93 protein-coding genes (2 of these 93 running past the window's edge) are annotated in these 115343 nt (G+C 33.2%); 53 read left to right on the forward strand and 40 right to left on the reverse strand.

Annotation, left to right across the window (positions count from 1 at the left end; genetic code table 11):
• The 6 genes from BWZ20_RS01970 to BWZ20_RS01995 all read left to right on the forward strand — a co-directional run.
• Window positions 1–141: the 3' portion of an NAD-dependent epimerase gene (locus tag BWZ20_RS01970; RefSeq protein WP_076615526.1), read on the forward strand. The gene continues 882 nt to the left of window position 1, outside the view; the window shows 141 of its 1023 coding nt (coding positions 883–1023); the start codon falls outside the window, past its left edge; it ends in the stop codon at window positions 139–141.
• 161 nt (window positions 142–302) lie between these two features.
• The gene (locus BWZ20_RS01975; RefSeq protein ID WP_076615528.1) at window positions 303–1682 is read left to right on the forward strand and encodes a nucleotide sugar dehydrogenase; all 1380 of its coding nucleotides are present in this window, start codon (window positions 303–305) and stop codon (window positions 1680–1682) included.
• A gap of 61 nt (window positions 1683–1743) precedes the next feature.
• The gene (locus tag BWZ20_RS01980) at window positions 1744–2847 is read left to right on the forward strand and encodes a glycosyltransferase family 4 protein (RefSeq protein ID WP_076615531.1); all 1104 of its coding nucleotides are present in this window, start codon (window positions 1744–1746) and stop codon (window positions 2845–2847) included.
• Window positions 2848–3822: a hypothetical protein gene (locus tag BWZ20_RS01985; protein ID WP_076615533.1), complete on the forward strand. Its 975-nt coding sequence runs from the start codon at window positions 2848–2850 to the stop codon at window positions 3820–3822.
• A gap of 8 nt (window positions 3823–3830) precedes the next feature.
• Entirely contained in the window at window positions 3831–5264 is a 1434-nt protein-coding gene (locus BWZ20_RS01990) for an MBOAT family O-acyltransferase (RefSeq protein WP_076615535.1), read from the forward strand.
• Between the two features lie 49 nt (window positions 5265–5313).
• Window positions 5314–6441 carry an O-antigen ligase family protein gene (locus BWZ20_RS01995; RefSeq protein WP_083677137.1) on the forward strand — a complete coding sequence of 376 codons (1128 nt, stop codon included), beginning with the start codon at window positions 5314–5316 and terminating at the stop codon, window positions 6439–6441.
• Between the two features lie 53 nt (window positions 6442–6494).
• On the opposite strand, the gene BWZ20_RS02000 is transcribed toward BWZ20_RS01995, so the two are convergent.
• Window positions 6495–10217: an Ig-like domain-containing protein gene (locus BWZ20_RS02000; protein ID WP_198034966.1), complete on the reverse strand. Its 3723-nt coding sequence runs from the start codon at window positions 10215–10217 to the stop codon at window positions 6495–6497.
• A gap of 505 nt (window positions 10218–10722) precedes the next feature.
• Here BWZ20_RS02000 and BWZ20_RS02005 point away from each other — a divergent pair.
• The 14 genes from BWZ20_RS02005 to BWZ20_RS02070 all read left to right on the forward strand — a co-directional run bounded on the left by BWZ20_RS02005 (window position 10723) and on the right by BWZ20_RS02070 (window position 28602).
• Complete coding sequence (locus BWZ20_RS02005; protein WP_076615542.1) at window positions 10723–12270, forward strand: lipopolysaccharide biosynthesis protein; 1548 nt, start codon at window positions 10723–10725, stop codon at window positions 12268–12270.
• Between the two features lie 44 nt (window positions 12271–12314).
• Window positions 12315–12896, forward strand: a complete 582-nt coding sequence (locus BWZ20_RS02010) for a serine O-acetyltransferase (protein ID WP_076615545.1) — start codon at window positions 12315–12317, stop codon at window positions 12894–12896.
• Entirely contained in the window at window positions 12889–13830 is a 942-nt protein-coding gene (locus BWZ20_RS02015; RefSeq protein WP_076615548.1) for an ATP-grasp fold amidoligase family protein, read from the forward strand. Before BWZ20_RS02010 ends, BWZ20_RS02015 begins: the two co-directional genes overlap by 8 nt.
• 10 nt (window positions 13831–13840) lie before the next feature.
• Window positions 13841–14902 carry a glycosyltransferase gene (locus tag BWZ20_RS02020; RefSeq protein ID WP_076615550.1) on the forward strand — a complete coding sequence of 354 codons (1062 nt, stop codon included), beginning with the start codon at window positions 13841–13843 and terminating at the stop codon, window positions 14900–14902.
• 44 nt (window positions 14903–14946) lie between these two features.
• Window positions 14947–15999: a sugar-transfer associated ATP-grasp domain-containing protein gene (locus BWZ20_RS02025; protein WP_083677139.1), complete on the forward strand. Its 1053-nt coding sequence runs from the start codon at window positions 14947–14949 to the stop codon at window positions 15997–15999.
• 150 nt (window positions 16000–16149) lie between these two features.
• Entirely contained in the window at window positions 16150–17301 is a 1152-nt protein-coding gene (locus tag BWZ20_RS02030; protein WP_076615552.1) for a glycosyltransferase, read from the forward strand.
• A gap of 4 nt (window positions 17302–17305) precedes the next feature.
• Window positions 17306–19210: an asparagine synthase (glutamine-hydrolyzing) gene (gene asnB, locus BWZ20_RS02035; protein WP_076615555.1), complete on the forward strand. Its 1905-nt coding sequence runs from the start codon at window positions 17306–17308 to the stop codon at window positions 19208–19210.
• A gap of 4 nt (window positions 19211–19214) precedes the next feature.
• A complete protein-coding gene (locus BWZ20_RS02040; protein WP_076621229.1) occupies window positions 19215–20348 on the forward strand; it encodes a glycosyltransferase family 4 protein in 1134 nt (377 codons plus the stop codon).
• 68 nt (window positions 20349–20416) lie between these two features.
• Window positions 20417–21043 carry a sugar transferase gene (locus tag BWZ20_RS02045; protein ID WP_076615558.1) on the forward strand — a complete coding sequence of 209 codons (627 nt, stop codon included), beginning with the start codon at window positions 20417–20419 and terminating at the stop codon, window positions 21041–21043.
• 206 nt (window positions 21044–21249) lie between these two features.
• Complete coding sequence (locus BWZ20_RS02050) at window positions 21250–22377, forward strand: DegT/DnrJ/EryC1/StrS family aminotransferase (RefSeq protein ID WP_076615561.1); 1128 nt, start codon at window positions 21250–21252, stop codon at window positions 22375–22377.
• 164 nt (window positions 22378–22541) lie between these two features.
• Window positions 22542–24266, forward strand: a complete 1725-nt coding sequence (locus tag BWZ20_RS02055; protein ID WP_317041689.1) for a nucleoside-diphosphate sugar epimerase/dehydratase — start codon at window positions 22542–22544, stop codon at window positions 24264–24266.
• 18 nt (window positions 24267–24284) lie between these two features.
• Entirely contained in the window at window positions 24285–25064 is a 780-nt protein-coding gene (locus BWZ20_RS02060) for a polysaccharide biosynthesis/export family protein (RefSeq protein ID WP_076615567.1), read from the forward strand.
• A 17-nt stretch (window positions 25065–25081) separates the two neighbouring features.
• On the forward strand, window positions 25082–27442 hold the full coding sequence (locus BWZ20_RS02065; RefSeq protein WP_076615569.1) for a GumC family protein: 2361 nt from the start codon (window positions 25082–25084) through the stop codon (window positions 27440–27442).
• Between the two features lie 32 nt (window positions 27443–27474).
• Window positions 27475–28602, forward strand: coding sequence for a polysaccharide deacetylase family protein (locus BWZ20_RS02070; RefSeq protein ID WP_076615572.1), 1128 nt, complete (start codon window positions 27475–27477; stop codon window positions 28600–28602).
• Window positions 28603–28609: 7 nt separating this feature from the next.
• On the opposite strand, the gene BWZ20_RS02075 is transcribed toward BWZ20_RS02070, so the two are convergent.
• Window positions 28610–29782 carry a proline dehydrogenase family protein gene (locus BWZ20_RS02075; RefSeq protein ID WP_076615575.1) on the reverse strand — a complete coding sequence of 391 codons (1173 nt, stop codon included), beginning with the start codon at window positions 29780–29782 and terminating at the stop codon, window positions 28610–28612.
• A 100-nt stretch (window positions 29783–29882) separates the two neighbouring features.
• On the opposite strand from BWZ20_RS02075, the gene aroB reads away from it, so the two are divergent.
• Complete coding sequence (gene aroB / locus BWZ20_RS02080) at window positions 29883–30953, forward strand: 3-dehydroquinate synthase (protein ID WP_076615577.1); 1071 nt, start codon at window positions 29883–29885, stop codon at window positions 30951–30953.
• Between the two features lie 51 nt (window positions 30954–31004).
• Here the strand turns inward: aroB and BWZ20_RS02085 are convergent, their stop codons facing one another.
• Window positions 31005–31484, reverse strand: a complete 480-nt coding sequence (locus tag BWZ20_RS02085) for an Lrp/AsnC family transcriptional regulator (protein WP_076615579.1) — start codon at window positions 31482–31484, stop codon at window positions 31005–31007.
• Window positions 31485–31558: 74 nt separating this feature from the next.
• Window positions 31559–32704 carry a M14 metallopeptidase family protein gene (locus BWZ20_RS02090; RefSeq protein WP_076615581.1) on the reverse strand — a complete coding sequence of 382 codons (1146 nt, stop codon included), beginning with the start codon at window positions 32702–32704 and terminating at the stop codon, window positions 31559–31561.
• Between the two features lie 303 nt (window positions 32705–33007).
• Here BWZ20_RS02090 and BWZ20_RS02095 point away from each other — a divergent pair, with 303 nt between their 5' ends.
• From BWZ20_RS02095 to BWZ20_RS02105, 3 genes are read left to right on the forward strand one after another with little or no spacing between them, the layout of a single operon-like run.
• The gene (locus tag BWZ20_RS02095; protein ID WP_076615584.1) at window positions 33008–33376 is read left to right on the forward strand and encodes a helix-turn-helix domain-containing protein; all 369 of its coding nucleotides are present in this window, start codon (window positions 33008–33010) and stop codon (window positions 33374–33376) included.
• Between the two features lie 39 nt (window positions 33377–33415).
• Window positions 33416–33808 (forward strand): hypothetical protein, encoded by a 393-nt coding sequence (locus BWZ20_RS02100; protein WP_076615587.1) that lies wholly within the window; start codon window positions 33416–33418, stop codon window positions 33806–33808.
• Between the two features lie 6 nt (window positions 33809–33814).
• On the forward strand, window positions 33815–34615 hold the full coding sequence (locus BWZ20_RS02105) for a TerC family protein (protein ID WP_076615589.1): 801 nt from the start codon (window positions 33815–33817) through the stop codon (window positions 34613–34615).
• Window position 34616: 1 nt separating this feature from the next.
• Here the strand turns inward: BWZ20_RS02105 and BWZ20_RS02110 are convergent, their stop codons facing one another.
• The 7 genes from BWZ20_RS02110 to BWZ20_RS02140 all read right to left on the reverse strand — a co-directional run bounded on the left by BWZ20_RS02110 (window position 34617) and on the right by BWZ20_RS02140 (window position 43566).
• Window positions 34617–37298 carry a DNA gyrase/topoisomerase IV subunit A gene (locus tag BWZ20_RS02110; RefSeq protein WP_076615591.1) on the reverse strand — a complete coding sequence of 894 codons (2682 nt, stop codon included), beginning with the start codon at window positions 37296–37298 and terminating at the stop codon, window positions 34617–34619.
• Window positions 37299–37772: a hypothetical protein gene (locus tag BWZ20_RS02115; protein WP_076615594.1), complete on the reverse strand. Its 474-nt coding sequence runs from the start codon at window positions 37770–37772 to the stop codon at window positions 37299–37301.
• Window positions 37769–39628: a DNA topoisomerase IV subunit B gene (locus BWZ20_RS02120; protein ID WP_076615596.1), complete on the reverse strand. Its 1860-nt coding sequence runs from the start codon at window positions 39626–39628 to the stop codon at window positions 37769–37771. Before BWZ20_RS02120 ends, BWZ20_RS02115 begins: the two co-directional genes overlap by 4 nt.
• Window positions 39629–39751: 123 nt before the next feature.
• Window positions 39752–40213 carry an SRPBCC family protein gene (locus BWZ20_RS02125; RefSeq protein ID WP_076615598.1) on the reverse strand — a complete coding sequence of 154 codons (462 nt, stop codon included), beginning with the start codon at window positions 40211–40213 and terminating at the stop codon, window positions 39752–39754.
• A 315-nt stretch (window positions 40214–40528) separates the two neighbouring features.
• Window positions 40529–41623, reverse strand: coding sequence for a redox-regulated ATPase YchF (gene ychF / locus BWZ20_RS02130; RefSeq protein ID WP_076615601.1), 1095 nt, complete (start codon window positions 41621–41623; stop codon window positions 40529–40531).
• Window positions 41624–41908: 285 nt separating this feature from the next.
• Window positions 41909–42769 (reverse strand): hypothetical protein, encoded by an 861-nt coding sequence (locus tag BWZ20_RS02135; RefSeq protein ID WP_076615602.1) that lies wholly within the window; start codon window positions 42767–42769, stop codon window positions 41909–41911.
• Window positions 42769–43566 carry a HipA family kinase gene (locus BWZ20_RS02140; protein ID WP_076615605.1) on the reverse strand — a complete coding sequence of 266 codons (798 nt, stop codon included), beginning with the start codon at window positions 43564–43566 and terminating at the stop codon, window positions 42769–42771. The genes BWZ20_RS02135 and BWZ20_RS02140 overlap by 1 nt, the downstream gene beginning before the upstream one ends.
• A 169-nt stretch (window positions 43567–43735) precedes the next feature.
• Between BWZ20_RS02140 and BWZ20_RS02145 the strand changes: the two genes are divergently transcribed.
• Entirely contained in the window at window positions 43736–44506 is a 771-nt protein-coding gene (locus tag BWZ20_RS02145) for a TIGR02757 family protein (protein ID WP_076615607.1), read from the forward strand.
• Window positions 44507–44775: 269 nt separating this feature from the next.
• Here the strand turns inward: BWZ20_RS02145 and BWZ20_RS02150 are convergent, their stop codons facing one another.
• Window positions 44776–46668, reverse strand: a complete 1893-nt coding sequence (locus BWZ20_RS02150; protein ID WP_076615609.1) for a peptidase M61 — start codon at window positions 46666–46668, stop codon at window positions 44776–44778.
• 173 nt (window positions 46669–46841) lie between these two features.
• Between BWZ20_RS02150 and BWZ20_RS02155 the strand changes: the two genes are divergently transcribed.
• The 5 genes from BWZ20_RS02155 (at window position 46842) to BWZ20_RS02175 (ending at window position 52081) form a co-directional block, all read left to right on the forward strand.
• Complete coding sequence (locus BWZ20_RS02155) at window positions 46842–47849, forward strand: glycosyltransferase family 2 protein (RefSeq protein ID WP_076615612.1); 1008 nt, start codon at window positions 46842–46844, stop codon at window positions 47847–47849.
• Window positions 47850–47922: 73 nt separating this feature from the next.
• Window positions 47923–49848: a BatA domain-containing protein gene (locus BWZ20_RS02160; RefSeq protein ID WP_076615614.1), complete on the forward strand. Its 1926-nt coding sequence runs from the start codon at window positions 47923–47925 to the stop codon at window positions 49846–49848.
• Entirely contained in the window at window positions 49845–51098 is a 1254-nt protein-coding gene (locus tag BWZ20_RS02165) for a dihydroorotase (RefSeq protein ID WP_076615617.1), read from the forward strand. The genes BWZ20_RS02160 and BWZ20_RS02165 overlap by 4 nt, the downstream gene beginning before the upstream one ends.
• Window positions 51098–51424, forward strand: coding sequence for a hypothetical protein (locus tag BWZ20_RS02170; RefSeq protein WP_076615620.1), 327 nt, complete (start codon window positions 51098–51100; stop codon window positions 51422–51424). The genes BWZ20_RS02165 and BWZ20_RS02170 overlap by 1 nt, the downstream gene beginning before the upstream one ends.
• A gap of 9 nt (window positions 51425–51433) precedes the next feature.
• Window positions 51434–52081 carry an alpha/beta hydrolase gene (locus BWZ20_RS02175; RefSeq protein WP_076615621.1) on the forward strand — a complete coding sequence of 216 codons (648 nt, stop codon included), beginning with the start codon at window positions 51434–51436 and terminating at the stop codon, window positions 52079–52081.
• On the opposite strand, the gene BWZ20_RS02180 is transcribed toward BWZ20_RS02175, so the two are convergent.
• Both BWZ20_RS02180 and BWZ20_RS02185 read right to left on the reverse strand, forming a co-directional pair.
• Window positions 52078–52584 (reverse strand): hydrolase, encoded by a 507-nt coding sequence (locus BWZ20_RS02180; RefSeq protein ID WP_232217130.1) that lies wholly within the window; start codon window positions 52582–52584, stop codon window positions 52078–52080. The two genes, BWZ20_RS02175 and BWZ20_RS02180, sit on opposite strands and share 4 nt — an antisense overlap.
• Before the next feature lie 9 nt (window positions 52585–52593).
• Window positions 52594–53355 (reverse strand): MBL fold metallo-hydrolase, encoded by a 762-nt coding sequence (locus BWZ20_RS02185; protein WP_076615624.1) that lies wholly within the window; start codon window positions 53353–53355, stop codon window positions 52594–52596.
• Window positions 53356–53447: 92 nt separating this feature from the next.
• On the opposite strand from BWZ20_RS02185, the gene BWZ20_RS02190 reads away from it, so the two are divergent.
• Window positions 53448–54899 carry a nicotinate-nucleotide adenylyltransferase gene (locus BWZ20_RS02190; protein ID WP_076615626.1) on the forward strand — a complete coding sequence of 484 codons (1452 nt, stop codon included), beginning with the start codon at window positions 53448–53450 and terminating at the stop codon, window positions 54897–54899.
• Window positions 54900–54975: 76 nt separating this feature from the next.
• Here BWZ20_RS02190 and bcp read toward each other — a convergent pair whose 3' ends face one another.
• Window positions 54976–55431 carry a thioredoxin-dependent thiol peroxidase gene (gene bcp / locus BWZ20_RS02195; RefSeq protein ID WP_076615628.1) on the reverse strand — a complete coding sequence of 152 codons (456 nt, stop codon included), beginning with the start codon at window positions 55429–55431 and terminating at the stop codon, window positions 54976–54978.
• A gap of 36 nt (window positions 55432–55467) precedes the next feature.
• Between bcp and BWZ20_RS02200 the strand changes: the two genes are divergently transcribed.
• The gene (locus BWZ20_RS02200) at window positions 55468–56124 is read left to right on the forward strand and encodes an endonuclease III domain-containing protein (protein WP_076615631.1); all 657 of its coding nucleotides are present in this window, start codon (window positions 55468–55470) and stop codon (window positions 56122–56124) included.
• Window positions 56125–56172: 48 nt separating this feature from the next.
• Window positions 56173–56724 carry a hypothetical protein gene (locus BWZ20_RS02205; protein ID WP_157358298.1) on the forward strand — a complete coding sequence of 184 codons (552 nt, stop codon included), beginning with the start codon at window positions 56173–56175 and terminating at the stop codon, window positions 56722–56724.
• Between the two features lie 229 nt (window positions 56725–56953).
• On the opposite strand, the gene BWZ20_RS02210 is transcribed toward BWZ20_RS02205, so the two are convergent.
• Window positions 56954–57538 (reverse strand): RNA polymerase sigma factor, encoded by a 585-nt coding sequence (locus BWZ20_RS02210; protein ID WP_076615636.1) that lies wholly within the window; start codon window positions 57536–57538, stop codon window positions 56954–56956.
• A 230-nt stretch (window positions 57539–57768) separates the two neighbouring features.
• Here BWZ20_RS02210 and uvrA point away from each other — a divergent pair, with 230 nt between their 5' ends.
• Entirely contained in the window at window positions 57769–60558 is a 2790-nt protein-coding gene (gene uvrA, locus BWZ20_RS02215) for an excinuclease ABC subunit UvrA (protein ID WP_076615637.1), read from the forward strand.
• Window positions 60559–60564: 6 nt separating this feature from the next.
• On the opposite strand, the gene BWZ20_RS02220 is transcribed toward uvrA, so the two are convergent.
• From BWZ20_RS02220 to BWZ20_RS02230, 3 genes are all read right to left on the reverse strand, one after another.
• Complete coding sequence (locus BWZ20_RS02220; RefSeq protein ID WP_076615640.1) at window positions 60565–61626, reverse strand: DUF3667 domain-containing protein; 1062 nt, start codon at window positions 61624–61626, stop codon at window positions 60565–60567.
• Window positions 61627–61696: 70 nt separating this feature from the next.
• Window positions 61697–62314 (reverse strand): response regulator, encoded by a 618-nt coding sequence (locus BWZ20_RS02225; protein WP_076615641.1) that lies wholly within the window; start codon window positions 62312–62314, stop codon window positions 61697–61699.
• A gap of 1 nt (window position 62315) precedes the next feature.
• Window positions 62316–64106 (reverse strand): tetratricopeptide repeat-containing sensor histidine kinase, encoded by a 1791-nt coding sequence (locus BWZ20_RS02230; RefSeq protein WP_076615644.1) that lies wholly within the window; start codon window positions 64104–64106, stop codon window positions 62316–62318.
• A 371-nt stretch (window positions 64107–64477) separates the two neighbouring features.
• Here BWZ20_RS02230 and BWZ20_RS02235 point away from each other — a divergent pair, with 371 nt between their 5' ends.
• The 7 genes from BWZ20_RS02235 (at window position 64478) to BWZ20_RS02260 (ending at window position 72252) form a co-directional block, all read left to right on the forward strand.
• The gene (locus BWZ20_RS02235; RefSeq protein ID WP_076615646.1) at window positions 64478–66289 is read left to right on the forward strand and encodes a hypothetical protein; all 1812 of its coding nucleotides are present in this window, start codon (window positions 64478–64480) and stop codon (window positions 66287–66289) included.
• 77 nt (window positions 66290–66366) lie between these two features.
• On the forward strand, window positions 66367–66531 hold the full coding sequence (locus BWZ20_RS15240) for a hypothetical protein (protein ID WP_157358299.1): 165 nt from the start codon (window positions 66367–66369) through the stop codon (window positions 66529–66531).
• Window positions 66532–66859: 328 nt separating this feature from the next.
• Window positions 66860–67363 carry a GNAT family N-acetyltransferase gene (locus tag BWZ20_RS02240; protein WP_076615649.1) on the forward strand — a complete coding sequence of 168 codons (504 nt, stop codon included), beginning with the start codon at window positions 66860–66862 and terminating at the stop codon, window positions 67361–67363.
• A 1-nt stretch (window position 67364) separates the two neighbouring features.
• The gene (locus BWZ20_RS02245) at window positions 67365–68369 is read left to right on the forward strand and encodes an alpha/beta fold hydrolase (protein ID WP_076615651.1); all 1005 of its coding nucleotides are present in this window, start codon (window positions 67365–67367) and stop codon (window positions 68367–68369) included.
• Between the two features lie 131 nt (window positions 68370–68500).
• A complete protein-coding gene (locus BWZ20_RS02250) occupies window positions 68501–70759 on the forward strand; it encodes a T9SS type A sorting domain-containing protein (protein WP_076615653.1) in 2259 nt (752 codons plus the stop codon).
• 112 nt (window positions 70760–70871) lie between these two features.
• Entirely contained in the window at window positions 70872–71864 is a 993-nt protein-coding gene (locus tag BWZ20_RS02255; RefSeq protein ID WP_076615656.1) for a TlpA disulfide reductase family protein, read from the forward strand.
• Window positions 71865–71943: 79 nt separating this feature from the next.
• A complete protein-coding gene (locus tag BWZ20_RS02260) occupies window positions 71944–72252 on the forward strand; it encodes a VOC family protein (protein WP_317041695.1) in 309 nt (102 codons plus the stop codon).
• 2 nt (window positions 72253–72254) lie between these two features.
• On the opposite strand, the gene BWZ20_RS02265 is transcribed toward BWZ20_RS02260, so the two are convergent.
• Window positions 72255–73373, reverse strand: a complete 1119-nt coding sequence (locus tag BWZ20_RS02265) for an ATP-grasp domain-containing protein (protein ID WP_076615661.1) — start codon at window positions 73371–73373, stop codon at window positions 72255–72257.
• 171 nt (window positions 73374–73544) lie between these two features.
• Between BWZ20_RS02265 and BWZ20_RS02270 the strand changes: the two genes are divergently transcribed.
• A complete protein-coding gene (locus tag BWZ20_RS02270) occupies window positions 73545–74819 on the forward strand; it encodes a hypothetical protein (protein WP_076615663.1) in 1275 nt (424 codons plus the stop codon).
• A 94-nt stretch (window positions 74820–74913) separates the two neighbouring features.
• On the opposite strand, the gene BWZ20_RS02275 is transcribed toward BWZ20_RS02270, so the two are convergent.
• The 5 genes from BWZ20_RS02275 to BWZ20_RS02295 all read right to left on the reverse strand — a co-directional run bounded on the left by BWZ20_RS02275 (window position 74914) and on the right by BWZ20_RS02295 (window position 80906).
• Window positions 74914–76371, reverse strand: coding sequence for a polysaccharide biosynthesis C-terminal domain-containing protein (locus BWZ20_RS02275; RefSeq protein ID WP_076615666.1), 1458 nt, complete (start codon window positions 76369–76371; stop codon window positions 74914–74916).
• 36 nt (window positions 76372–76407) lie between these two features.
• Window positions 76408–77694 (reverse strand): glycosyl transferase family 1, encoded by a 1287-nt coding sequence (locus tag BWZ20_RS02280; RefSeq protein WP_076615668.1) that lies wholly within the window; start codon window positions 77692–77694, stop codon window positions 76408–76410.
• Between the two features lie 28 nt (window positions 77695–77722).
• Entirely contained in the window at window positions 77723–78088 is a 366-nt protein-coding gene (locus tag BWZ20_RS02285) for a hypothetical protein (RefSeq protein ID WP_076615670.1), read from the reverse strand.
• Window positions 78089–78128: 40 nt separating this feature from the next.
• Window positions 78129–80555: a YfhO family protein gene (locus BWZ20_RS02290; protein ID WP_076615673.1), complete on the reverse strand. Its 2427-nt coding sequence runs from the start codon at window positions 80553–80555 to the stop codon at window positions 78129–78131.
• A 75-nt stretch (window positions 80556–80630) separates the two neighbouring features.
• Window positions 80631–80906 carry a DUF4834 family protein gene (locus BWZ20_RS02295; protein WP_076615676.1) on the reverse strand — a complete coding sequence of 92 codons (276 nt, stop codon included), beginning with the start codon at window positions 80904–80906 and terminating at the stop codon, window positions 80631–80633.
• 125 nt (window positions 80907–81031) lie between these two features.
• On the opposite strand from BWZ20_RS02295, the gene BWZ20_RS02300 reads away from it, so the two are divergent.
• Together BWZ20_RS02300 and BWZ20_RS02305 are read left to right on the forward strand one after the other, a co-directional pair.
• Window positions 81032–82021 carry a transporter gene (locus tag BWZ20_RS02300; protein WP_076615679.1) on the forward strand — a complete coding sequence of 330 codons (990 nt, stop codon included), beginning with the start codon at window positions 81032–81034 and terminating at the stop codon, window positions 82019–82021.
• Window positions 82022–82029: 8 nt separating this feature from the next.
• Window positions 82030–83148: a GNAT family N-acetyltransferase gene (locus BWZ20_RS02305; RefSeq protein ID WP_076615681.1), complete on the forward strand. Its 1119-nt coding sequence runs from the start codon at window positions 82030–82032 to the stop codon at window positions 83146–83148.
• Between the two features lie 63 nt (window positions 83149–83211).
• On the opposite strand, the gene BWZ20_RS02310 is transcribed toward BWZ20_RS02305, so the two are convergent.
• From BWZ20_RS02310 to BWZ20_RS02320, 3 genes are all read right to left on the reverse strand, one after another.
• Window positions 83212–84471, reverse strand: coding sequence for an aminotransferase class I/II-fold pyridoxal phosphate-dependent enzyme (locus BWZ20_RS02310; RefSeq protein WP_076621231.1), 1260 nt, complete (start codon window positions 84469–84471; stop codon window positions 83212–83214).
• 202 nt (window positions 84472–84673) lie between these two features.
• Window positions 84674–85711: a PLP-dependent cysteine synthase family protein gene (locus BWZ20_RS02315; RefSeq protein ID WP_076615684.1), complete on the reverse strand. Its 1038-nt coding sequence runs from the start codon at window positions 85709–85711 to the stop codon at window positions 84674–84676.
• A gap of 68 nt (window positions 85712–85779) precedes the next feature.
• Window positions 85780–87843 (reverse strand): S9 family peptidase, encoded by a 2064-nt coding sequence (locus BWZ20_RS02320; RefSeq protein ID WP_076615687.1) that lies wholly within the window; start codon window positions 87841–87843, stop codon window positions 85780–85782.
• Window positions 87844–87921: 78 nt separating this feature from the next.
• Between BWZ20_RS02320 and BWZ20_RS02325 the strand changes: the two genes are divergently transcribed.
• On the forward strand, window positions 87922–88245 hold the full coding sequence (locus BWZ20_RS02325) for a YbaB/EbfC family nucleoid-associated protein (RefSeq protein ID WP_076615690.1): 324 nt from the start codon (window positions 87922–87924) through the stop codon (window positions 88243–88245).
• Window positions 88246–88248: 3 nt separating this feature from the next.
• On the opposite strand, the gene BWZ20_RS02330 is transcribed toward BWZ20_RS02325, so the two are convergent.
• Together BWZ20_RS02330 and BWZ20_RS02335 are read right to left on the reverse strand one after the other, a co-directional pair.
• The gene (locus tag BWZ20_RS02330; protein ID WP_076615693.1) at window positions 88249–89268 is read right to left on the reverse strand and encodes a threonine aldolase family protein; all 1020 of its coding nucleotides are present in this window, start codon (window positions 89266–89268) and stop codon (window positions 88249–88251) included.
• 31 nt (window positions 89269–89299) lie between these two features.
• Window positions 89300–90472 carry an ATP-grasp domain-containing protein gene (locus BWZ20_RS02335; RefSeq protein ID WP_076615696.1) on the reverse strand — a complete coding sequence of 391 codons (1173 nt, stop codon included), beginning with the start codon at window positions 90470–90472 and terminating at the stop codon, window positions 89300–89302.
• A gap of 296 nt (window positions 90473–90768) precedes the next feature.
• Between BWZ20_RS02335 and BWZ20_RS02340 the strand changes: the two genes are divergently transcribed.
• From BWZ20_RS02340 to BWZ20_RS02370, 7 genes are all read left to right on the forward strand, one after another.
• Window positions 90769–91935: a hypothetical protein gene (locus BWZ20_RS02340; RefSeq protein ID WP_076615699.1), complete on the forward strand. Its 1167-nt coding sequence runs from the start codon at window positions 90769–90771 to the stop codon at window positions 91933–91935.
• Window positions 91936–92064: 129 nt separating this feature from the next.
• A protein-coding gene (gene prfB / locus BWZ20_RS02345; RefSeq protein ID WP_157358300.1) for a peptide chain release factor 2 occupies window positions 92065–93163 on the forward strand; the annotation gives its coding sequence in 2 pieces (ribosomal slippage) (window positions 92065–92127 and window positions 92129–93163; 1098 coding nt in all).
• A 55-nt stretch (window positions 93164–93218) separates the two neighbouring features.
• On the forward strand, window positions 93219–93560 hold the full coding sequence (gene arsC, locus BWZ20_RS02350; protein ID WP_076615702.1) for an arsenate reductase (glutaredoxin): 342 nt from the start codon (window positions 93219–93221) through the stop codon (window positions 93558–93560).
• 2 nt (window positions 93561–93562) lie between these two features.
• The gene (locus BWZ20_RS02355) at window positions 93563–94018 is read left to right on the forward strand and encodes a hypothetical protein (RefSeq protein ID WP_076615704.1); all 456 of its coding nucleotides are present in this window, start codon (window positions 93563–93565) and stop codon (window positions 94016–94018) included.
• A gap of 123 nt (window positions 94019–94141) precedes the next feature.
• Complete coding sequence (locus BWZ20_RS02360) at window positions 94142–96670, forward strand: outer membrane beta-barrel family protein (RefSeq protein WP_076615707.1); 2529 nt, start codon at window positions 94142–94144, stop codon at window positions 96668–96670.
• A gap of 74 nt (window positions 96671–96744) precedes the next feature.
• The gene (locus BWZ20_RS02365; protein ID WP_076615710.1) at window positions 96745–98634 is read left to right on the forward strand and encodes a DUF294 nucleotidyltransferase-like domain-containing protein; all 1890 of its coding nucleotides are present in this window, start codon (window positions 96745–96747) and stop codon (window positions 98632–98634) included.
• A 1-nt stretch (window position 98635) separates the two neighbouring features.
• Window positions 98636–99301, forward strand: coding sequence for a 3'-5' exonuclease (locus tag BWZ20_RS02370; RefSeq protein ID WP_076615713.1), 666 nt, complete (start codon window positions 98636–98638; stop codon window positions 99299–99301).
• A gap of 71 nt (window positions 99302–99372) precedes the next feature.
• Here BWZ20_RS02370 and BWZ20_RS02375 read toward each other — a convergent pair whose 3' ends face one another.
• The 4 genes from BWZ20_RS02375 to aceB all read right to left on the reverse strand — a co-directional run bounded on the left by BWZ20_RS02375 (window position 99373) and on the right by aceB (window position 106699).
• On the reverse strand, window positions 99373–102303 hold the full coding sequence (locus tag BWZ20_RS02375) for a metallophosphoesterase (protein ID WP_083677142.1): 2931 nt from the start codon (window positions 102301–102303) through the stop codon (window positions 99373–99375).
• Window positions 102304–102308: 5 nt separating this feature from the next.
• Window positions 102309–103136: a tetratricopeptide repeat protein gene (locus tag BWZ20_RS02380; protein ID WP_157358301.1), complete on the reverse strand. Its 828-nt coding sequence runs from the start codon at window positions 103134–103136 to the stop codon at window positions 102309–102311.
• Window positions 103137–103392: 256 nt separating this feature from the next.
• Window positions 103393–105024, reverse strand: a complete 1632-nt coding sequence (locus tag BWZ20_RS02385) for an isocitrate lyase (protein WP_076615721.1) — start codon at window positions 105022–105024, stop codon at window positions 103393–103395.
• A 76-nt stretch (window positions 105025–105100) separates the two neighbouring features.
• Complete coding sequence (gene aceB / locus BWZ20_RS02390; RefSeq protein ID WP_076615724.1) at window positions 105101–106699, reverse strand: malate synthase A; 1599 nt, start codon at window positions 106697–106699, stop codon at window positions 105101–105103.
• A gap of 120 nt (window positions 106700–106819) precedes the next feature.
• On the opposite strand from aceB, the gene BWZ20_RS02395 reads away from it, so the two are divergent.
• The gene (locus tag BWZ20_RS02395) at window positions 106820–108295 is read left to right on the forward strand and encodes a helix-turn-helix domain-containing protein (RefSeq protein ID WP_076621232.1); all 1476 of its coding nucleotides are present in this window, start codon (window positions 106820–106822) and stop codon (window positions 108293–108295) included.
• Here the strand turns inward: BWZ20_RS02395 and BWZ20_RS02400 are convergent.
• From BWZ20_RS02400 to BWZ20_RS02425, 6 genes are all read right to left on the reverse strand, one after another.
• Complete coding sequence (locus BWZ20_RS02400) at window positions 108292–108945, reverse strand: HAD family hydrolase (RefSeq protein ID WP_076615726.1); 654 nt, start codon at window positions 108943–108945, stop codon at window positions 108292–108294. The genes BWZ20_RS02395 and BWZ20_RS02400 overlap by 4 nt on opposite strands.
• Before the next feature lie 135 nt (window positions 108946–109080).
• Window positions 109081–110988 carry an acetate--CoA ligase gene (gene acs, locus BWZ20_RS02405; RefSeq protein ID WP_076615729.1) on the reverse strand — a complete coding sequence of 636 codons (1908 nt, stop codon included), beginning with the start codon at window positions 110986–110988 and terminating at the stop codon, window positions 109081–109083.
• Entirely contained in the window at window positions 110981–112894 is a 1914-nt protein-coding gene (locus tag BWZ20_RS02410) for an acetate--CoA ligase (protein ID WP_076615732.1), read from the reverse strand. Before BWZ20_RS02410 ends, acs begins: the two co-directional genes overlap by 8 nt.
• Window positions 112891–113118 (reverse strand): hypothetical protein, encoded by a 228-nt coding sequence (locus tag BWZ20_RS02415; RefSeq protein ID WP_076615735.1) that lies wholly within the window; start codon window positions 113116–113118, stop codon window positions 112891–112893. Before BWZ20_RS02415 ends, BWZ20_RS02410 begins: the two co-directional genes overlap by 4 nt.
• Before the next feature lie 66 nt (window positions 113119–113184).
• Window positions 113185–113547, reverse strand: a complete 363-nt coding sequence (locus BWZ20_RS02420) for a response regulator transcription factor (protein ID WP_076615738.1) — start codon at window positions 113545–113547, stop codon at window positions 113185–113187.
• Window positions 113548–113568: 21 nt separating this feature from the next.
• Window positions 113569–115343, reverse strand: the 3' portion of a protein-coding gene (locus BWZ20_RS02425; protein ID WP_076615741.1) for a sensor histidine kinase. 916 nt of this gene lie beyond the right edge of the window; only the last 1775 of its 2691 coding nucleotides appear in the window; its start codon lies beyond the right edge, outside the window — the gene reads right to left on this strand; it ends in the stop codon at window positions 113569–113571.

Below are 115343 nucleotides of genomic sequence, written 5' to 3' on the forward strand. Positions count from 1 at the left end.
CCAATACAACCAGGTGATGTAGAAAAAACGTGGGCAGATGTAGGGCAACTTATTAAAGACTATGATTACAGACCTAATACCTCTATAAAAGAAGGAGTTAAATCATTTGTTAATTGGTATAAATCATATTACAACAAGTGATTGGTGGGTGTGTTAAAACGATATAATGTGTACTTCTTATATATTTATTGAAGTTTATCGTAAAAACCAGTCGTTGATATATTAATTTGCAGATAATTAAATAAATCATACACTTTTGTTACGCTAAAGAAATTAACCCAAGTCAAACACATAAATTTAAAATGAAAATTTCAAAAATTTGCTGTATTGGAGCTGGATATGTAGGAGGACCTACAATGGCAGTAATCGCTAAAAAAAATCCTAACATACAAGTTACAATTGTAGATATAAACGCAGAGCGCATTGCTGCATGGAATGATAAAGATGTTTCAAAGTTACCTATCTACGAACCAGGTCTAGCTGAAATAGTTGCCGAAACCAGAGGGAAAAACTTATTCTTTTCAACAGAAATTGATAAAGCTATCGATGAATCTGAAATGATTTTTATATCGGTTAACACTCCAACCAAAACTTATGGTAAGGGAAAAGGTATGGCTGCCGATTTAAAATATGTAGAGCTATGTGCAAGAAATATTGCAGATGTAGCTAAAACAGATAAAATTGTAGTTGAAAAATCTACCCTACCTGTAAGAACAGCTCAAGCCATTAAAAGTATATTACACAACACAGGAAGCGACGTAAAGTTTGATATTTTATCAAACCCTGAATTCCTGGCAGAGGGCACAGCTATCCAAGATTTATTAAACCCTGACAGAGTATTAATTGGTGGAGAATCTGAAGAAGCTATTGAGGCTTTGGCTAACATTTACGGTAGTTGGGTTCCTCAAGATCAGATTCTAAGAACCAACGTATGGTCTTCTGAGTTATCAAAACTAACAGCAAACGCATTTTTAGCACAGCGTATTTCTTCAATTAATGCCATCTCTGAGTTATGTGAAAGAACCGAAGCAGATGTAAGTGAAGTTGCAAGAGCAATAGGTATGGACTCTAGAATTGGTTCTAAATTCTTAAATGCATCTATTGGTTTTGGTGGATCTTGTTTTCAAAAAGATATTTTAAACCTTGTTTATATTGCCCGAAGCTACGGGCTCAACGAGGTTGCAGATTACTGGGAACAAGTCATTATATTAAATGACCACCAAAAAAGAAGATTCTCAGATAATTTAATCAGTACATTATATAATACGGTATCTGGTAAAAAGATTGCCATGTTAGGCTGGGCATTTAAGAAAGACACCAATGATACAAGAGAATCAGCAGCAATATATGTAGCAGACCACTTACTTAACGAGCAAGCCAATATTGCAGTATATGACCCAAAGGTACCAAGTAACAAGGTGTATAGTGATTTAAATTACTTACAAACCCGCTCAGAAGAAGAAAACAAAGATTTAGTGGAAACTTTTGATAATCCTTATGATGTGGTTAGAGATGCTCACGCCATTGCTATTATGACTGAGTGGGATGAGTTTAAAACCTACGACTGGAAAAAGATTTTTGACCTTATGAAAAAACCGGCTTTCATTTTTGATGGTAGAAATATACTTAACAAAGATGACATGACTGCAATAGGTTTTGAGTACTCTTCCATCGGGAAGTAAACCCTTAGGTTTAGCTTAGTAATAATGCTAAATTACCATTAACCAAAAAATTTGTAAACTTTTGAATACCAAAAAAAAACATATTGCTTTTGTTATTGGTGCTCTAAGTCCTGGCGGTGCAGAACGTGTTATAACTAACCTAAGTAATAATTTAATTGAAGATTTTAAGGTAACCATAATTACTTTTATTGAATCAGATCCGTTTTATGCCTTAAACGATTCTGTTAATGTAATTTCTTGTTTTAAAGAGTTAACAAATCCAAAATCCTTTTTAGGTTCATTAAAATTAAATTATGCCATTCTCAAAAAAGTAAGCAAAATTACAAAACAAGAGAAGGTAGATTTACTTATAGGTTTTATTACGCAAGCAAATATTAAAGCGGTTTTAGCTGCAAAACTTAATAGAATACCTTGTCTAATAAGCGAGCGCAATGATCCTTTAAAAAATGATATACCTAGATTTTGGGTAATACTTCGTAAATATATTTACCCAAAGGCAGATTGCCTAATTGTACAAACCGAGAAAGTGAAGCAGGTTTATGAACGTTTGATAAAAAAAACAGAAATGGAAGTGCTGCCAAATCCTATATCTACAGAACTTTCTAAATTACGAAAAGAATATAGTGCAGATAGAGAGAACATTATTTTATCTGTCGGTACATTTAATAATGATAAGAGACAAGAAAGAATTATAGATGCTTTTTATAAACTTCAGTTAAGCAATTGGCAATTGCTATTAATTGGAGAAGGACCAAATGAATCTAAATTAAAAGCATTGATTAAGGAATTGAACCTCGAAGATAAAGTAACCATGTTACCCAAAATAAAGAATGTTCATGATTATTATAATAAAGCTTCAATCTTTGCCTTTGCTTCAAAAGCAGAAGGATTCCCTAACGTATTGCTAGAAGCTATGCACTTTGGCCTGCCTTCATTGTCTACAGATTGTAATTATGGACCCTCAGAATTAATTACAAACGGAGAAAATGGTTTTTTAGCACCAGTAGATGATCAAGATGCGTTTGTAGATTACTTAGAAAAACTCGTTGATAATAAAGCCTTGAGATTATCTTTTTCTAAAGAATCCAAAAAAACAACCGAAAACTTTTTGGATACTCATGTAACTTCAAGTTGGAGAGATTTAATATCAAAGCACTTGTCTTAAATGAAAAAATTTCTAAAACATATATTTTATGGTCTCTTATTTTTTGTACTCATCAACGTATTAATTGTTTTAAAGTACGAACTACCTGCCTATGAAGCTATAGAAAACAAAACTCACAAAAACTTCTTAAAGTGGGACGGTATTCATGGCAATTCTAATACTTATGATTTAATAATTCTTGGCTCTAGTAGAGCATACACATCCTTAAACCCTAAAATTATTGATATGGGCTTAAATCTTAAGTCCTTTAATATGGGAACCTCTTCCCAAGACATTACTGAAACATATTACACTCTCAAAGAAATATTAGATTATCAAAATCCTAAATATGTAATCCTAGAAACATACCTTGGCTCTTGTGATGATTTCGTTAACTATTATCAGGTATTTTCAAACGCCTCATTTTTTAAATCTTCAGAGCATAAATATGACCTTGTAGTGAATGGTTATGGCAGTAAAGGAATAGTAAATTACATTATTCCGTTAATGAAGTTTAACAATTACATAAAACAAGATATAACATCTATCGTTTCAAAAAGAAAGAATAAGGCTCCAAAAATAAATTGGTACAAGGGATTTCATAGTGATACAACCGTAATAAGCAAAACTGATATCAATAAATTTGAACCTATTCCAAACTTTAAAAACACAAACTTTAATAAAGATCGGTTCAAAAGTTATTTTAATAAAATCTACGAACTCACAAAAGCCCATGGAATTCAGTTAATTGTATTAAGAACACCTTATCCACCTTCAAGACTATTGTTGGATTCTAATACCGATGAAAACAGTTATTATCAAAAATTTTTCAGCAACTATAAAGATGTTGGTTATTATGACCTAAATAGCTATAAATCTGATACATTCAATTTTAAAGATGAAGATTTTTCCGATTTTCATCATGCAAACCAACACGGAGCTGCAAAAATCAGCCAACAACTTGTTGATATAATAAAAACTCAGCAACTCAATTAAAAAACAATATGCTTTTTAATTCCTTAGAATTTTTCATTTTTTTACCAATAGTTTTTGCTTTGTATTGGCTTATTGGTAATAAACGTATAAAGCAGCAAAATTTATTGATTGCCGTTTCTAGCTATGTGTTTTACGGCTGGTGGGATTGGCGATTTTTGTTTTTGATTTTATTCAGTTCCCTTGTTGATTATACTATTGGACTTAAGCTTAATTCTGAAAACAAAACCTCTAAACGCAAAACTCTTCTATGGATTAGCATCTGCGTTAATCTAGGTTTCCTCGGTTTCTTTAAATACTACAACTTCTTTGTTGACAGTCTTATAGATTCGTTTACATTTTTCGGCGGACAATTAAGTATCAACACACTCAATATCATTCTTCCTGTTGGTATTAGTTTCTACACCTTTCAGACCTTAAGTTATACCATAGATGTGTACAATAGAAAATTAGAGCCAACCAAAGATTTTATAGCTTTTATGGCTTTTGTGAGCTTTTTTCCTCAGTTGGTTGCCGGACCTATTGAAAGAGCTACTAACCTATTGCCTCAATTTCACAAAAAAAGAACGTTTATATACAGTAATGCTGTTGATGGCTTAAGACAAGTAATTTGGGGATTATTTAAAAAGGTTGTTATTGCCGATAATTGCGCTACATATGCCAATATGATTTTTAATAATCAGCAGGAGTATTCTGGAAGTACACTTTTATTAGGAGCATTTTTCTTCGCTTTTCAGATTTATGGTGACTTCTCTGGGTATTCAGATATTGCTATTGGTATTTCGCGCCTATTTGGTTTTAACCTTAAACGCAACTTTGCTTTCCCATACTTCTCTAGAGATATTGCAGAATTTTGGAGACGTTGGCACATATCCTTGTCAACATGGTTTAGAGATTACTTATACATTCCGCTGGGAGGCAGCAGAGGTGGAACAAAGATGAAAATTAGAAATACCTTTATAATTTTTATTGTAAGTGGATTTTGGCATGGTGCCAATTGGACTTTTGTGGTTTGGGGTGCATTAAATGCCATATACTTTTTACCCCTCCTTCTTTTAAATAAGAATAGAGTAAATACAAACTTGGTTGCTGAAGGTAAATATTTACCAACAATAAGGGAGGTCTTCCAAATGGCTACTACATTTTTTATAACCTTAATTGCATGGGTGTTTTTTAGAGCAGATAATGTAACAAATGCATTTTTATACATTAAAGACATGTTTACAACATCATTATTTACAACACCTGAAGTTTTTCCAACAACAATATTAGGTTTATTGGCATTGTTCTTAGCCATTGAGTGGTTAGGGAGATCTGGTGAGTATGCCATTCAAAAAGTTGATTTTATAAATAAACCTTTAAGATGGGGTTTTTATATGGTACTAATAATCTTAATGTTTATTTTCACTGGTGAACAACAAGAGTTTATTTATTTCCAGTTTTAAATAAGAATTCGATATTTTTAAAGAATAATTAACTACTAACATTGGGCAAATGAGAATTTTAAAGTACGTATGCTTTAGTTTAATATTACTCAATATACCATCTGTATCCCTTACTGCTTTTGGTGGTGGCGTGGGTAGTTTAATGAGCTATCTAACAATTCTATCACTCACTTTATATTATTTCTTTGGAAAAAAAACACGCCCTAACTGGTGGCTTATCATAATATCCATTTTATTCTTTATGATAGGAGGGTTTCAGTTTATTGGATTGACCTCAGGGTTTATTTTTGACACTATTAAATATTTTATTTATCTCATCTGTGCTTATGAAATGGTTAAAAATATAAGTGTCTCAGAATATAATGTTTTCTTGTTGATTGGATCAGCCACCATAATATTAGAGGCCATTTTATTTACTAGTGATTATGGAAGGTATAGTGGGTTCTATATAAAACCAAATGAGGCTGGTTTTATATGTATTACAGGTTATGCCACAACCTATGGTCTAAAAAACGTTGGTACTAAACTTATAGGGCAATTTATATTTACATTGGCAGGATTATTAACTTTTTCAAGAACGTTTATAGTTATCTGGCTTTTAATTAATGTTATATCACTAAAAATCAGTATAAAGAACATTAAAATCTTTGGTCTCGGATTTTTAATTATTGGTACACTTTTCTTTATAGATGAAGTTGTAGGACTTAATAATCCTAGGTTCGACCAACTAAAAGGCATAGTTAATAATGAAAATGTATCTACCGAAGAATTGAGTGAGGATTCTAGGGAAGACACATGGGCTAAGTTTTATGATAAAATTTTAGACTCACCTTTTATTGGTAGTGGTTATGGATCTTTTTCTGGAAAAGAAGGGCATGGAAAAGGCGTGCACAATTCATTTCTTGCTATCATTGGCGAAGCTGGGATTTTACCTTTTATTCTATTTGTAATTTATATAGGTTACCTTATTGTGATGAGCGTGGTATACTTTAATAAAAAGCCAAATCTAATAATGCAGATTATTGCTTTGTCATTGTTTTTAATGGCCAACCATAACTTCTTCACATTTTATTATGTTTCATTTGCCGCAATGTGGATTCAATATCAAATTGAGGCTGCGAAAAACGAAGAAGAAGCCGATGAAAGTGAGGAGGAAGAAATATTAGTAACCTCATAAAAATAGGCAAGAACAGCTTACCTATTTTCTATTTTATGCATTAGAAATTTAATCTATCTTACGATTAAACGTTTATATAGCTCTCTCTGAACATCTGCAAGTTTAACCAAATAAATACCTGGCCTTAGGCTGCTCACATCAATTCTTGTTGTTGAATAAACGTTTAAACTTTCATTTTCAACTTTCTCATGAAAAATTAGTTTGCCAGTTAAATCATATAGATAAAAGCCTGTTAATTGGTCACTTCCAGACAATTTTACATCAACGTATTCGGTTGCCGGATTGGGATACACCGAAAATTTAAACTCTAAAGTTTCTCCATTAATTGGATCTTCAATTACCACACCATCTTCCTCACAGTTAGTATCTACAAAAACATTCACTGTATCTTCATCAAAATCTAAGGCATTAAATACAGTAACTGTATACGCAGTTGTTTCGGATGGAGATACTTCAATAGATTGTGTTGTTTCACCTGTGCTCCATACATACTCATCTCCTCCACTGGCTGTTAAAATAACAATGTCTCCTAAGCAAATCTCCTGATCTTCACCTGCATCTGCCTCTACTTCTGGGATGACATTAACCGTAACTTGTTTTTCATCATAACAATCTCCGATGTAACCTCTTACCTCATAAGTAGTTGTCTGGGAAGGACTAACAGCTATATTTGGCTGTGTTGCGCCATTATTCCATTCATAAGTGTTTGCTCCAGATGCAGAGAGTGTAACAAAATCTCCACTCATTATATCAACACTTTCTCCATTTAATATTACAACATCTGGATTAGGGTTTACAAAAACGGTAACATCATCTGTATCTTCTTGTATACCAGAAGTAACCGTTACCGAATAGGTAGTTGTTGATAAAGGACTTACAACGATACTTTGCGACGTTTCACCTGTACTCCACAAATAACTATCTCCTTGAGTTGCTGTTAAAACGACATCATAAGTATCATCTTCACAGACATTTTCGTCTTGACCGGCAGATACTACTAAAAGCTCTTCAACAGTTACGGTTACCTGAGCACTAGATGAACAATTTCCTGTTGTTCCTGTTACAGTATAAGTTGTAGTTATATCTGGGTTTACAGTAATTGTTTCGCTTGTTTCACCTGTATTCCACAGATATAATGATGCACCTGTAACAGTCAATTGAATGTTTTCACCTTCAACAATCGTTAAGTCTTCAGTTATTGTAAGCGTTGGTGTTTGATTAACCGTTACCGTTACACTATCAGAATCTGAATTTCCAAAACTATCTTCAACTGTTACTGTATAGATTGTTGTTGTGTTAGGGCTTACGGATATCTGGGCTGAGGTTTCACCTGTACTCCAAGTATAATTTACACCACCAGATGCTGTTAGGAGGGTGTCTTCTCCATTACAAATCTCAATATCTTCACCAGCATCTGCAATGAGCTCTGGTATTACTGTTACAGTTATTTCACCACTGCCTATGCAACCATTAACTGATGTAGTAGATACAGTATAAGTTGTTGTTACAGAAGGTGATACTTCTATTGATTCTGAAGTTTCACCTGTACTCCATAAATAATTATCACTTCCACTAGCTGTAAGGATTGTTGTTTCTCCTTCCATTATGGTAACATCGTTACTAACGGTAAGGTTTGGTGCCGTAATTACAAATACTGTAATATCATCTGTGCTAGAACAGCCGTTTGTAGTAACCTCTACAGTATATGTAGTATCAGAACTTGGTATAACTGAAATTGAAGCTGATGTTTCTCCCGTACTCCATAAATACTCATCTCCACCACTAGCTGTTAATGTTACTATTTCTCCCTCACATATTGTTTGGTCATCGCCTGCCTCTGCAATTGGTAATTCGTTAACTATGACTGTTACACTATCGTCATCACTATTTCCTAAATCATCAAAAGCAGTAACAGTGTAAGTGGTTGTTACAGTTGGATTAACTTCAATTGATGCGGTTGTTTCACCATTACTCCATAAATAATTTTGACCACCAGATGCTGAGAGCACAACGGACTCCCCTTGGCAAATAGTTTGATCTGGTCCTGCGTTCGCTTGGAACGCCTCCGGAAAAACCGTTACGATGGACGAATCAGAATAATCAGGATTATCGTTAGATGTAAAAGTAATTGTAACCTCGCCTGGGACTATGGGTGTAACAACACCATTAGCATCAACCGTAGCGATAGTCTCGTCACTGCTTTCCCATACGCCAGATTGATCCGTTGCATCACTAGGTGTTATTATAGCGGATAAAGTAATAGTATTCGGTATAAATATTTCTGCAGTATTTGGAGTCACCTCGACATTTGTGACTTCTATATCTGGTATTGTACCATCGACTTGATTTATATATTCTTCTAATAATGTATATCCGCTAGGTTGTATTTGATTGTGAACAGTGGCATTGCCCGTAATACCTCTAGAAACTAAGTAAGCTTCTGGTATATGAGCGTTACTTACGTAAAAATTACCAGGTCTTGTATTGCTTGGTAGTGATGTAATCAAATCTTCTGCCAAACTTTGGTATAACTCTCCATTAATTCTGCCCTCATTACTATCGGTATCAATTTTGTTGACCAAAGCTGCATCCACATTATCTCTCGAATAAACTAATTGTCCACTATTATTTATGTAATAACAAGCGCCTACGGTAGGTAATAATTCTGATTTTAAAGTTTCTGCTGGCAAAACAGGTATAGCTCTGCCTAGCATGGGAGTGGGTGTGTTTTCAAACCACCAAGGCTGTATTGGATAAGTACTAACATTAAATAAACTCCAAACATCGCTTACAGGATTTGGGTAGTTTCCATAATCATCTGATAAATCGGAAGTGAAATAACTAAGGCCATCATCATAGATCCTAGGACTCATTTCTGTATTGGTAAAAGTAGTAAATATTGGATCGGATGCATTATCGTAATCGACACCTCTTTGCCAATAGTTACTGTAAATATTTATTGTATAACTGTTTCCATTTGATCTAATTGCTTTTCTATCCCAATTATGGTAAATATTATTAATTAAATCGAGGTTTAACTGTCCTCCTATTTTAGGCATTCTAAATCTTACATTGCCTATAACGTTTCTGGCAAACGTCCAATCACCAGCTGCTATCTCATCACCGTTTGAGTTGCCTATTAATGCGCCTTGTTGTGCTTCGCCAATTAAATTATTTTGTATGGTAACGTTTGCTGTACTATTAGAATCGCTATTAATGTTAATACCTTTATTGCCGTAAGAAAACGAACATCTGTCAACAATAACGTTGGTGCATCGTCTCATCTGTAGGTTACTTGCGCCATTATCGTCCGGATAACCATTTCTAAACTTAATACCTCTTATAATGATGTTATCTGCATCTAAAAAATAATACGAATAGCCAATTATAGTTATGCCACCTTCGGGTGCTGTAAATCCGTTTATTGTAATGTTATTAAAATCAGAGCCTTCTAACCGTCTTGTCCACGAGCCGCTCGAAAATGTACTTGTAGCCGTACCTATTTCTATTACACCACTGACATCGAACACTATGGTTCTTGCATTACCACGATTATCGGCATGTTCTAAAGCCCACGTCAACGTTCCTACTTCATTAACATTGTCGTTAAGAGACGTAACGTGCAGCACTTCGCCACCTCTACCACCAGATACGTATGCACCTGCACCATACGCTGATGGGAATGCTAATTGTTGACCATAAATATTAGTAAAGAAACAGGGTGAAAAAAGCAAAGTTAGTATAACCGATTTCTTGCAAATAAGTAGGTTTCTCAAAAATTTCATTTTCATTCTTCTATTAATCAATTATTCGGGGTAAACAATATTAATTATTTAAAGTCTAAACAAAGTCTAAATACTTTAAAATTCGATTAAAATCATTTTTTTGTAAGAAAATACTTTTTAATAAAAGTCTTTTTCCACTAAATTCATATAAATACGTCCAAATGCACGATTTAGACTATAATGTAAACTTCTTTAACGTTTTAAAGTTTTTTCTTACATTTAATTTACCTACAACGATGAAATTCGAAATTAAAAAAATAAATAAGTTAATACACAAAGAGAATGTTATGAATGTAAAAAGTTATAACAAGTTTATTAACAATACTATATGCACCATTTAAGTTTAACGATAGGATATGAAGGCTTGAAAAATATCATAAAAACAATTCACTATCAGTACCATAATGCACTTTAGACGTGTTTTAAGGTACATCATCATAAAAATTGATAAATATGTTAATCATTTTTTATTATTGCCTCATATAACCACGCATACATGTCTAGAGTCTCCAAATCTTTAAAAAATGCAAAAGTCGGTGTGTTTTTTTTCACCGTATCCATATTTCTTCAATTCTTCTCTAGAAAGATATTTTTAGATGAACTTGGTGATGATTTTATTGGTTTAGAGTCTACCTTAAGAAGTATTTTAGGGTTTTTAAACTTGGCCGAATTAGGTATCGGAACTGCTATAGGATTTACGCTATATAAGCCTCTTTATGTCAACAACCAATTAGAAATTAATAAAATTATAGCACTGCTAGGTGTTCTCTACAAAAAAATTGGATTGTCGATACTCATTGTAGGGATTGTGATCTCGCTTTTTTTTCCGATTATCTTTTCGGATACACCCTTTTCATTATTGCTGATATATTTTGTCTTTTACACTTTAATGACTTCTACGCTATTGTCATATTTTGTCAATTACCATGCTAGTTTGTTTGGTGCTGATCAAAAGGGTTATATCATTCAAAAATATTTTCAAAGCTTCAATATTGTTAGGGTACTACTTCAGGTTGCAGTTGTTCTCTTTTACAAAAACTTTTTTCTTTATATTATATTAGAGCTTATTTTTAGTATCGTTTACAGCATTGTACTTAGGCATAAAATTAAACAGATATATCCATGGCTTTCAATTTATTACAGTGGAAAAACTTCCGTTATAAAAGAATATCCACAAGTTATTAAGAAAGTAAAGCAAGTTTTTTTTCATAAAATTAGTGAGTTTGTAAAAGGAGGTACAGATAATTTATTAATCTATGGGCTTATAAATCTTCAAAGTGTTGCTCTTTTTGGTAATTATTTTTTGGTGTTTTCAAAATTAAATAGCCTAATTATGATGGCATTTGCTGGTACAGGCTCGGCTGTTGGAAATTTAATTGCAGAAGATGATAAGGATAATGTAAACAAAGTGTTTTGGGAACTTGTATCCTTACAATTTTTTATTGCAGGTTTTTTTGGTCTTACCATATACTACACTATGGATCATTTAATTTTATTATGGCTGGGCGAAAAATATGTGCTTTCTAAGGTTATATTGGTTTTATTTATTTCAAACTTTTTTTTAATGCAAATCACTGCGACCATAAATCGTTTTAAGAATGCCTATGGTCTCTATGCAGACATTTGGGCTGCAGTATCTGAGGCTTTAATAAATTTGGTGGTATCTTTTATACTTGGTAGTATTTATGGCATTTCTGGGATCGTTGCCGGAACCGTTAGTAGTCTTTTTATTATAGGTGTTTTATGGAAACCATATTATTTGTTTAAATATGGATTTAAAAAAAGTGTAATAGTATATTGGAAGGGATTAACTCCAATATTATTGAGTTTTGCATTATCGTGTCTATTTATACATTATTGTGTTACTTTATTTATACACGAGGATGCTAATATGAATTTTATAAGCTGGGCCTTATTTAGTACTAAAATAAGTTTATTGGTAATAATTATCTATGGTACATTGTTGTACGCGCTTAACAAAAGCTTTAGAATTTTTTGGACTAGAATAAAAACCTTATTAAAAAAGACCTTTAATTTAAACTAATTTTTAAAATTCAATTTAGTTGTTTTAAAACTAATCGTAATTAAATGATACAAAGTAAAACAGAATATAAAGAGTACCTAAGGCGAGATCGTATTGCTTTAGAGATAAGCAACGAATCTATAAGCAACAAAATAAAAAACCTATTTTTTCCAAACCCTGTTTGGCGTTTTCAAAAGCTAATGCGAAAGTTAGAGTATTATACAAATTGTAAAAACAAAGGCTTATACAAGCTTTATATATTATATCTTAAATACCGCTACAGGTCAATTTCTATAAAACTCAATTTTTCTATTCCAATAAATATTTTTGGCCCAGGACTATCTATAGTGCACTATGGTACTATCATAATAAATTACACAACTAAGATTGGTGCAAATTGTAGAATGCATGCTTGTGTTAATATTGGCGCATCCGGAGGTGAAATTCAAGGTCCAATCTTAGGAGATAATGTATACATTGCGCCAGGAGCTAAAATATTTGGTAATATTAAAATACCCAATAATACCGCAATTGGTGCCAATGCTGTGGTAAATAAATCTTTTAAAAAAGAAAACACAATGATTGCTGGTGTGCCTGCAAAAGTTATAGGTGATATAGACATAAAAAAAATTATTAAGAATGGGTAAACAAGATAAAATAACGTTAAGGGGAAGGATTTCAAACTTATATCGAAAATCTGATATAGGCTACAGCCTTTTAAGACCTTTCTATAAAGTTTATGAATTTACAATAAAACTCATACCAGATAGAGCATTTATAAAATGGTATTTTAAAAGGTATATGGGCTATTCATTCGACATAGATAATCCTCAAACATTAAATGAAAAAATAACATGGTTAAAACTATACGACAGATCTGACCTACACACCCGAGTTGCAGATAAATATACTGTGAGATCTTATATAGCTGAAAAAATAGGTGAACAATACCTAATTCCTCTACTCTACCACACAAAAGATGCTTCTAAATTAAGACCTGAGAACTTACCAGATTCCAGTTTTATTATTAAAAACAATCACGATAGTGGCGGCTATGTTATAGTTAAAGATAAATCTGTTATAGATTGGCCCAAAGTACAAAAAAGCTTCAAGCGGAGCTTAAAAGAGAATTTTTACTACGCCACTAGAGAGTGGCAGTATAAAAATATTGAGCCAAGAATTGTAGTAGAGGAACTTTTAACAACAGAAAATGGTGAAATTCCAAACGATTATAAATGCCATTGTTTTAACGGCAAGTTGGCATTTGTTCATGTAGATATAGACCGGTTTGGTGACCGTAGAAGAAATTTATACGATACAAATTGGAATTTAATACCATGCGTATGGCAATATGAAAACGGAACAGTAGAAAAAAAGCCCGAGTTATTTGATAAGATGAAAAGCTTAGCCGAAACATTAGCTAAGGATTTCATTTATGCAAGAATAGATTTTTACTTAGTGAAAGGACAAATATATTTTGGCGAAATCTCGTTTCATCATCACTCAGGCACTCAGAAATTTAAGACTCGCGAATGCGATTTAAAATTTGGCCAACAACTTAATTTACCCAATACAATTTAGAAAGCAATACATGGATTCTAAAATAGACATTCTAATTGCCATACCAAAGCTTACTGCTGGTGGTGCTGAGCGTGTATTCTCATTTATTTCAAGAGATTTAAACAGAGATAATTTTAACGTAACACTCGTAATTGTTGGATTTGAAACTGAAAATAAATATGATGTTTCTAAAATCAATACTATTTATCTAAATAAAAATAGAGTTAGAAATGGAGTCGTTGACTTAATTAAAACTATTTATAAGGTTAAACCACAAATCGTATTGAGTACAATATCAGACTTAAATGTAATAATGGGATATATATCCTTTTTATTTCCCGCGATAAAGTTTGTAGGTAGACATACTTTTATAATTGGAGAAAGCCATAAAATTTCAAAACTAAAAAAAACTTTTGATCTTAAATTATACGGTCTAAAGAGATTAGATTTTTTTATTTGCCAATCTTTAGATATGAAGAACAGCATAATAAAATACTACGGCTTAAAAAAAGAGAAATTAAAAGTAATAAACAATCCAATTACTGATCTTAGTCACTTAAAGACAAATCAATCAAACGGAAAGATTAAGAAATACATAACAATCGGCAGATTAACAAAAATTAAAGGGCACATACGAATGTTAAACATTTTAAAAAAAGTTAACCACCCTTTTCAACTCACCATTATTGGCTCGGGTAGTTTTAAAGACGAAATTTTTAACGAAGTCGATAGACTAAACTTAAAAGACAACATCAAGCATATTGAATACACTGATAATGTTTACAAGTACCTAGTTGAAAACGACCTATTTTTACAAGGCTCTTATTCCGAGGGCTTCCCAAATGCATTATTAGAAAGTTGTTCTGTCGGTGTTCCTGCAATTGCTTTTGATGTTCCTGGTGGCACTAAAGAGATTATTGATAATGGCATTAATGGCTACTTAGTAAAAAGCGAGGAAGAGTTTATTGAAAAACTAAATGATCAAAAAAAATGGAATCCGGTAGAAGTTAAAGAAAGTGTTCGAAGAAAATTCGGCCCTAATATTATATTAAAAAATTACGAAGACTTTTTTACAGAAATAATCAATAAATAAATATTACTGTAACAATTAGATTGTTACAGTAAAAACTAAACAATATGAAAGAACTAGCCAAGATAATCTTAGAGAAGTCTAAAAGTTTTATTTACCACAGAGAACAAAACGCCGAAGCATTAAAAATCAGAAAGGTTGTGGAAGGTCAAAAAGGTAAATTAAGTACAGAAAATAAAAAACGCTGTGTAGAGTACGCTCAAGATATATTTGGTCATAAAAAATATGCACCTTGGTTAATGACCTACTGTTCTTATACAAACGAATTTAAAGAAGGGTGGATTCCTGATAACTATTACGGTGAAACTGTTATCCCTTTATTAAAAGGCGAATACGGAAAAATAACAGATAGAAGTTTAGTGCTAAGCCAAGTAATTAATGATGAGTACAGTTCAGATATTGGGTATTTTATAAACGGCCTTTTTTTAAACACAAAGAGCGAAGTTATTGAACCAAAAGATATTAAAGAACTCCTTTTCCAAAAAAATAGTCGTATCGTTTATAAAGTGGAAAGCTCGTTTCAAGGTAAAGGCATTCTGTTTTTTGATAAAGAAACATTCAACATAAAAAAAATAAAGAAACTAGGAAACGGTGTTTTCCAAAAATTTATTGAACAACATCCATTTTTTGACCAATTTAATAAATCAGCTGTCGGAACAATTAGATTAACAACCGTACTAAATAATAAGGCCGAAGTTGAGTTAAGGGCAGGATATTTTAGGTTTGGGAGAACTGGTGACACCCATGTTAAATCTTCTAGCCAAATGAGAATACCTATAGACATCGAAAAGGGATGCTTATGGAACAAAAAAGTTGCTTTTTATCCTAGTACAAAGTTTACGGACACACTACCCGATAATAATATTGATTTTGCAGGGTTAGAATTACCTTATTTTAAAAACTGTGTTGAAGAAATAAAAAAACTACATAATGCCATACCTTATATTAGGTGTATTGGCTGGGATTTAATTATAGACAACAACAATAATTTAAGAATCATTGAACTAAACGGTAACCATAATGGCATCACTCTAAGTGAAATGGTGCAAGGTCCTTGTTTTAAAGGCCTAGGATGGGAAAATCTTCACAAAACGGGCTAAAACTTTAGTTTCTTTAGGGACCTTTTTTGTCCTGCTTATATTTTCCCTTTAAACACCAAAAAACTACAATTATCGATAAAATAACTGTAGTCAATTAAATGTTGCTATGTTTGACACTAATATGCATAATATCAAATAGATATTTATTTTATGACCCCAAATCAAAAAAAAAATATTGCCATCTTAAGCATATCACTAGCAAGTGGTGGTGCAGAAAAAGTAATAAGTTTACTCTTAAAAGAACTAAGACACGATTATAACGTTACTCTAGTTTTATTTCACAAGGTATTACACTTCCCTGTTCCTGAAGGTGTTGAAATTTTCGCCATGAGCGATAAGCATGCTAACAGACCTTTCTACAAGAAGTTTTTTGATTCTATCAGCTTTATTTTTAGATATTACCGTTTTATTAAAAAGAATAACATAGAAATCTCTGTTTCTTTTTTAGCATTTCCTAATTTAATAAATGGCATTGTAGCAACATTCAATAAAAATATAAAAACAATTATTAGCGAAAGAGGTTTTCCCTCAGACAATGTAACGAGTAAGTTATCCTTTTATATTTCAAAAGTCTTCTACCCTCTTCTATACAATAAATGTGATAAGTTATTTTCAAATTCAGTCTATATTAATGAAGATTTAGAAGATAATTTTGGTATTAAAATTCCTATGGAGGTTATCTATAATCCAATAGAACTACCAAGCAGAGTAATACACCCAGAACGCCTAAACAACAATACAAACAAGTTAAAGCTTATTACAGCAGGTACTATTAATAAAAGAAAAAATCAAATCATGGTTATTAGAGCCATAAATGAATCTAAATTAGATTACGATTTTTCTATTCTTGGTGATGGAGATTTAAGAACCTATTTAACAGAAGAAATAGCAAAGTTTGAATTAGAAGATCAAATTACACTCAAAGGAAAAGTTAAAAACGTAAATGACTATCTTATAGATAACGAGTGTTTTGTGCTTTCCTCGTTTACCGAAGGTTTTCCAAATGCATTAATAGAAGCTATGGCAATTGGTTTGCCAAGTGTATCAACAAATTGCTTATCCGGTCCGTTAGAATTATTAAATGAAAACGAACCCATAAACATAAAAAATGGTGAGTTTTATATAGGAAAATATGGTTTATTAGTTAATAATGACGACCATATCGGACTAAGTAAAGCTTTAGATTATTACCATCAAAACCCTGCTGAACGAGAGCGCTTTAGTCGATTAAGTTTAGAACGCGCCAAAGCTTATGAACTAACGTCTATTTACAGCAAATTCAACCGATTTATTAAAAGCTAAGTATATGTGCGGAATTAACGGACTTATAGATAAAACCAAGATGAGTGAAGACAAAATGTCTTCTGTACTCAATGCTATGAACAATCTGATCATTCATAGAGGACCTGACGAGGACGGTGTCTTTGCAGAACAAAACGACACTTTTACGGTAGGTATGGCGATGCGTCGTTTATCTATTATAGATTTATCATCTGGAAAGCAACCCATTTTTTCTGATGATAAGCAGATTGTTATTGTTTTTAATGGTGAAATCTACAATTACAGAACTATTAAATCTAGATTAGAATCTGAGGGTGTAATCTTCAATACTACAAGTGATACTGAAGTTATCTTAAAAGCGTATGAAAAATATGGTGTGGAGTCATTTCAATGGTTAGATGGCATGTACGGTTTCAGTATATATGACAAAAAGATAAACAAGCTTTTTATTGCCAGAGATTTTTTTGGTGAAAAACCATTATACTACACTCAAAATGACAATCAGTTTTTATGGGCTTCAGAATTAAAGTCTATCATAAAAACTATTGACTATAAGCCAGATATTTCAAAAAAAGGATTAAATCTTTACTTTAGACTCACCTACATTCCTGCTCCACATACCATTTATGAAGGTATTCATAAATTAGAGGCTAATCACTATTTAGAATATGATTTTGAATCATTTCAATATAGCATCCATAAAATCAACCACGAACCAGCACCAAAAACAGTAGATATTTCTTTTGAAGATGCAAAAGCAAAAACAAGAGAACTGGTTTACAAAAGTGTAGATAGCAGATCTATTGCAGATGTTGGCTTAGGTACGTTTTTGTCTGGTGGTGTAGATTCCTCTATTGTGTCACTTTGTTTATCGCAAGCAACAGACAAGAAGATTGATACCTTTTCAATAGGTTTTAAAAAAGCCTCTTACGATGAAACCGATAAATCTCGTGTGGTTGCTAAAATGTTAGACAGTAATCATCATGAATTTATCATAGATGAAGATGATTTAAAGCATAACATCCATGAGATACTCGTTAATTTTGATGAGCCTTTCTCAGATACTGCAGCCTTGCCTACACACCTACTTTCAGAAAAAACCAGAGCGCACGTTACTGTGGCGCTAACTGGTGATGGTGGTGACGAAGTTTTTGGAGGTTACAACAAGTATTACATTGGTAAGATGAACAAAAGGTACACCAGTGTGGTACCAAAAGCGCTTCATAAATCCATTGCTAAATTAAGTAATAAGTACCTAATCAATAAGGATGATACGCGTGGTAAAAGGTTTCAAATTAATAAGTTATTAAATGCTATTAATTACGAAGGTGATTTTTACTGGGACATCATTTCATTAGCCAATACCAGCAAACTATTATCAGAAATAATGCAGGATGATTATTACGATAGTGATTTATTTCAAGAATATAAAGAAGTTTTAGGCAAACAAAAGATTGAAACTCTTACTGATTTTAGGCTTGTAGACAAGATCTTAAGTCTCGAAGGTGGCATGTTAGCAAAGGTAGACAGAACCAGTATGCTTACCTCTTTAGAATGTAGAGCGCCATTTTTAAATAAATCGATTTGGGAGTTTACAAACACATTACCAGAAAGCTATCTAATGAAAGGCTGGAACAAAAAGTACATACTTAAAGAAGCCTTTAGAGATCAATTTCCGCAAGACTTTTTAGAAAAAGGAAAAAGCGGATTTGGTTCACCTACAGGAGATTGGCTAAGACAAAGTCTGCGAAAAGAATTAGAAAGTTATATTGAGCCAGAAATGTTGAAAAAACAAGGCATTTTTAAAGTAGACGTAATAACCAAATTGGTTCAAGATCACCTCGACAGCAAGAAAGACAGTACCTTTAGAGTATGGTCTTACTACTGTTTTCAAAAGTGGTATAAATTTAATTTTCTAAATGAAAACTAAAACAATGGATAAAAAAAGAATACTTATTATAGCATCTTTTGCAGGTTCTTTAATTCGGTTTAGAGGAGACTTTATCAAAAGCCTCGTTGCTAATGGTTTTGAGGTTTTTACAGCGTCACCAAGCTACACCGAAGAAGATTTACAATTAATAAAAGAACGTGGTGCGCATCCTATAGAATTTAATTTGCAACGCACAGGTTTAAATCCTTTTAAAGATTTTAAATCCATTTTAGAGTTAAAATCTATAATGAAGGAAAAAAAAATAGACTTAGTTTTCCCTTATACTGTAAAACCTGTAATCTACGGCTCATTAGCTGCTAATATGATTAAAGTTCCGGTAATTTCACTAATTACAGGGTTAGGCTTTGCTTTTACAGGACTTACGCGAAAAGCCAGAATTTTACAGCGCTTCAATGAAACATTATACAAATTATCAATTAGAAAAAACAAATTTATTGTCTTTCAAAACAAGGATGATTATCAACTGTTTTTAGATCGTAAAGTAATTTCGAAAAAACAGCCTGTTGCTTTTGTAAGTGGCTCTGGTGTTAATCTGAATGAATTCACTTTCAAAGAAAAAAATCCGACAGATAAAGTCAGTTTTTTACTTATTGCTAGATTAATCAAGGAAAAAGGTATTGCACTATACATGGATGCTGCACGAGCATTGAAGCCTAAATATCCAAATGCTGAATTTCATGTTATTGGTGCTTTAGAAACCTCTCCTAGCGCTATTAGTGAAGATGAACTGCACGAATTACATGATAAAAACATCATCGTTTTTCACGGCAGACAAATGGATGTCGACAAACATCTTCATCTAAGAGATGTTTTTGTATTGCCAAGCTACTACCGAGAAGGTATACCAAGAACAACCCTTGAAGCTCTTGCTTGTGGTAACCCAATAATCACTACAGATTCTGTAGGTTGCAGAGAATCTGTAAAAGATGGTATTAACGGCAAACTTATAGAACCTCAAAATTTAGACGCTTTAATTGATGCTATGGAATTTTTCATTAAAAATCCGAGCCAAATAAATGAGATGGGAATTAACAGTCGTAAATATGCTGAAGAACGTTTTGATGTAAATATTATTAATAACGATTTAATTGACCTTATTGATAAATCATTATCATAAAAGCTGTTAATTTGGTTTAAATTTATAGATTACTAAAATATAAATAACCAACGAATAATCAATCAATTATGTATAAGTTATTTTTCAAAAGACTAATCGATTTTATGATTGCTTTGATGGGACTTTTAATTCTGTCGCCAATCATAATTACCATTATAATTTTATTAGCTATAGCTAATAATGGCAAACCGTTTTTCTATCAAAAAAGAACAGGAAAAGGTGGAAAAATATTCACCATCGTGAAGCTAAAAACCATGAACGACAAAAAAGATGCCCATGGTAATCTTTTACCAGATCATGTAAGAATTACTAAGGTTGGTAATATCTGTAGGCGTTATTCTTTAGATGAAATCCCTCAACTATTCAACATGCTCAAAGGCGATATGAGTTTAATTGGCCCTCGTCCGCTACTCCCAAAATACCTGCCTCGTTATACTAGAGAACAATTTAGAAGACATAACGTAACTCCCGGAATTACAGGTTGGGCACAAGTTAATGGTAGAAACGCCATAAGTTGGGAAGAAAAATTTAAACTAGACACATATTACGTAGATAACCAGTCCTTCATTTTAGATTGTAAAATTTTCTTTAAAACAATCCAAAATGTCATTGGTAAAAAAGATATAAATTCTGCTAACGACCAGCCAATGCCAGAATTTATGGGTATCGATGGTGCATCTCAACAGCAGAAGTGATTTAAGAATTAAATAAACCTTAAATCTTTAGTATATAAAGTATTGCGGCTAAAATTTAACAACGTAAATATTTGCTTTTTATCGTCTTTATTTGGGATAAGCAATAATATTAACGCATCTTTAAACCGATTTTAGATCGTGTCCCAAATCCCTCTAAGACATGAAATTGATACAGTAATTAATAATTACTAAAACAATTTTTAGTTATGAAACCGAAAATATGGTTGTCATCACCTCATATGAGTGGTGCAGAACAAACTTACATAAAAGAAGCTTTTGATACCAATTGGGTAGCACCATTAGGACCAAACGTCAATGGGTTTGAAACAGACTTACAATCTTATCTTAACGAAGAAAGACATGTTGCAGCTTTAGCATCTGGTACTTCTGCCCTTCACTTAAGTCTTATATTACTTGGAGTCACTACAGGAGACGAAGTAATCTGCCAAAGCAAAACCTTCTCAGCCTCTGCTAATCCTATTGCATACCAAGGTGCAACACCTATCTTTATAGATAGTGAAAATGATACATGGAATATTTGCCCAAATCAGTTAGAAATTGCAGTTAAGGACAGAATCGCAAAAGGAAAGAAACCAAAAGCAATTATTGCTGTACACTTATATGGAATGCCCTATAAAGTAGATGAAATTCATGGCATTGCTAAGCACTATGAAATACCTGTTATTGAAGATAGTGCCGAGTCTCTAGGAAGCCATTATAAAGGTCAGAATTGTGGAACATTTGGTGATTTATCAATTCTTTCTTTTAATGGTAATAAAATAATAACCACTTCTGGTGGAGGTGCCTTAGTAACTAGAACCGAGGACCAAAAAAAACAAGCTGTCTTTCTAGCTACGCAAGCCAGAGACCATGCACCTCATTACCAACATAGCCATATAGGTTATAACTATAGAATGTCTAATATAGTAGCAGGTATTGGCAGAGGCCAAATGACTATTTTAGATAGCCATGTTAACAAACGTAGATCTAACCATGAGCTATATTTCAATACTTTTAAAGACAATGAGCAAATAACCTTTTTAAAAGAACCAGATGGTCATTTTTCTAATCGATGGTTATCTTGTATACTTCTAGATTCCTTTGAGACAAGAGAAGGATTAAGACTAGCCCTAGAAAAAGAAAATATTGAATCTAGACCACTGTGGAAACCCATGCATCAGCAGCCTGTTTTTAAAGATGCGCCTAGTTATTTAAATGGAGTTTCGGACGCATTATTTAATCGTGGGTTATGTCTGCCTAGCGGATCTAACCTAAGCAAAGAAGAACTAGATAGGGTCATTTCAGCTATAAATACGTATTTTGCAGTATGTTAGAAAAGTTTTTAAATAAAATTTCTAAACGATACGCCTCTAAATGGCTTGTACTACTATTTGATACAATGGTAGTAGCTGCAACTTTTTTTCTGGCTTATTTAATTAGGTACAATTTTACGTTAGACTTCGATTTTCATACACTTATAAAACAGGTACCGTACGTTATGATTGTAGCGGCAATAAGTTTAATTGCTGTAGGATCATATAAAGGGGTCGTAAGATTTACTGGTTTTAAAGATATTATTAACGTAATTATTGGCGCCAATATCTTAGCCACAATACTTATTTGTTGTACATTTTTGAGCAGAAAACTATTAAATGACAATAGCGTTTTCAATATTTCAGGGTCAATTATTTACATTCATTTACTGCTTAATATACTCTTCTTAATTGGTGCAAAATTATTCATCAAATCTCTTTATAACCAAATTACTCAAGATGTACATAAAACTGCTAACGTTCTTATTTTTGGCGCAGGTAATTCTGGAATGTTAACCTATGATGCTATTCAAAACGATACCAAAAATGGATTTGAAGTTGTTGGCTTTATAGATGATGATGAAAGAAAAATAGGTAAAAAAATAAACTTAGTTACAGTTTACGGTATTGCGGATATTGATGAAGACTTTATTAAAAAGAATAACGTTGAAGATGTTATTATATCTATTCAAAATATAGATCCATCAAGACTACTTCAAATAACAGGTAGTTTATTTAATCTAGGCTTAAAAGTTAAAATTGTACCACCTGTTCAAAGCTGGATTGACGGTGACTTAAGTGTAGGGCAAATCAAAGAGGTTAAAATTGAAGATTTACTAGGAAGAGAGCCTATACACATCAAAAATCCAGACTTAATTGATCAGTACGACAATAAGGTTATACTTATCACAGGCGCTGCTGGGTCTATTGGCAGTGAAATATCAAGAAAAGTTAGTCTTTATAACTACAAAAAACTAATTCTTGTTGATAATGCAGAGTCCGCACTATACGATATACAACAAGAGTTTAAACAGCAAGGCCTAGAAAACATAGATGCTATTGTTGCAGATGTTAGAAATAAAACAAGAATAGATCAGATTTTCAATCTTTATAAACCAAAGATTGTTTTTCATGCTGCGGCCTACAAACATGTTCCATTAATGGAGAATAATCCCTTTGAAGCCGTTAGTGTAAATATTGGTGGGACAAAAAACGTAGTTGATATAGCTGTTAAACATAGCATCGATAAATTTGTATTAATCTCTACAGATAAAGCCGTAAACCCAACTAATGTAATGGGTGCAACAAAGCGTATAGCTGAGTTGTACGTATCTTGTTTAAAAGGTAAAGGGCATACAAAATTTATAACCACACGTTTTGGAAATGTATTAGGTTCTAACGGCTCTGTTATACCATTATTTAAGAGACAAATAGAAAAAGGCGGTCCTTTAACTGTTACCCACAAGGATATAACACGCTATTTTATGACCATTCCAGAAGCTTGCCAGTTAGTGCTAGAAGCTGCTGCTATGGGTAATGGTGGAGAGATTTTTGTGTTTGATATGGGTGAACCTATAAAGATTTTTAATCTTGCCAAAAACATGATTATCCTTTCTGGTCTAAGATATCCAGAAGACATAGACATAAAAATTACTGGATTAAGACCAGGAGAAAAAATCTATGAAGAACTGTTAGCAGATGGCGAAAACACCAAAAAAACCTATCATGAGAAAATAATGATAGCAAAATCTAGACATGTAGATATTGAGACTGTTGCAAGTCAAATTAACAAATTAACAAGTATCAATTCTTTAACACAACCATTAGAAATAGTATCATACATTAAAGCCTTAATCCCAGAGTATATATCTAACAACTCCACTTACGAAGTTTTAGATTCAAAAAAATAAACTTACAACATCAACAACATGAAAACACGTAACCTTGTAATTCAATTAATAGCTATATTAGTTTTAACTTCTTGTGGATCTCGCAAAAACATTGTTTACTTTCAAGATGAACCCATAGAAGATGGTGTTTTAGTTTCAGAACCAAAACCTATTATATATAAGCCTGATGATATTTTAACAATTAATGTATCTGCTTTAGATCCAGATACTGTGAAACCATTCAATCTTATGGTAGTTTCTAATAACGATTCAAATCTATTAAACGCAGGTGGCCAACAACAATTTCAATCTTATTTAATAGATTACGATGGTAATATAGATTTTCCGGTACTGGGCAAATTAAAAGTTGCTGGTCTAAACCGTACTCAACTAACATCAATGCTAGTTGAAAAAATAAGTGAATATGCTAATAACCCAATTGTTAATGTAAGATTATCTAACTTTACAATTACTATTTTAGGTGAGGTAAGAAATCCAGGAACATTTACCATACAAGACGAACGAATCACCGTTTTAGAAGCATTAGGACTTGCCGATGATCTTACTATATTTGGTAAACGTAAAAATGTTTTACTTATAAGAGAGGTAGATGGCAAAAAGAAATTTGCTAAAATAGATTTAACTTCTGTAAATGCTGTTAATTCTCCTGTGTATTATCTCCAACAAAACGATGTTATTTACGTAGAGCCAAATAATGCCAGAATTAGATCATCTAGTTACAATCAAAATAATAGTGTATTAATCTCTGCTATAGGAACACTGACAACTATCATTGCTGTATTCTTAGTAAGAAATTAAGAAGGTAATTACAATTTATGAAATCCAAAACAAACACTGTAGACTTAAAACAAACGTTAGAACTATTTCTCTCGTATTGGAAATGGATTCTTCTCTGCGTAATCATTGCTGTAATGCTAGGTTTTACACACCTTCGCTACGCTGATTACGAATACAAAGCTAATGCTACTATAAAAATTAGAGACGAAGAACAATCTCAAAAATTACCAAGCTTAGACGATGTAAAGGCCAATGGTTTATTTTCTGGTGGTGCTGATAAAATTAAAGATGAAATTAGAGTAATACGATCTCGAGAAATTGCCGAAAACATAATTAAAAAGTTAGATCTTAATATTAGATATTATGCTGACGGTAAAATAAAGGAAAAAGAATACTATAAAGATGCTCCTGTTAAAATAAATTTTTATGGTAGCGATTCTTTAATAGACAGAATAGGCCGTTCTTTATTCATTAAAATAAAGTCGCCTACGCAATACCTCCTTTTCGATGAGAAAGAACAATCGCTCTTTGACGACCGAGAAGATACAGAAGGAAAATTGTATGATTTTGGTGAAAAAGTTGACACTCCTTACGGTGGTTTTTACATAGTACCAAACGATGGTAAATATGCACCTAAAGTTGGAACCAATATAAAAATTGCCATAATACCAGTAAGAAAATTAATTAACCAATACTCCAAAAATGTAACCATTTCTACAGAAAAAGGATCTAGCGTTGTAGGATTAGAACTTAAGGAAACTGTAGCAAAAAGAGCAGTAGATTATTTAGACCAGCTCATTAAAGAATACAATAATGACGTTCTAAAGGACAAAGAAGAAGTTGTTAAAGTCACCTCAGATTTTATAACAAACAGACTACAAAAAGTTTCTAAAGAACTAGAAGAAGTAGATTACACAGCCGAAGAACTTCAAAAAAGAAACAATCTTACTGCCTTAGGTGCTCAGGCAGACCTCAACCTGCAAGCAAATAAGCAATTAGAACAGCAGATAGCCAGTACTGCTACTAATATTCAATTAATTTCATATTTGCAAGAAGAAATTCAAACAGAAAACAGAAGCAGTGATATGCTACCGGCAGATGTAGGCATTGGAGATGCATCAACCGCACAAATGATAGCAAGCCATAACGAACTTGTAGCAGAACGAGACAGAATATTAAAAAATTCTACACCAAAAAATCCTGTTGTAGTCAACCTAAACGATCAAATTAATGCACTTAAGTCTAATTTAGAACGCTCTCTAAGCAACATGAAACAAACGTCAGAATTGACCTTAAATAACCTTAATAAGGAAAATTCTAGAATTCGTGGTCAGCTTTACGCGGCTCCTACAAAAGCAAGACAATTTAGAGACATTAAAAGGCAACAAGACATTAAAGAGTCTTTGTACCTGTATCTTTTAGAGAAGCGTGAAGAATCTGCGATTAGACTTGGTATGTACACACCAAATGCTAAAATTATTGAGAATGCTTATTCTTCTTACATGCCAATTGCACCTAAACCCGCAATTATATATATAGCGTCTGTTATTTTAGGGCTTATGATACCTATTGGTATTATTTACTTAATTAATCTTTTAGATTCTAAAGTTTACAATAAAAATGATTTAGTCAATATATTAGATGTGCCTTATCTAGGCGATATACCTAAAACATCTAAGAAGCAAAAACTAATAAAACGTGTTGATTATTCACCTAAAGCGGAAGCCTTCAGAATTGTAAGATCTAATATAGATTTTATTCTAAGAGACCTAAACAATCAACAAAAAAGGTTGTTTATAACATCTACCAAGGCTCAAGAAGGAAAATCGCACACAAGCACCAATCTTGCGAGTTCAATATCATTTTCAGAAAAATCGGTTCTGCTCATTGAAATGGACATACGTGTACCTAAAATTTTAGATTACCTAGGAATAAAAGAAAAACCTAAAAGAGGGCTATCCGATTATTTAGCAGACAGTTCGGTAAAACCTCAAGAAATCGTTGTAAAACATCCTGAAAACAAATTTTTAGACATAATACCGTCGGGCACAATTCCGCCAAATCCTTCCGAATTACTTATGAGTCCGAGGGTTGCAGAACTTTTTAAATATTTTGAAAAGAAATACGATTATATTGTTGCCGATACTTCGGCGGTTGGTCTAGTAAGTGATACGCTACTAATATCTGAACTAGCAGATCTATTTGTGTATGTTGTAAGTGCAGATAATGTAGATAAAAGAAGGCTCGTTAGTGTAGCACAACCACTATACGAAGACAAACGACTACCAAACATGACCATGCTTTTAAATGGTGTTAAACCAGGTAAAAAAGGGTATGGGTATGGTTACGGTTATGGCAACAACCCTAATAAAAAGAAGAAATGGTTTAGCTTTTCTTAAGAAAATAGATTTCAAAAAATAATTTAACATTTATGAAAACCTTAATGCTTCACAGTGTTGGTTGTGAAAAAGAAAATTGGTACAGAAAATGGCTTTCTATCTCTATAGAACATTTTGAGAATTTTTGCCAATACCTAGTAAAAAACAATTTTGAAACTATTTTTCTAGACTCTTGGGTAGAAAATCCAAATGCAGATAATAAGATTGTACTTACTTTTGATGATGGGTACTTAGATAACTGGGTGTATGCTTACCCGATATTAAAAAAATATGGTCTTAAAGGAACAATATTTATAAATCCAGAATTCATTCAGAATGAGACGGATATTAGATATAACCTAGAGGATGTTTGGAATAAAAAAATTGATCAGTCGCACTTAACAAAGCTTGGTTTTTTAAACTGGTCAGAACTTAAGGCAATGCAAGATTCTGGTGTTATTGATATTCAATCACATAGTATGAGTCATAACTTTTATTTTTATTCTAATAAAATAATTGACATTTATACAGGTCAACCTAAGCACAATTGGTTACCATGGTTATCAAAACCAAAAAGAAAACCTTATTATATTAACGAAGACCAATCAAAATTTATTGACAATGGTTTTCCAATTTTTGAATATGATAGAGCGCTTAGAGTTCGTAGATATATCCCAGATGAAAAATTTATTCAATATTCTGTTGACGCATACTCAAAATTGGGTGAAGCTATAGATAAGACCGAATTTATTAAAAATTTAAACGACAAGCTTAATGAATTTCCTGGCTGTTTTGAGTCTGATGCAGATATGCATAACCGCTATACCTACGAGTTAGCGGAAAGTAAGAGAATTATAGAAGAAAAATTGAGCAAACCTGTTGATTTTATTTGTTGGCCTGGTGGCGGTTTTAACCAATCTAGTATAGATGTAGCTAAAGAGGTAAATTACAAGGCCATGACAGCATCAGACAAAAAAATTAAATCTCTTAATACAGAAGGAATACTTAACATAAGTAGAAATGCCATGACGTCGTTTATACAAACCCCTAAGCGTGACCATTACATAAAAAATCCTCAATTCTTAGTCACTCTTTTTAAGTATCATAACGGGAGTGTATTGAGCAAATATAAATACCGTTTACGAAAATTAAGCCTGATTGTTTTTGACAAACTATTTTAATAAAACCTTATACTTTTCGTCTTTTTCTTTCAGTTTTTAAAAGTGTTAATTCTCTATTTGTTTGGCCTGCAACAGAGGTGTTCTCCTCTGCTCTTCTTATAAGATAGGGCATAACATCTTTAACTGGTCCAAAAGGAATATATTTAGCCACATTGTAACCTTCTGCTGCCAAATTATAACTAATATGATCGCTCATACCATACAACTGACCAAACCAAACATTATTATCGTCTTTGCTGATACCGTATGTTGCCATTAATTCCATCGCTAAATAACAACTCTCTTCATTATGGGTGCCTATAAAAACCGAAATATCTTTTGAGTTTTCTAAACTATACGATAGTGTTTTATTAAAAGTATCGTCTGTTGCTTTTTTATTTTCACAAATTGGTGACTCATATCCATTTTCTTCGGCCCTATTGCGCTCTTTTTCCATGTAAGCACCTCTAACTATTTTTAAACCAATGCTAAAGCCCTCATCCTTTGCCTGTTTATGCAATTTTTTAACATATTCAAATCTATCCCATCGATAACACTGAATAGTATTATAAACAATCGTTTTACCGTTGTTGTATTTACGCATCATATCTACAACCAAATCATCTGCTGCATCTTGCATCCAACTCTCTTCGGCATCAATTAATACTTCAACATCTTTTTCCTTTGCTAGTTTACAAACAGCATCAAAACGCTTAACGATTCTATACCACTCCTCTTTTTCAGAAGCGGTTAGCGCTTTGCCCTCTGTTTTCTTTTGGTATAATGAAAACCGTCCAAAACCCGTTGGTTTAAATACAACTATTGGCATAGCCTCTCTCTCATCGCAGAAGTGGATAATCTTTAAGATTTTTTCTAGCGCACTGTCAAACTCCTCTTCTACTTCTTTGCCTTCAACAGAATAGTCTAAAACCGAACTTACTCCTTTTGTATATAATTTATCAATTACAGACAAACAATCCTCTTCATTAACGCCTCCACAAAAATGATCAAAAACGGTAGAACGTATTAAGCCTTCAACTGGTAAATTTGCTTTAAGAGCAAAATTTGTCGCTGCTGTACCAATACGAACAAGAGGTTGAGAAGAAATCATTTTAAATAAAAAATAAGCACGCTCTAATTCAGAATCAGATTTCAGCGCAAAAGCAGTAGCAGTGTTTTCGAAGAGAGAACGGTTTATCATAGATTTTTAGAATAAGTATTGCAAATATATTTAATCCTTTGCTTATTTTTTTCTAAAAAAAGGGAGTATTTTCACAGCATTAACTGAGGATATAATAAAGATGAAATCTATAAATACTAAAAGTGCCATTGTTCACTTTAATGAAAATATATACACAGAGCTTAATAATTACATAAAATCTACAAAGCCTTCAAAAATATTTATACTCGTAGATACAAATACCCATGATGCCTGCCTTGCTAAGTTTTTGGCTCGTGTAGAAACTGGAGATATTGTTGTTGAAGTTATGGAAATGCCAGAGGGTGAAGATCATAAAACGATAGATATTTGCACTGGTGTTTGGGAAGCCTTATCAGAGTATTATGCTGACCGAAAAAGTCTATTGATTAACTTGGGAGGTGGAGTTGTTACCGATCTTGGTGGTTTTGTTGCCAGCACTTACATGAGAGGTATAGACTACATTAATGTACCAACATCTTTATTGGCAATGGTAGATGCCTCTGTTGGTGGTAAAACAGGTGTTGATCTTGGGAATTTAAAAAATCAAATAGGCGTTATTAGCGAAGGGAGCATGGTACTAATCGACACCTCTTTTTTAGAAACATTACCCAAAAACCATATGGTTTCTGGGTATGCAGAAATGTTAAAACATGGATTGGTTTATGATAAATCTTATTGGCACACTCTTTTAAATTTTGAGAATTTAGATGTCCTAGCATTAGATAAGATGATTTATGATTCTGTTGTTATTAAGAATAAAATAGTTTCTAAAGACCCTACGGAACAAGGCTTAAGGAAGGTTTTAAACTTTGGGCATACGCTTGGCCATGCTATAGAAAGTTACTTTTTGGGCAACGCTGACAAAGTTCCGCTGCTGCATGGTGAAGCCATAGCAATAGGTATGTTACTAGAAGCCTATATCTCTACAAAAACTGTTGGATTATTAGACCAAGAGTTTAAAGACATTGAAGAAGGAATATTAAGAACATTCTCTAAAGTTGAAATCAGTGAAAATGATCAAAAAGCGATAATCAACCTTTTAAAGTACGATAAAAAGAATAGTCACGGAAAAGTAAAATTTGTGCTGCTTGAAACAATTGGAAAACCAAAAATTAATTGCGAGGTCGAAAATGGTATATTACTCGAAGCCTTTAAATACTTCAATTCTTAATAAAAAAACCCTTAGTAAAGACTAAGGGTTTCAACTATTTTATGCAATTAATTACAGCTCGTTAAAAATGGTATGCATTAAACGCTTCTTGTCATTTATACTTTCTTCTAGAGATATCATAGTTTCTGTTCTATAAACGCCTTCAATATCATCTATTGTAAAAATTATATCCTTTGCATGCATCGTATTTTTTGCTCTTATCTTACAGAAAATATTAAACTTTCCGGTAGTTATATGAGCCACGGTAACGTAAGGTATACTTTCAATGCGTTCTAACACAAACTTAGTTTGAGAGGTATTCTGAAGAAAAATACCTACATAGGCAATAAACGAATATCCCAATTTTTTATAATCTAAAGTTAGTGAAGACCCTTTAATGATTCCGGCCTCCTCCATTTTTTTTACACGTACGTGAACTGTTCCTGCAGAGATCAATAATTTTTTTGCAATATCTGTAAAAGGAATACGCGTATTATCTATGAGCATATCCAATATTTGGTGATCAACTTCGTCTAATTTAAACTTTGGCATAATTGTATAATCTTTAAACTTTATGCAAAAATAGAGCTTTTTCGTTATCAATTACGCACCAAAAGCAAGTTTTTTTAAGGTTTTAGTGAGATTTTTTCATTATTTATTAATACGAAATCGTTTTCGTTAGTAACTTTTACAGTGGTATTAAATTGGCTTTTTACCAACTTACATTCTGCGTTTATTTCTTTATGACCGTAAAAATTATTTAACTTTTTAACAGCTTCAATTTTGGGGATAAACTCAATACCATCATCAACTAACCGCTCTTCATACTGAATTCCAATATCAGTAATTTTAATAGAATCTTCTTTTAATTTTGCATTGCGTATAATAATGTCATAAAACTGTTTAGAATTTTCAGGAATGGTTAGATAATCTTGATAATCACTAACAGAAAAACCGGACGTTATGCTCTCTAAAGCTTTTAGAATAGCCAAAACCATTAAAAAACGAACTTTTTCCCTATTGTAATCCTCTGGATAATGACCAGCTTCAAACAAAATTGTTGGCACATTTAAACTTTGAAACGTGTCGCCAACGCAGTTGAGGTTAAAACCATCGTCGTATCTCGCCACTCCGTTTGGTATTATTTCCTGCAGTGCTTTACTCATTTCGGCAATCAATGCCATGGCCGCTTTTCTATTTGGTGTTAGCGAACGCTGTATGTTCTGAGAAGGGGATAAAAAAGATAGCACTGATGATTTATTGGTTTTACCAACATTATATATGGTGCGTTGCCCATGAAGATTAAAACAGTAATGTGGTTTAAAGTCATTAAACACTTTTCTTAAAACTTTACTTTCTGGTTGTGATAGCTCTTGTGCATCTCTATTTAAATCCACATTATTTGCATTAAACCGCGAATAGCGTTCTGCACCATCTGGATTAAGAATTGGTATAATCTGTAATGTACAAGATTCTAATATGGTATTAGGATACTTGTTATTGGTTAGAAACAGGTTTACACAATCCATTAGAGCCTTAGTTGTTGTAGACTCATTGCCATGCATCTGAGACCACATTAAAATCTTTTTAGATCCATGACCAATCCTAAGAGAATATATAGGTCGTTTTTCAACAGAATACCCGATTATAGAAATCATAGATTTTGGTATTGTATTGAGGTATTTTTCAATGTTATAATTAGTGATATATCTACCAAATAATTCTGATACCTTTAGTAAAGAAAATAAACTTTTGAGCTGCTCTAATTCCATTAATAATTTTTATGTGTTACAAATGTAACTATTTGATTTTTTACAATTGTATACAATGAAAAGATCATTATGAGTTACACATGTATACATTATTCTACCTAATACCTTCTGTCTTGCTGCTATACTTTAAAAACAACAATACAAAAGTTATATTAAAATTGCAATATATTTAATACCAATAATTTAAGGGGTTTATATAAAGTTTTACTTTATAATTATAATAAAGATTAACATTAGATTATTGATTTCAAAAATACTATTGTTTACATTTGTATAGTTGAAAATGAAAAACAACTGTTTACAATGATAAACTCATCAGATTTTGCTACTCGTCTGCAAAAAATCATAGATTTTTATGATGAAACCGCATCTGGTTTTGCAGAAAAAATAGGAGTGCAACGTTCTAGTATATCCCATATTCTCTCTGGTAGAAACAAGCCAAGTTTAGATTTTGTAATGAAAGTACTTCACACCTATCCCGAAGTAGAATTGTATTGGTTATTAAATGGTAAAGGAAATTTTCCTACTACAGAAAATAAAATTTCAAAAACCACAAATCCTCAACTTAGTTTAGAATCTGAAAGCACATCAAATCTTAAAGAATCATATTCTGAAATAGAAAAAATAGTGATCTTTTATAAAGACGGTACTTTTAAAAGCTACAATCCTTAAATTTAATTTTACTCACTTATCTTTGCAGAAACTTTTAAAATGAAGAACCTTTTTTTGCTTTGCGCTATCTCGTTACTTTTTATGAGTTGTTTTGAAGTTGAACGCCATTGTGCTGACTTTAAAACAGGTGAGTTTGAATTTAATTATGTAGTGGATGGTATAAATAAAACAGGTAGATTTATAAGAACAGATTCTTTAAATATTGATTACTACGAAGGAAAAATAGATTCATCATCTGTGCGTTGGATAAATGATTGTGAGTTTATTTTAAAAAAGTTAAATCCTAAAACAAATGCTGAGAGAGACGCCATTCATATGAAAATTCTTACAACCAATGGTACATCATCCTACACCTTTGAATACAAACTTGCAGCAAAAAAACCTAATAAACCCCAAAGAAGCGAAAAAGGTATTGCGTACAGAATTAACTAAAAGCATATGTTAGAATTTTTATTAACATCTGATGCCATCATGGCACTTTTAACATTGACATTCTTAGAGATTATTCTAGGCATAGACAATATTGTGTTTATTTCTATTGCAGCTAATAAATTACCAGAACACCAAAGAAATAAAGCTACAAACATAGGTTTGGTTTTAGCCATGGTACAGCGTATAGTTTTGTTATTCTTTGTAACATTCCTTATCGGCTTGAGCGAACCTTTTCTTAAATATGAATCTGAATGGTTTAAAATAGCACTAAGTTGGCAAGCGATCATTTTATTTGCAGGTGGACTTTTTTTAATTTACAAAAGCACCTCCGAAATAAGAGAAAAGGTAGAAGATCCAGGTCATGATGAAAAAGGGGTGAAATCTAAAGTTATTACATCACTATCACAAGCTATAACTCAGATCTTAATTATAGATTTTATTTTCTCTGTAGATTCCATATTAACAGCAGTAGGTATGACAAACGGCTTACACCCAAATAGCAACTATACACTTATGTTAATGATTATAGCTGTTGTTATTTCTATAGTTGTAATGATAGGTTTTGCAAACCCAATCCGAAAGTTTATAGACCGAAATCCTAGCATGCAAATCTTAGGTTTAGCATTTTTAATTCTTATAGGTTTTATGCTTATAACTGAAGCTGCACATCTTTCCCACACGGCGTTCTTTGGCAAAACTGTGGGTGCAATACCAAAAGGATACCTTTACTTTGCTATAGCCTTTTCACTCTTTGTAGAGTTTTTGAATTTTAAAACAAAAAAACTAAGGCACAAAAATAACTATTGAATTAGAAAAGCGTAACCTGACCAGAACCATCTGTATCTAAGGCATTATCATCATTATTATCTGTTGAGCTATCGCTAGCTTGCTCTGATTTGTCTAAGCCTTTTTTATCTTCTATGCCAGAGGATACTGTTTCTTCATCTACAACTTCCAGTTCGTCTGCATGCACTTCTTCTGGAGCCTCAAACGGTAATGAGTCTAATAGATTTATTTGGTTAATTTTTTCTTTTGTTAATTGATTACCAAGGGCATTAATCCCTTTTACCGCAATAAACGCTTCAAGATCCACTTCCATATTTGGCTTACGGTCTTTGCCACGCTCTTTGGTAAATTCTACCTCAGCCACTGGTCTCCAGTCTGTAGATACAATTTCTAACTGAGAATCGGGATGACTAGAAATAAAGGTTTCTTCCTTTCCCTCTTGCTCAATTAAAAAACGTTTTACATAATAACGTTCTTTCTCACCGTCATAGTAGATGGCTGAGATTGGTTTTTTTGGTATCCATTTTTCGAGAACGATCATATCACTATCAAAATGCGTTGTGAGTTCAGGGATTATGGTTTTAACCGTGCCTGATTGTGTGATTACTAATAGACGGTCTTCGCCTCTAAACTCTCCTATAAGTTCTCCGCGATTATCAACGTTTAGTCGCTGTACGGTGTCATCAAACCAAATTTTTCGAGGCTTTAAAGTTGAAACACCTTTTTCCTTAAGCTCAATGCGTTTAACGGAATATTTGGTTACTAAATTCCCTTTAGACGACCGTCCTTTTATCAAAATGTCTGCAAAATCTAAATCCCATTTCAATTTCTTTATACTGCCTACTTGACGTAGTAAAACGGTTACTACTTCAGCCTCACCATTAGGATTTGCGGAGAAATACCATACCACAGAACCATTATTGCCATTGGTCATATCGTATTCTCTATCTCTAGTAATACTAGTTACTGCAAAACGTTTAACATAAGATGGTCCTTTTTTACCATCTCTATATATCATATTGTAGATAGTGCGTTTGTCTTTTTTCTTAAATACCGCTACGTGAATAATATTTTTACCTACAAAGGTTTTAGAGTCTACTTTAGTTACCATCATTTTACCCTCTTGGGTAAACACTATAATGTCATCTATGTCGCTACAATCACAGACATATTCATCACGTTTTAAAGATGTACCCACAAAGCCTTCTTCTCTATTTACATAGAGTTTTGTATTTCTTATTACGACCTTAGTAGCGTCTACATCGTCAAAAATGCGCAGTTCGGTTTTACGTTCTTTACCCTCACCATACTCTTTCTTTAGCCTTTCAAAATAGGCAATTGCATAATCGATAAGATTTGCTAAGTGATTTTTAACTTCGGCTATTTGATCTTCTAAGGCTTCGATTTTTTGTTGTGCCTTATCGATGTCGAATTTAGATATGCGCTTAATTCTTATCTCCGTTAAACGCACAATGTCTTCTTCTGTAACGGCACGTTTTAAATGTTTAATATGTGGTTGAAGCCCTTTATCTATGGCTTTAATTACGCCTTCCCAAGTTTCTTCTTCTTCAATATCACGATAAATTCTATTTTCAATAAAAATGCGTTCTAATGAAGCAAAATGCCACTGTTCTTCAAACTCACCAAGCTTTATTTCTAATTCCTGTTTTAGTAGTTGTACCGTATTATCTGTAGATCGACGGAGCATTTCCGTAACGCCTATAAACAATGGTTTGTTATCTTCTATTACGCAGCCTAAAGGTGAGATGGATGTTTCGCAAGCTGTAAAAGCATATAGCGCATCTATGGTTTTATCTGGTGATAATCCCGATGGTAAATGAATGAGAATTTCAACTTCAGCTGCTGTATTGTCCTCTATTCGTTTAATCTTAATTTTACCTTTATCATTGGCTTTTAAAATTGAATCTATTAAAGACGATGTAGTAGTACCATAAGGAATCTCTGTAATGGCTAAGGTATTTTTATCTACTTGAGAAATTTTGGCTCGCACTCTAACTTTACCACCACGTAACCCATCGTTATAGTTACTTATATCGGCAATACCTGCTGTAGGAAAATCTGGGTAAATCGTAAAACGCTTCCCTTTTAGATGTTTCACCGACGCATCTATTAGCTCAATAAAGTTATGAGGTAGTATTTTTGTTGAAAGCCCAACCGCAATCCCCTCGCCACCTTGCGCTAATAGTAATGGAAACATTACTGGTAAATTTATGGGCTCTTTTCGTCTGCCATCGTAAGAAGCCTGCCATTCTGTAATTTTTGGATTATAAACAACGTCGAGCGCAAATTTAGATAGCCTTGCCTCGATGTAACGCGATGCTGCTGCACTATCGCCTGTTAGAATGTTTCCCCAGTTACCTTGGGTATCGATCAATAAGTCTTTTTGGCCGATTTGTACCATGGCATCTGCAATACTAGCATCACCATGTGGATGATACTGCATGGTGTGACCAACAATATTGGCTACCTTGTTGTAACGACCATCATCTAAATCTTTCATTGAATGCATAATACGTCGTTGTACTGGCTTAAAACCATCTTCAATTGCTGGCACAGCACGTTCTAAGATTACATAAGATGCGTAATCTAAGAACCAGTCTTTGTACATGCCTGTTACTTTGGTAATCGTTTCTTGATTGCCTTTATCGTCGTTTAATAACTCTTCATTTTGATCTTCTGCCATCTATCCTTCTTTTCGCTTTTTGTTCTCTTTTAGTGTTTTTTTTAGCGATTGCTTAACGTATCTCATTTTGCTTTTTTTAAGAAGCGTCACATTAAAGCGTTCTTTTATTTGTTTTCCGTCGTAAGTCTTAATAAGTACAACCAAAGACTTGTAAAGGAAATAATCATTTATCTTATAGCCAATAAGCTGATGTCTGGAAAATTCAACTTTATTTTCTCGATAATTAATGTACTCTGTTAATATGAGGCCTTTATTGAGGATTATAATTTTTGCTCCATCACTATCATACTCAAAATAACCTGCAACAGAATGAAACAACACCAAAACAACAAATAGGCCAAGAAAAACAAAAAACGTACTGTCTACAAAAAACTCTAGTGATTTAAATACGGTTGCTAGCAATATACCAAATACAATAAGTATAAAGTAAATAGAAACTACCGTATTTTTAACTTTTCTATTGTCGGTTCTCATGCGCTTTCTTCAACAATATCAAGTTCTACTTTAAGGTTTTCAATAATGAATTCTTGACGCGATGGTGTATTTTTTCCCATGTAGAAAGACAGCAATTCTTCAATAGACATATCCTTGTCTAACATTACGGGATCTAATCGTATATCGTCACCAATGAAATGTTTAAACTCATCTGGCGAAATTTCACCTAACCCCTTAAATCGAGTAATTTCTGGTTTTGGCTTTAGTTTTTCAATAGCATTTTTACGTTCCTCCTCAGAATAACAATAAATTGTTTCTTTCTTGTTTCTTACTCTAAACAAGGGTGTTTGAAGGATGTACAGATGCCCTTCTTTAATCACTTCAGGAAAAAACTGCAGGAAAAATGTAATTAGGAGTAATCTAATGTGCATACCATCTACATCTGCATCTGTTGCTATAACGATGTTGTTATATCTTAGGTCTTCTATAGATTCTTCAATATTTAATGCTGCTTGAAGTAGGTTAAACTCTTCATTTTCATATACAATCTTTTTACTTAAGCCATATGAATTTAAAGGTTTACCTTTTAGACTGAAAACCGCTTGTGTATTAACGTCTCTAGATTTTGTAATACTACCAGAAGCGGAATCACCCTCGGTAATAAACAACGTTGTATCTAGGTAATTATCTTTTTTTGTATCGCCAAAGTGAATACGACAGTCTCTAAGCTTCTTGTTGTGTAAACTTGCCTTCTTAGCACGCTCTTTCGCTAATTTTCTAATACCTGATAGTTCCTTACGCTCACGTTCTGCCTGAAGAATTTTACGCTGAATCTTTTCGGCAGTGTCAGGATTTTTATGCAGGTAATTATCTAAATAGGTTTTTACAAAATCATTGATATATGTTCTTACTGTTGGTAAATCGCCACCCATATCCGTAGAACCTAACTTGGTTTTGGTCTGGCTCTCAAAAACAGGTTCCATCACCTTAATGGCAATAGCAGATACAATAGATTTTCTTACATCTGAAGCATCGTAGTTTTTGCCATAAAACTCACGAACAGTCTTAACAATTGCTTCTCTAAAAGCCGCTAAATGCGTTCCGCCTTGTGTTGTATTCTGTCCATTAACAAACGAGTGGTATTCTTCGCTATATTGGGTTTTACTATGTGTTATAGCCACTTCGATATCATCACCACGCAGATGAATAATTGGATAAAGCATATCACTTTCATTAATGTTTTCTGAAAGTAAATCCTTTAAACCATTTTCACTGTAGTACTTTTCGCCATTAAAAACTATGGTTAATCCAGGATTTAGGTATACATAGTTTTTTAGCATTTTTACCACATATTCATTTCTGAATTTATAGTTCTTAAAAATGCTATCATCTGGCACAAAGGTGACTTTAGTTCCTTTTCGTCTTGATGTATCGTCTAAAAATTCCTGATCTTTTAATTCTCCTAATTCAAATTCTGCGGAAGCTGATTTTCCGTCTCTGGTAGACTCCACTCTAAAATAGGTTGATAGCGCATTAACCGCTTTGGTACCAACACCATTAAGACCTACGGACTTTTTAAAAGCTTTAGAATCGTACTTTCCACCAGTATTCATCTTAGACACTACATCTACCACCTTACCTAACGGAATACCACGACCATAATCGCGTACAATAACACGATCGCCTTGAATAGAAATCTCAATGGTTTTGCCAGCACCCATTACAAACTCATCGATAGAGTTATCGAGCACTTCTTTGACAAGAATATAAATACCATCATCTGGTGAGGATCCGTCACCTAATTTACCGATGTACATGCCAGGACGCATCCTTATGTGCTCTTTCCAATCGAGTGAACGGATATTGTCTTCAGTATAGTTTGTTTGCTCTGTCATAGGTTTTAGGACGAGGTTAATGATAGAACGCTAATATAAGACTATAGCTTAAAAAATGAAACAGGCTTCTGGTAAAGTAATTAACAATAAAGCGCCGTTATTGTTGAGAACCTAGACGGAATTTTATCCTTTTGAAAGTTCCTCCGCTTTTTGCTTTAAAATTTTATTTCTATCGATTATTGCCTCCTTCAAATATCTTTTTAGAATTAGACTGTCCAGAATTTTGCCAATAATTCCATATTTTGAAGCAAAGTGCAATTGATCTATCATTACGGTCTTACCATTGCGTACTTTAAAAATATGATCGTGTCTGTAAGATTTAAAGCTACCATCAGTCATTATATCTGTAAATATGTAGGGTTTTTTTAACTCGGAAACTTTTAAGGTAAGGTGCTGCATATAGCCAAGATGATTGGTTTCCCATGTTATAGAATCCCCTTCTTCTACAAGGCCAGATATTTTTCCCATAACTGGTATTTCATTTTTGTGCTTTAAAGACTGCTTGTAAAACCCAATATCCCTTGCTAAATCAAAGCAAATCTCAATGTCTGATTCTATTTCAGTTTCTACTACAATTTGAGGCATAAAGTTAGTTTTGTAGTAAGACACTTACATTTAAAAAAGGTCACATGAAATGTTTAACACACTGTAAATATTTTAATAAAATTCTGCTTCTCGATACTAATTTTTCTCATTTTCAATCGTAAAATTCACTCGAAGTGACGGATTTTATCAGAAAAGGTTCTCGTTACAATTTATGGCGCTACTCCGACTTCGCTTAGCATCCACTAAAAACCACTCGAACTGACAATTTCATAAAATTGAAAAAAAATTATCCTCAGAAAAATTTAGATTGAAAAACCAAATCAACAGTTGAACGCATCAACAAATCAACTCTATTTACACGTTAAACAAGAAATACATTACATCTCCATCTTTAACAATGTAGTTCTTCCCTTCTACACGCATTTTACCAGCTTCTTTTACTTTAGCTTCACTTCCGTAGTTCACGTAATCATCGTAAGCGATAACTTCTGCTCTAATAAAGCCTTTTTCAAAATCGGTATGAATAACTCCAGCAGCCTGTGGCGCAGTAGCACCAACACCAACTGTCCATGCTCTTACTTCTTTTACACCTGCTGTAAAGTAGGTTTGCTGATTTAAAAGCTTGTAAGCCGCTCTAATTAATTTTGCCGAACCTGGCTCATCTAAGCCTATATCGTCTAAGAACATTTGGCGCTCTTCGTAATCTTCTAACTCGTTAATATCGGCTTCTGTTCCAACTGCTAATACCAATACTTCTGCGTGCTCATCTTTAACTGCTTCTCTCACCTGCTCTACATAAGCATTACCAGTGTTTGCAGATCCTTCATCTACATTACACACATACATTACTGGCTTGTCTGTAATAAACTGTAGTGGCTTTACGTAATCTGCATAATCTTCATCTGAAAACTCTAATGCTCTCACAGACACACCAGACTCTAAACCGTTCTTTATCTTTAAAAGCACTGCTTCTTCTGCTTGCGCTTCTTTATTACCGGTTTTAGCAGCACGCTTTACTTTATCTAATTTCTTTTCAGTTGTTTCCAAATCTTTAAGCTGAAGCTCCATATCAATGGTTTCCTTGTCTCTAATGGGATCTACAGAACCATCTACATGAACAATATTATCGTTATCAAAACAACGTAACACGTGCAAAATAGCATCGGTTTCTCTTATGTTGGCTAAGAACTGATTTCCTAAACCTTCTCCTTTACTTGCACCTTTTACCAAACCTGCGATATCTACAATCTCTACCGTTGCAGGCATTACACGCTCTGGATTAACCAAAGCTTCTAGTTTTGCTAATCTCGGGTCTGGCACGTTAACCACACCAATATTAGGCTCTATGGTACAAAACGGAAAGTTTGCACTTTGCGCTTTAGCGTTAGATAAGCAGTTAAATAAGGTTGATTTTCCTACGTTTGGTAATCCTACTATTCCAGCTTTCATATTAACTTCCTGTACTTCGACTCCGCTCAGCACAAGCTGCAGGAATCTTTTTTAATTAAACTCTTCTTCTCTCTTTTTAAGAGATTGCAAATGTAATTAAATAGTGGAATAGTTTTGATTAAAGTTTTTGGGAAATTTAGATGTGGGTTTTGACACACTTTCATTTTCGTGAGGGTAGTAACACAATAAAAAAACATAAAGTCATCCGTAAATCCTAAAACATTCTTAATACAGGTTAACAAATAATCAAATTATTATTGTTAATCACATAAGCTAAGAATGATTCTAACCTTTTGAAATTGATTTAATAAGTCTTTGAGTGTAAGTGTCAATTGAATTCTCCTCAACTAAATTGATCCTATTAAGTTGACTCAGAAGCTTTTTAGAATGGTCATATTCTCTAAATAAATCTTTTTTTGTTGGGACACCTAATAGCAAATCATAGCTTAGGTTCTTTGAAATAGCTACATCTTCTAAATCTACTAAAAGACCATAAGTTAGATGTGCTTTATTAGCCACATATCTTGGCTCAGATAAATCAAAATTTAAGGGCTTAACTAAGTTCAAACTTCCATTCTGCCATGCATACTTAAAATTAAACTCTATACCTGTTTTGTTTTTAACCTTATAGTCTTTGTAGAAATTAGGACTATTACTTTTACCAACTTCATTAACATAATTTTTTACTTTCCGATAAAAAGTTTTTGCTAATTCATACTCCTTATCTTTTTTGACCTGAGACTGTTCAAATAAATAAATATCACTAAGATATTTTAAAATAGCTTTGTTCTCTTTTGAATACTGGAAGTTAAATGTACTATTACTAAATTGTAAAGCACTACCATCATATGGTAAAAAATAATTACTAATAAAAGAATCAAAAGACCTATCAATCTCTAACTTGTAAAAGTTATCAAATTTACTGTTAACTATAGATACTTTAGACTTTATTTCTCTTAAATAATTTTTAACTGTTTTCTCAGGAAAATGTTGGTAAATATTTTTTAAACGAGAAAGCCTGTTGTTGAATATAAAATGAAATCTATCATCATTATCAAAATATATCAATAAACCAACATTTAAACTTTCTCCTAACAATGCAGAATGCTTATATCTCAAAAGGCTGTATGTATATTTATTTTCCATTATGATATCCTGTTGTTTAACAGTCTAACTATTTTAACATTGTTTAACTTTGCCCATTTAAAATAATCCAAACAAGCATTTTTTCCACTATTGTTAATGTTAAATTTATCAAAATTGTCAAATATGTCGTCAAAAATAGTCAAATTTAAATTATCCAGGTGGATTTGAAACTCATCAAAAATCAATTCCGTTTTTTTCATTTTCTTTAAGAACTTCAGAAAAATGTGATTATTGCAATTATAAGTCATAAAGGTATTCCAATAATTGATATTTGAACTTTGTGGATGTGAATAAAAGGGTAACGTTAATTCGTGATCGATTAGAACAAAATCTTCATCATTTACAAGTAAATTAGGCTTATTATGATAACCTCCTCTATCTATATTAAGGATTAAATTGTCAAATGCAAATACATTTTCAATATCATAATCCTGCAAGTAAGTGTTCTTAACTAAAGGATTGAAGATAACAACTCCATCAACTATTTTACTGCAAAATTTATAACCTGAATCCAAGTTTTCAATATACTTTTCATCAAAATAGGATGTCAAATATTTATGATCAAAATTTATTATACCATAATCAGGAACAGGTAAGTCAAATTCTTTAGCTAACTCTAATATCAAAATTTCTTTGGCCACCGCAAAATTTTGAGTGATAGATTTTTTGTTGTATAATTTCAGAACATAAGATGATATATTTGAGTCCTCGTCTTCCGCATCGATAATCAAAGGCCGAGTGCTCCCTCCTATTTGTTCTTTTCTTATTGCTACCAGCTTAAGTTCTTTGATGTTCAATATTTTAGATTTTATCGACGAAATTTAATAATTTTTTTAAACCTAATAAATTTATCCACTACTTATGTTTATTGAACATAATAAATTCAGCAAATTAACTTACCTTAATAATAGAAGTTCCTAAGTATTTTTTACAAAGCCTTATTTTTGCAGTCTAAATCTTAGCTTTTTGAAACTCAAAACATCAGAACTTAAAACCTTTTTAGACGAAAAAGTCCAGCTTTACAATAACCCAAAATTTATTGAGAGTGACCCAATACAAGTGCCGCATCAATTTTCTAAAAAAGAGAATATTGAGATTGCTGGGTTTTTAACTGCTACCATTGCTTGGGGAAATCGTAAAAGTATTATTAACAATGCTAATAAAATGATGGTGCTGTTAGACCATGCACCTTATGAGTTTGTAACACAGCACCAAGACTCAGATTTAGAGGCGTTACAGTCGTTTGTGCACAGAACGTTTAATAGAGAGGATTTTATACAGTTTATAAAAAGTCTGCAACATATCTATAAAGTGCATGATGGTTTAGAAGCTGTTTTTGCAAAACATGCTGAGCCTTATGCTTTACAGCAAAGTATCCACGAGTTTAAAAAACTGTTTTTTGAGATTCCGCATTTAGAGCGTACCAAAAAGCATGTGAGTGATCCTCTTAAAAAGTCTGCTGCCAAACGTATTAATATGTACTTACGCTGGATGGTACGTAACGATAATGCTGGTGTAGACTTTGGTATTTGGGATAGCCTCTCTCCTGCTCAACTTAGTTGTCCGTTGGATGTACACTCTGGTAATGTTGCCAGGAAGTTAGGCTTGCTAAAACGCAAACAGAATGATGCTAAAGCCTTAGCAGAATTGGATGCAAACCTGCGTAAGTTAGACCCTAACGATCCCGTAAAGTATGATTTTGCATTGTTTGGCTTGGGTGTTTTTGAGGGGTTTTAAATTCCTGCGAAGGCAGGAATTTCTTAATTATAAGGCTAAAAGAATTAGATTCTGAAACGAGTTCAGAATGACAAATCACTTTTAAGCAATACCAAACAACGTACTGTCATGCTGAACTTGGTTCAGCATCTTAAAAACACATTCTAGATTCTGAATTACTGAACCAAGTTCAGCTCAGGCAAGTTTAGAATGACAAGACCATAAAAAAAAGGCTTCCAAATTGGAAGCCTTTTTTGGTATTTTGAGATTCCTGCTTTCGCAGGAATTTATTACCCTTTTAACCAAGCTTGTCTTAGCGCTTTTTGTGCTTCAGTAGCATTTTCATCTTCAATTAAAGATTCACTAATTGCTGTGGCTTTACCTAAAGTCCCTTTTAAGACTATAGCTTCGCCATTGCGCTCTAAATCTAGGCTATACTCCATGCCTTCTTGCCAACCAAACATGCCACCAATCACTTGCTGTGCGTTGGCAAGCGTTAATTCTGTTCCGTTTACCTTTTTAATTACATCACCTGGCAGAACACCTTCTGACGACCAGAATGAATTTTTAGCCACCATTGGTGAGAAGAAAATAGTTCCTTTTTCTCTGTCGCCATCAAAAATAATATTTTGTCCGCCCGCAAAAATATAGTTTGTTGGTACTTCGCTCTCGCCCATTGTTAAACCAACCATATTAAAAAAATCATTATAGTTAATTGGTACATCACCCTCAACATGTGTTCTTAAGAACTCGCCGACACTAGGATAGGTCATTTCTGTGATTTCAGCTATTAGGTTATCGTCTTCAAATGGTTTATCCTTACCGTATTTTGCAGATAATTCTTTCATTAAAGACAACATGCTTCTATTGCCATCACTTTCTTTTCGCATTAAAATGTCGATACACATACCAATTAATGCACCTTTCATGTACACATTGTAATAGTTTGAAGCATATGGTTCTTCTAAAACATTTTCACTCATTACAGTAAAGCTCATAGCATCGTCTAAGTTTTTTGATGTATTAATTTTAGACATGATGGTATTATAAAAATCAGCTGGCTCTACCAAACCTTCATACACCTGAAAGTGTTGTGCAAAATACTCAGTTACACCTTCGTACATCCATAAATGTTTAGAGAATGTTGGTTTGTTATAATCGAAATAATGCACATCTTCTGAATGCACAGATAATGGAGTTACAATATGAAAAAACTCGTGTGCTACAACGTCTATAATAGAAGACGCTAAGCCTTCTTTGCTTGAAGACTCGGGCAAAACAACCACTGTAGATGTATGGTGCTCTAAAGCTCCCATCCCTTTTGGTGCAGTGTCAGAGCCATCAGATAAGTATAAGTAAATATCATAACGTGCTGTACTGTTAATATCGCCTAGATAGTTCTTTTGTGCCTGCATCATTTTATAAACCGTTTCCTTTTGGCTTGCCGCAGTATGCACTTTGTTTGGTGAAAATACACTTAGTACAATTTTAATATCACCAACCATAAATTCTTCAACATCCAACTTACCATACATCATTGGGTTGTCTGTAATTTCAAAATAACGTTGTGCAAAATAACTGCTTGTTATAGACGTTCCGTCTGCGCTAGACTTCATGCCTCTGTCTTCTAAAGCTGAGGTTCTTACAAAGGTCGCTGGCGCCGTTACATCTAAAGCATATTGATTGTTTTTTAAAGAATCGAAATAACCAATAAATCCATGAAGATTTAATACATAGTTGTCTTCTTCAATATTTGTTCCTGCTGGTGAGAATGGGTTTTCACCACCTATGCCACCTGTAGATTCAATATCAAAAGTATCATTAACGTAATAGGTTAGTTTATCTAAATTGGTAGCATTTGTTATGGTCCAAGTATTAGTATCTACTTTAGTTACTTCGAGCTCATTCCCATTATAGTCTAAAGCTTTCATACCTTCTATGTACTTTCCAAAATCACTAACAGAATATGTTCCTTGTACTACTCGAGGCAATCTATAAGTTACTGTTTCTGTAGTAAAACGGCCAGGATTTATAGTTACTGGTACTTTATCTTCTACTACTGCTGTTAAATCTAGTGCAGTTTCGATAGGATTATTAACTGCTAAATCATCTGCTTTTGGCTTGGCTGAACCACAACCTACTAACATTACGCTTAAGCCCAAGATGGCTAAATAATTCTTCATGAGTTATTAATTTTTTTTACTCGATAATCGAGGTTAAAATGTCATGAGGCTTGCCTCAAAATTTAAAGTTTGTTTCTTTATTCTTCCCGCGCTTACGCCGAGATAGATTATTTGACGCACAAAACTACAATCTGTTACCACTTTAAGTCTAAAGGTTTTGTTAAATTCGTGGCATGTCGCAGCCATTAGTCAGCATTTTAATTCCCTTTAAAAACACCGAAGCCTTTATTTCTGAATGTATTACGTCTATAATTAACCAAACTTACAGCAATTGGGAAGCTATTTTTGTAAATGATCATTCTGATGATACGTCTTACACTATTGTTGAAAAATTTTTAGAAAATGATGACCGAATTCAACTATATACCAACAAACACGAAGGTATAATTTCTGCGTTGCAAACTGCTTTTAGCAACTGTAAAGGCACTTATATCACCAGAATGGACAGTGATGATATAATGACCAAAAACAGACTTGAAGTAATGCTGAATAGTCTTTTAAAACACGGTAAACATCATCTTGCTGTTGGGCAAGTAAAGTATTTTAGAACTGACGGTATTAGCAATGGTTACGCACGTTACGAACGCTGGCTTAATGAGCTTACCGAAAAAGGCAATAACTATTCAGAAATTTACAAAGAATGTGTAATTCCTTCACCCTGCTGGATGCTACATCGTGATGATTTTGTAGCCTGTGAAGGTTTTGAGCCTAATCGTTATCCTGAAGATTATGATTTAACGTTTCGGTTTTATCGAGCAAAATACAAATGCATTCCTTGCGATAAGTTACTACTCTATTGGCGCGATTACAGTACACGAACGTCCAGAACGCAAGAGCATTATGCTGAAAATTACTTTTTAGACATAAAATTACACTACTTCTTGGAGTTAGATTATAAACCAAAAAGGCCTTTGGTTGTTTGGGGCGCGGGAAAAAAAGGAAAAACTATAGCTAAGCTCTTAATTGAAAATGATATTTCGTTTTACTGGATTTGCAATAACAAAAAGAAAATAGGTAAAAATATTTATGGACAAAAACTACTGAATTTTAAATATTTAGAACAACTCAATCATCCGCAAAGTATTATTACGGTTGCTAATGAAGACGCACAAAAAGACATAAAACAATATTACAAAACGCTAAACATGCAGTCTATGACTGATTATTTTTTCTTTTGTTAAATTTCTCAAAAGCGCATTACACTTATCCTTTTTCATTTTCTATATTTGACAAACTAATAATGCCACAACAGGAATGCAGTTTAAACATCCCGAATTACTTTACGCACTTTTTTTACTGATAATTCCTATACTTATTCACTTATTTCAATTACGTCGTTTTCAGAAAGTTGAATTTACTAATGTTAAGTTCTTAAAAGCTGTAAAACTTCAAACTCGTAAAAGCTCACAGTTAAAAAAGTGGCTAACATTACTTACCCGAATGTTGTTATTGGCTTGTGCCATTATTGCATTTGCCCAACCATTTATACCAAATACTGAAGGTTTTAATGAAACACAAGAAATCGTTGTGTATCTAGACAACTCATACAGTATGCAAGCGACTGGAAAAAACGGAAGTCTGCTAAATGAAGCCATTCAGGATATGATAAACAACTTTCCTGAAGATGAAAAGATAAGTCTGTTTACTAATACGCAAACCTTTAGAAACACAAGTTTAAAGGCGTTAAAAAATGATTTAATTCAATTAGAGCACTCACCTACGCAACTAAATTATGATGCGCTTTTTATTAAAGGAAAAGCATTGTTTTCAAAAGATAAATCCTCTTCCAAAAACCTTATTCTTATTTCAGATTTTCAGCAAAAAGACAATCCTGTTACGTTTGAAACCGACAGTACTATCAACCTAAAGTTAGTTCAACCAAAATCTACATTAGTTTCTAATGTGAGTATAGATAGTGTTTACGTTGCAAATTCTAATGCTGAAACTTTAGACTTAAAAGTAAAACTATCTAATCAAGGTGAAGCTATCGAAAACCTTACAGTCTCTCTATTTAATGATGACGTTTTATTAGCTAAAAATGCTATAGACATAAGCGAAAGTTCCGAAGCTACGTTTTCGGTTTCTAACAATGCAGTAATTAATGGAAAATTAGTTATTGAAGATGCAGGTTTGCAATACGATAATAGCTTTTATTTCAACATCAATGCTAAACCAAAAATTAAGGTCCTTGCCATAAATGAAAATACTGATGATAATTTTTTAAAACGCATCTATACCGATGATGAATTTGAGTATAATTCTTTTAAAGAAAGTAGTCTTAATTTCAATTTAATTCAAGATCAAAATCTAATTGTTTTAAATGAATTAAAGAGCATATCTGATGCTCTAAGAACAGCTCTTATTTCTTTTAGAAATGACGGTGGACACACATTAACAATCCCTTCAAAAGAAATAATATTAAACACTTATAATCAATTATTTAAAACTATTAATATATCTCAATACAATACTCTAAGTAGTCAACAAAAACGTATAACTACGATTAACTATAATCATCCACTTTTAACCAATGCATTTTACTCTAAAGTTAGTAATTTTCAATATCCAAAAGTTGAATCTTCATATAGTTTTTCTTCCAATGCTAATAGTGTATTGTCCTATGAAGATGGCAACGCTTTTTTAGTTGGAAATAATGGTATTTATTCATTTTCGGGTGCCCTAAATGATGAGAATTCAAACTTTAAAAATTCACCTTTAATAGTTCCTGTACTTTATAATTTAGGTAAACAAAGTTTAAAATTGTCGCAACTCTATTATACCATAGGACAACAAAATACAATTGCAATTAATGCAGTTTTAGGACAAGACGATATTTTATCGCTTGGTACTACAGAGAATTCGATAATTCCGTTACAAAAAACTTACAGCAAAATGGTTGAATTAGAAACCCAAGAATATCCTGAAAACGCAGGTATATATGAGGTAAAAAGCAAATCTGAGGTTCTTCAAAACTTAAGTTTTAACTTTAATAGAGACGAAAGTAACTTACACTATCTCGATTTAAAAAACATTACGAAAATTTCGGTAGATGAAAGTTTGGCCTCAACAATAAACACTATAAAAAGTAGCACAAGTATTAATGCACTATGGAAATGGTTTGTTATTTTTGCGCTAGTATTTTTAATAATAGAAATACTTCTACTAAAATACCTTAAATGAACGCACTCATAAAATCTGCTACAATCGTTGATTCTAAAAGTGATTTTCACAACCAAACGGTAGATATTTTAATTGAAAAAGGTCGCATTTCTAAGATTTCCAAACGCATTTCTAATCCTCATAATTACGACGAGATTAAATTAGACAACCTTCATGTCTCACAAGGATGGTTTGACAGTAGCGTATCTTTTGGAGAACCAGGATACGAGGAACGTGAAACCATAGAAAACGGTCTAAAAACTGCTGCTTTATCTGGTTTTACAGCTGTAGCACTTAATGCAAATTCTAACCCGATAATTGATTGTTTTGCTGATATCACTTTAGTAAAGGCTAAGGCTAAAAACAAAGCCACAAGCCTCTATCCTATTGGTGCTCTTACAAAATCGAGTAAAAGTAGCGATTTAGCGGAACTATTTGATATGAAAAATGCCGGCGCAGTTGCATTCTACGATTATCAAAAACCTATTTCTAATCCCAACCTATTAAAAATTGCATTACAATATAGCAGTGCTTTTGATGGTTTGGTGTTATCCTTTCCGCAGGAGTCTAAAATTTCTGGTTTAGGAGTGGTTAATGAACATATTAACAGCACGCGTTTAGGTTTAAAAGGAAATCCTGGTTTGGCTGAAGAATTGCAGATAGCTAGAGATCTATTTCTTTTAGAATACACTGGTGGAAAACTACATATACCAACAATATCTACCGCTAAATCTGTAGAACTTATTAGAGAAGGGAAAGCTAAAAACCTTAACGTTACTTGTAGTGTAGCGATACACAATTTAGTATTAACGGATGATAGCCTAGAAGGATTTGATACAAGGTATAAAGTACTGCCACCATTAAGAACACAAAATGATTGTAATGCTTTAATTGAAGGGTTAAAAGATGGTACAATAGATATGGTTACCACAGACCATAACCCAATTGATATCGAAGATAAAAATGTAGAGTTTGACTATGCCAAATATGGCACTATAGGTTTAGAGTCGGCTTTTGGGGCTTTACAAACCATTTTTACCACAAAGAAAACGATAAGTTTACTAACCCAAGGTAAAGCTAGATTTGGTATTACCGAAACCATCGTAAATACTGGTCAAATAGCAAATTTAAGTTTATTTAACCCAGACGGTAAATATCTATTTAAGAAAGAAAATATTATTTCAAAATCCAAAAACAGTGCTTTCTTAAACAATGAATTAAAAGGTCGCGTCTACGGAATAATTGCAAACAATAAAATTGCTCTTAAATAATGGATAAAGAAGATATAAGAGAAGGTAAGACCTTAGCAACCATAGCACATTTAACACCTATAGGTTTGCTTGTAGCCATTTCTTTGAATTTAGAAAAAAGGAACCCTTACATCTTTTTTCATGCCCGACAAATGATAGGCTTAATTATAATGGTAGCCTTTTCTAATATATGTGAAAAGTATGTTAATTCGTGGTTTGGTACAGCCCTTTGGTTTGTTACCTTTATTTCATGGTTATATTGTTTACTATATGCTCTTAAAGGAGAGTATAAGTTACTACCTGTCTTAGGGCAATACTTTCAGGATTGGTTTAAAAACCTAAAATAAACATTATTAGTGACTACAACCTTACATTACATAAAAAGACCGAGCACTTTAAAAGAAAATGTACCTTTACTCATTATGTGTCATGGTTATGGTAGTGATGAAAACGATTTATTCTCATTTGCTTCAGAATTACCAGAAGAACTCTTTATTATTTCATTAAGAGCACCTTATGCCATGCAGCCTTATGGAAATGCATGGTATGCTATAAATTTTGATGCCGAAAAAGGAAAATGGAGCGATAACGTACAAGCGAGACAATCCGTTGACCTAATAGCACATTTTATTGACTATGCCTGTGACACTTATGCTGTAGACAAGACTAATGTCACCCTTTTGGGGTTTAGTCAAGGCACTATCCTAAGCCTATCGGTGGCTTTAAATTATCCAGAGAAGTTAAAAAATGTGGTGGCGCTTAGTGGCTATCTTAATAAAGATCTTTTACCTTCAAATATTGATAAAAACAAAGTATCTCACTTAAACATATTTTCATCCCATGGTTATGCCGATCAAGTAATACCTGTAGATTGGGCTAGAAAAACACCAGAATATTTAAAGGAGTTAAATATAAACCATATTTATAAAGAGTATCCTGTTGGACATGGTGTAGCTCCTCAGAACTTTTATGATTTTAAAAATTGGTTAACTACTTATATCTAACCTATTTTAGGATACATAAAATACTCTACCAATTTAAATTTAAGATCGTAATTTTCGTCAATTTCGTATTTTACAAAAATCTCTCCCCAATACGCACCATCCGTAAAATTTGCTAAAATCCATTTATGATTTACAATTCTTATTTTGTTTATCAATAATTTAGAATTTGTCATAGAAACAAAGGGTACTATAGGGTGGTCTTCGCCTTCGTAATGATTGGTATCATAAAGCCCTTCTTTAATAGCAACAATCAATTCATCAACATCATAGCCTTGTGCAATAAAATAATCTAACGCATTATCGTTTCCGTCAATGCTAAAGTAACTCAACTCAAAATTCTTATCTTCTAATTCAGTTATTGTTTTTTCTTGAGTTTTTATGGTCGTTTTAAACTGCTTTATGTCTTTTTCGTACTTGTCTAGAATATTTTTAGAGTTCACATATTGAAATATGAATGCTAAGGCTGAAAAAATGAACAAATACATAAAAATTCTACTCTTCATATCTATTTTTTATATTGAGATTTGTAAATTGTCGTATGCCAAAAAAACGTTTTCTGGTAACTTTTGTTGCACCTCATTATGAAAACCCATATGATGGCTTATATGCGTTAAGTAAGCACGTTTTGGGTTAACCTTATTTATAAAACCTAGTGCTTCCTCAAGATTAAAATGAGACATGTGTGGCTCTTCTCTTAGCGCATTTACCACCAAAGTATCTAGGTTTTGTAACTTCTTAATTTCCTTTTCTGCAACAGTTTTCATATCTGTGAGATAGGCAAAATTCTTAAATCGAAAGCCAAACACTTGCAGTTTAAAATGCAGGCCATCTATTGGCACCACTTTTAAATTACCTAATTTAAAAGCTTTATTTTTTATAATATGTTCTTTTACACTCGGTACACCTGGATACTTTGCTTTCGTTGTAAAAATATAATCAAAGCGTTTTTTAAGAGCCTTAAAAACGCGCTTGTGCGCATACAAGTCTATATCACCTTGTTTAAAGAAAAAAGGTCTAATATCATCTAAACCCATAGTATGGTCCGCATGCTCGTGTGTAAAAATAATTCCATCTATTTTAGTAACATTTGCATTGAGCATTTGTTGCCTAAAATCAGGACCGCAATCTATAACATATACATAATCATCCCACTCTATTAAAACCGAAACACGCAAGCGCTTATCTTTAGGGTCTTTACTAAGGCAAACAGGATGTGTACTACCTATAATTGGTATGCCTTGCGAAGTTCCGGTCCCTAAAAATGTAACTTTCAAAATGGTGTTAACTTTGAAACAAAAATAAGGTTATTTTTTTGTTTGCAATACTAAATTAATACCTTTGCGATAACGATGTAATCCCACTATCCATGGAAGAAATAACGTATAAAGGTGACTTTGAAATAGAAAACATTCCTTCTTTAAAAGACAAAGCCTTACGTATAAACCTTAACAAAGACATTTACGGTACTTTTGCAGAAATTGGCGCAGGCCAAGAAACTGTGCGTCAATTCTTTAGAGCAGGTGGTGCCTCTGGTACAATAGCCAAAGCTATGTCTGCTTATGACAAGCATTTTAGTGATGCGATCTATGGCATTGAAGATGATAAGCGCTACGTTACGGAAGCTAGGCTTCGCAAAATGCTAATTCATGAAGTTAATCTTATGGAACAGCGCATACCCAGAGACGATAATCCAAACAAGATTTTTTTCTCCTACGCCAATACAGTTGCTACCATAGATTTTGCAAAAAAATACAAGGGACATGGTTGGGTTGGTATTAAATTTCAGGTAGAACCCGAAGGAGAATACAATGAGATTGTGCTGCACATTCGTTTTAAAGAAAATGATGCTAGATTACAGCAAGAAACACTAGGTAAATTAGGAACTAACTTAATTTATGGTGCATTTTACAAATACAATCAACCCAAAAAACTATTGCGCTATTTGTATGATCATCTAGATAAAGATCAGTTAGAAATTGATACTATCAATTTTTCAGGACCAGTTTTTAAGGATGTAGATAACCGCTTAATGAGTTTACAACTGGTAAAAAACGGAATGACGGATGCCGTAATGTTTGCACCAGACGGAAACAACGTATTACCAGCACGTGTACTTTACAAAAAAAATATCTTAGCGCTAAGAGGTAGCTTTAGACCAGTTACTAAGGTTAATATGGATATGTATGAGAAATCATACGAAATGTTTATAAAAGAAAATAAAGTAGAAAAAGAGAATACCCAGGTTATATTTGAAATCACACTCTCTAACCTAAGAGCCGAAGGGGAAATTGACGAGCAAGACTTTATGGACAGAGCGCGATTACTTTGTTCTCTAGGACAAACGGTTTTAATATCTAATTTCCAAGAATATTATAAGCTAGTAGAATATTTCTCGCAATACACCAAAAACAGAATGGGACTTACAATGGGTGTAAGTAACCTAGTAGATATATTTGATGAAAAATATTATCGTCACTTAAGCGGTGGAATACTCGAAGCTTTTGGAAAACTATTCTACAAGGACTTAAGAGTATACCTATACCCAATGCAAAACGATGATGGCAGCCTTACTACAAGTGAAAACCTTAAAGTTCATCCTCGTATGAAAGAGCTCTACAAGTTCTTTAAATATAACGGAAAAGTAGTAGATATTACAGATTACGACTCATCTAACCTAACTGTATTTTCTAGGACAGTACTTAAAAAGATAGCAAATGGTGATAACGACTGGGAAGAAATGTTACCAGAAGGTGTAGCAAAATTAATTAAAGAAAAAAGTTTATTTGGCTGCGAATCTCAAGAAGTGATGCACAAATAAAACTTTATAAAAAAGCGACCTTTCGGTTACTATGCATAGTAGACGAAAGGTCGCTTTTTTTATTTATAATTTAGAGCTAATCATTTAAAATTTGAGCTGTATGCTCTTTAGTCTTTACCTTCGTTATTACGTCTTCTAAAATACCTTTTTCATCAATTACAAACGTGGTTCTGTGAATGCCATCGTACTCTTTGCCCATAAACTTTTTTGGTCCCCAAACGCCAAAAGCCTCAATAACAGCTTTGTCTTCATCCGCTAATAAAGGATACTGAAAACCGTACTTATTCTTAAAATTAGATTGGCGTTTGGCACTATCTGCACTTACACCCAAGATTTCATAACCTTGAGATTTAAAACGCTCATAATTATCGTTAAGATTACAAGCTTCAGCAGTACAGCCTGGAGTACTTGCTTTTGGGTAGAAAAAAACAACTAATTTTTTACCTTTGTAATCTTCTAGTGAGATTGTATTTCCATCTTGGTCTTTTGCCGAAAAATTTGGTGCCTTGTCACCTGTTTTTAAATGCGTCATAATTGCTTAAATTTGTTTTATGTAAAAATACAATGAATGACTAAGCAAGAAAAGGTTGATTTTGTTATAAATACGTTAAATGAACTCTACCCAGAAATACCCATTCCATTAGATCATAAAGATCCTTACACTTTATTAATAGCAGTGTTAATGTCTGCACAAAGTACAGATGTACGTGTTAATCAAATTACACCACTTTTGTTTGAACGAGCAGACAATCCATACGATATGATAAAGTTGAGTGTAGAAGAAATACGAGAGATTATAAAACCTGTTGGTTTATCTCCCATGAAAAGTAAAGGTATTTATGGTTTGTCTAAAATTCTTATTAATAAACATAATGGCCAAGTCCCAAAAACCTATGAAGCGCTTGAGGCGTTGCCTGCAGTTGGCCATAAAACCGCAGCTGTTGTGTTGTCGCAAGCTTTTGGTATACCTGCGTTTCCGGTAGATACGCATATTCATCGGTTAATGTACCGTTGGAATTTAACCAATGGCAAAAACGTGGTACAAACCGAAAAGGATGCAAAACGATTATTTCCTAAAGAATTATGGAACGACCTCCATCTTCAAATTATTTGGTATGGTAGAGAATATTCTCCTGCTCGCGGTTGGGATTTAGAAAAGGATATCATCACAAAAACCATTGGTAGAAAATCGGTTTTGAACGATTACTACAAAAAAAAGAAATAGTTTTAAGTTGGTATAATTGTTGATGCCGTTTCTAGAAACTATCAGTCAATGAAAAAGGCGCTAATAATCTTCATATCATTACTATTGTCATCCTGTATACCTTATAAAATTGCGCCTAAGTTTAAGAATAAGGATTATAAGGTTATGAAAGCCAAAAAGTTTCAAAGAAAACTCGCTAGAGAAACTTCGTTCATTTTTAAAGATCCTAAAGACGCTTATGAGTTTTATAATTATATAAATACAAAATATAGTCTAGACCATAATAACGTTGGGCTAAACTCACCTATTACAATTAATGATAAAACATACTTCTTTACTTATCATGAAGTTGAACGAACAGACCAAACCGCTAATATTGGCTTGGTAGTTACAGATTTAGTTTTAGATGAAAAACTAGGAATCACAGCTTTTGAAAACAATTATTCTAGCAGAAAAGGACATTGGTACATAGTTATCACAGTTTATGACGAAGAATTAAAAAACTGTCTATTAGACAAACATCCTAACAAAACAGAAGTGCTGCAACACTTAAAAAATATGCAACAAGAGTATCTAAAAACTCACAACTACGAAGAGTTATTATTTACAAAAAAATCCTGATTTTTTAATCAGGATTTCTTCCAACTTAATTCTGAAGTGCTTCAAACTTCAATCTATTATAATGTATAACACTTAAAGCCTTTGAGTAATTCAAAAGAAAACTTATTGTTTCGTCTTTTGGTTCTAGGTTACTGTTTTTTTTTGGGGAAGCGTTAAAGTAAAGGTTTGCCATATTACCAAAATTAGGATTATTATATGGCTAAAACGCAACTTAAAACACTTTATTGTATTAATTTGTTAAAACAATATTATTTTGCTCAATAACTTTGCGCATATTTATAAGTGCATAGCGCATTCTTCCCAATGCAGTATTAATACTTACGCCTGTACGCTCCGATATTTCCTTAAAGCTCATGTCTTGATACATACGCATTAATAACACTTGCTTTTGGTCTTCTGGTAACTCTTCTATTACACGTCTTACATCATTTTCTACTTGGTCTTTAATCATACTTTTTTCTGCGTTAAGACTAGAGTCGCTCAGTACAGAAAAAATACTAAACTCACCTGCATTGTCAAACTTAGGCATACGATTATTTTTTCTAAAATGATCTATTACAAGATTGTGAGCAATTCGCATTACCCACGGTAAAAATTTTCCTTCTTCATTGTATTTTCCGCGTTTTAAAGTTCTTATGACTTTGATAAAGGTATCCTGAAAAATGTCTTCAGTAATATCTCTATCGTAAACTTTAGAATAAATAAAACTGTAGATTTTCTGCTTGTGCCTTTCTATCAATACCGAAAGTGCACTTTCGTCTCCTCTAATGTAGTTGCTAACCAACTCTGCGTCTTGGATAAGTTCTCTTTTCATAATATTACTCTTTTTGGTCAGAAGCTTAGCTTCTGTACAAGGGGTTAAATTTTTTAAAGTAATATTATGCTATACGCAGATTATTTTGATGTTTATGCGGTAAATATAACAACAATCATTCCGAAAAAACAAAATTTCCCACCAAATTTTAACATTTTATCTAGCAATAACGCATTTTATCAGCTTAAATAGATAACGTATCTTTGCAAAATTATATGCTCAATAATCCTATGAACACTACTGTTTTAGATGTTAACCCAAAAGAAAATATCATTATAAAAGGTGCAAAACTACACAACCTTAAAAGTATTGATGTTGTCATTCCCAGAAATAAATTGGTCGTAATTACTGGACTATCAGGATCTGGTAAATCCAGCTTAGCTTTCGACACTTTGTATGCTGAAGGCCAGCGTCGTTACGTAGAAAGTTTATCGAGTTATGCACGCCAGTTTTTAGGTCGATTAAACAAACCAAAAGTAGATTATATTAAAGGTATAGCTCCTGCCATTGCCATTGAGCAAAAGGTAAATTCTACCAATCCACGTTCAACAGTTGGTACAACTACAGAAATCTACGATTATTTAAAGTTGTTGTTTGCTAGGATTGGTAAAACCTACTCACCTATTTCTGGTAATGAAGTTAAAAAACATACTGTCACAGATGTTATAGAGTTTATAAAAACGTATGAAGAACGTGCTAAGCTACTTCTGCTCTCTCCCATTATTTTAGAAGAAGGCAGAACTGTTGAAAACAAACTTCAAACTTTACTACAGCAAGGTTATGCAAGAATAAAGCACAAAGACGATGTGCTTAGAATTGATGACGCGTTAAAACAAAACATATCATCTACAAAAGACCTTTATCTTGTAGTAGACAGAATTGTTTACAAGGATGATGAAGATTTTTTGAATAGATTAGCGGATGCCATAGATACTGCGTTTTTTGAAGGTGTAGGCACTTGCATAATAGAGTCCTTATCAGATAACAAGCATACTGTTTTTAACAATAAGTTTGAATTAGATGGCGTGACATTTTTAGAACCCAATGTGCATCTATTTAGTTTTAATAATCCTTATGGAGCATGCCCAAAATGCGAAGGTTATGGTGATGTTATAGGCTTAGATGAAGATTTGGTGATACCCAATACAGCGCTTTCAATTTATGAAAATGCTATTTTTCCTTGGCGAGGAGAAAGCATGAGTTGGTACAGAGATCAGTTGGTGAATAACTCGCATAAATTCGATTTTCCAATACACAAACCTTATTTTGAACTCAGTGACGCCCAAAAAGATTTAATCTGGAAAGGCAACAAATACTTTGAAGGTTTAGACAGCTTCTTTGCAGAGCTAGAATCAAAAGCTTATAAAATTCAGAATCGTGTAATGCTATCGCGTTACAGAGGAAAAACAAAATGTAACGTTTGTAAAGGTAAGCGCTTACGCGAGGAAGCAAACTTTGTAAAAATTAATGGAGCAACCATTACCGATCTAGTAGACTTACCACTAAATGAATTAACCATATTCTTTAAGAATTTAAAGTTAAACGAATACCAAGAAAAAATTGCAAAACGTCTACTAACTGAAATTAACACACGTTTAGAGTTTTTAAACAATGTTGGCTTAAGTTACTTAACCCTAAACCGAAGATCTAACACCTTATCTGGTGGAGAAAGTCAGCGCATTAACCTGGCAACTTCTTTAGGAAGTAGCCTTGTAGGATCAATGTACATACTCGATGAGCCTAGTATTGGCTTACACCCAAAAGATACCGAACGCTTAATCAATGTTTTAAAAGCCTTGCGCAATCTTGGTAATACCGTAATTGTGGTAGAACACGATGAGGACATTATGAAAGCTGCTGACGAAATCATTGACATTGGCCCTGAAGCAGGAACGTTTGGTGGAGAAGTAGTAGCTACAGGAACGTTTAAAGACATCTTAAATTCGGACTCATTAACAGCGCAATATCTCAATGGACAGTTGGCAATAAAAGTTCCTGAAAAGCGTAAAACATCTAAGTATCATATAGATATTATCGGTGCCAGAGAGAATAACTTAAAAAACATTGATGTAACCTTTCCTTTAGAAATGCTCACAGTTATTACAGGTGTTTCGGGTAGTGGTAAAAGTACGTTGGCAAAGAAAATTCTGTTTCCTTCAATACAAAAGAAACTCACAGGCTTTAGTGATAAAGCTGGTCAGTTTAGTGAAATGAAAGGAAATTTTAGCAACATAAAGCATGTAGAATTTGTTGACCAAAACCCTATTGGTCGCTCGTCGCGATCTAATCCTGTAACTTACGTTAAGGCTTATGACGATATTAGGGCACTATACGCGTCACAAAAGCTAAGCAAAATAAGAAATTACAAAGCCAAGCATTTTAGTTTTAATGTTGATGGTGGACGTTGTGAAACCTGTAAAGGTGAAGGTGAAGTGACCATTGAAATGCAGTTTATGGCAGATGTGCACCTTACGTGTGATACTTGTGGTGGTAAACGTTTTAAGAAAGAAGTGTTAGAAGTTCAGTTTGAAGGAAAATCAATAGATGATATCTTAAATATGACTATTGATGATGCTATTGCGTTTTTTCAGGCGCACAATGAAACTAAAGTACAAGGAAAGCTACAACCATTGCAAGATGTTGGTTTAGGCTATGTTACCTTAGGTCAGTCCTCTTCTACCCTTTCTGGTGGTGAGGCACAGCGTATAAAATTAGCAACCTTTTTAGGAAAAGGCAGCAAAAGTGATAACGCATTATTCATTTTTGATGAGCCTACCACAGGATTGCACTTTCATGATATCCAGAAGTTACTAAAATCTTTTAGAGCACTGATTGCTAAAGGCCATTCTATAATAGTAATTGAGCATAATATAGACTTGATAAAATGTGCAGACCATATCATAGATTTAGGTCCAGAAGGTGGAAAACAAGGTGGTAATTTGGTAGCCTTTGGTACTCCAGAAGAAATTGTTGCAAATAAAAATTCGGTTACAGGTAAGTATTTACGTGAAAAAATCTAGTCCCTTTCAATAAATCAAAAAAGCAAATAAAAATAAGAATGTAGCAGCGAGAGGGGTAACAAAAGCGAGAAAAGTAAATGAGACAACACAACACTTAAACCAAGTTAAAAACCACCCTTGACCATAAAATCGCTTTAAAGCAATCATGAGATAAACAAACGTAGACAGCGCAATGAGCCAATCAATTCCATCGGGAATATCCCAAATATAATTAATACCAAAAATGAAGCTAAAAACGGTAAATAAAAACGAAAAGAAATAAAAACTAAAAACCAAATGATGCGCATATTGGCCTTTGTTATAGTATAGTAATTTAATTAGCAATGCAAAGAGTGGTAAAAGAAAAAACATCGCTATAGGAATGGTATCGTAAAAGGCTTTTAAAATACTACCACCTTCCCTAGACTTGTAAAACTTTAGACTCTTCTCATAAAACTTCTGGGTTAACCAACCATCATCATCATTTAATCCCATATGCCTGTATATGTCATCATCAGAGACGTTTGCATTAATTAAAGAATCTATCTCAATCTGATTAAAATCAAATGATGTATTAATACCTTTTGAACTTTTTTCGGTAGACGTTGTATTCTCTACTTCATCATTTGTTTCTTCACGTAATGCTTTATTAATTTCTATAAGTTGTTTGTCTTTAATGTCTTTTATTGAATCTTTTTTGTAGTCTTTAATAGATTCCTTGACCTCTGCTACGTCGCTATTTAATGTCTTTTTTAATTCTTTATTTATAACATCGCTTTGTTTTCGGGCTGTAAAAGAAAAAATAAAAAAGAAAATTACAGATATAAAGAGATACATCTGTGCTGGGTGCAAATACAATAATCGTTTACCATTAATAAACGCTTTAGCCAAAAAGCCAGGCTTTAACATTAAAGGAATAAAGCTCTTTAGAAACCGAGCATCAAAAGAAAAATAATTACTAATTGTGTTGTAAAATAACACACCAAGAGTGAGCTCATCATTAGTTTTTTGCCCACAATGCGGACAAAACTTAAATCCGTTTTCGTATTGCTGTTCACAATTTTGGCAAGTATCTAGTTTGGTACTCATAAGTCTTGGTTAGCTATCATTAAAAGTAATCATTTTCTAGTTAGTAAAAATTTTAAAATCCTATGTTAATTTAAATTATTCTTCTGTTGTTGGCTTCTTCTATAGCGCTTTCCTTATCATGAACTTCTAACTTATCGTATATGTTTTTAACATGATATTTTATAGTGTTTGGGCTAATATTCATCTTTAGTGCAACACCCTTGTAGCTATTACCTTTTGCTAATAAAGATAAGACTTCAGTTTCTTTTGTTGTAAGCACAGAAGTTGGCGCCTTTCTAAAGGACTCAACTACCATTTTAGCTATTTGAATACTCATAGGAGCGCCACCATTTATAGCTTCTTTAAGGGCTTTTTCAATTTTTGAACCTGTAGCGTTTTTAGTAAGGTAACCGCAGGCACCAGCACACAGAGCATCAAATACATATTTAGAATTTTCAAATACGGTTATCATTATTATTAGTACTTCCGGGTGTATCTGTTTAATCTTTTTTGTAGCTTCAATACCATTGATTCCTGGTAACTCAATATCCATTAAAATTAAGTTTGGCCAATCTCGTTTCAGATTTGCTATTGCATTTTCTGCATTCAAATAACTTCCGCTAACTTTAAAATCATCAAGATCATTTACTGTTCGGCAGAAAACCTCGTTTAATGTTTCATTATCTTCTATAACAAGTACGTTGTTCATTTTAGGCAATTTTTAAAGCTTCAAAATTTGGAATTTTTCCTTTGAAACATATTTCGGTTCCGTTTTTATTTGAACTAATTTTTAAATTACAATTAATTTTTTTTGCACGTTGTGTCATATTTAAAAGACCATTTTTTGATGTCATTTGAGAGTGGTTAAAACCAATACCATCATCTTTAAATACAATATGTATATTATCACTTTTACAAATAAAATTTAAATTCAAATTGGTGGCCTTGGCATGTTTTACAGCGTTGGTAATGGCCTCTTTAAAAATTAATATTATTTGTCTATTCCAATAGTAAGGTACATTAATATTCTTTTCAATATCGCAACTTAAGAGCAAATCAATTTCAAAATTTGATGTAAAATCTTCAGCAAAATCCGCTAAATATGCATATACATCTTCAGCCGAGCCATTATCTGATTTTAGAGAGAACATAAAATCTCTAGTACCACTATACAGTTCATCTGCATCTTGTTTTATAATTTCAAAAGCATCTAACATTTCTAACTTATTTTTTTTCTTATTATTTTTTATCACATAGTCGGATAGTGTGGTGATCCTGGCCAATTTATTCCCCAGATCATCATGAAAATCTTTAGCAATATTATCTCTTACAATGTCAAGTTCTTTTTGAAGTCTTTCCATTTTATCAATAAGCGCTTTTAGCTGCTTGTTTTTAGATTTAAACTTTTTGAGTTGCCATAAAACCATTAACGTAATAACTACTATTGCTAAAACAAAAATGATGAGTAGTAAATTATTTTTCTGCGTTATTGTTAAGTCTTTATTGTAAGATTCTGCCTTGAGTATAGCATTCTCCTTTTCTTTTTTTTCAGTTTCGTATTTGCGCTCCAACTCTAAAACCTTCTCTTTTCTGCTTTGCAGATCGAGACTATCACTCAATGCAAATACTTGTTTTTGAATATTAAATGCTTTTTTAAATTGATTTTTTGCTGCTAATATTTCTGCTTTCAAACTTAATGCGTCTAAAATTGCAGGATCTCGTTTTTGTACTTCTGCCAATGCTAAAACTTTTTTAACATCAGCCAATGCTAAATCAAAGTTACCAATGTTAAAATAGGCTTTACATCTGTAATACATCGCATCATCTTTGTGATTAAGTCTTAAGTTATCCCAGAACTTATTTTCCAAGGTATTGACTGTAGAAATAACATTTTCATATTTTTTTGACTCTAAATCGTTTTTTGCAATAAACTTTAAAATGTATGCTTCTAATTCTTTGTCATTTATCTTTTTTATTAAGTATAAAGCATCATCTAACACTAAATTAGAACTGTCAATTTCTTTTAAAGCACTGTAAGATGATGCCAAATTTGTTAGCGTAGAGACGTAACCTAGAGAATCTTCCTCTATGTATGACTCTTTAAGAATTTCTTTATAAATGTTTTTCGCCTTTTCAAATTCGTCTAACTTACTTAAAATGGCACCAATATTATTTTTTAGATCAAAATAGGTTTTTCTATAGCCTAGTTTCTTTGCCATGTCTGAAGCTTCATAAGCTTTTGCAACACATTTCTCATAATCACCCTGAAGAAAGTAATAGAAAGCAGTTTTGTCTTTTAGTGCCATTTTAAAAGAATCTATTGGCTTATCATGGACTTCAAAATTAAGTTTGTCTAATATTTTTTTTCCTAAAATTGGTTTGTCATTTCTTATTAAAAGAACTGCGCTATCTAATAACTTATTTAAGTCTTTATTGCTTTGTGCATAGCTTATGCAGTAACAATTTAAAATGCATAAAATACTGATAAGTTTTTCTTTCATAGAAAAAAGATACACAATTTAATGAAATTCAACCTACCCAAAATGGGTAGGTTGATAAGGCATAGCACAATATCCAAATCATTGCTATTATATCATTAATTATCAATGTTTTGTACTATTCCCTTTTATTTTAGAAATGCTTTATGTGCAACTAAAACCTCTAATTATCAAATAGCTTATTTAAGTGCACGATATTTCTGTTAATTATAGCTCGCAGAGGTTGATTAAGAGTATACTCAAAATTAAAAGCTTGAAGATTTTCTTGTACTACCCAGAACAGGTGGTTACGTTTAAAACAAACCTACCTAAACTAGGTAGTACAGCAAGTAAGCCTCATCTCTAAATTTGAAATCTATTTTAAATACTACACCATGAAAAAACGTTATTTTATCTTACTGTGCCTTATTGCCTCTTTGGGATACCACAACAACCTTGATGCGCAAGGTCTTTTAAAGCGTTTAAAAAATAAGGTCACTAAATCCGCAAAGGACAGTATTAGAAATAAAAAGAGCGAACTCGAGGATAAAGTACTGCAGACGGCTGATTTATCTAGCACATTGAAAACCTCTAAAAATAGTATTGAAAAATCAGTCAATAGTATTTTTGGTTGTGAGAACTCAGGTAGCGAAATCATTTCTAAAGGTCATAAGGACTACGTTCAATACAAAAGTATTGAAAAGAAAGTTGAAACTGCAGAACGCTATGCGCAAAGCAATAATTGGAACATGGTCAAGGATCAGTTAGATATGGCTGAAAACTCAATGAAGACTTTATTTAAAAAATCACCAAATGCAGATATTTCAGAACTCTGTAAAAGAATAGCAGGTCTAAAGAGAGAGAATACTTCTGGCGTTTCTGATACACAAGATATTAACACGCTCATTAGTTTTTTTAATCGATACCATGGACAAAAAATGCCTGGTGGTCAACATATTGCCAACCCAGATCGCTACAATTTTTTGAACAATGGTGGTGACTTTTTAAAAATAGCTTCGAAATTTAATAGAACAGAACTTTTACAATCCTTAAAAAGTTCTACAAACTCAAGAGCTAAACGCTTAGAGGAAATACTATTTGACTATCCAGACTTTATTAATCGCGAAAAAATACCCGTATTTTTGATGAGTAAATTAGATAATGCCAATAACGATGCCGGTTTAGATCAATCTGCTACAGCAAAACGTATTAAGGAAGTTGCAGAAGGCTTACTTAATATCGCAGGATCTAACCAAGGGCTTCAAAATGTTGTGAATTTTAGTGACAAACAATTAGCTAAGGCAGAACAAGCTATGGTATCGGTTTATACGTCCGACTTCCATAAAGACAACGTTGGAAAAGTTATCCTTACTAAAAAAACATTCACTCCAGGCAATGAAAGTAGCGTTGAAATAAACCCAAAATTTGTTTCTGGTGATCAAATTATCGGAACAATATATTTACCAGCAAGTATAGAAGATGCTGTAGGGAGTTGGAACCAAAGCACTGGAAGTGGCAATCTTGAAATTGTTTTAGAGGATGACGCTTTTAACAGACTTAATGGACCTTATGATACCGGTTTAACAGCAACTAATGCAGACTATACTGTTAAAATAGCACCCGAAACTCCAAAGTCGCAGAGTTGGATACAGTTTGTATTGCTTCCTAATCTAAATTCAAACATTAAAAAGGACATCGTTAATAGAAACATCACACCCATTTTTACGGCAGATTGGATGGCTTTACAACCAGAAAGAAACAAGAAATGGAATGTCATAGTAAAAGCCAAAGGACCAAAGACCAAAAGCCAGACCTATAAAGGAGAGTTTTATATAGATCTTAGCAAAAATGAAGGTGCAAATTATTATAAAAAAACTGCCAACAAAATGATGGATAACTTTATTGCAGATACTCCCTTACCTAGTGCCGCATATCGCGATTCAGGTTTAGAATCACAATTACTCAACATTATGAGTGCAAAGAATTGGGACGAAAAATTTGAAAAAACGTATCTACAAACCAAATGGCGTTGGGTAAAACCCATTGGTGTAGAGCCATGGCAAGAAATGGATGCAACGTTTACTTACCGTAAGGATGATGGATCTTGTGGTTACCACACCTATACATTTAGAAAATACGGAAGCAAACAACCACAAAGTTGGGGAGCAGCCAAGCTTAAGGTTAGGTTAAGCTGCAGTAAGCTCTAAAACCCACCTATATGAGGTAGTACAACAACATTAAATTCGAACTAAATTTGAACAGTATTAATCAATAAATTTTCATTATGGTAGGAACAATTCTTTACGCTCTTTATGTAATGCTGGTTAGCGGAGCTACAACCGACGAAGTTTATGAAGCAGGTTATAACGACCAACAGATTGAACAAGTACAACGTCAAATCGATTCTGAAAAAGGCATTAGACGCGAGTTGCAGGAGATTGGTAACTAGTCTAAAACTTGGGTTTTAGATTAATTTAAGTTAGTAATAAAAAGGTGGATATCATACATATCCATCTTTTTATAGTTGACGCTATATTTCATTGTTAAGAATTTTTAATACAGCTATCTATTTAGTTATTATTTCTATTTTGTTCAGCAAACGCAACAGCTAAAGAAAAACATAACAGGCTCAGCGGTTAGAGTGTTCATTATAATTATTACCTGAAACATAGCAATTACTATAAGTCATAACTAAATCTCTAATTTTTACAAATTTCAAAAACCCGATTTATCAGAGGAGATATATAAATTTAGAGAAAACAATTATCTGGCAACATATGAAAACTATACTGGAAACAAATAGACTTTTACTAAGAGAGTTGAGTTTAAGTGATGCCGAAAATATCTATAACCTAAATTTAAATCCAGATGTCATAAAATATACAGGTGATACTGCTTTTAAGAGTATTGAAGACGCACATAAATTTTTAAAAAACTATTTAGATTACAAATTGAATGGCTACGGCAGATGGGCCGTAATGCAAAAAAAGACAAATAGCTTCATAGGATTTTGTGGTTTAAAATTTAATCCTGAAGATAATCAAACCGATATCGGATTTCGATTTTTCGAAGACATGTGGAATAGAGGTTACGCTACTGAAAGTGCAAGGGCCTGTTTGGACTATTGTTTTGAAAGATATAACTTAAAACAAATTATAGGCCGAGCTATGAAAGTAAATTTGAATTCAATAAAAGTCCTCGAAAAAATAGGTCTCAAGTACAAAAAAGATATAGAATTGGATGGGGAGGAAGCAGTATTGTATGAGATAAAAAATAAATAATATGAAAGTAATGCAGAGAACCGTTAATACATTTTTAATATTATTTTATATAAGTGTAAAAGCTCAGATAAGCCCAGAAGATTTTGGCTTTAGGCATTTTCAATATGTTATGGAAAACGATACTCTTGAGGTGTTAATCAAGTCTAAAAAGGGCGAAGAACACATCAAAAAGCCTTTACTATTCTCAATTCAAGGCTCACGAGCTATTCCGCTCATAATCCATAACGGTACACAACGTACTTTTGCAACCTCAATAGAAGAAGGATTTTTTGAAGACGACTATCACATTGTAATCGTTAATAAGCCTGGAGTACCTTTAATAAGCCATAAAGATAGCCTAGACAGAAGAAGAGAATATTTTATAGATAAGAAGACCAAAACACATCCTAAAGCATACATTGAAAACAACAATCTTGAATATTATGTAAAAACAAATAAATTCATTGTTGAAAAATTGCTGAAAGAGTCTTGGGTTGATCCGAGCAGATTGGTCGTCTCTGGTCATTCGCAGGGAAGCAGTATTGCCTTGGGTATGGCAGATGAAATCCCTCAGGTAACACATCTTATCTATTCCAGCGGGCTTCCTTACTACTCTACTATTCTTTCTATTATTGCGAGAAAACGGATGCACGGTGGAAGCAAAGCGGACATCGAAGAAGACTTTGAGTATTGGAAAGCTATTGTCAATGATCCTTTAAGTGTTTCTAATGAGGGAAGGGATTCTTACCGTATGATGAGTTCGTTTTCTATAAATGAAAATGAAATTTTAAAACGTCTAAACATACCTGTTTTAATTTCTTACGGTACAAAAGATGAGTCTAGCCCTTACCATGACATGTTTAGGGTGGAATGTATAAAAGATAGTATTTCTCATATTACCTGGAACGTATATCAAGATTTAGGTCATAACTACCAACTGCAAAAAGAAACCACTACAGAAAACGAAAAAACAGATTATTTGCCAGTAGTAGTCACCGATTGGATCTCATGGTTAAAGGAAAATTAAAAATTACTTTTTGCAAAAGTTTTTTATTCTTCCCAGTCTGATATTTAGAACATCTCTCCCTACCTATCTCGGGTAGTACTACATTTTTGATATAAAGATAAGTTTGTGTTTTAACCATAACCCATTATATCATGAAAAAAATTACGTTAACTTTACTGCTCTTAGCAGTAACTTTCTTGACTAATGCTCAGGTAGATTTACTACTTCCTGACAATCCCGATGCTTTTAGTTCTGCATCAATACCGAACATCAATAAATATAAGACAGGCCCAAATAATTTATTTTATACCGGGACATCAAGTCGAAGTGTAGTGAGAATGGAGTCAAACACACGAAATCGCACGTCTTCTGGTGTAACGAATTATTTTATTTTAGAATTTATACCTATTTCAGATTCTGAAGTCATTGCCTATGGTAATGCGACAGTTGCCAATGGTGACAACGATTTAATCTATATTGATTTCAACAATCTTTCAAATAATCAAATTATAGCACCGCAAAACTCTGGCCCTGATGTGAACATTGGTGGTACCGGAATGGTCTCTGCAAATGGATTAATCTATTTGTTCTTAGTAGTTAGAAACACTACAGATGGCTTTATAGGTAGAGAATTGGTTTCTATTGATCCTATCACAAAAACAATGAGCGTAGTAAAAGACATTACGCCTGGTTCTTTTGGTACAACGCCATTTAGACTTCAAGTACAACCTGGTAGCACTCCAGGAACAGATCGAATCTTTTTTATTGCCGAAACAAATAATGCATCAGAAAGAGAGGTCTGGGTTTCCGATGGTACTGATGCAGGTACATTTAAATATGTAGATATGGCTGGTGCAGGAAATGGTAATGTTACAGATCTTACAGTTATAGGTACAGATATGTATTTTTCCGCATTTAATGGAGATGGCAACGGTAGAGAAGCTTGGTACGTAGACACGACAGCTCCTACCCCTACACCAGTTAATTTAGGTAACTTAAATGCCCTAGGAAATAGCGACCCAAGAGATTACGTGCGTTTTAATGGTAAAACCTATTTTACAGCAGACGATGGTGTGAATGGACGCGAACTTTACGTCACAGAAAATACAGCAGCAACTACAATGCGTTTAAATATAGACCCAACTTCTACAGTTGGTAGTAACCCTACAGAACTAACAGTTTCAGGCAATAACTTATTTTTTGCCGCACGTCGTGGGGCAGCTGGAAGAGAACTCATTAGAATGTCTGCCACAGGATCTATAGTATCTTATAATATCAATCAAAGTGAAGCACCTAATTTCCCAGACGGAAATGGAGATCCTGTAAGCTTGTTTGACGCTGGAGATTACCTCTACTTTACAGCGGATGATGGAGCAACTTTAGGTTATGAGCCATACAGAATTGATCTCAATACAAATGCTATGGAATTTTTAGCGGATATTAGCGCCAATGGCTCTAGCAGCCCTAAATTTAGAACAGTCTTTGATGGAGATGTTGTTTTTACTGCTCGTCATGACCAAATTGACGAGGAAGCCTATACGGTAAATAATATTCCTTTTAATTGCGGATCTGTTACAAATATATTAATTGATTCGCCAGGAGGCGATTGGATGTTTATGAATTGGAATAATAATGGCAATTCATTTACAAATCATATTATCGATATTTTCCCAACAAATCAAAACGCTTTTGGTGCACCAGTAAGTTCAGGCAATAATGAAATTATTAATGGTACTGAAAGTGGATATGCTTTTGGATTAAATAGTAATACTAATTATAATGTTTATTTAAAATCCTATTGTACAGATGGTACTTTCACAAGACAAGGCCCTTTTTCAATTACAACACGTAATAATTGCCCACCTTTTAATAACGTGAGCATTAATAATATTACTTCAACAACTGCTGATTTAAGTTGGTCAAATACAGGTTTATATGCCGCTATTGAAATACTTGTGTATAATGAGGATGCCGCAATATTTGAAGACTCAGCTGTAAGTACGTTTGGAGTGACGACGTCTAACAATACCTTTACAATTACTGGTCTTGATCCAAATACAGCTTATGATATTTATATAGTTGGTACTTGCGCTACAACTACACCTTCATCATTTACCAATTTTATCTTTGGCAAACAACAAATTGTAACCGCAACACTATCTAACAATACTTTTGAAACATCAAATACAGCAATATATCCTAATCCTGTAAAAAATAGCTTCTCTGTAAAAAGTTCAAATATTGATTTAGAGAAAATAGAAATTTATGATGTTTTAGGTAAGCTAGTCAATAATCTAAAACCAAATGGTAATAATATTTATAATATTAGCGACTTAAAGCAGGGGTTGTATTTTGTTAAATTAAATACAAAAAGTGGTAAAACCTTGACCCGTAAAATCATAAAAGAATAGAATATGAAATATACTATCAATCGCAATGAAAAAGGGTTTTAGGTAGTATAGCAACCTCATAGCAATTCTGCTATGAGGTTTTTCTCTTTAATTTGAATAAAAAACTTTAAAAATGAGAACAATAATTTTTTTGAGTTTGATCCTAGTAAATTTAAGCTGCAAAAATAACAACGAAAAATCATTCAGTTTAAGAGGAAAAACCAATGACTTAGAAAATGGCACTAAGCTTTATCTCAGGCACAATAATAAAACGATAGATTCTGCAACAATTACAGACAACAGTTTTAAATTTTCAACACAATTAGATACGTTTCCTGTAAATATAGCGCTTCACGATAAAGTATTCAAGAACTACACCTCATTTTGGGTCGTCAACCAACCTATGGGTTTTGACGCAAGTCAGTTAGGTTTCAAAAATGCAGTGATCACGGGCTCAGAACCAGAAAGACTCAACAATATTTTTAAGGAAAGAGTTGATGGGCTAAAAGGAAAAGAGAGGGACAAGGCAGAAATGCAATTTGTCAAAGACTATCCTAATAGTATTGTAAGTGTAAGTATACTATCTGTAGATTCAAGAACCTGGGGCAGAGAAGAAACCAAAACTCATTTTGAGTTGATGTCTAAAGAAAATAAATCTTCAAAATTCGGAAAGCAAATAAAGAAATACTTAGAGCTTAACAAACAACCTGAAATTGGAGATCGGTATGTAGACTTTGAGTCTAAAAATATCAGCGGTAAATCTCAGAAACTATCAGAATTAGAAGGTAAGACAGTTTTGCTGGAGTTTTGGGCCTCTTGGTGTGGACCATGTAGAAAGGAAAACCCTAATTTAGTTAAAACCTACAATGAGTTTAAGAATAAAGGTTTTGAAATTTTTGCAGTATCACAAGATAGCGATAAAAATAGCTGGGTAAAAGCCATTGAGCAAGATGGTCTTCCATGGATGCATGTCTCAGATTTAAAAGGTGATCAAAATGAAGCTTCATTAATTTATGGTATTTATGTTATACCTGATAATTTTCTAATTTCAAAGGATGGCATTATCATCGGAAGAAATTTAAAAGGAAAAGAATTAGTTAAAAAACTGGAAGAAATTCTTTATTGAGTTAAAAAAAAACATAAACCTTAATCAAATTACAGTTCCTTCAAAAGACGTTAAAAAATCAATTATATTTTATCAAGAACTGGGTCTTCAATTAATAGTAAAGGTTTTACCAGATTATATACGTTTGGCCTGTTCCGATGGCAACTCAACATTTTCGGTACATTTGGCCAAAATATTAGATAAAGGCAATAGGATTTGGATTTATTTTGAATGTAATAATCTAGACGCAAAAGTTGAAACCCTAAAGAACAAAGGAATCTATTTTGTTGAAGACCCTACCGATCAAAAATGGCTCTGGCGAGAAGCTAGGTTAAAGGATCTCGATGGTAACCAGATCATACTTTATTATGCGGGAGATAATAGATTAAATCCACCTTGGTGGCTTTAAACCTATGCTTTAAGTTGACGGAATTTTCTCTTCAAAATAATGTATGTTCTAATAAAGAATTTAAATATATACGGTATTGGATCTCTAGTGAGCATAGCAAGCTGAGTGTACGATTTCTTCTTGGCTATAAAGGATTTAATTAAATGATGTGGTTGGGTTAAAACTGATTTTAAACTGTAATACTGTATTGGCAAAAATGAGTTTAGCTCTAAATCTTTTCCCATTGATAAGTAACAATGCAAAACTGGGAAATTGATGCCAGCAGCGTAAGATGCGTGTAAACTTCCCCAATATCTTGCATTAACTTCAATAATTTTAAAATCATCAGTAATTTTATCATAGCGTAAGTCTATATGAGCAATACCAGACCATTTTAGTGTTTGAATTAATTTTTTAACGACTAAGAAAAGCTTAGGTTCTTTAAGAAAAGTAAGGCTTATTGGCGCTGTAAACTTTTTATATTCATAAGACATTCCTTTTTGTATCGTGTAAGAAAGAATATTGCCATTTTTACAAAGCACACTACAGTCTATATCATAGCCGTTTACATATTCTTGTAATAAGTATTGGTTTATTGTTCTGCTATCTAAAAATACCTTTAACGCTTTACTATTACTAATTTCTAAAATACCATTACCATCTATTCCTCTTACAGGTTTTGCAATTAGAGGAAAATTTAGTTTTGAAATTGATTCTAATAAAACATCATTAGCTGTACTTTTAATTATCACTGTGTTTGGATGGTTAATATTATTTTCTTTTAAATGATAATACAAAAGATCTTTATTAATAGCTTTAAAATATGTTTGATAATCTGAAATTAAGATCAGTTTATCTTTATAAATAAATTTCTTAGTACCTAAAAACCCAAGACAGGTTTGTTCACCTATAGGTATTATACAATCTATTTTTTCTTGTTTAACCACTGCCTCAACTTTTTTAAAGTTATTGCACTCCAGTAGGTTTTCTACGTAGATATATTTATCAATATTTAGAGACCATCGCATAGGCGTATTCTTTTTTGATGACATGGCGATTATGGATATATCAGCGCCTTGTCTAAGACAAAAAGCAAGGTCAAAAAAAATTGGATTGTTGGCGTCTAAAACTAAAACTCTCAAACGATTATTCTTTACAATAAAAAAATAAAAGAACTCTTAATTTCAACATCTTGTACCACCTGTTTCGGGTAGTTAAGACTCAATAATCCTTTATTACAATAACCTAAAAAAAACTTTTTTGGCACGCTGTTTGTATTTTATATAACGAGTTTAATTTAAAACCCAATTATTATGAAACGGATTCTATTTTTATTTGCAAGTTTAGTGGCTTTTTCCACTACTGCATTCGCAACCACCACAACATCATCAGAGGCTGATGCTTCAATAAATAACTACGTGAGAGGTTATAGTAATTCTTTCATATTTACTGAAGGTGGTATTGAGTTTTCTGTGTATAGAGATGGTCAGTTCGATTTTTATATTCCAGATTATGGACCAGACGTTAATGTTAATATAAATACACCAGGTTTTGCACTTAGTTTTAATTCTGGATATAACTATAATCCATATGTGCAGTATGATCGTTTTGGCGCCATTATTCAAATTGAAAATACACCAATCTTCTACGATTTTTACGGAAGAGTAAACCAAATCGGTGATATTTTCATCACCTATAACAGTTTTAACAGAATCAATAGAATTGGTGGATTAAATGTGTATTACAGAAATAATGTGTTTTGGAGATATGATGGGTTTATTAATATCTATAACAGAACATATGTATACAGACCATGGCACAGGTTCTATATTGTTCCGCCAGTAAACTTCTGCATAGTAAACGTAAATCCATACAGACAGTTTTACTCACCCGTAAGACATATTTGGTACAGACCTTACAGAAATAATGTTAGATATTATAATGTTAACACTGGAAGACGAGGAAGCACTCAGGTGGTAAGACGCAATAATAGTGATCGTTATGCGCAAACACCAAGAAACAGAAGTGAGCGTACAATACAAAGAACTGTAAGTAGAAGAAATGCTGAAATTACAAGAACACGTACTACGCGTTTGGCAGAGCAAAATGCAACACGCACAACTAGAAGCACAACATCTCGCAGTTCTGAAGCTAGGACATCGCGCTCAGTTACAAGAGATAATAATACCTTAGGTGGTCGTTCTACAAGTCGTATATCTTCTCCAAGTACCAGAAGTAATAACGATAGCAGAAGTATAAGGTCTACAAGATCCCATAATAGAGTGACTACACCTACAAGGTCTACGCGTTCTAATAAAATCTCTAGAAATACAAATTCTAGAAATAATGTGACCAGAAGCAATACTTCTGTGTCTAATGAAGTGAAGAGAACAAAAAATACTTCGATATCAAAACCAAGGAGCATTAATTCTCGTATATATAATAGTAGAAGTAATTCTCAAAGCAACAGAGAGCGAAGTACTATAAAAAACAAAAGAAAGTCATCTTCTGTTTCGGCAAGATCTAACACAAGTAGAAAAAGTAACCAAAGTTCTACCAGATCAAGCTCAAGACGAACTAGAGGATAATAATAAAAACATGATTTTTTTGGTTGGTTAGTAGAAGTCCCGTATGATGAATGCCTCAGAGCACCTTACGGGATTTCTCATTTATAAAAAGTATCTAAAGTTTTAGGTACTTTTTTATTTGCGTTGATATATCTTCGGAAATATTAAGCCATAGTACCAATGTAAAATATACTATAACTATAATAATAGATTTCAACGCAATATTTATAAAAGGATGAAATGAAAAATCCCAAAAAAACATTGCCAAAGCTATTACTAAGAGTAATACACCTATTTTTAATGTAGCTATAGAAAATGGCTGCATATTAAGCTTTTGCTTTACAAAAAGAAGTTTAACTGAATTGTAAACTACAATAGCTAAAAACGTTGCAAATGCAGAACCTTCTATTCCATATACAGGAATAAAAATAAAATTGAGAACTATAGCCAAAACCGCTAATAGAACACCAAAAAATAACACCATCTTATAATAATCGCTGTTAAATAAAATAGCATTATTATTTCCTAGACTATTGTCATACAGCTTGGCCAGGCTCACTAAGAGCACTACAAATAATCCACCTGTAAATTCTTCTGGAAGAATTTTATAGAGCTCGTTGATATTCAGTATAATTAAGAGAAATATAAATCCGCTTACCACTAATAAGCTAATAGAGCTACGCTTATAAAGATTTTCAAGTGAACCTATATCTTTTTCATTGAGATATTTTGCCGTTAGAGGCATCATTATCTGGTGCATAGATCGTTGTGGTACAGCAATAACCGTCGCAATAAAAATGGCTACGCTGTAATAGGCCACTTCTTCAATGTTTTCTTGCATAAGACCAATCATAAATTTGTCTATATCTAAAATAAGCATCGCTACAGAGCCAGCTACTATCATTAAAAGTGAATACTTTATGATTGAAGAAATACCTTTAATTTTTTGAAACTTTAACTTTGGAAATCGTACTGTATAAGCATACAATTTCATAATCACCATACGCAAAACATAAACGAGGACTAAAGCCAATATAAATTGATCTGCTGTTAACCATTCTAGATATACTGAAAAAAGTAGAATCATAATTGCGACGCGATGAAATATTTCTTTCATCACATTACCAAATACCGTTTTTAGTTGCACTTTAGACCATGCAAAGAATATCTCAAAATAAGCCATGGCTACAGCTAATATGAAAATATACCATAGGTAATTTCCTGCAATATTATTTTCTTTTGAAAGTAGACTTGAAAGACTTTCGTAAGATAACCAACCGACAATCGTAGCTGGTATTATAAAAACAAAAGGTAAAAACAGCATTAACGTTAAAAAGCTGTTTACGCTATTTTTTGTCTTGAAAGTAGAATAATATTTAATAATGGCATTATGTACCCCAAAAGCCATAAAAGGCATCATAATATTGGCCGCAGATAACAAAAACGCAACTAATCCGTAATACGTATCGGTTAAAAAATTAGTGTAAAGAAAAAGTGTATTTATAGCACCAATACCAAAACCAAGATAAGTGCTAATTGTGTTTTTAAACGACTGATTTAATACAATTCCCATTACCGCAAAATACAACTTAAGATATTAACGTGAAGATTACATCGCTTTTATAATAGCACTCAAACGTTCTGTTAATGCTTTCCTACTGTATGGCTGAAGACCAATAGCATTTACATTGAGGCTATTTTTTTGATAGGCTTCAAAATACTCTAATATTTGAATCTTTAATTTTTCTTTCTGATTATAATTATAATAAACTCCAGTATTAGTTTTTGCTATAATCTGTTGCACATCAGAATCATCTGGACCAATGGCAAGTATTGGTGTTTCCGAAATTATATATTCAAATAATTTACCGGGAATAATGGCTTTAGTGTCTTCTGAATCTATTTCTATCAACAACAATAAGCGCGATTGCATTTGATATTTTATAGCATCATCGTGGCTTACATAACCTATAACATTGATATGATTTTTAAGTCCTGAATCGTTAATAGACTCTAGTACATCATCACTTACAACACCAATAAGGTTTAATTGGAATGTTTTTGAAAATGCCTCGTTTTCAGAAATTAATTCAGATAAAACTGCCCATAAAATCTTTGGATTTCGATCAGACAACAACGACCCAATATGAGACATGGTAAAGTTTTTGTCCTTCTCTTCTATTCTTACGGAATGGTTGTCGTAACCATTTGTTACGACTGAAATAGAATTGTTAGTTTTTGTGGCAAACTCGTTTTTAGTATGGTTACTGGTAACAATAATTTCATCAGCTGAATTTAAAACCTCTGCCTCTAATTCTATGTGCTTTTGCTGCGATAATTTTGTAAGCTTCAACGCTTTGTGATAACCAATTGTAGTCCATGGATCTCTAAAATCTGCCAACCATTTAATACTCAAGTTTTGCTTTAATTTTAAGCCTATAATGTGCATACTATGAGGCGGTCCAGTTGTTATTATAGTTTCAATTTTATGAGTGTTTATATACTCTAAAAGAAACGCAACTGAAGGTGAAATCCAGTTTTTACGAGCATCTGGAATAAAGAAATTACCACGCACATACAGCATCAATTTTTCTACGAGCGATTGTTTTTTAGTCTTCGGAATAACACCAGAACTAATTTTTTTAGAGCGTTTTTTTGATAAGAAACTTGCCAATTGGTATGGCTCTTTAATGGGCTGTTTAATGATTGTAACATCCTTTGGAATTTCATCTAACAGACTCTCATCAATTATAGGATAATTAGGATTTTCTGGACAATAAACAATGGGTTCTATATCAAACTCTGGTAAGTACTTTACGAACTTTAGCCAACGTTGTACACCTGGTCCGCCTGCTGGTGGCCAATAATATGTAATTATAAGTATTTTCAAGCCCATCCTAGCCTTCCCAAAGGGAAGGAAATTTTTAATAGCAAATCAATATAAAATTTTCTTTTTCTTTAAATTTTGATATAAAATCTTTTTCAAAAGATTCCTTATGCTTCTTATCAATACATTTTTTTAACACATCAAACCTATCAAGCGTAAAAACAAAATCATCTGATTTAAATTCTTTAGTAAAGATAGATTTTACACCTTTTCTCTGATATGATATTTCTTCATAATAATATCCGTATTCAGTATATCTATTTCCATAGTCATCTATTTTCTGCCTAGTCTTTAGAAAGCTAGAATATTCGGCTTTTAATTCGGGATTATCTTCTTCGGTAAGCCAATCTCGTTCTGACTTTGGATTGTCTACAATTTTAAGTAAATAAATGTCTAAACCCAATTTAAAACAGAATAGAATCCTGCTTTTGCAGGAATGACAATCAGATATCTTTTTTCTTAAATGACACAAACAATCCCAACAACAACAAAACACCAACAATAGCAGAACTCGCTAAGGCTATTTTACTTCCTGTTTCTACTACTTGTGGTTCAAATTTAAACTCAATAGTGTGTTTTCCTGCCGGGATTTCCATACCTCGTAATACATAATTAACTCTAATGTGTGGTTTTAATTCACCATCGATATAGGCATTCCAACCGTCTTTATAATAGATTTCAGAGAAAACAGCAAAACCGTCGTTGCTATTATTAGATTGGTATTTAAGGTAATTAGGCTTAAATTCTTTTAGGTTTATTGAAGCTGTTGAGTCTACTTTGAATTTATAAACTTCAAGGTTACTTTGATATTCCAACACCGTTGTAACTGCCTTTTGTTTAGTATCCAAGCTATCTAAAGCCTTAATTTCTTCATTGGCACTAGGTAATTCTTCTAACTCACTAACAAACCATGCATTCCCATTAGCATCAGGATTGTCATACGGAAATATTTGCCCTTGATCTTCTGCAATAATATACTTGGTATTCAGCATATTAAGCACATTTATATTATTGTTGTAAATATGAAACTCCATTAACTCATTATAGCGTCCCAATTTAGCCGCATGATAACCAAATAAAGAATTATGAAAATATGCCGCTCGTGCTGGTTGACGCTGCCCTTGAGTAGACATGTCTAACACTCTGTAATGACCTTTATCCTTTAATATTTCTTTATCTGCTGCATTTGGCTGGTAAGGTCTATCTACTTTTAGTGCTGAAACAAAATTATCGTTGTTGACGTAGTTTCTATTAAGTGATACTAAGTCAAAAAGGATTAAAATAGCAAAAATAACAACTACTATATTTTGATTTATTTTTTTCTTCAAAAAGAAATAAATGGTTCCAGCAGATATTAATACTAAAACTAAAGATCTTATTGTATCAGTATTAAACAATGCTTTTCTGTCTTCAATTAAAGCATCTACCAATATTTCTGGGATGCCTTGATCTCTATAACTTGTAAAATCAAAAAATACAGATTTAAACAGTAAGAATATAAGACATAAACCACCTGTAATAGCAACTGTATATTTAAGTGCTTTTAGTTTTTGTTCTTCCTTTACAAATTCATTAAACAATCTTGTTAAAGCAAAAATACCAAGCACAGGCACACATAACTCAAGTAATACTTGTATAGACGTTACAGCTCTAAATTTATCATAAAGTGGCACATTATCTATAAAGAAGTTTGTGATAAAGCCAAATGGTTCTGTTTTTCCGTAGGACAACAACAAGGAGAAGATTGAACCTGCAACTAACCACCATTTTAATCTGCCTTTTACCAAAAATAAGCCAAGAACAAACAAGAATAAAATAACAGCACCTACATACGCTGGCGCTTCTACAATAGGTTGATTTCCCCAATACATTGGTGCATTTTTAGAAAGTTCTAATGCCTCAATTGGCGAGGCGCCCATGGTAACATAGGTCTTATAGGTTTCAGAATTTTTACCAATATCTTCCGTATTTCCTCCTCCCATAAAACGAGGAATAAACAAGTTAAATGTTTCTGCTAAGCCATAACTATACTCTGTAATATATGCTTTATCTAGTCCAGAGGTCGCTTCTTTTGGAGATCCATCAGGATTTATGGTGAGTTCACTTTTACCACGTGTACTTTCTTTAGCATACTCTTGTGTTGCCATTAAATTGGTAGCATTAAGACCAACTGCGAGTAAAGCAGCAACAGTTAATAACCCAACCGATTTAAAATAATGTGGTAAAATCTGTTTTTGGTAAGCATCAATTAAATAAACAACACCCAAAATTATTACCAAAAATAACAGATAGTATGTCATCTGAAAATGATTGGCAACAATCTCTAACCCTAAAGCAACTACAGTAAGCAAAAACCCGAGAATGTATTTCTTCTTAAATGTGAGAATAATTCCTGCCAACACCAATGGCATATATGCAATTGCGTGAGCCTTGGCATTATGACCAACACCTAATATAATAATAAGATATGTAGAAAAACCAAAAGCTAATGCACCAAGTGCTGAAAGTTTATAATCTACCTTTAGCGATAATAACAAAATATAAAACCCAAGAAAATAAAGAAACAAATAATCCGCAGGTCTTGGTAAAAACCGTAGTGATAGATCGAGTTTCTTTATAACATTATTAGGATACTGTGCACCTAATTGATAAGTAGGCATACCACCAAATGCACTGTTGGTCCAATAGGTTTCTTCTCCTGTGGCTTGCGCAAATTCTTTTTGTTGCTGAGCCATACCAATATAATGCATTATATCGCTCTGAAAAATCTTCTTGCCTTGTAAAACCGGACTAAAATAGGCTAATGATAGAATAATAAATCCGACAAGAATTAAAATATGCGGTAAAAGTCGTTTGTATGAAAATGACATGAAAACGTATCTAAATAATTAAGATTGAAAAGTACTTAAATTTTAAGAATAATCTGTTTTTAAGACTATTTAATATCAATCTATCTCTTCGTAGTCTATATACTCACCAACTTTATCATTTGAAGTTTTTTGCCTATTTGGCATTTTGTCTATAACAGTTTCCCCCTCTTTATGTTTTTGCTCAGCATTGTGATATTGAGATTTGTTTTGAAAACCACCAAACTGCTGCCCAAAGCGTTCCTCTGCTTTTTTAGCCACAAATTTAACTAATACAGGTGCAAAAATTCTAGAGATAATTTTTAATCCGTACCAAACTAACAGAATGATTAATATTGTTCTTAGTAAACCCATTTATGAAGCCTTATACAGCGTAAACAAAAGTGAAGTTCAAAAATACAATTATAGTTAGTTATATTCTGTTATTTTTCCTTAAAAAAACATTAAAATCTATATATTTGAATCTAAACCAATAAAAAATGAGAGTTCTCAACCCCCTTTTTATTCTACTTATAGTACTAACCTACAATTTAGCAAATGCACAGTACACAGAGGTTATTAATTCTAATCGTCCAGGAGTTTCAGAAAGTGCATTTTCTGTTGGCACCAATGTTGTACAAGCAGAAATTGGTGCATTTACAGTAAAAGAAGAACATACACCTTTACAGTATGAAATATCAGGGTTTGGTGTAGATTTCTCGCTAAGATATGGGTTATTGTTTGAGGAGCTTGAGATTTCACTAGACGGTATCTATCAAAACGATAATGTCACCTATAATAGCGCATCAGTACCTTTTGAAGATAAACGTGCCAACTTTAGAAACTTAACCCTTGGTGCAAAATACTTAATTTACGATCCCTATAAAAATGCCGAAGAGGCAAAACCCAACTTATACAGTTATCATGCCAATAGAAAATTTCAATGGAAATCTTTAATTCCTGCGGTATCAGTATATGCAGGTGCAAACTTTGACACAAAAAACAATCCTTTTGTACCTTACACTGCATTTAGTAATTCTGGCGATCAAAGTAATATTAGTCCAAAAGTTATGATTGCAACTCAAAATAATTTTAATGGTGGTTGGGTGTTTGTTATGAATTTAATAAAAGACAGAATTGGCTCTGAGTTTTCCGATTTTCAATACATTTTTACACTTACACATTCGTTCTCACCACAATGGGTTGTCTTTGGGGAAGCTCAAGGTATTAGCAGTGACTTTTATGCTGATAATATTTTTAGAGTTGGTGGCGCCTACTTGTGGACAAAGGATTTTCAGCTTGATGCTAATATTGCTTTTAATACTAAAGACACCCCTTCGGTTTTCAATATAGCTTTTGGTGCCTCTTACCGCTTAGATTTTCATAAAGACAAGAAAGTTGATAATGGCAACGGTAATACAGGCAATTTTAAGAAAAAGAAAAAGAAAAAAAAGAAAAAAGAAGACGATTTCAATTCTGATGGTTTATAAATTTCTACATGATTATAGTTAAAGAAGTTACTAATAAAAAAGGGTTAAAAACCTTTGTTAAATTTCCGTTTTCACTCTACAAAGACTCGGAGTATTGGGTTCCGCCAATTATAAAGCAAGAATTAGAAACATTTAACAAGGACAAAAATCCTATATTTAATGATGCTGAAGCACGTTTTTTTCTAGCCTATAACGGTAATACTGTTGTTGGAAGAATTGCTGCTATTGTAAATTGGCTAGAAGTTAATAAGCAGAACATTAAAAAAATGCGATTTGGTTGGTTTGATTTTGTTGATGATTTAGATGTCAGCAAGGCACTTCTTGATACTGTTGAAGGTATAGGTAAGCAGAAGAAACTAGAATACACAGAAGGACCTGTAGGTTTCTCTAATATGGATAAAGTTGGTGTTTTAACGGAGGGCTTTGAAAGTGTTTCTTCTATGATGACATGGTATAATTATCCTTACTATGCGAACCACCTTAAACACCATGGATATGAAATAGAAAAGGAATATTCTGAAAGTAAATTTCCTTTTAGCAATGTAAAACCTGAAGCATTTACTAAAGCACAAACATTAATAAAACAAAGGTATAAACTAAAAGCTCTAAAGTTTAAAAAAACAGAAGAATTACTACCATTTGTAGATGAGATGTTTGATTTGTTTAATGAAAGTTATGCATCACTTTCATCATTTGTAGAAATCACTGATCTCCAAAAACAATACTTTAAGAAAAAGTTTATTGGGTTTGTCAATCCTGAATATATAAAATTTGTGATGGACGAAAACAATCGATTAATTGGATTTGCCATTGTTATGCCAAGCTTTGCCAAAGCCCTACAAAAAACAAATGGCAAATTATTTCCATTTGGCTTTATTCACTTATTAAAGGCAAAAAGGACTAATAAAGACGCTATTTTTTATTTAATTGGGATACACCCAGAATATCAAAATAAAGGGGTACATGCTATTATATTTAATGAATACTATCACACCTTCAAAGAAAAAGGTATTGAGACATGTTACAGAACACCAGAGTTAGAAGATAATGAAGCCATTAAAAAAATATGGAAGCATTTTAATCCTGTAGTTTACAAAAGACGAAAAACATTTAGAAAAGATTTATAGATAAAACAAAAAAGGCTTTGCTAACCGCAAAGCCTTTTTTTGGATTTTACATTTTATAAAAACTTATTCGCCCATCGCTTCCATTAAAGCCGCAGACATTCTCTTATAAGTTCCATTCAATAATCGTTCTCTAATCGCATCAAATGCATCTAGAGTATCCTTTACGTCTTGTAGTGTGTGTGTTGCCGTAGGAATCATTCTTAGTAGAATTAAGCCTTTTGGTATTACAGGATATACTACTATAGAACAAAATATACCATGGTTTTCCCTAAGATCTTTCACTAGAGCCATAGCTTCAGGAATACTTCCTTTTAAGTATACTGGAGTTACACAGCTTTGTGTTGTTCCAATATCAAAACCGCGATCTTTAAGACCAGATTGTAGGGCATCAACAATCGTCCAAAGATTTTTCTTAAGCTCTGGCATTGTGCGTAACATGTCTAACCGCTTTAATGCACCAACAACAAGTTGCATTTGTAACGATTTAGCAAACATTTGTGAGCGTAAATTATATTTTAAGTAATCAATAATTTCCTGATCGCCTGCAATGAACGCACCTGTACTTGCCATAGATTTGGCAAACGTTGCAAAATAGACATCGATATCGTCTTGTACTCCTTGCTCTTGCCCTGCACCTGCACCTGTTTCGCCTAATGTTCCGAAACCATGGGCATCATCAACAAATAATCTAAAATTGAATTTTTTCTTAAGTTCTACAATTTCTTTTAATCGTCCTTGCTCGCCACGCATACCAAAAACGCCTTCAGAAATTACCAAAATTCCACCGCCTGTTTGCTCGGCCATTTTAGTGGCACGCTCTAGGTTTTTCTCTAAACTTTCTACATCATTGTGTTTGTATGTAAAACGTTTTCCCATGTGTAATCGAACTCCATCAATTATACATGCATGTGCATCAACATCGTAAACTATGATATCATCTTTAGAAACTAACGCGTCTATTGTAGATACCATTCCTTGATAACCAAAGTTAAGTAAATAAGCCGCTTCTTTATTGACAAATGCAGCTAGTTCATTTTGCAATTGTTCGTGCAATTCTGTATGACCAGACATCATACGAGCTCCCATTGGATAAGCAGAACCGTATTTAGCAGCTGCTTCGGCATCTACTTTTCTTACTTCTGGATGGTTAGCTAAGCCTAAATAATCATTTATACTCCAAGTAATTACTTCTTTTCCTTGAAACTTCATTCTATTAGAAATTTCTCCTTCTAGCTTTGGAAATACGAAATAACCTTCCGCTTGTGCTGCCCACTTTCCTAAAGGTCCCTTATCTCGATAAATTTTTTCAAATAAATCCTTCATACGTTGCGTTGCCATTAATCGCTATCCATTAACTCTAAGAGCTATAGAATAGGTTTTAGTTTTAATTTAGTTTTATTAGTGATAGCAAAATTAGTTAATATTATTATGATTGCATAATATAATTTCACCTAAGTATTCACTAAGTTTTAAACATAAAAAAGCCTACCTCAACGCGGTAGGCTTTAAAATTTTAATTTATTTTCTACTTTATATACTGAATGGTTGTAGAAACTTCATGTTTACTATCAAAAAAGCCTTGGTCCGCCATCCACTTATCGCTATATACTTTACTCATGTAACGCGATCCGTGATCTGGGAAAATAACAACAACCTTATCTGTTGGCTTAAACTCACCTTCTTCGTTTAATTGCTTTATAGCTTGCATTGCAGCACCGCTTGTATAACCAACAAATAATCCTTCGGTATTAGAAATTTCTCTTGCCGTGTGAGCACTCTCCTCGTCAGTAACCTTAACAAATCTGTCTATGAGATCAAAATCGGTTGCTGTAGGAATTAAATTCTTACCTAAACCTTCAATTCTGTAAGGGTATATTTCTTTTTCATCAAACTCTCTGGTTTCGTGATATTTTTGCAAAACAGACCCATAAGCATCTACGCCAATAATTTTAATATTAGAGTTTTGTTCTTTTAAGTATTTTGCAATTCCAGAAATTGTACCACCTGTACCACTGCAAGCAACCAAATGTGTAATCTCGCCATTGGTCTGATTCCAGACTTCTGGACCTGTAGAATTATAATGCGCGTCAATATTTAATTGATTGAAATATTGATTGATGTATATAGACCCTTTTATCTCTTCGTGTAGTCGCTTTGCCACTTGATAGTAAGACCTTGGATCGTCAGCATTAACGTGGGCAGGACATACATATACTTTAGCACCCATAGATCTTAGCATATCTATTTTATCTGCTGAAGATTTAGAACTTACGGCCAAAATACATTCATAACCTTTTATGATGCTTACCATTGCTATACTGAATCCGGTATTACCAGATGTAGTTTCTATGATAGTATCGCCTGGTCTTAGAATACCTTGACGTTCAGCTTCTTCAATGATATGTAGTGCGATTCTGTCTTTTGAGGAATGACCTGGATTAAAAGCTTCTACTTTAGCATAAAATTTGCCTTTGAAGCCTGCGGTCATTTTATTTAACTTGATAAGTGGTGTACTACCAATAAGTTGTAATACGTTATCAAATACATTTTTGTTTTTGTCCATAAATGCTATTTAATTAGGCGTAAAAAATACACTCTAAAACCTCGCAAAACTAATGATTTTTTTTTAAATCAACTCGAAATACCTTCTAAATCTAACAGAAAGGCGAATTCCTCTGCATCTTCTTTTATGCTTTCAAAACGTCCTGAAGCACCACCATGACCAGCTTCCATATTAGTTTTAAGGTATAATTTATTCTTATCAGTTTTAAACTCTCTAAGCTTAGCAACCCATTTTGCAGGTTCCCAGTATTGTACCTGCGAGTCGTGTAAGCCTGCAGTTACCAACATATTTGGATAATCTTTTGCTTCAATATTATCGTATGGAGAATAGGATTTCATGTATTCATAGTATAATTTATCATTGGGATTTCCCCATTCATCGTACTCACCTGTTGTTAGTGGAATTGAATCATCTAACATCGTAGTAACAACATCTACAAAAGGTACAGCGGAAATAATCCCATTATAAAGTTCTGGTGCCATATTAATAATTGCTCCCATTAATAAGCCACCAGCACTTCCTCCCATGGCATACAGATGCTTTGAAGATGTATATCGTTCTTTAATTAAGTGAATTGAACACGCTATAAAATCTGAGAATGTGTTTTTTTTCTTTAAAAGTTTTCCATCTTCATACCATTGTCTACCTAAATACTCACCACCTCTAACGTGCGTTATTACATATATAAAACCTCTGTCTAGTAAGCTTAGACGTATGGATGAAAAATAAGGATCTACAGTAGAACCATAACTACCATAAGCATATTGTAATAAAGGGTTATTTCCATCTTTTTTTATTCCTTTTTTATACACTATTGACATTGGTATTTTAGTTCCGTCATCTGCTGTTGCCCATATTCGCTCAGATGTGTAGTTTTCTTTATTAAATTTTCCGCCTAAAACTTCTTGCTCTTTTAACACTTTTTTAGTTTTAGTTTTCATGTTAAATTCTATAACAGAGGCAGGCGTTGTTAAAGCATTGTAAGCATAACGCAACGTCTCTGTATCAAACTCTACATTAGTTGTGGTGTATGCAGTATAAGTTTCGTTATCAAATGGCAGATAATAATCTTGTTTATTATCCCAACGTATTATCCTAATTTTATTAAGTCCGTTATCACGCTCACTAACTACGAGATAATTTTTAAAAATATCTATGTTTTCTAAGAGCACTTCTTTTCTATATGGTATGACTTCTTCCCACTGATCTAATGATCTGTTTTTTTCTGGGCATTTCATTAACTTAAAATTTATGGCTTTGTCCTTATTAGTGAGAATATAGAAATAACCATTATAATGCGAAATACTATACTCCAAGCCTCTTACACGAGGTTGAAAAACTTCAAATTTACCATTTGGATTATCTGCGTTAAGAATATGGTATTCATTAGTTAAAGTACTGTAACATGCAATGATGATATATTTTCTTGATTTTGATTTGTAAACTGTAGTACCAAAAGTTTCGTCTCCTTCTTGGAAAATTAGCTGATCTTTTTCTTTAGATCCTAATCTGTGCTTAAAGATTTGATATGCCCTAAGGGTTATTGGGTCTTTTAAAGTGTAAAACAAAGTTTCGTTGTCATTTGCCCAAGTCGAAGATCCTGTAGTGTTTTCAATACTATCTTTATATACTTTGTGCGTTGCTATATCTTTAACCTGAATGGTGTATTGTCTTCTACCACTTGTATCTATACCATAAGACACTTTTTTATTATCTGGACTAATACTTATACCTACAAGTTTAAAATAGCTTTGCCCTTCTGCCATTTTATTACAGTCAAACAATAATTCTTCAGGATTTTCAAGAGATTCTTTTTTTCTGGTATAAATAGGATAATCTTTGCCTTTTTCAAATCTTGTGATGTACCAATACCCGTTGTATTTATATGGCACAGAAGAATCGTCTTCTTTTATTCTGGCCTTCATTTCTTCAAATAAATCCTTTTGAAATGCTTTGGTATGTGCCATTTGAGCATCACAATAAGCATTTTCGGCTTTTAAGTAATTAATAACTTCAGGATGTTCTCTATCTTTCATCCAGAAGTAATTATCAACTCTCACATCACCATGTTTTTCTAATTGGTGAGGTATCTTTTTGGCTATTGGCGGATTTACTACAGAGTTTTTACTCATATTGTTTTAAGAAAATTTTAATCTAAAAAAGTGGCGCAATTTAGTAATTTTGCATCGTAATTTTTAAAAGACAAAGATATGTTTGGAGATATGATGGGAATGATGAGCAAATTAAAAGAAGCTCAAAAAAAAGTTGAGGAAACTAAGGAACGTTTGAATACAGTTTTAATTGACGAAACCAGTAGTGATAACAAGTTGAAAGTAACGATTACTGCTAATAGGACAATTAAATCTATTTCAATTGATGATGAGTTACTAAAAGACAAAGAAATGCTCGAAGATTATCTTATCCTAACTCTAAATAAAGCCATTGAAAATGCAACAAATGTAAACGAAACTGAAATCGCCGCAGTTGCTAAAGAAGGCATGCCAAACATACCAGGTATGGATATGTTTAAATAGTTTTTATAAGTTTTTAAGGGTTTTCAAAACTTCTTCATGCATATTGTTGGTGTAATCTAAATGCGTAACCATACGCAGTTTATTACTTCCCATACCAATAATATGTATGTTTTTTTCTTTTAGTTTATTAAGATATTGTGCTTCGCTGATTGTATCATCTACCTCAAAAATGACAATATTAGTTTCTATTGGCTCAACTTTTTTGATATAGTGCAATTGAGATAAAACCTCTCCTATTTCTTTTGCCTTTTTATGGTCTTCGCTTAAACGTTCTACGTGGTTGTCTAGAGCATAAAGCCCAGCTGCAGCTAAATAACCAACTTGTCGCATTCCACCACCAAGAATTTTTCTTACCCGTAAAGCACCATCCATAAGCTCTTTTTTTCCAATGAGCACAGATCCTATTGGACAGCCTAAACCTTTACTTAAACAAACAGATATAGTATCGAATAATTGCCCAAATTGTTTAGGATTTTCCTTTTTTACGACAAGTGCATTCCACAGTCTTGCGCCATCTAGATGATAACCTAATTTATGCCTATCAGCAACTTGCTTAATTTTTTTTAGTTCTTCATAATCCCAACATGCACCACCACCTTTGTTTGTAGTATTCTCAATGGCTATTAGAGACGTTAATGGACTATGGTAAAAATCTGGTGGGTTTATTGCAGCCTCTGCCTGTTCTGCATTAAACATACCACGATGCCCATTTATTAATTTACAAGATATTCCACTATTAAATGAGGCGCCTCCGCCTTCATAATTATAGATGTGAGCATATTTATCACAAATAACTTGTTCGCCAGGATTGGTGTGTAGCTTTAACGCTGCTTGATTGGCCATACTTCCTGTAGGAAAAAACAATGCTTTATCCATACCAAACATATCTGCTAGTCGCTCTTCGAGAGTGTTTACTGAAGGGTCTTCTTTATAAACGTCATCACCAACTTGTGTAGACATCATAGCTTTTAACATGTCTTTTGTTGGTTTTGTTACTGTATCGCTCCTTAAATCTATTATCATAAACTTATTTATCTTTTGTAAAGATAATATTCTAAGACATTTTCTTTTTTAGAATTTTTGAAGATATAATGTTATTGGTTCGCCACATAAACTTACACCACAAAACTAAAGGATCTTTTATTATAAATCTAAATGGTGTACTGTTGTATAAGTAGTTAATATTAAAAATTAAAAATGGATTTCTTTTGAGGCGTTTAACCAAAGCTTTAAGGTGTAAAAAAGTACCACTTTTAACAGCTCTAAATTCAATTTCTTTATTTAAGGTAGACAAGCAATATAAGTATGGAAAATTAACTCCAGCTAAAGCTGATGCTTCTGTATTAAGCCAAAATCTTGGGTTAATTTCGATGACTTTATAAGTGTTGTCTGTTTTATCATATCTAAAATCTATGTTGGCAACACCAGACCAGTTTAAAGCCTTCATTAAATCCCTCATTAATTCCAAGAGGGCATCATCATGAAAAAAACTGAATTCATGCTGAGGGGTTACTTTAACACTTTTAACCAAAGCAGCTTTTTGCATTGTGTAGGCTTCAATTTTGCCGTTATTACACAATACATTACATGTTACATCAAAGCCTTCAATAAACTTTTGTAGCAGTACAGGATAATCTGTACTATTTTTATTAACATAATCTAATAACTCTCCCCTACTTTTAACAAACCTTACACCCATTCCACCATTGAAACCAAAAGTTGGCTTTGCTACTAAAGGAAAATTCAAACAAACTGTACTATAATCAAGATTTGAATTTATAACAACACTATCAGGACAAGGTAAATTATTAGACTTTAAAAAAAAGTATAACAGATCTTTATGTAGAGCAGTTTCAAAGTTAGAAAGATTAGGTAGAGAACAAAGCTTAGATTTATTTTTAAGCTTATTCTGATGTTCTAAAATTCTCTTTGTGCTTACATCAAAAATTGGCATGATAAGATCAATTCTATAATCCTCAACTACTTCATCAATTTTTTTTATCCACGCTTCTGCGGTAGTGTTCTTGTAATAGATAAATTTTTCTATAAAACGGGAATGTTTAAAGCAGCTGTTATCAATAGAGTATTTAAAATACCGCTTTTTGTGAGAAGACAAAACAAAAATCTTTACATGCCCAACAAGCGATAGACTGTGCACCACATTAGAAACTAAGGTGGTTTCACCATCAGGGATAAGTACAGAAATAGTGTTGAGTTTATTATTCATTAACTAAAATTTGGAGCAAGCTCATAAGTATTAAGAACACAAAAAGCACATATACATGGATCTTTATCTTATTTCAAAAAATCTGTTCAAAATTAAATAATTAAATACCATTTAAAATTTTCTTCGACAAATGGAATACTAATTCAGTTTTGCAAAAATATGTTGATATGTCGATTAAATTTGACGTTCATCTATTCAACTAATAAATCTTCTATTTCGTCAATTTTTTAGCATGTTAACACTTTTAACAAATACTTTTACAAAAATATTAATGCTATTAACCTAAATTAATAATTATGAAACACATTACTAAATTAGTATTGCTTGCAGTGCTTGTAATTTTTGCCTCATGTCAAAAAGAAAGCACCCAAGACATTGAAAGCCAGCAACAGGCCGCCTTAAGATTTGATGAAAAAGGGATGGTTGTATCAGATGGTGAAGAAGATAAGGAATTAATGTTTAACCAAGATAGTGAGGAATTAGCTTCTCCTACGCTTACCTACGCAAAACATGGCGATAGTAGCTCAGATTGTACTCCGGACATACTCGAAACTGGTTTTGACACCACTGTAAATATTGAAGTTTTAAACAAGCCAGGTGCAAATGCGTATTTCGACATATCGATTGATGGTGGAGATATGACATCTGCTTTCTGTTCTGACAGGTTACCTAGCCTAGGTGAAGATGATGATTTTATTGATTTTACAGTAATATCAACATACGACTCGGCTATTTTAGCAGGTGGAGAGTTTGAAACCGTATACACGAATCCTCAAAATTTTGATAAGGTAAACTGGATTTTAAATAATATAGAATTTGGTCCAGATCAGCAATATACTTACGGTCATGTACAATACGCAATCTGGAAACTTATTGAAGGTCCTTTTGTAAATGACTTTACAGATTTTTTAACTCCTGTTCCTGGTGACTGGAGACCTGCTGTTGATAATGCAAAAGGTGATGAAATCTATGATAATGCTCTAGCTAATGGAGAAGGCTACACACCTGAGTGTGGTGGTAAATTAGGATTATTACTAATTCCTGCAGATTTTGATAATGTACAAGCATTATTGATTACAAAAGATTTACCAGAAGCAGACGAGTGCAGCGATTGTGTTGGTGATGTTAACCAAATTACTTTTAAGTGGGATTGGCATAACGATTACAGAGTAAGATTATACCAACGTTACGAAAACACTTGCTATGCAGTTAAAATATTTGACGACGTTGTAGGATTAAATGATGAAATGGCTGTTAGTGGTGTTAACCACGATGGTACATTTGGTAAGTGGATCTACGTTTATGTCGGTAACTGTTACTACACCAAGTTTAAAGTTAACTGTCACCTAAACATAGGGCCAGGTTACAAACGTGGAGTGGTTGAAGTTGTAAGCGGCACGAGCACATTAGGCGGTGAGCTTTGCGAATACGAGCCACCAACATACTGGTGCTGGTGGTGGTAGTCAATTAATTGATTCCATAAAAATATATACCGTCTAAGTTTAACTTAGACGGTTTTTTTATTTAAAAAAAACATATTAAAATTATGGCGCTTTATATGCTCCAATTATATTTGTAAAAAATATAAATTTATGATAACATCAGATCAAATTAAAGATCTCAATTCCCGTCTAGACATACTTAGACAATATCTTTGACCTAGATACAAAACTTATAGAAATTGCCAACGAAGAAGAGCAAACCTTTGACCCAAATTTTTGGAACAACTCAAAAAAAGCCGAGCAGGTAATGCGCTCTATTAGAGAAAAGAAAAGCTGGGTTAACGACTATAGCGCAGCTAAAACACTCTTTGAAGAACTAGAAGTAATCTATGAATTTTACAAAGAAGAGGACGCTTCTTTAGACGATTTAGAATCTCGTTTTGAAAAGGCTAAAAATGCCATTGAGAAACTAGAATTTAAAAATATGCTTTCCGAAGAAGGAGACAGTTTAAGTGCAGTATTACAAATTACTGCTGGTGCTGGCGGTACGGAATCTTGCGATTGGGCAAGCATGCTAATGCGTATGTATCTCATGTATGCCGAAAAAAGTGGATTTAAAGTCAAAGAACTCAATCTACAAGAAGGAGATGTCGCTGGCATTAAAACCGTAACTTTAGAAATAGAAGGAGACTATGCCTTTGGTTGGCTAAAAGGCGAAAATGGTGTACACCGTTTGGTAAGAATTTCACCTTTTGACAGTAACGCAAAGCGTCACACAAGTTTTGCCTCAGTTTATGTCTATCCATTGGTTGATGATTCTATCGAAATAGAAATAAATCCTGCAGACATAGAAATTACAACAGCAAGATCTAGTGGTGCTGGTGGACAAAACGTTAACAAAGTAGAAACTAAAGTACAACTAGTACATAAACCTACAGGTATACAAATTCAATGTTCAGAAACACGTTCGCAGCACGATAATAGAGCGAGAGCCATGCAAATGCTAAAATCTCAGTTGTACGAAATTGAACTACAAAAGCAAATGGCGCAGCGCCAAGATATTGAAGCTAGCAAAATGAAAATTGAATGGGGAAGCCAAATTAGAAATTATGTCATGCACCCATACAAACTGGTAAAAGATGTACGCACAGCTTATGAAACCGGCAACGTAGATACCGTTTTAGATGGTGATCTAGAACCATTTTTAAAAGCATACTTAATGATGATGGGCCAAAAGAATGAAGAATAAAGATCATAAATTACAACGTGCGCTTTAGCATATAATAGAATAACACATAAACGTAATGATAACAATTTACCACAATCCAAGATGCAGAAAATCTAGAGAAGGCCTAGCCTTATTAGAGGAAAAAGGTAAAGTGTTTGAGGTTGTAAAATATCTCGAAGACACCTTAAATGAAGAAGAGCTTAAAACAATTATTTCTAAATTAAATATAAAACCCATAGATTTGGTAAGAAAGCATGAAGCTATTTGGAAATCGAACTACAAAGAACAAGAATTAACCGATAAACACATTATTAAAGCTATGGTAAAACATCCTAAACTCATAGAACGACCCATAGTTGTTAATAACAATAACGCCATAATCGGAAGACCAAAAGAACAAATTTTAAATATCATTTAATTATGAAACATATAGTATTGTTAAGTTTTGCCCTACTCTTAGGATTTAGCTCTAGTGCTCAAGGACGAAGAGACAGAATGGGCAATCCTATAATTAACAGAGAGCCAACCGAAGAAGAAATAGCTAAATATGAGCAAAAATTAGAAGAACGCAAAGATCAATATATAGAGAACTTTTTAGCAACACTCGAGGCAGATGCGTTTCAAAAAGAAATTATAAAACAGTACCTAAACTCTTACTTTGAGGCTAAAACTGAAGTTTTAAAAATAAAATACGAGCGTATTTTTGATAGAGAACAAGCCATAAAAAAACTAGACGAATCACACTTTAAAGACCTAGAAGAGCTAATATCTGAAGATGATATGACTAAAATTAAGGACATGATTAAAGGTGACTTTGACGAAAAAGAAGTAAAAAAGAAAAAGAAGAAAAAGCGTAAAAAGAAAAAAAATGACTAAGAATAGATGGTATCTATTTCAAAATTAAATATTCGTATTTCTCTTTAACATAAGATTAACCTAATGCGGCACAAGTAAAAGTATTTTTGCTCATCTAAAAGAGCAAAACACCAACAACTTGCAATGAAATTAAATTTACCGCTAATCTCTTTTTTATTATTTACGATATCTTGGTCTCAGGCCCAAAAAAACATACAAATTGAAGGCAAAGTTATAGAAGAAGACACTAATATTCCGCTAGAGTATGCTACAATAACCATAAAAAACACCTCTGATAGTAAAGTTGTTACAGGTGGCATTACGGATATTGATGGCTATTTTAAATTAGAAGTAAAGCCAGGCACTTACAACATTTATGTAGAATATATCTCTTACAAACGCAAAGAATATTTAAACAAGAAACTAGACAGATCCATAAACCTTGGTACAGTAAGCCTAGCATTAGACATTGCATCTTTAGACGAGGTTACTATTGTCGCAGAAAAAACAACAGTAGAGGTTAAACTAGACAAAAAGGTTTATAATATAGGGCAAGATTTAACCACAGCAGGAGGCACAGTCAGTGACGCCTTAAATAACGTACCCTCTGTTTCTGTTGATATTGAAGGCGGCATAAGCCTTAGAGGTAACGAAAATGTTAGGATTTTAATAAACGGAAGACCTTCTGCATTAGCAGGTTTTGGAGACACCAATGTATTAAGTCAGTTGCCAGCAGAAGCCATAGAGCGCGTAGAGGTTATCACCTCGCCCTCTGCAAGGTACGATGCCGAAGGTACAGCAGGTATACTCAACATTATATTAAGGCAAAAAGAAACACTTGGTTTTAACGGCTCCTTTAATTTTACCATTGGTAACCCAGATAATATTGGTCTTAATTCTTCTATCAATTACAGAACAGAAAAATTCAACATATTTACTAACCTAAGTTGGCGCTATTTTGATGCACCAAGAAATAGTTTTACAGATGTAACTTATTTTGACCGTTTGGTAGATGGAGAAACCATAGTACCAGAATTTAGACGAATCATAGAAGACCAAGATGTAGAACGTCTTAATAGAAATTACAATGCCAACATAGGCATAGAATACTTTATAAATGAATCATCATCCATAACTGGCGGTTTGTTTTATAGATTAGGAAGTGATGCAGACTTATCATTAAATAGTAGTGAGCGATTTAACGACGGAACTATTGTTGAAGAGACCTTGAGACGCGAAAAAGAAACCGAACAAGACAACAGCTATCAAATAACACTAAACTATATAAAACGCTTTGGTGAAGATAGTGAACATAGGCTTACAGCAGACTTTCAGTATGAAAATGACTCTGAGGACGGTTTTACAAACCTTAATGAAGATTACCTAACCACTAACCAAACAGACCCAGAACCTTTTCAGCAAGAACAAGAATTTACAGAAGAAATTCAAAAAGAGTATCTCATACAGACCGATTATGTGCTTCCCATAGGTACAGATTCTAGATTTGAAGCCGGTTATAGAGGGACGTTTGAAAACGAAGTCACGGATTACAGGCTAGAACAAGAAAATATTGCCACTGGTAATTTGGTTATTAACGATACTATAACAAATATTTTTGATTATGATGAAAACGTCAATGCCGTGTACACTCAATATGGTTCAAAATTAGGTAAATTTTCATTTCTTTTAGGTCTCCGATTAGAGCACACACAACTAAAAGGAAAAATAGATTCTAGATTAACCGATGAAGAATTAGTAGAAGCTTTTGGCTTTCCTATACAAACAGATTTTGACAATAATTATCTAGGTCTATTTCCTACAGTAAATATTATTTACAATATAGGAGATAATGACTCCGACTCCGAAGAAAGTATAACACTAGGCTACAACCGAAGAATTAATAGACCTAGAGGTTGGTTTATAAATCCCTTCCCTACCCGATCTAGCAGAACCAACGTATTTCAGGGAAACCCTAACTTGCAACCCGCCTTTGCAAGTGCCTTTGATATAGGTTATCTCAAAAGATGGGATGAATTTACATTAACAACATCTGTATATTATCAGTATGAAACCGATTCTTTTGAGCGTGTACAAGAAAATACAGGTCAACAAACTACGGACGGTATAGATATTATAAGAACAATTCCTATAAATCTTTCTACCAATGCCAGAACTGGAGCAGAACTAGGCGTTTTATATAATCCTGCTAAGTGGCTTCGCCTAAATTCTAGTTTCAACTTTTTTCAATTTGAAACAGAAGGTCAATTTAATGGTGTAGACTATAGCGCTAAAAACACAAGTTGGTTTGCAAGATTAAGCTCAAAGGTAATTCTACCATGGAAGATAGATTGGCAAACTAACGCAAACTACAGAGGCGCATTGCAAGATGCACAATCGGACACCGAAGGAATTTTATCCATAGATTTAGCACTTAGTAAAGAGCTTTTAAACAACAACCTTACTTTATCTTTAAACGTTAGGGATTTATTAAACTCTAGGAGACGTAAATCTGTAACCACAACAGATTTCTTCAATAGATTTAGAGATTCGCAATGGAGACAGAGACAAATTAATTTTTCTGTAATTTATAGGTTTAACCAACAACTTAATAAGCGCGATCGCTCAGGAAGAGGTACTGGCAGTGGTGGTGATGACTTCGATTTTGAAGACTAAACACCTATAGCATTTTAGCAACAAAAATGACTTTTCTCATATACTAAGGTTTATTTTTTCGTTAAATTGCTAGCATGAATACCATTGCAGAGCGTATTTTCGATTACCTAAAAGGATTTCCTCCTTTTAATTTATTAACCAAGGAACAACTTTTATCAATTTCAAAATCGGTTGATGTTATTTATTTAGAGAACAACCGCTTTCTTTTTGAAATTGGGCAACCTGTTGTAAATCAGTTTTATGTCGTTCGTGATGGCGCTATTGGTCTTTTTGGAAGCAACAATAACTTGGTAGACAAGTGTGACGAAGGTGATATTTTTGGTCTTCGTGCGCTACTGCGCAAAGGGGAATACAAACTTAATGCAAAGGCCATTGAAGAAAGTATAATCTATAGTATATCTCTTGAGAACCTAGAAACATTTATAACACCTAATAGTAAAGCAAATAAGTTTTTAATGACAAGCTTTGCCTCGAATGTTAGGGTAAAAACTTCAGAAGATAACGATTTTGTGCAAGCCCTTCAGCACTCATCAGAATATACATATTTACAAACAGCAGACTATTCTAAAAACCCGATAACATGCCAAGTACGCACTACTATTAAAAAGGCCGCAAGTATAATGACAAATAAGCACGTTGGCTCTATTGTTATTGTAGAAAACAATAAACCAATTGGCATTATTACAGACAAAGATTTAAGAATAAAGATTGCCACAGGAATGTACTCTATAGAAGACGCTGTTACAAGCATTATGTCCTCACCTGTTATTACCTATCCAGAAACAATTACGGTTGCAGAAGCTCAAATCGCCATGTTAAAACATAAAATTACACATTTATGTATTACCAAAGACGGTACAAACAACTCAGAGCTGACAGGAATTTTATCTGAACACGACATCATAGTACTCAGAGAGAATAATGCATCTGCACTTATAAAAGAAATAAAACGAAGTCGAACGGCAGAACAACTAAGGGACATTAGACAACGTACAGAAAAATTATTAGTACGCTACTTGGAACAAGACATACCTATAGATTTTATATCAAGATTGGTTTCTGCCATTAATGACTCCATTACGCAACGAATTATTGAGTTTTCAATTGCTAAAGTAAATATAGAGCCTCCAACTCAATTTGCATGGTTATCCATTGGAAGCCAAGGCAGGCAAGAACAACTATTGATGACCGACCAGGATAATGCATTAGTTTTTGAAGATGTTGAAGCCGACGAATATGAAAATATAAAAGCTTACTTTTTAAAGCTCTCTAACATCATTAACAAAGGTTTAGAAACAATTGGTTTTGAGTTGTGCCCAGCAAAAATGATGGCTAATAATCCAAAATGGTGTCTATCGCTATCAGAATGGTCAAAACAATTTAATAACTGGATTACAACACCAGACCAAGATAACCTTATGCTGTGTACCATTTTTTTCGATTATGAATACGTTTATGGCAAAAAAGAAATTGTAGGCAAACTATCCGAAAGTATATTTAAAAGTATTGAAAATCGAAGTATATTCTTAACTTATTTAGGAAGAAATGCGTTACAAAATCCGCCACCTCTAAGCTTTTTTAGACAATTTTTAGTTGAAGATGATGGCGAACATAAGGACCAATTTGATATTAAGGCGCGTGCTATGATGCCGTTGGTTGATGCTGCTCGCTTATTAATTCTTTCTCATAATATAAAAGCTATAAACAATACACTAGAGCGTTACGAAAAATTAATAGAATTAGAACCTCAAAACAAAGACACCTATTTGTTTTGTATAGAAGCTTATAAAAACCTCTTAACCTACAGAACAAAACAAGGTCTTAAACAAAATGACTCAGGAAGGTTTATAAATCTAGAAGCTTTAGATAAAGGTAATCGTTTACAACTTAAACAAAGTTTTAAGGCTGTTAAAGAGGTACAAGAGCTTATAAAAATACGCTTTAAACTTACTCAAATACTATAAAATGAATTGGTTTAATCGTAAAACTTATCCAGAATATTGGGAGGCATATAAAGATTGTTTTTCAATATCCCAAGAGCAAAATATTCAACGCATACGCTTTGTTGTTTTCGATACTGAAACCACGGGACTCAATACCAAAAATGATAGAATTTTATCCATAGGCTGTGTAGCAATAGAGGGCTTAAAAATAAAAGTATCAGATCAACTAGAATTATATGTTAAGCAAGAAACTTTTAATGCAGATACTGTTAAAATACACGGTTTATTAAGGGAAGGTAAACTTTATAAAATTGAAGAGCCCAAGGCTATAGAACTCTTTTTAGCATATATTAAAAATGCAGTTTTAATTGCACATCATGCCGCATTTGATGTCTCCATGGTTAATGCTGCACTTGCCAGATTAGGATTACCCAAACTTAAGAACAAGGTTATTGACACAGGCCATATATTTCAGAAAACAAAACTAGACAACAGCAAAACACACTTTAGCTTAGATGAGTTATCTCAAAGATTTAAAATACCACTTCATGACAGACATACTGCTTGTGGTGATGCTTACATAACTGCATTGTTGTTTTTAAAATTATGTTCTAAGTTGTTAGTAACAAACTCAAAAATTAGCTTAAAAGATCTAGAAAGACCACAAAATCGTGTTGGGCTATTATAATCTAGCATTTAGGTAAAAAACAAAACACATTCAAAATTGAATGTGCTTTGCTTATGGCCAACTAAATGTTGTTAATTTATAATTACCTTTTCTGTTCTTACAGTACCTAGAACATCAAGTTTTACTACATACACACCAGATTCCAGTGACGCTACATCTATTGAATTTTTATTGCTTCCACTTTCTAATACTCTAGATAATACCAGCCTACCTTGCACATCGTAAAGGTTTAATTCTGTTGATCTACTCAACCTACCATTAATATTCAATACATCTGGATTAGTAGTTGTAAATATTTCTAGACCATTGATATCGTTGGATGCATTGGAAAGCGTAGATGGTGAAAAATGCAAGAAAAATCTACCTGTGCCTTCTAAATCTTCTGTTGTAGTAAAATTATATGTGTTTATATTTAGTAACGTAAAAGTATTTTCTAGATTATCTTCGAGGTAGATATTAATATCTTCGGATAAATCGTTCTCTTGTATATTAACACTAATATTATGCCCTGTAGATGCATTTATTCCTAAAGGAACTACCACACTTTCCATATCATCAAAAGACAAACATTGAATTGCAAGATCTACACCGACGTTATCAGTAACTAAATGAGAATATAATGAGAACTCAGCATCACTTGCATCTATAGACCCTGCATCATAACCAATATCCAAACCTAAGGAGCAATTATCCGTAAAATAAAAATCAGTGTCATAGTTATTACCAACACCTTGTATTCTTAAACTAAGGTGAGATATAGAGTTACTGTTTCTACCTAAAATAAAATCATCATTACCCACTGTAGTTCTCATTGCTGGTGTAAATGACAGATTATTGGCGCCTCCAGAACCGTTTGAGAATACAAAAAACCCTTGGCCTGGCGCAATGTTTTTTCCAATATTCTGAACATTATTTATAATGGTCCAGATACCAGAGCCATCAGTACCAGCATTGTAACCATAAATAGCGTTATAATTAGAACCTAAAACATCATTGCCTGATGAACCGTTTTCAGCAATAAATGCTTGAGCATCTAAGTAACTTGTATAAGGGTTACCAACTAAATTCCAAGAACTAGCAGAGCCAGCAGAAATTGTTGTATTAACGTTACCAATATTTACGGTACCTGTAAATACAACCGGACTTCCATCTATAGTAGCTGCACGATATCCTTTGCCAGCTTCAAGAGTTGTGGTTTCGTTGACGACTATATCATAATTTTCGTAATTACCAGAAACGTTGTTAAACGGAGCAAATGCTCTTAGATTATTAGATGCTGCTATATTTTTATTCCAATCAGCAAAATCGCTAAAAGTCTCCATGGTTCCGTTAGTTAGAGGAGAGGACACTAAATCATTTCCACCACCTGAAGAAGAACCAATCTGGTTTACGTACCTCTCATACCTTGTTCTACCAAATACTGCGCTTGTAGCTGAAGGGTTTAGACTAGAATACGCATCTGAATCTGACTCTAAAACAATATTCTTAGCAGTTAAATTAACACCTGAGTCAACGATTAAATTACCGTTAGGATTTACAGTCACCGTATTAAATGTAGTATTCGACGTAATATTAGCATCACCTGCAATTACAACTAAGTCTTCTAAATCTGTAGCTATACCATTAGGATTATTACCATCTTGCCAACCATTATCGTAAACATAATCTGGGCCTTTGTGAATAGTAAAGCTATCTTCTATTACACCAAATCGATTTAAAAACTTCATTGAGAGATTATTACCATCTACTTCTAAAATACCAGTACCATATTGTTTTACCGCATAAAACATTGCGTTATGATCTAGGTCTCCGTTTGCAATACGCGATGCTGTAGCATTTACTGAGTATACTGTCCCTAATCCAGCATTATCACCAATACTGCTTTTGCTGTAAGCACCACTGCTCGTTGGCTTACCATCACCATCACCACTTGGCCCTATGGTATGTGTAGCAAAATCGAAAGATGCCGATTCACCATAGTGTCCATTAATAAAGTAAGATCGTTCATAGACCTCAGAATGTCCTGCAATGACCAAATCTATTCCATTTGCTTCTAGCATTGGTATAATGTTTTCGCGCATTTCTATTAATTCTATTTCAACCGGATCACCATTATATTGAATACCTTCAGAAGTATGGTAGCCTTTAGAATATGGTGGGTGGTGCCATATTCCAACAATCCATTGCTGAGTTGTATTTTGGATATCATTTAAAGCCCAATTATACATAGTACTGCCAACAGATCTGTCTTCTTCAAAAGAATTTAAAACTATAAAATGTACATTACCGTAATCAAAGGAATAATAAGACTCTGTGCCTGATGCCAAACCACCAGACTCACCTAAGGTTGGAAACGTAAAAATATCGTAATAAGCACCTATTGGGCCAGATGTGTTATTAACAAATTGCCCATCTATATTACCAATGGTAGACCATACAATTGAATTCTGTAATTTATCTGAGTAGGTGTTAAACATACTGCTTTGGTATTGAGCATCTGTTCCTTTAGAGTCTGCATTATCTCCTGTTAAAATAATACCATCAATTGTATGATTGCCTATGTAAGAATAGAACGCATCCCTTACCTCTGCAGCTCTGGCTGAATTAGAGCTAAAACCCGCTTTACCTATACCTCCAAGGATCCAGAAGGTGTAAGGGTCAATAGAGCCAGCAGTAGGATGAGTCTTAAAATAGAGCGCTGAATTATGAGCTAATAAGCTGCCACCTGTACCTAATCTATAGTAGTAAACAGTACCGGCTGTTAGGCCTACAATTTCAACTTCATGCTCTGTCTTTAGTGTAGCCTCATTAAAAGTTGAATAGGTAGAAAATGTCATATCTGTACTATACTCAATAACAGATGTATCGGCTGCATCTGTTCTCCATTTTATTGTAACGCCTGTCTCAGTACCTTTCTGAAGATATGGACCTCGAACAATCATTTGCCCAGTTACAGACAATGACATAAAAACCAAAAGTATAAGTACGTAATTTCTTTTCATATCTTTTAATTATTTAGAATAGATTTTTTAGACTGTAGCTCTGAATAAAATTCTTGCATAAATTTTGCATTCCGTAACCTGTGCGGTAGCTCATTATAACTTTCTTCAGCTTTCTCTATTGAAAATTCTGCAGCTTTAAATCTTTCTTGTTTAATCTGAATGCTAGCCAGTTTTAAGTAGGCTCTCTCTTTTCTGTTACTAATTTCAATGACTTTATTCTGAAATTTTATCGCTGATTCATAATCTTGTTTCGCTTCGTAATTTGAAATAAGTTTATTATACAAAACAATGATATCTCCTAATTTTTCAATGCCTTGAAGAAGTATCGATTGAGAACGTTTATAACCGTAATCAGTATTTGTAGCGTACCATGTTTTTGATGCATGTATATAATCTTCAGGCAATGTTATTTTAGAATTTGCTAAAATTTCATCGTATAAATTTGCGGCCTTTTTATATTTACTTTTTTTAAAGTAGATATCTGCCAATAGTTTTAAAGCACTACTATTATTTGGATCATTTTTTAATATCTTTTTAATAGTTTTTTTAGAAGACGTGTATTGCTCTAGGTGATATTTGCTTTTAGCGATGTAAAAGTTCTGTTCTTTAGATTCTAACCCTAATGATTTTGATGATTTAAAATCTCTAAGGCTTTTTATGTAAGTTTTGTGTTGGTAATAGAGTTGTCCTCTTTTAAAATATAGATAAGCACTATCAGGATACTTTTTTATCTCTTGAGAAGCTTTCAATATTCGTTTATGCAAATCACCATGTGCATTAATATTTGTAACTGAGAGTACAAACAATACTATATAGAGTAAGACATATCGCAAAGTATATAATTGTTTGGGGTGATTAATATCACCTCAAAAGAAATCAAAAATTCACATAGAATATCAATAATTTAGACCAAGTGTAATATTACTTGTTTAAATACAGCGCATTAAAAAAACAAACGTCTAAATGTAAATTAAATCGCTAACCTTCAAAATGTTAAAACAAAAAAACACATCTATGTTTAGATGTGTTTTCTCCTAACTAAATTAATGAACTACAGATTACTGTCAGATGAACTGTATGGTCATTACATTAAGCAACTACGCTTAATTTCTTTTTTATTTTTATTTTATCTCCTTTTGCTTCAAATTGATTAGAGGTATTCTTTTCGCCACCTGCTTTTAGAGCATTGTCTCCTGCAAAGAACGTTTTGTGGTCATCGCCAAGGTCAGAACCAGCCATTCTTTGGTGTTTAACGCAAGACACACCTTTTCTAATTTCTTGACGCTGTACGTCTCTTACATATGCCAGCATGCCATCATTACCAAAATAACCTTCGGTTAAATCATTCATATGTAATGCTGTGGTGTGGTATGTTGGTAAAGTAATTAAATGATGAAATATACCAGCCTCTTTCGCACCATCTACCTGAAAAGTCTTAATCTTCTGGTCTGCTCTGTGGCATAATTCTGTACCATCATACTCTGCGCTCATCAGATTATTTCTATCATAGGCTGTCATATTTTCCCCTTCAGCAAGCATTTCTTCAAAAACCTGATTACGGAAATTTAAAGTCCAATTAAATGATGGAGAATTATTATACACCAACTTAGCATTTGGCACTACTTCGCGTACGCGGTTTACCATATGGGCAATTTGTTTTACGTTTGGTGTTGGTGTTTCAATCCATAATAAATCTGCACCATTTTGTAGGCTTGTAATACAATCCAGCACTACTCTATCGATGTTAGAACCATCTTTAAATTTATATAATCCATTTGGTAATCTTATTGGTCTTACCAGTTTACCATCACGCTTTAATAACACTTCATCTTCTTTTACTTCATCCATTGTAACTTCTTCGGCATCTACAAACGCTAAATACTTTGAGGCCAAATCACCAGGCTCTTTACTTACTGGTAACTTTTGTGTTAATCCTGCACCTTCAGAATCTGTACGCGCCACAATAACACCTTCATCTACACCTAATTCTAAAAACGCATAACGTACAGCATTAAGCTTTGCTATAAAATCTTCGTGTGGAACCGTAACCTTTCCATCTTGATGACCACATTGCTTAGCATCAGAGACTTGATTTTCGATCTGAATAGCACAAGCACCAGCCTGAATCATCTTTTTCGCTAATAAATACGTCGCTTCCTCATTACCAAAACCAGCATCTATATCTGCAATGATTGGTACAATATGTGTTTCAAAATTATCAATCTCGTTCTGCACATCTTCACCATTGGCTTGTCTTCTAAACAAATCATTAAGCTCTATGGCATCAGCCTGGCCCAAGAAATCATAAATTTCTTCGATTAGTGCTGGTACAGCAGTTTTTTCGTGCATAGATTGGTCTGGTAATGGCCCAAACTCAGAACGTAATGCTGCAACCATCCAACCAGATAAGTATAAGTAGCGTTTACTTGTGGTTTTGTGGTGCTTTTTTACTGCAATCATTTTTTGTTGCGCCACAAACCCATGCCAGCAACCTAAAGATTGTGTATAATTTGAAGAATCAGCATCGTAATCTGCCATATCTTGGCGCATAATAGCTGCTGTATACTTTGCAATTTCTAAACCTGTTTTAAAACGGTTTTGAGTTGCCATTCTCGCAGCGCTATCTGGATTGATTGCTGCCCAATTGTTACCAAATTTTGTTTTTAAATCTTTTACGGTCTGTAAAGCAGAAGCATAATTAGATTGTGATAAATTTTTCATAACTTTGAAATGTATTAATGATACTTTAGTTTTATATAGATCCCGTTTAATGTTGCCGCATTAGCGGGATATTTTTTTATAGTTGTTGATACGCTGAAAGCGTTAAAAATTCTTCAAAATTCTCTTGAGTAACCAGCTTTTTGAAAAGGTTAATGGCATCACAAAACTTTGTATCTTTTATTTTGCACTCACCTACTTCTGTTATGATTTTTTCTACTTCATCATCAAAAATCTCATCAAATAAAGCTTTATTAAATTGACGTCCATCTTCAAGAAGTATTTCATTCTTTAACCATTGCCATACTTGGGTTCTCGATATTTCTGCCGTAGCGGCATCTTCCATTAAATTATAAAGTGCTACCGCACCATAGCCTCTGAGCCAAGCTTCCATATATAGTACACCTACATTAATATTTTTTCTAATACCAGCCTCAGTAATTGTACCTTGTGGCAAGGCTACCAAATCGGCCTCAGTTACTATGATATCTTCACGCTTTTTGAAGATTTGATTTGGCGTTGGCATATACTTATCAAATTCTTTCATGGCCACCTCTACCAAAGCAGGATGTGCTACCCAAGTACCATCGTGACCATTCTTTGCCTCGCGTTCTTTATCTAATCTTACTTTTTCTAATGCTGCTTTATTGGCTTCTGGATTGTTTTTAATCGGAATTTGTGCTGCCATCCCACCCATGGCGTGAATACCTCTTTTATGGCAACGTTGAATGACCAAATTAGAATACGCAGCCATAAAAGGTATTGTCATTGTTACTTGGTCTCTGTTTGGTACTACAAAACCATCGTGATTTCTAAACTTTTTGATGTATGAAAAGATATAATCCCAACGACCACAATTTAATCCAACAATATGGTCTTTTAATTCGAAAATAAATTCATCTAACTGAAAACTTGCCGTAATTGTTTCTACAAGCAAGGTTGCTTTGAAGGTTCCTTGTGGTACACCTAGATAAGCTTGTGCAAATTCAAAGACTTTGTTCCACCAGCGTGCCTCTAAATAATGCTCTAATTTTGGCAGATAGAAATATGGTGCTGAACCGTTTTCCATCAAGGTCTTAGTATTATGAAACACATACAATCCAAAATCTACTAAACTGCCTGACATTTCTTCATTATCAGCCAATAAATGGCGTTCATTAAGATGTAAACCTCTTGGTCTTACTAAGAGTACTGCTGTTTCTTCGTTAAGTGTATAATGCTTACCTCTAGCCTCATCTACAAGCTCTATGGTTTTAGTGTTGGCGTCCCTGAGGTTGATTTGCCCTTCCATATTATTTGTCCAACTTGGCGCATTGCTATCCTCAAAATCTGCCATAAAAGTTTTAGCACCAGAATTGAGTGCATTAATTACCATTTTACGATCAACAGGACCAGTAATTTCTACACGTCTATCTAATAAATCCTCTGGAATTGGAGCTGCTGTCCAATCAGATTCTCTTACGTTTTTTGTTTCAACAGGAAAGGAAGGAAACTTACCTGAATCGAAAATAGCTTGTTGTGCTTCTCTCTGCTTTAATAACTCTAATCTATTAGTATTAAATTTTTCATGTAAAGCGATTAAGAACGCTATAGCTTCATCGGTTAAAATTTCTGGGTATCTGTTTTTTACCTCTTGTGCAAATTGTACTTGCTGCTGATTTGTAACTGAAATTTCCATATCCTATTGATTTTGATGAAACAATGTTACAACCTATTTTTCAAAAAAACAAGCGAACGTTCGCTATTTTTTTATTTTCGCTATATAATTAAGTTCGCAAATAGTGTTATATTTGTAGATATGGAACAAGATTATATCAAATTAATTTTCGGGTTAAAACTTAAGCAAATACGCACAGATCGCGGACTTTCGCTATTTGGACTTTCTAAACTTTCTGGTTTATCCAAGTCTTATCTCAACGAAATTGAAAAAGGAAAAAAATATCCTAAGCCAGATAAAATTTCTGCATTATCGGAACATTTAGAAGTGCCCTATGATGAGTTGGTATCCTTAAAACTCGATAAAAACCTGGCGCCTATTGGTGAAATTTTGCAATCAAAACTATTGAAAGAAATCCCTTTAGATTTATTTGGTATTCAAGAAAATACGCTGATAGATATTATTTCTAATGCTCCCTCTAAGGTTACCGCATTTATAAGCACGATTATAGAGATTGCCAATAACTACAATTTTAGTAGAGAAAACTTTTTTCTAGCTTCGGTAAGGTCGTTCCAAGAGGCTAACTACAATTATTTCGAAGATTTAGAAGAGCACGTTGTAAAGTTTGCTAAAACGTACCAAATAGACCTTTCTAAAAAAATTACTTCAAAAGAATTGGAAGATATTCTTATTGAAGAATTTGGCTATAACATTAATAACGATGAATTAGAAGCACATAGCGAGCTTGATAATCTGCGTTCTATTTTTGTTCCTAAAACCAAAACCTTGCTAATTACCAAAAGCATTGATGATGCACAACGCGCGTTTATTTACGCAAAGGAACTAGCATATAATTACTTAAATATAAAAGAGCGTTTATACACGTTTTCGTGGATAAAATTTGATAATTTCGATAAGGTTTTAAATAATTTCTACGCGTCTTATTTTGCTGGTGCACTTATTATACCTAAAGAAAGTATTGTAAACAACCTAAAAGATCTATTCAGTAAAAAGCAATTTAAAACTAAAGACTTTGAACACTTATTACAGGAGTACAATGCCTCGCCAGAAAGCATATATCAAAGATTAACCAATGTACTTCCTAAAGAATTTAAACTCAAAAATTTGTTCTTTTTAAGATTTTCACACAAGAAAGGAACTGATAAGTTTTCACTTAACAAAGAATTACACTTAGAAAAACAGCAATCACCCAGAGCAAGAGAAACTAATGAACACTATTGCAGAAGATGGGCTTCTATAAAAGTTTTGCAAGCTATTAGCGCAAACAATTCTGAACATGAGTTTTCTATTCAAATTTCAGATTACGTGGCTGAGGATAAAAAGTACTTGGTACTAGCTTCTGCTACTAAAGACCCTTTTAAACAAAACAGTTATCGTAGTATTTCGATAGGTATTCAGCTAAACACACAGCTTCAACGCAAAGTTAATTTCTTAAACCATAAAAGTATTGAATCGCCACACGTTGGTGTTACTTGCGAGCGTTGCGGTATTATAAATTGCAGCGTAAGACAGTCTCCACCCAAAATATTAGAATCTATAAATAAAGAAGCAAAGACTTCTGAAGTTGTTCAAAATATTACTCAAAAATATAGCTAAACAAGATATACAGCTTTCTTATATGCAATTTCTGTAAAATCTGTAATTACCTTATCAGCAAGCGTATAATCCTGATGGCTTGAGTGTGGACTTTTAAAACCTACACAATAAATTCCTGCAGAATGAGCTGCCTTAATTCCGTTTGTAGAATCTTCAATAACCATACATTCTGACTTATTGAAGCCTGTAGATTCTGCTGCTTTTAAAAAAATTTCAGGATGTGGTTTTGACTTTTTTAAGTCTGCACCACTGAACTTAGCACTAAAATATTGATTAAGGTCAAAACGTTCAAATATTTGCTTTATTCCTGGCATTGAAGCTGAAGAAGCTACAACCAAATCAACACCATTATTATGATAATCTTGTATTCGTTCTAAAACACCATCTATGAGGTCTAAATCATCATTCTCAAAGAAGACTTTATAGTGCCTACGCTTCAAACTTACTAAATGTTCTGGTGTTTCCTTCAAATTGAAATGATCCACTAATCGCTTACAGATATTAATGGTAGACTGTCCTGTGAAAGACGCATATAAATCTTCATCGACATTAATATTAACATCGTCAAACATGTGGTGATATGCTTTGCGATGTAATGGCTCTGTGTCTACAATAACACCATCCATATCGAATAAAACAGCTTTTAGCATAAGAATTTAATTTTCAGCTAAATTAGAAAAGAAGCTAACAAAAGCAGTACAAACAGAAAGAAAAATCCCAAATTCCGTTGCACACATTTTAATTTTTTTGGAATTTGGGATTTGGATATTAATCTTTAATCTTTTTTACAAAACATTATCCATAATATCTTGTACAACTTCTGGATTTAACAATGTACTTGTATCACCAAGGTTGCTCGTGTCATTTGACGCAATTTTTCTTAAAATACGCCTCATTATTTTACCAGATCGCGTTTTAGGTAATCCTGTTGTAAACTGAATTTTATCGAGTTTGGCTATTGGACCAATTCGGTCTGTAATTAATTGATTAATTTCTTTTCGAACATTATCATGGTTTCTGTCTTCACCTGTATCTTTTAATGTAATGTAGCCATATAACGCATTACCTTTTACATCATGTGGGAAACCAACAATAGCACTCTCTGCCACAGCATTATGCTCATTAATAGCGTCCTCTATTGGTGCAGTACCTAAGTTATGACCAGAGACGATAATTACATCATCCACTCTACCTGTAATTCTATAATAACCTACTTCATCTCTCAATGCTCCATCACCTGTAAAATACATGTTTTCAAAAGCGGAAAAATAGGTATCCTTATAGCGTTGATGATTTCCCCAAATAGTACGTGCCATAGATGGCCAAGGGAATTTTATACAAAGTCTACCATCAACCTGATTTCCTTTAATTTCCTTTCCATTTTCATCCATTAAAGCTGGCTGAATGCCAATAAAGGGCAAGGTTGCGTAAGTGGGTTTAGTTGGTGTTGAAAAAGGTATTGGCGTAATCATAATTCCGCCGGTTTCAGTTTGCCACCATGTGTCTACAATAGGGCTTTTCTTTTTACCAACATTATCATTGTACCAATGCCATGCTTCTTCATTAATAGGCTCACCTACAGATCCTAAAACTTTAAGCGATGACAAATCGTATTTTTCTACAAGCTCAGTGCCATGCTTAGCTAAAGCTCTAATAGCAGTTGGTGCTGTATAGAATTGATTGACTTTATGTTTTTCTACAATATCCCAAAAACGTCCAAAATCGGGATAACTTGGCACACCTTCAAACATTACGGTGGTGGCACCATTACATAAAGGTCCATAAACTATATAACTGTGTCCTGTAATCCAACCTATATCAGCAGTACACCAATAGACGTCTTCTTCTCTATACTGAAATACATTTTTAAACGTATATGCAGAATAGACCATGTAACCACCTGTAGTATGTAACATGCCTTTTGGCATTCCTGTAGAACCTGAAGTATATAAAATGAATAATGGATCTTCAGCATCCATAATAGTGGCGGTTAAATCATTATAAGCTTCATCTAATAATGGCTGCAGCCACTCATCACGGCCTTCTTTCATGTTTATGTCTGAATTGATGCGTTTAGCTACCAAAACAGATTCTACACCTGGACAATCTTCTAAAGCTTCGTCAACAATACCTTTTAAATCTATTGTTTTTGCGCCTCTATAAGATCCATCTGATGTTAATACCATCTTAGCATCACAATCATTTATACGTGTTGAAAGTGCAGTAGCAGAAAATCCTGCAAATACCACGGAGTGTACAGCTCCAATGCGTGCACAAGCCAATACAGAAACCGCCAATTCTGGAATCATAGGTAGGTAAATACAAACGCGGTCACCTTTCTTAATACCTTTATCTAAGAGCACGTTGGCAAACTTACAAACGCGCTCGTGCAACTGCTTATAAGTAATATGTTCTGCTGGCTCGTTAGGATCATTCGGCTCGAATAAAATAGCGGTCTTATCGCCTCTTGTGTGCAAATGTCTGTCGATACAGTTTTCTGTAATATTTAGTTTTGCGCCTTCAAACCATTTAATTTCTGGTTTTGTAAAATCCCAACTTAAAACATTGTCCCATTTTTTGCGCCACACAAAGTGTTCTTCAGCAATTTCTTCCCAAAACGATTCTGGATTTCTTACTGATTTTCTGTAAACTTGAAAGTACTCTTCAAAGTGTTTGATATGATAATTACTCATGATTGATTATGTTTTTATGTATTCCTATTTGATTTTTTTTATAAACTGATTCTATTTCTGGTATTATAGCAATATCGTCTATTGTAGATGGCACATTGTACTCTAAATCGTCTGAAATATGCCTTAACAATTTACGAAGAATTTTACCAGATCTTGTTTTTGGCAATCGCTTAACTACAAAGACATCTTTAAAAGCCGCAACAGCACCAATTTCGTGACGTACGTCTTGTATAATTTCTTTAGAAATTTCATGCTCTTCTGCGTGTTTACCAGATTTAAGAACAATTAATCCAAGAGGTTTTTGACCTTTAATATCGCAGTGTATACCAAAAACCGCACACTCGGCAACAGATTTATGAGACGCTACAATTTCTTCCATCTCTGCAGTAGATAAGCGATGCCCTGCTACGTTAATAATATCGTCTACACGACCAGTAATAAACACATAGCCATCCTCATCCTTATAACCTCCATCTCCAGAAAAATAATAGCCTGGAAACTTATTTAGGTAACCATTTTTAAAGCGATCAGGATTTTCCCAAAGATTTAATAGTGTTCCTGGTGGTAATGGTAATTTTACGGCTACATAACCTTCTACTCCGGCTGCTACTTCTTTTCCTTCTTCATTTAATATTTGAATGTCGTATCCACAAACTGGTAATGATGCAGAGCCTGGTTTTACTTCCATTAACTCCACTCCAGCCATATTTGCCAACATTGGCCAACCACTTTCGGTTTGCCACCAATGATCAATTACCGGAACTTTAAGATGTTGCTCTGTCCAACGTAAAGTTGCTACATCGCAACGTTCACCAGCCAAGAATTGATATTTAAGCGAGCTTAAATCGTATTTTTCAATAAACTCACCATTAGGATCTTCCTTTTTTATAGCTCTTATGGCTGTTGGCGCAGTAAACATTACTTTTACATTATGCTCACTTATTACGCGCCAAAAGGTAGATGCATCTGGTGTTTTAATGGGCTTACCTTCAAATAAAATAGTAGTGTTTCTATTGAGTAAAGGTGCATAAACAATATAACTATGACCTACAACCCAACCTACATCACTTGCTGCCCAATACACATCACCTTCTTCAACTCCATAAACATATTTCATAGAGAATTTCAGTGCAGTGGCATAACCGCCTGTATCTCTAATAATGCCTTTAGGCTTACCTGTTGTTCCTGAAGTGTAAAGAATGTAAGAAGGATGATTAGACGCTACTTTTACAGGTTCTATAGCATCTGATTTTGAAACCAACTCAAGATAGTCAATATCTCTTTTCTGATAAGGTATATCTACACCTAGTTGCCTATCAAAAACAATAACATGCTCTGGTTTATGTGATGCCAACGTTATTGCCTCATCAACAAAAGGCTTATAAGGAATTATACGTTTTATCTCTATACCATTAGATGCTGTAATGATGGCTTTAGGTTTACAATCATCGATTCGTATTGCTAATTCATGAGGTGCAAAACCACCAAAAACTACAGAATGAATAACACCTAAACGCGCACAAGCTAACATGGCATACAAAGCCTGAGGAATCATTGGCATATAAATGACACAAGTATCGCCTTTTTGTAAACCTAATGTTTGTAAACCACCAGCTAGCTTAGAAACTTCTGCATGTAATTCATTAAATGATATGTGTTGTTTTGTATCTGTTACTGGTGAGTCGTAGATAATAGCATTTTGTTCTCCATAGCCGTCCTTAATATGCTTATCAATACACAAATAGCTAAGATTTAATTCTCCATCTTGAAACCACTGCGGATAATCATATTGGTCTCTTCCAAGTATTTTTGATGGAGCTTTAAACCATTCTAATTGCTCTGATTGCTTTTTCCAAAAGGATTCTGGGTGGTTTATACTTTCTAAATAGATATCTTGATAACTCATGGTTTGACTTTTTTATTATTAAATAAACCAAACCAATTTGGGTTTAATACTTTTAACTTTATTAGAGCCCAAAGAATTACCACAAAGCATATACCCATTACAAGCGACTCTAATGGACCTGTAGCTGTTTCACTTTCTAATTTAAAACGGAAATATAAGGTTACAATAACGTAAATACTGATGATAATATCAGACGTTAAAGCATTGATACGAAGACGTTTCATTTTGTTTTACTTTAATTAAACTTAGTTTTCTTTTGCACACAAAACCAAGGTTTAATAAAGCGAAATCTAAGCTATGAGCTCATTAATTTCTGAAACTATTTTTTTTACTGAAAAGGGCTTTGTTAAATATTTATCCGCTCCGAGTTTTAAGCCTTTTTCAATATCCGAAGCTTTATTTTTGGCAGTTAAAAACACCACTTTAGTATTCTTTAACTGATTATTCTCTTTAATTGATTTAAGTGTTTGATAACCATCTACTTTGGGCATCATTACGTCTAACACTATAACGTCTGGAATTACACTTTGTAAAATATCCAACGCTTCACCACCATCTCTTGCAATATACACCTCAAAATCGTGTTTTTTAAAAGTGTACTCTAACGTCATTACTATATTTGGTTCGTCATCGACGATAACTATTTTCTTCATTATTAAAAATGCTTGGTCAATTTACTTAAAAGGTAGCTTAAAACCAAAGGTTGCGCCACTTTTTTCGTTGTTTTTTACCCATATTTTTCCATTATGGTTTTCTACAATTTGTTTACATATGGCTAAACCCAATCCGCTGCCCTCCGGTTTTTGGATATTTTGATTCTTTGATTGGTAAAATTTATCAAAAATATAAGGCAGATCTTGATTTGGCACACCCTTACCGTTATCCGCTATTGTTACTTTTAGATAACCCAATTCAAATTTATAATCAACGATAATTTTCCCTTTTTTAATATCACAAAATTTAATGGCATTAGATATGAGATTGGTTAAGACTTGTACAATACGATCTTCATCATATTCCGCATTAAGATCACTTTTATTTGAGCTTACAATCTCTACTTGCTTTTTATCAGCGATGTGCCTTAAACTATCTATGGTTTTTTGAATTGTGGTTCTAATATTATATTTCTTGATGTTTAACTGTGTGCGCCCTTTTGATAGTTTTTCAAAATCTAAAATATTATGTATAAGTCTAGATAACCTGTCGCTATCTTGTAACATATTTTTAAGAAACTGTGTTTTTATCTCTAGTGGCATATCGTCGTCATCGTCCATTAACAATTCGGTTGTTGCTCTAATACCTGTAATTGGTGTTTTAAGCTCATGAGCTACTGTGTCTAAAAATTCGTCTTTTTGCTTGTCTTTTTCAATGAGTTCTTGGTTTGCATCTTTTAATTGGTTGGTAAGTTTTGTAAGCTCGGAAGATTTTTCTCTAAGCAATTTATTTCTGGCAATGGTTTCTTTAGACTCTTCAAGAATTTTTAATACTTCTACCAAGCTCACCTCATCTTCTTTTACAACACTGGAAATTAGTATCTTAGCCGACGCACTTCCTATGCTTCCTGTTAGTAATTTTTCAGAAAAATTTATTAATCTAGCATCAGCCATTTGAGTATCTAGGGGTAAGTTGTATTTTCTAAAGAATAAGTTTAGCGCACGCTCAGTTCTGGCCTCACCTAAAAACTTAAGTAACACTTTTTTTATATCCGCAACATAGGCTTCGCCTTTCCAGACCAAAGCACCATCTTGTAAATCCGAATAGTTTTTACTGTCCACAAACATCTCAGCATAGTTACGCTCTCTATAGTTTCCTTTTTGTAACACCGAAAATATCATGTAACACAAAAGGTTAACTAAAATACTCCAGAAAAAGGCATGAGCTGGTGGACTTAAAAAATCTATACCGAATAATGCATGAGGTCTTAAAAACGATATGCCTGCAAGGCCATAATGCACTAAATCATCTGATCCATTTATGGCATGTAAAGAAAAAGGCAATATCAACGTGTAAAAAACCACTGTAATACCTGCGATTATTCCTATAATAGTCGCATTAGATGAGCCTCTATTCCAAAACAAACCAATGAAAAATGATGGTGCCAACTGTGCTATAATAACAAAAGCCATTAAGCCTATAGAATATAAAGACAATTCAAAAGAAAAATTAACATAAAACACGTAAGCAATAATAATGATTGAAAAAATTGAAATACGTCTTATGTTTTTTATGTATTTGGCATTTCGTTCTGGATGACTTTTAATAAAATAATCCAAAAAGCCATAAGGTATTACCAGATTATTACTCACCATATTTGATAATGCCAAAGTAGCCACAACAACCATTGAGATTACCGCAGATAACCCTCCTAAAAAAACTAACACCGAAAGAAAAGTATTTCCGTTTTTTAATGGCAACAACAAGGCATAATATTCAGCTTGTTCCGCGTTAC

This window comes from Winogradskyella sp. J14-2 (genome assembly GCF_001971725.1).
Taxonomy (GTDB): domain Bacteria; phylum Bacteroidota; class Bacteroidia; order Flavobacteriales; family Flavobacteriaceae; genus Winogradskyella.

What these genes read in the sequence shown, in the direction of transcription:
- BWZ20_RS01975 (WP_076615528.1), top strand. Translation starts at nt 303, where the DNA reads ATGAAAATTTCAAAAATTTGCTGTATTGGAGCTGGATATGTAGGAGGA.
- BWZ20_RS01985 (WP_076615533.1), top strand. Translation starts at nt 2,848, where the DNA reads ATGAAAAAATTTCTAAAACATATATTTTATGGTCTCTTATTTTTTGTA.
- BWZ20_RS01990 (WP_076615535.1), top strand. Translation starts at nt 3,831, where the DNA reads ATGCTTTTTAATTCCTTAGAATTTTTCATTTTTTTACCAATAGTTTTT.
- BWZ20_RS01995 (WP_083677137.1), top strand. Translation starts at nt 5,314, where the DNA reads ATGAGAATTTTAAAGTACGTATGCTTTAGTTTAATATTACTCAATATA.
- BWZ20_RS02005 (WP_076615542.1), top strand. Translation starts at nt 10,723, where the DNA reads ATGTCTAGAGTCTCCAAATCTTTAAAAAATGCAAAAGTCGGTGTGTTT.
- BWZ20_RS02010 (WP_076615545.1), top strand. Translation starts at nt 12,315, where the DNA reads ATGATACAAAGTAAAACAGAATATAAAGAGTACCTAAGGCGAGATCGT.
- BWZ20_RS02015 (WP_076615548.1), top strand. Translation starts at nt 12,889, where the DNA reads ATGGGTAAACAAGATAAAATAACGTTAAGGGGAAGGATTTCAAACTTA.
- BWZ20_RS02020 (WP_076615550.1), top strand. Translation starts at nt 13,841, where the DNA reads ATGGATTCTAAAATAGACATTCTAATTGCCATACCAAAGCTTACTGCT.
- BWZ20_RS02025 (WP_083677139.1), top strand. Translation starts at nt 14,947, where the DNA reads ATGAAAGAACTAGCCAAGATAATCTTAGAGAAGTCTAAAAGTTTTATT.
- BWZ20_RS02030 (WP_076615552.1), top strand. Translation starts at nt 16,150, where the DNA reads ATGACCCCAAATCAAAAAAAAAATATTGCCATCTTAAGCATATCACTA.
- asnB (WP_076615555.1), top strand. Translation starts at nt 17,306, where the DNA reads ATGTGCGGAATTAACGGACTTATAGATAAAACCAAGATGAGTGAAGAC.
- BWZ20_RS02040 (WP_076621229.1), top strand. Translation starts at nt 19,215, where the DNA reads ATGGATAAAAAAAGAATACTTATTATAGCATCTTTTGCAGGTTCTTTA.
- BWZ20_RS02045 (WP_076615558.1), top strand. Translation starts at nt 20,417, where the DNA reads ATGTATAAGTTATTTTTCAAAAGACTAATCGATTTTATGATTGCTTTG.
- BWZ20_RS02050 (WP_076615561.1), top strand. Translation starts at nt 21,250, where the DNA reads ATGAAACCGAAAATATGGTTGTCATCACCTCATATGAGTGGTGCAGAA.
- BWZ20_RS02055 (WP_317041689.1), top strand. Translation starts at nt 22,542, where the DNA reads ATGATTGTAGCGGCAATAAGTTTAATTGCTGTAGGATCATATAAAGGG.
- BWZ20_RS02060 (WP_076615567.1), top strand. Translation starts at nt 24,285, where the DNA reads ATGAAAACACGTAACCTTGTAATTCAATTAATAGCTATATTAGTTTTA.
- BWZ20_RS02065 (WP_076615569.1), top strand. Translation starts at nt 25,082, where the DNA reads ATGAAATCCAAAACAAACACTGTAGACTTAAAACAAACGTTAGAACTA.
- BWZ20_RS02070 (WP_076615572.1), top strand. Translation starts at nt 27,475, where the DNA reads ATGAAAACCTTAATGCTTCACAGTGTTGGTTGTGAAAAAGAAAATTGG.
- BWZ20_RS02075 (WP_076615575.1), bottom strand. Translation starts at nt 29,782, where the DNA reads ATGATAAACCGTTCTCTCTTCGAAAACACTGCTACTGCTTTTGCGCTG.
- aroB (WP_076615577.1), top strand. Translation starts at nt 29,883, where the DNA reads ATGAAATCTATAAATACTAAAAGTGCCATTGTTCACTTTAATGAAAAT.
- BWZ20_RS02085 (WP_076615579.1), bottom strand. Translation starts at nt 31,484, where the DNA reads ATGCCAAAGTTTAAATTAGACGAAGTTGATCACCAAATATTGGATATG.
- BWZ20_RS02090 (WP_076615581.1), bottom strand. Translation starts at nt 32,704, where the DNA reads ATGGAATTAGAGCAGCTCAAAAGTTTATTTTCTTTACTAAAGGTATCA.
- BWZ20_RS02095 (WP_076615584.1), top strand. Translation starts at nt 33,008, where the DNA reads ATGATAAACTCATCAGATTTTGCTACTCGTCTGCAAAAAATCATAGAT.
- BWZ20_RS02100 (WP_076615587.1), top strand. Translation starts at nt 33,416, where the DNA reads ATGAAGAACCTTTTTTTGCTTTGCGCTATCTCGTTACTTTTTATGAGT.
- BWZ20_RS02105 (WP_076615589.1), top strand. Translation starts at nt 33,815, where the DNA reads ATGTTAGAATTTTTATTAACATCTGATGCCATCATGGCACTTTTAACA.
- BWZ20_RS02110 (WP_076615591.1), bottom strand. Translation starts at nt 37,298, where the DNA reads ATGGCAGAAGATCAAAATGAAGAGTTATTAAACGACGATAAAGGCAAT.
- BWZ20_RS02115 (WP_076615594.1), bottom strand. Translation starts at nt 37,772, where the DNA reads ATGAGAACCGACAATAGAAAAGTTAAAAATACGGTAGTTTCTATTTAC.
- BWZ20_RS02120 (WP_076615596.1), bottom strand. Translation starts at nt 39,628, where the DNA reads ATGACAGAGCAAACAAACTATACTGAAGACAATATCCGTTCACTCGAT.
- BWZ20_RS02125 (WP_076615598.1), bottom strand. Translation starts at nt 40,213, where the DNA reads ATGCCTCAAATTGTAGTAGAAACTGAAATAGAATCAGACATTGAGATT.
- ychF (WP_076615601.1), bottom strand. Translation starts at nt 41,623, where the DNA reads ATGAAAGCTGGAATAGTAGGATTACCAAACGTAGGAAAATCAACCTTA.
- BWZ20_RS02135 (WP_076615602.1), bottom strand. Translation starts at nt 42,769, where the DNA reads ATGGAAAATAAATATACATACAGCCTTTTGAGATATAAGCATTCTGCA.
- BWZ20_RS02150 (WP_076615609.1), bottom strand. Translation starts at nt 46,668, where the DNA reads ATGAAGAATTATTTAGCCATCTTGGGCTTAAGCGTAATGTTAGTAGGT.
- BWZ20_RS02155 (WP_076615612.1), top strand. Translation starts at nt 46,842, where the DNA reads ATGTCGCAGCCATTAGTCAGCATTTTAATTCCCTTTAAAAACACCGAA.
- BWZ20_RS02160 (WP_076615614.1), top strand. Translation starts at nt 47,923, where the DNA reads ATGCAGTTTAAACATCCCGAATTACTTTACGCACTTTTTTTACTGATA.
- BWZ20_RS02165 (WP_076615617.1), top strand. Translation starts at nt 49,845, where the DNA reads ATGAACGCACTCATAAAATCTGCTACAATCGTTGATTCTAAAAGTGAT.
- BWZ20_RS02170 (WP_076615620.1), top strand. Translation starts at nt 51,098, where the DNA reads ATGGATAAAGAAGATATAAGAGAAGGTAAGACCTTAGCAACCATAGCA.
- BWZ20_RS02180 (WP_232217130.1), bottom strand. Translation starts at nt 52,584, where the DNA reads ATGAAGAGTAGAATTTTTATGTATTTGTTCATTTTTTCAGCCTTAGCA.
- BWZ20_RS02190 (WP_076615626.1), top strand. Translation starts at nt 53,448, where the DNA reads ATGGAAGAAATAACGTATAAAGGTGACTTTGAAATAGAAAACATTCCT.
- bcp (WP_076615628.1), bottom strand. Translation starts at nt 55,431, where the DNA reads ATGACGCATTTAAAAACAGGTGACAAGGCACCAAATTTTTCGGCAAAA.
- BWZ20_RS02200 (WP_076615631.1), top strand. Translation starts at nt 55,468, where the DNA reads ATGACTAAGCAAGAAAAGGTTGATTTTGTTATAAATACGTTAAATGAA.
- BWZ20_RS02205 (WP_157358298.1), top strand. Translation starts at nt 56,173, where the DNA reads ATGAAAAAGGCGCTAATAATCTTCATATCATTACTATTGTCATCCTGT.
- BWZ20_RS02210 (WP_076615636.1), bottom strand. Translation starts at nt 57,538, where the DNA reads ATGAAAAGAGAACTTATCCAAGACGCAGAGTTGGTTAGCAACTACATT.
- uvrA (WP_076615637.1), top strand. Translation starts at nt 57,769, where the DNA reads ATGAACACTACTGTTTTAGATGTTAACCCAAAAGAAAATATCATTATA.
- BWZ20_RS02220 (WP_076615640.1), bottom strand. Translation starts at nt 61,626, where the DNA reads ATGAGTACCAAACTAGATACTTGCCAAAATTGTGAACAGCAATACGAA.
- BWZ20_RS02225 (WP_076615641.1), bottom strand. Translation starts at nt 62,314, where the DNA reads ATGAACAACGTACTTGTTATAGAAGATAATGAAACATTAAACGAGGTT.
- BWZ20_RS02230 (WP_076615644.1), bottom strand. Translation starts at nt 64,106, where the DNA reads ATGAAAGAAAAACTTATCAGTATTTTATGCATTTTAAATTGTTACTGC.
- BWZ20_RS02235 (WP_076615646.1), top strand. Translation starts at nt 64,478, where the DNA reads ATGAAAAAACGTTATTTTATCTTACTGTGCCTTATTGCCTCTTTGGGA.
- BWZ20_RS15240 (WP_157358299.1), top strand. Translation starts at nt 66,367, where the DNA reads ATGGTAGGAACAATTCTTTACGCTCTTTATGTAATGCTGGTTAGCGGA.
- BWZ20_RS02240 (WP_076615649.1), top strand. Translation starts at nt 66,860, where the DNA reads ATGAAAACTATACTGGAAACAAATAGACTTTTACTAAGAGAGTTGAGT.
- BWZ20_RS02245 (WP_076615651.1), top strand. Translation starts at nt 67,365, where the DNA reads ATGAAAGTAATGCAGAGAACCGTTAATACATTTTTAATATTATTTTAT.
- BWZ20_RS02250 (WP_076615653.1), top strand. Translation starts at nt 68,501, where the DNA reads ATGAAAAAAATTACGTTAACTTTACTGCTCTTAGCAGTAACTTTCTTG.
- BWZ20_RS02255 (WP_076615656.1), top strand. Translation starts at nt 70,872, where the DNA reads ATGAGAACAATAATTTTTTTGAGTTTGATCCTAGTAAATTTAAGCTGC.
- BWZ20_RS02270 (WP_076615663.1), top strand. Translation starts at nt 73,545, where the DNA reads ATGAAACGGATTCTATTTTTATTTGCAAGTTTAGTGGCTTTTTCCACT.
- BWZ20_RS02275 (WP_076615666.1), bottom strand. Translation starts at nt 76,371, where the DNA reads ATGGGAATTGTATTAAATCAGTCGTTTAAAAACACAATTAGCACTTAT.
- BWZ20_RS02280 (WP_076615668.1), bottom strand. Translation starts at nt 77,694, where the DNA reads ATGGGCTTGAAAATACTTATAATTACATATTATTGGCCACCAGCAGGC.
- BWZ20_RS02290 (WP_076615673.1), bottom strand. Translation starts at nt 80,555, where the DNA reads ATGTCATTTTCATACAAACGACTTTTACCGCATATTTTAATTCTTGTC.
- BWZ20_RS02295 (WP_076615676.1), bottom strand. Translation starts at nt 80,906, where the DNA reads ATGGGTTTACTAAGAACAATATTAATCATTCTGTTAGTTTGGTACGGA.
- BWZ20_RS02300 (WP_076615679.1), top strand. Translation starts at nt 81,032, where the DNA reads ATGAGAGTTCTCAACCCCCTTTTTATTCTACTTATAGTACTAACCTAC.
- BWZ20_RS02305 (WP_076615681.1), top strand. Translation starts at nt 82,030, where the DNA reads ATGATTATAGTTAAAGAAGTTACTAATAAAAAAGGGTTAAAAACCTTT.
- BWZ20_RS02310 (WP_076621231.1), bottom strand. Translation starts at nt 84,471, where the DNA reads ATGAAGGATTTATTTGAAAAAATTTATCGAGATAAGGGACCTTTAGGA.
- BWZ20_RS02315 (WP_076615684.1), bottom strand. Translation starts at nt 85,711, where the DNA reads ATGGACAAAAACAAAAATGTATTTGATAACGTATTACAACTTATTGGT.
- BWZ20_RS02320 (WP_076615687.1), bottom strand. Translation starts at nt 87,843, where the DNA reads ATGAGTAAAAACTCTGTAGTAAATCCGCCAATAGCCAAAAAGATACCT.
- BWZ20_RS02325 (WP_076615690.1), top strand. Translation starts at nt 87,922, where the DNA reads ATGTTTGGAGATATGATGGGAATGATGAGCAAATTAAAAGAAGCTCAA.
- BWZ20_RS02330 (WP_076615693.1), bottom strand. Translation starts at nt 89,268, where the DNA reads ATGATAATAGATTTAAGGAGCGATACAGTAACAAAACCAACAAAAGAC.
- BWZ20_RS02335 (WP_076615696.1), bottom strand. Translation starts at nt 90,472, where the DNA reads ATGAATAATAAACTCAACACTATTTCTGTACTTATCCCTGATGGTGAA.
- BWZ20_RS02340 (WP_076615699.1), top strand. Translation starts at nt 90,769, where the DNA reads ATGAAACACATTACTAAATTAGTATTGCTTGCAGTGCTTGTAATTTTT.
- arsC (WP_076615702.1), top strand. Translation starts at nt 93,219, where the DNA reads ATGATAACAATTTACCACAATCCAAGATGCAGAAAATCTAGAGAAGGC.
- BWZ20_RS02355 (WP_076615704.1), top strand. Translation starts at nt 93,563, where the DNA reads ATGAAACATATAGTATTGTTAAGTTTTGCCCTACTCTTAGGATTTAGC.
- BWZ20_RS02360 (WP_076615707.1), top strand. Translation starts at nt 94,142, where the DNA reads ATGAAATTAAATTTACCGCTAATCTCTTTTTTATTATTTACGATATCT.
- BWZ20_RS02365 (WP_076615710.1), top strand. Translation starts at nt 96,745, where the DNA reads ATGAATACCATTGCAGAGCGTATTTTCGATTACCTAAAAGGATTTCCT.
- BWZ20_RS02370 (WP_076615713.1), top strand. Translation starts at nt 98,636, where the DNA reads ATGAATTGGTTTAATCGTAAAACTTATCCAGAATATTGGGAGGCATAT.
- BWZ20_RS02375 (WP_083677142.1), bottom strand. Translation starts at nt 102,303, where the DNA reads ATGAAAAGAAATTACGTACTTATACTTTTGGTTTTTATGTCATTGTCT.
- BWZ20_RS02385 (WP_076615721.1), bottom strand. Translation starts at nt 105,024, where the DNA reads ATGAAAAATTTATCACAATCTAATTATGCTTCTGCTTTACAGACCGTA.
- aceB (WP_076615724.1), bottom strand. Translation starts at nt 106,699, where the DNA reads ATGGAAATTTCAGTTACAAATCAGCAGCAAGTACAATTTGCACAAGAG.
- BWZ20_RS02395 (WP_076621232.1), top strand. Translation starts at nt 106,820, where the DNA reads ATGGAACAAGATTATATCAAATTAATTTTCGGGTTAAAACTTAAGCAA.
- BWZ20_RS02400 (WP_076615726.1), bottom strand. Translation starts at nt 108,945, where the DNA reads ATGCTAAAAGCTGTTTTATTCGATATGGATGGTGTTATTGTAGACACA.
- acs (WP_076615729.1), bottom strand. Translation starts at nt 110,988, where the DNA reads ATGAGTAATTATCATATCAAACACTTTGAAGAGTACTTTCAAGTTTAC.
- BWZ20_RS02410 (WP_076615732.1), bottom strand. Translation starts at nt 112,894, where the DNA reads ATGAGTTATCAAGATATCTATTTAGAAAGTATAAACCACCCAGAATCC.
- BWZ20_RS02415 (WP_076615735.1), bottom strand. Translation starts at nt 113,118, where the DNA reads ATGAAACGTCTTCGTATCAATGCTTTAACGTCTGATATTATCATCAGT.
- BWZ20_RS02420 (WP_076615738.1), bottom strand. Translation starts at nt 113,547, where the DNA reads ATGAAGAAAATAGTTATCGTCGATGACGAACCAAATATAGTAATGACG.